The organism is Vibrio sp. EA2, from assembly GCF_033042495.1.
In the GTDB taxonomy this organism is placed as follows: domain Bacteria; phylum Pseudomonadota; class Gammaproteobacteria; order Enterobacterales; family Vibrionaceae; genus Vibrio.
Map to the genome: position 1 here is coordinate 1 of NZ_JAWLID010000013.1, position 95,303 is coordinate 95,303.

80 protein-coding genes, 1 tRNA gene, 1 pseudogene and 1 riboswitch are annotated in these 95,303 nt (G+C 45.5%); of the genes and pseudogenes, 48 read left to right on the forward strand and 34 right to left on the reverse strand.

Features of this window, described 5'->3' with window-relative positions:
• Nucleotides 1-365: 365 nt before the first annotated feature.
• Nucleotides 366-887, reverse strand: coding sequence for a transposase (locus RXX31_RS20140; RefSeq protein ID WP_317591564.1), 522 nt, complete (start codon nt 885-887; stop codon nt 366-368).
• A gap of 114 nt (nt 888-1,001) precedes the next feature.
• A complete protein-coding gene (locus tag RXX31_RS20145) occupies nt 1,002-2,360 on the reverse strand; it encodes a sodium:proton antiporter (protein WP_317591490.1) in 1,359 nt (452 codons plus the stop codon).
• A 192-nt stretch (nt 2,361-2,552) separates the two neighbouring features.
• Here RXX31_RS20145 and metH point away from each other — a divergent pair, with 192 nt between their 5' ends.
• Nucleotides 2,553-6,233, forward strand: coding sequence for a methionine synthase (gene metH, locus RXX31_RS20150; RefSeq protein ID WP_317591491.1), 3,681 nt, complete (start codon nt 2,553-2,555; stop codon nt 6,231-6,233).
• A 62-nt stretch (nt 6,234-6,295) separates the two neighbouring features.
• Here metH and lysC read toward each other — a convergent pair whose 3' ends face one another.
• Entirely contained in the window at nt 6,296-7,648 is a 1,353-nt protein-coding gene (gene lysC / locus RXX31_RS20155) for a lysine-sensitive aspartokinase 3 (RefSeq protein WP_317591492.1), read from the reverse strand.
• 102 nt (nt 7,649-7,750) lie between these two features.
• A riboswitch (Lysine riboswitch) is annotated at nt 7,751-7,929 on the reverse strand.
• Between the two features lie 227 nt (nt 7,930-8,156).
• Between lysC and RXX31_RS20160 the strand changes: the two genes are divergently transcribed.
• Nucleotides 8,157-9,278: an alanine--glyoxylate aminotransferase family protein gene (locus RXX31_RS20160; protein ID WP_317591493.1), complete on the forward strand. Its 1,122-nt coding sequence runs from the start codon at nt 8,157-8,159 to the stop codon at nt 9,276-9,278.
• Between the two features lie 51 nt (nt 9,279-9,329).
• Here the strand turns inward: RXX31_RS20160 and RXX31_RS20165 are convergent, their stop codons facing one another.
• The 4 genes from RXX31_RS20165 to RXX31_RS20180 form a co-directional block, all read right to left on the reverse strand.
• Nucleotides 9,330-11,114 (reverse strand): PglL family O-oligosaccharyltransferase, encoded by a 1,785-nt coding sequence (locus tag RXX31_RS20165; RefSeq protein ID WP_317591494.1) that lies wholly within the window; start codon nt 11,112-11,114, stop codon nt 9,330-9,332.
• A gap of 66 nt (nt 11,115-11,180) precedes the next feature.
• Complete coding sequence (gene uvrA / locus RXX31_RS20170) at nt 11,181-14,003, reverse strand: excinuclease ABC subunit UvrA (protein WP_317591495.1); 2,823 nt, start codon at nt 14,001-14,003, stop codon at nt 11,181-11,183.
• Between the two features lie 148 nt (nt 14,004-14,151).
• Nucleotides 14,152-15,024 (reverse strand): UTP--glucose-1-phosphate uridylyltransferase GalU, encoded by an 873-nt coding sequence (gene galU, locus RXX31_RS20175; protein WP_317591496.1) that lies wholly within the window; start codon nt 15,022-15,024, stop codon nt 14,152-14,154.
• Between the two features lie 176 nt (nt 15,025-15,200).
• A complete protein-coding gene (locus RXX31_RS20180) occupies nt 15,201-15,845 on the reverse strand; it encodes a LuxR C-terminal-related transcriptional regulator (protein WP_317591497.1) in 645 nt (214 codons plus the stop codon).
• 277 nt (nt 15,846-16,122) lie between these two features.
• Here RXX31_RS20180 and RXX31_RS20185 point away from each other — a divergent pair, with 277 nt between their 5' ends.
• The 26 genes from RXX31_RS20185 (at nt 16,123) to tldD (ending at nt 46,472) form a co-directional block, all read left to right on the forward strand.
• Nucleotides 16,123-16,662 carry a single-stranded DNA-binding protein gene (locus RXX31_RS20185; protein ID WP_317591498.1) on the forward strand — a complete coding sequence of 180 codons (540 nt, stop codon included), beginning with the start codon at nt 16,123-16,125 and terminating at the stop codon, nt 16,660-16,662.
• Between the two features lie 237 nt (nt 16,663-16,899).
• A complete protein-coding gene (gene csrD / locus RXX31_RS20190) occupies nt 16,900-18,909 on the forward strand; it encodes an RNase E specificity factor CsrD (protein ID WP_317591499.1) in 2,010 nt (669 codons plus the stop codon).
• 11 nt (nt 18,910-18,920) lie between these two features.
• Nucleotides 18,921-20,366, forward strand: coding sequence for an MSHA biogenesis protein MshI (locus RXX31_RS20195; protein ID WP_317591500.1), 1,446 nt, complete (start codon nt 18,921-18,923; stop codon nt 20,364-20,366).
• Nucleotides 20,363-21,013 (forward strand): type II secretion system protein GspM, encoded by a 651-nt coding sequence (gspM, locus tag RXX31_RS20200; RefSeq protein ID WP_317591501.1) that lies wholly within the window; start codon nt 20,363-20,365, stop codon nt 21,011-21,013. The genes RXX31_RS20195 and gspM overlap by 4 nt, the downstream gene beginning before the upstream one ends.
• On the forward strand, nt 21,006-21,338 hold the full coding sequence (locus tag RXX31_RS20205) for an MSHA biogenesis protein MshK (protein ID WP_317591502.1): 333 nt from the start codon (nt 21,006-21,008) through the stop codon (nt 21,336-21,338). The genes gspM and RXX31_RS20205 overlap by 8 nt, the downstream gene beginning before the upstream one ends.
• A gap of 20 nt (nt 21,339-21,358) precedes the next feature.
• Nucleotides 21,359-22,999, forward strand: a complete 1,641-nt coding sequence (gene mshL / locus RXX31_RS20210) for a pilus (MSHA type) biogenesis protein MshL (protein WP_317591503.1) — start codon at nt 21,359-21,361, stop codon at nt 22,997-22,999.
• A gap of 44 nt (nt 23,000-23,043) precedes the next feature.
• Nucleotides 23,044-23,889, forward strand: coding sequence for an ExeA family protein (locus RXX31_RS20215; protein ID WP_317591504.1), 846 nt, complete (start codon nt 23,044-23,046; stop codon nt 23,887-23,889).
• On the forward strand, nt 23,886-24,983 hold the full coding sequence (locus RXX31_RS20220) for a tetratricopeptide repeat protein (protein ID WP_317591505.1): 1,098 nt from the start codon (nt 23,886-23,888) through the stop codon (nt 24,981-24,983). Before RXX31_RS20215 ends, RXX31_RS20220 begins: the two co-directional genes overlap by 4 nt.
• A complete protein-coding gene (locus RXX31_RS20225) occupies nt 24,980-26,704 on the forward strand; it encodes a GspE/PulE family protein (RefSeq protein WP_317591506.1) in 1,725 nt (574 codons plus the stop codon). The genes RXX31_RS20220 and RXX31_RS20225 overlap by 4 nt, the downstream gene beginning before the upstream one ends.
• Nucleotides 26,705-26,712: 8 nt before the next feature.
• Nucleotides 26,713-27,936, forward strand: a complete 1,224-nt coding sequence (locus tag RXX31_RS20230) for a type II secretion system F family protein (RefSeq protein ID WP_317591507.1) — start codon at nt 26,713-26,715, stop codon at nt 27,934-27,936.
• A gap of 3 nt (nt 27,937-27,939) precedes the next feature.
• A complete protein-coding gene (locus RXX31_RS20235; protein ID WP_317591508.1) occupies nt 27,940-28,395 on the forward strand; it encodes an MSHA biogenesis protein MshF in 456 nt (151 codons plus the stop codon).
• 291 nt (nt 28,396-28,686) lie between these two features.
• Entirely contained in the window at nt 28,687-29,151 is a 465-nt protein-coding gene (locus tag RXX31_RS20240; protein WP_317591509.1) for a type II secretion system protein, read from the forward strand.
• A 72-nt stretch (nt 29,152-29,223) separates the two neighbouring features.
• Entirely contained in the window at nt 29,224-29,454 is a 231-nt protein-coding gene (locus RXX31_RS20245; RefSeq protein WP_317591510.1) for an MSHA biogenesis protein MshA, read from the forward strand.
• Nucleotides 29,455-29,578: 124 nt separating this feature from the next.
• Nucleotides 29,579-30,124, forward strand: coding sequence for a prepilin-type N-terminal cleavage/methylation domain-containing protein (locus RXX31_RS20250; protein ID WP_317591511.1), 546 nt, complete (start codon nt 29,579-29,581; stop codon nt 30,122-30,124).
• Nucleotides 30,121-30,696: a prepilin-type N-terminal cleavage/methylation domain-containing protein gene (locus tag RXX31_RS20255; protein WP_317591512.1), complete on the forward strand. Its 576-nt coding sequence runs from the start codon at nt 30,121-30,123 to the stop codon at nt 30,694-30,696. Before RXX31_RS20250 ends, RXX31_RS20255 begins: the two co-directional genes overlap by 4 nt.
• Entirely contained in the window at nt 30,696-31,457 is a 762-nt protein-coding gene (locus RXX31_RS20260) for a type II secretion system protein (RefSeq protein ID WP_317591513.1), read from the forward strand. Before RXX31_RS20255 ends, RXX31_RS20260 begins: the two co-directional genes overlap by 1 nt.
• Nucleotides 31,447-31,887 carry an MSHA biogenesis protein MshP gene (locus RXX31_RS20265; protein ID WP_317591514.1) on the forward strand — a complete coding sequence of 147 codons (441 nt, stop codon included), beginning with the start codon at nt 31,447-31,449 and terminating at the stop codon, nt 31,885-31,887. The genes RXX31_RS20260 and RXX31_RS20265 overlap by 11 nt, the downstream gene beginning before the upstream one ends.
• Nucleotides 31,888-31,893: 6 nt before the next feature.
• Nucleotides 31,894-35,490 carry a DUF6701 domain-containing protein gene (locus RXX31_RS20270; RefSeq protein WP_317591515.1) on the forward strand — a complete coding sequence of 1,199 codons (3,597 nt, stop codon included), beginning with the start codon at nt 31,894-31,896 and terminating at the stop codon, nt 35,488-35,490.
• Between the two features lie 152 nt (nt 35,491-35,642).
• Nucleotides 35,643-36,686: a rod shape-determining protein gene (locus RXX31_RS20275; RefSeq protein WP_014233099.1), complete on the forward strand. Its 1,044-nt coding sequence runs from the start codon at nt 35,643-35,645 to the stop codon at nt 36,684-36,686.
• A 149-nt stretch (nt 36,687-36,835) separates the two neighbouring features.
• On the forward strand, nt 36,836-37,735 hold the full coding sequence (gene mreC, locus RXX31_RS20280; RefSeq protein ID WP_317591516.1) for a rod shape-determining protein MreC: 900 nt from the start codon (nt 36,836-36,838) through the stop codon (nt 37,733-37,735).
• Nucleotides 37,725-38,213: a rod shape-determining protein MreD gene (gene mreD / locus RXX31_RS20285; RefSeq protein WP_317591517.1), complete on the forward strand. Its 489-nt coding sequence runs from the start codon at nt 37,725-37,727 to the stop codon at nt 38,211-38,213. The genes mreC and mreD overlap by 11 nt, the downstream gene beginning before the upstream one ends.
• A gap of 4 nt (nt 38,214-38,217) precedes the next feature.
• The gene (locus RXX31_RS20290; RefSeq protein WP_317591518.1) at nt 38,218-38,787 is read left to right on the forward strand and encodes a Maf family protein; all 570 of its coding nucleotides are present in this window, start codon (nt 38,218-38,220) and stop codon (nt 38,785-38,787) included.
• A gap of 18 nt (nt 38,788-38,805) precedes the next feature.
• Nucleotides 38,806-40,275, forward strand: coding sequence for a ribonuclease G (gene rng / locus RXX31_RS20295; RefSeq protein WP_317591519.1), 1,470 nt, complete (start codon nt 38,806-38,808; stop codon nt 40,273-40,275).
• A gap of 11 nt (nt 40,276-40,286) precedes the next feature.
• Complete coding sequence (locus tag RXX31_RS20300; RefSeq protein WP_317591520.1) at nt 40,287-44,165, forward strand: YhdP family protein; 3,879 nt, start codon at nt 40,287-40,289, stop codon at nt 44,163-44,165.
• A gap of 28 nt (nt 44,166-44,193) precedes the next feature.
• A complete protein-coding gene (locus RXX31_RS20305) occupies nt 44,194-45,015 on the forward strand; it encodes a carbon-nitrogen hydrolase family protein (protein ID WP_317591521.1) in 822 nt (273 codons plus the stop codon).
• An 11-nt stretch (nt 45,016-45,026) separates the two neighbouring features.
• The gene (gene tldD, locus RXX31_RS20310; protein ID WP_317591522.1) at nt 45,027-46,472 is read left to right on the forward strand and encodes a metalloprotease TldD; all 1,446 of its coding nucleotides are present in this window, start codon (nt 45,027-45,029) and stop codon (nt 46,470-46,472) included.
• Between the two features lie 357 nt (nt 46,473-46,829).
• Here tldD and RXX31_RS20315 read toward each other — a convergent pair whose 3' ends face one another.
• On the reverse strand, nt 46,830-48,206 hold the full coding sequence (locus RXX31_RS20315) for a PhoH family protein (protein ID WP_317591523.1): 1,377 nt from the start codon (nt 48,204-48,206) through the stop codon (nt 46,830-46,832).
• Between the two features lie 566 nt (nt 48,207-48,772).
• Between RXX31_RS20315 and rapA the strand changes: the two genes are divergently transcribed.
• Nucleotides 48,773-51,682, forward strand: a complete 2,910-nt coding sequence (rapA, locus tag RXX31_RS20320; RefSeq protein WP_317591524.1) for an RNA polymerase-associated protein RapA — start codon at nt 48,773-48,775, stop codon at nt 51,680-51,682.
• A gap of 78 nt (nt 51,683-51,760) precedes the next feature.
• On the opposite strand, the gene RXX31_RS20325 is transcribed toward rapA, so the two are convergent.
• Nucleotides 51,761-53,026: an NRAMP family divalent metal transporter gene (locus tag RXX31_RS20325; protein ID WP_317591525.1), complete on the reverse strand. Its 1,266-nt coding sequence runs from the start codon at nt 53,024-53,026 to the stop codon at nt 51,761-51,763.
• A gap of 395 nt (nt 53,027-53,421) precedes the next feature.
• Here RXX31_RS20325 and rluA point away from each other — a divergent pair, with 395 nt between their 5' ends.
• Entirely contained in the window at nt 53,422-54,174 is a 753-nt protein-coding gene (gene rluA, locus RXX31_RS20330) for a bifunctional tRNA pseudouridine(32) synthase/23S rRNA pseudouridine(746) synthase RluA (RefSeq protein WP_317591526.1), read from the forward strand.
• Between the two features lie 32 nt (nt 54,175-54,206).
• Nucleotides 54,207-55,169, forward strand: coding sequence for a D-2-hydroxyacid dehydrogenase (locus RXX31_RS20335; protein ID WP_317591527.1), 963 nt, complete (start codon nt 54,207-54,209; stop codon nt 55,167-55,169).
• Between the two features lie 65 nt (nt 55,170-55,234).
• Here the strand turns inward: RXX31_RS20335 and yjgA are convergent, their stop codons facing one another.
• On the reverse strand, nt 55,235-55,762 hold the full coding sequence (gene yjgA / locus RXX31_RS20340) for a ribosome biogenesis factor YjgA (RefSeq protein WP_317591528.1): 528 nt from the start codon (nt 55,760-55,762) through the stop codon (nt 55,235-55,237).
• A 110-nt stretch (nt 55,763-55,872) separates the two neighbouring features.
• Between yjgA and pmbA the strand changes: the two genes are divergently transcribed.
• Nucleotides 55,873-57,216: a metalloprotease PmbA gene (gene pmbA, locus RXX31_RS20345; RefSeq protein WP_317591529.1), complete on the forward strand. Its 1,344-nt coding sequence runs from the start codon at nt 55,873-55,875 to the stop codon at nt 57,214-57,216.
• Nucleotides 57,217-57,521: 305 nt separating this feature from the next.
• Here the strand turns inward: pmbA and mgtE are convergent, their stop codons facing one another.
• The 11 genes from mgtE to RXX31_RS20400 all read right to left on the reverse strand — a co-directional run bounded on the left by mgtE (nt 57,522) and on the right by RXX31_RS20400 (nt 66,578).
• Nucleotides 57,522-58,877 (reverse strand): magnesium transporter, encoded by a 1,356-nt coding sequence (gene mgtE / locus RXX31_RS20350; RefSeq protein WP_317591530.1) that lies wholly within the window; start codon nt 58,875-58,877, stop codon nt 57,522-57,524.
• Between the two features lie 438 nt (nt 58,878-59,315).
• Nucleotides 59,316-59,591: an HPr family phosphocarrier protein gene (locus tag RXX31_RS20355; protein WP_237318413.1), complete on the reverse strand. Its 276-nt coding sequence runs from the start codon at nt 59,589-59,591 to the stop codon at nt 59,316-59,318.
• Between the two features lie 2 nt (nt 59,592-59,593).
• The gene (gene rapZ, locus RXX31_RS20360; protein WP_317591531.1) at nt 59,594-60,457 is read right to left on the reverse strand and encodes an RNase adapter RapZ; all 864 of its coding nucleotides are present in this window, start codon (nt 60,455-60,457) and stop codon (nt 59,594-59,596) included.
• Nucleotides 60,458-60,472: 15 nt separating this feature from the next.
• The gene (gene ptsN / locus RXX31_RS20365; protein WP_014233081.1) at nt 60,473-60,919 is read right to left on the reverse strand and encodes a PTS IIA-like nitrogen regulatory protein PtsN; all 447 of its coding nucleotides are present in this window, start codon (nt 60,917-60,919) and stop codon (nt 60,473-60,475) included.
• A gap of 2 nt (nt 60,920-60,921) precedes the next feature.
• On the reverse strand, nt 60,922-61,209 hold the full coding sequence (gene hpf / locus RXX31_RS20370) for a ribosome hibernation promoting factor (protein ID WP_317591532.1): 288 nt from the start codon (nt 61,207-61,209) through the stop codon (nt 60,922-60,924).
• A gap of 23 nt (nt 61,210-61,232) precedes the next feature.
• A complete protein-coding gene (locus RXX31_RS20375; protein WP_317591533.1) occupies nt 61,233-62,705 on the reverse strand; it encodes an RNA polymerase factor sigma-54 in 1,473 nt (490 codons plus the stop codon).
• A gap of 50 nt (nt 62,706-62,755) precedes the next feature.
• Complete coding sequence (gene lptB / locus RXX31_RS20380; protein ID WP_317591534.1) at nt 62,756-63,481, reverse strand: LPS export ABC transporter ATP-binding protein; 726 nt, start codon at nt 63,479-63,481, stop codon at nt 62,756-62,758.
• Between the two features lies 1 nt (nt 63,482).
• Entirely contained in the window at nt 63,483-63,977 is a 495-nt protein-coding gene (gene lptA, locus RXX31_RS20385) for a lipopolysaccharide transport periplasmic protein LptA (RefSeq protein ID WP_264904189.1), read from the reverse strand.
• Nucleotides 63,958-64,521 (reverse strand): LPS export ABC transporter periplasmic protein LptC, encoded by a 564-nt coding sequence (gene lptC, locus RXX31_RS20390; protein ID WP_317591535.1) that lies wholly within the window; start codon nt 64,519-64,521, stop codon nt 63,958-63,960. Before lptC ends, lptA begins: the two co-directional genes overlap by 20 nt.
• A gap of 77 nt (nt 64,522-64,598) precedes the next feature.
• The gene (gene kdsD, locus RXX31_RS20395) at nt 64,599-65,570 is read right to left on the reverse strand and encodes an arabinose-5-phosphate isomerase KdsD (protein WP_317591536.1); all 972 of its coding nucleotides are present in this window, start codon (nt 65,568-65,570) and stop codon (nt 64,599-64,601) included.
• Nucleotides 65,571-65,612: 42 nt separating this feature from the next.
• Nucleotides 65,613-66,578: a calcium/sodium antiporter gene (locus tag RXX31_RS20400; RefSeq protein WP_317591537.1), complete on the reverse strand. Its 966-nt coding sequence runs from the start codon at nt 66,576-66,578 to the stop codon at nt 65,613-65,615.
• Nucleotides 66,579-67,036: 458 nt separating this feature from the next.
• On the opposite strand from RXX31_RS20400, the gene mlaF reads away from it, so the two are divergent.
• From mlaF to RXX31_RS20440, 8 genes are all read left to right on the forward strand, one after another.
• Nucleotides 67,037-67,840 (forward strand): phospholipid ABC transporter ATP-binding protein MlaF, encoded by an 804-nt coding sequence (gene mlaF, locus RXX31_RS20405; RefSeq protein ID WP_317591538.1) that lies wholly within the window; start codon nt 67,037-67,039, stop codon nt 67,838-67,840.
• Nucleotides 67,830-68,621 carry a lipid asymmetry maintenance ABC transporter permease subunit MlaE gene (mlaE, locus tag RXX31_RS20410; protein WP_317591539.1) on the forward strand — a complete coding sequence of 264 codons (792 nt, stop codon included), beginning with the start codon at nt 67,830-67,832 and terminating at the stop codon, nt 68,619-68,621. Before mlaF ends, mlaE begins: the two co-directional genes overlap by 11 nt.
• A 2-nt stretch (nt 68,622-68,623) precedes the next feature.
• Nucleotides 68,624-69,112 (forward strand): outer membrane lipid asymmetry maintenance protein MlaD, encoded by a 489-nt coding sequence (gene mlaD / locus RXX31_RS20415; protein ID WP_317591540.1) that lies wholly within the window; start codon nt 68,624-68,626, stop codon nt 69,110-69,112.
• 2 nt (nt 69,113-69,114) lie between these two features.
• On the forward strand, nt 69,115-69,753 hold the full coding sequence (gene mlaC / locus RXX31_RS20420) for a phospholipid-binding protein MlaC (RefSeq protein WP_317591541.1): 639 nt from the start codon (nt 69,115-69,117) through the stop codon (nt 69,751-69,753).
• Nucleotides 69,753-70,073: a lipid asymmetry maintenance protein MlaB gene (locus RXX31_RS20425; RefSeq protein WP_317591542.1), complete on the forward strand. Its 321-nt coding sequence runs from the start codon at nt 69,753-69,755 to the stop codon at nt 70,071-70,073. The genes mlaC and RXX31_RS20425 overlap by 1 nt, the downstream gene beginning before the upstream one ends.
• Before the next feature lie 3 nt (nt 70,074-70,076).
• Nucleotides 70,077-70,331 carry a BolA family iron metabolism protein IbaG gene (gene ibaG, locus RXX31_RS20430; RefSeq protein ID WP_005381092.1) on the forward strand — a complete coding sequence of 85 codons (255 nt, stop codon included), beginning with the start codon at nt 70,077-70,079 and terminating at the stop codon, nt 70,329-70,331.
• A 9-nt stretch (nt 70,332-70,340) separates the two neighbouring features.
• Nucleotides 70,341-71,606 carry a UDP-N-acetylglucosamine 1-carboxyvinyltransferase gene (murA, locus tag RXX31_RS20435; RefSeq protein WP_317591543.1) on the forward strand — a complete coding sequence of 422 codons (1,266 nt, stop codon included), beginning with the start codon at nt 70,341-70,343 and terminating at the stop codon, nt 71,604-71,606.
• A gap of 132 nt (nt 71,607-71,738) precedes the next feature.
• Nucleotides 71,739-72,464 (forward strand): 1-acylglycerol-3-phosphate O-acyltransferase, encoded by a 726-nt coding sequence (locus RXX31_RS20440; RefSeq protein WP_317591544.1) that lies wholly within the window; start codon nt 71,739-71,741, stop codon nt 72,462-72,464.
• A 255-nt stretch (nt 72,465-72,719) separates the two neighbouring features.
• Here the strand turns inward: RXX31_RS20440 and RXX31_RS20445 are convergent, their stop codons facing one another.
• From RXX31_RS20445 to arcA, 5 genes are all read right to left on the reverse strand, one after another.
• Nucleotides 72,720-73,109: a RidA family protein gene (locus tag RXX31_RS20445; protein WP_317591545.1), complete on the reverse strand. Its 390-nt coding sequence runs from the start codon at nt 73,107-73,109 to the stop codon at nt 72,720-72,722.
• A gap of 129 nt (nt 73,110-73,238) precedes the next feature.
• Entirely contained in the window at nt 73,239-73,700 is a 462-nt protein-coding gene (gene pyrI / locus RXX31_RS20450; protein WP_317591546.1) for an aspartate carbamoyltransferase regulatory subunit, read from the reverse strand.
• Nucleotides 73,701-73,715: 15 nt separating this feature from the next.
• Nucleotides 73,716-74,645 (reverse strand): aspartate carbamoyltransferase, encoded by a 930-nt coding sequence (gene pyrB / locus RXX31_RS20455; RefSeq protein ID WP_317591547.1) that lies wholly within the window; start codon nt 74,643-74,645, stop codon nt 73,716-73,718.
• A 273-nt stretch (nt 74,646-74,918) separates the two neighbouring features.
• Entirely contained in the window at nt 74,919-75,923 is a 1,005-nt protein-coding gene (locus RXX31_RS20460; RefSeq protein WP_317591548.1) for an ornithine carbamoyltransferase, read from the reverse strand.
• A 149-nt stretch (nt 75,924-76,072) separates the two neighbouring features.
• Nucleotides 76,073-77,296 (reverse strand): arginine deiminase, encoded by a 1,224-nt coding sequence (arcA, locus tag RXX31_RS20465; RefSeq protein ID WP_317591549.1) that lies wholly within the window; start codon nt 77,294-77,296, stop codon nt 76,073-76,075.
• Nucleotides 77,297-77,855: 559 nt separating this feature from the next.
• Between arcA and rraB the strand changes: the two genes are divergently transcribed.
• Entirely contained in the window at nt 77,856-78,269 is a 414-nt protein-coding gene (rraB, locus tag RXX31_RS20470; RefSeq protein WP_317591550.1) for a ribonuclease E inhibitor RraB, read from the forward strand.
• A 149-nt stretch (nt 78,270-78,418) separates the two neighbouring features.
• Nucleotides 78,419-79,219 carry a glycosyl hydrolase 2 galactose-binding domain-containing protein gene (locus RXX31_RS20475; protein ID WP_317591551.1) on the forward strand — a complete coding sequence of 267 codons (801 nt, stop codon included), beginning with the start codon at nt 78,419-78,421 and terminating at the stop codon, nt 79,217-79,219.
• 11 nt (nt 79,220-79,230) lie between these two features.
• Here RXX31_RS20475 and RXX31_RS20480 read toward each other — a convergent pair.
• The 5 genes and pseudogenes from RXX31_RS20480 to pepA all read right to left on the reverse strand — a co-directional run.
• Nucleotides 79,231-79,701: pseudogene (locus RXX31_RS20480) on the reverse strand (GNAT family N-acetyltransferase); the annotation flags it as partial.
• A gap of 70 nt (nt 79,702-79,771) precedes the next feature.
• A complete protein-coding gene (locus RXX31_RS20485) occupies nt 79,772-80,176 on the reverse strand; it encodes a DUF2061 domain-containing protein (protein ID WP_317591552.1) in 405 nt (134 codons plus the stop codon).
• Nucleotides 80,177-80,399: 223 nt separating this feature from the next.
• Nucleotides 80,400-83,261 (reverse strand): valine--tRNA ligase, encoded by a 2,862-nt coding sequence (locus RXX31_RS20490; protein ID WP_317591553.1) that lies wholly within the window; start codon nt 83,259-83,261, stop codon nt 80,400-80,402.
• Between the two features lie 94 nt (nt 83,262-83,355).
• The gene (locus RXX31_RS20495) at nt 83,356-83,805 is read right to left on the reverse strand and encodes a DNA polymerase III subunit chi (RefSeq protein WP_317591554.1); all 450 of its coding nucleotides are present in this window, start codon (nt 83,803-83,805) and stop codon (nt 83,356-83,358) included.
• A 104-nt stretch (nt 83,806-83,909) separates the two neighbouring features.
• Nucleotides 83,910-85,418, reverse strand: coding sequence for a leucyl aminopeptidase (pepA, locus tag RXX31_RS20500; protein ID WP_317591555.1), 1,509 nt, complete (start codon nt 85,416-85,418; stop codon nt 83,910-83,912).
• Between the two features lie 200 nt (nt 85,419-85,618).
• Here pepA and lptF point away from each other — a divergent pair, with 200 nt between their 5' ends.
• Nucleotides 85,619-86,719, forward strand: coding sequence for an LPS export ABC transporter permease LptF (lptF, locus tag RXX31_RS20505; RefSeq protein WP_317591556.1), 1,101 nt, complete (start codon nt 85,619-85,621; stop codon nt 86,717-86,719).
• A gap of 3 nt (nt 86,720-86,722) precedes the next feature.
• On the forward strand, nt 86,723-87,793 hold the full coding sequence (lptG, locus tag RXX31_RS20510) for an LPS export ABC transporter permease LptG (protein ID WP_317591557.1): 1,071 nt from the start codon (nt 86,723-86,725) through the stop codon (nt 87,791-87,793).
• Nucleotides 87,794-87,859: 66 nt separating this feature from the next.
• Here the strand turns inward: lptG and RXX31_RS20515 are convergent, their stop codons facing one another.
• Both RXX31_RS20515 and RXX31_RS20520 read right to left on the reverse strand, forming a co-directional pair.
• Entirely contained in the window at nt 87,860-88,339 is a 480-nt protein-coding gene (locus tag RXX31_RS20515; RefSeq protein ID WP_317591558.1) for an RDD family protein, read from the reverse strand.
• A gap of 195 nt (nt 88,340-88,534) precedes the next feature.
• Nucleotides 88,535-89,803 carry a DUF2254 domain-containing protein gene (locus RXX31_RS20520; RefSeq protein ID WP_317591559.1) on the reverse strand — a complete coding sequence of 423 codons (1,269 nt, stop codon included), beginning with the start codon at nt 89,801-89,803 and terminating at the stop codon, nt 88,535-88,537.
• Nucleotides 89,804-89,983: 180 nt separating this feature from the next.
• On the opposite strand from RXX31_RS20520, the gene RXX31_RS20525 reads away from it, so the two are divergent.
• From RXX31_RS20525 to RXX31_RS20535, 3 genes are all read left to right on the forward strand, one after another.
• Nucleotides 89,984-90,649, forward strand: coding sequence for an SDR family NAD(P)-dependent oxidoreductase (locus RXX31_RS20525; protein WP_317591560.1), 666 nt, complete (start codon nt 89,984-89,986; stop codon nt 90,647-90,649).
• Between the two features lie 193 nt (nt 90,650-90,842).
• Nucleotides 90,843-90,927: transfer RNA gene (locus tag RXX31_RS20530), tRNA-Leu, on the forward strand.
• A gap of 625 nt (nt 90,928-91,552) precedes the next feature.
• Nucleotides 91,553-92,491 (forward strand): bile acid:sodium symporter family protein, encoded by a 939-nt coding sequence (locus RXX31_RS20535; protein ID WP_317591561.1) that lies wholly within the window; start codon nt 91,553-91,555, stop codon nt 92,489-92,491.
• Nucleotides 92,492-92,614: 123 nt separating this feature from the next.
• Here the strand turns inward: RXX31_RS20535 and RXX31_RS20540 are convergent, their stop codons facing one another.
• The gene (locus RXX31_RS20540; protein ID WP_317591562.1) at nt 92,615-93,289 is read right to left on the reverse strand and encodes an SDR family oxidoreductase; all 675 of its coding nucleotides are present in this window, start codon (nt 93,287-93,289) and stop codon (nt 92,615-92,617) included.
• A gap of 305 nt (nt 93,290-93,594) precedes the next feature.
• Between RXX31_RS20540 and RXX31_RS20545 the strand changes: the two genes are divergently transcribed.
• Complete coding sequence (locus tag RXX31_RS20545; RefSeq protein ID WP_317591563.1) at nt 93,595-94,848, forward strand: HD-GYP domain-containing protein; 1,254 nt, start codon at nt 93,595-93,597, stop codon at nt 94,846-94,848.
• Nucleotides 94,849-95,303: the final 455 nt, after the last annotated feature.

Genomic DNA, 95,303 nt, shown 5'->3' on the forward strand with positions numbered 1-95,303 from the left:
GTAGTTCAGTTGGTTAGAATACCGGCCTGTCACGCCGGGGGTCGCGGGTTCGAGTCCCGTCCACTCCGCCACTTATTAAGAAGCCTAGTCGAAAGACTAGGCTTTTTTCGTTTTGGCGCATAGTCTCCCTTTCAGGGAAATCGAGCCCGCTCGTATGTGAGTCCAATTGTACGCAAGCCCGGTCATTCCGCCACTTATACCAACCTAAGTAAGAACGTGGTCATACTAAATGATAGAGAACCAAGAAACAGGTATCGAACACAAACACGCATGAACCCATCCATGGGGCTTCGATTTGCCATCCATGGCAAATAGAGTTTGTTTATCGAACCCTGTTTCCTGACCAGTTATACCAATTACATTAATTAAGTGGTCAAGCTTGTCCAGTCCCTAAAGCAGAGTGAGATAACTCTTCTTTTATTCTCCAAAAATCGATTCCAAGCAGTACAAATACTATCAACAATGTCTTCGTAGCTATCAAAGCATCGGTTGGCTAGTTCATTCTGTCGCAACCAACTCCAGACTTGCTCTATTGGACTGAGCTCTGGTGAAGACGGTGGGATATGGAGAATGGTTACGTTTGAGTACTCTTTTCCTAGATAACTTTGGTGCCAGCTCGCTTGATCCATAATGATGACCGAGTGTTTTCCCATTGGTGTAGCATCAGAGATGAGATTTAAATGCTCTCTCATCGCTTCCATATTGCTCAATGGTGAGACGATGGCTTCTGCTTCCCCTGTATTGATACAAACTGCGCCAAAGAGATAAGCATAGTCAAATTGCTGTAATCCAAGGGATGTGAATATAAAGGCGTGCGAATGAATGGTCGCTACTCTGGTATTTCCACAATACTTGCGACTAGAGGATCTTAAGTGATTGATGCTTATTGCTTATTGCTTAGAGATTATAGATTAGTGTGATTGTGTTTAGTTTGCGAGTAAAGAGTACGCACATATAAAAAAAAGCAGCCATATGGCTGCTTTTTGAGGATTGAGTAACACTTAAGATTCAAGCTGTTCTTTATGTTCGTTTGGTACAGGATGCTGTTTTTCTTCGGAGACGGCTAAAGCGTTACGCTCCTCTTCCATCTTCTTTTCTTCTTCTTTGGCTTTCTCGATCATTGGCGTAATGGTTGAGCCTTGAATCAAAATAGAGAACACAACCACTGCGTAAGTCATAACCAAGATGATCTCTTTAACATCGATCAGTTTGTCTTGTACGACCCAGATTCCTGATGGGATTGAAAGTGCCATCGCAAGAGCGAGACCACCGCGAAGACCGCCCCAAGTTAGGATTTTGACTGACCAACGGTTATATTTTCTGTATCGCTTAAAACCAATGTAAGAGAGAAAGACACTAAGGTAACGGGATGCCAGAACCAGAGGTACAGCGATGGCCATCATGATCCAGTCTTCTTGGTGGAATTTGAACAGCAGCATCGACATACCGATCAATAGGAACAGAACGCCATTTAGAAACTCATCAACCAATTCCCAGAAGTGGTCGAGGTGATCTTCACTCTCTTTAGAGAAGCCGATAAAGCGTGTCCAGTTACCAATCATAATGCCGGATACAACCATGGCTAATGGGCCTGATACGTGGATGTACTCTGCGAAAGCATAACCTGCTGTAGGAACACCAATAGTAAGTAATAGCTCCATTGAGTGGTCATTGGTCGCACTAATTAAGTAGTGGAAGAGCAACCCAAGTAGGAAGCCATAAAAAATGCCGCCAATCGCTTCTTGGATAAAGAGCATCGTGACACTTCCTACCGTTGGTGCTTCAGTGCCAAATGCGATTGTGAATAAGGTGACAAAAATAACCAGACCAAAGCCATCATTGAACAACGATTCACCTTCGATCTGTGTCGAGATGCGTTTTGGGGCATCCAGTTTTTTGACAATGGCAAGTACCGCTATCGGGTCCGTTGGAGAGATCAATGCACCAAACAGTAGGCAGTAAATCAAGTCAAACTGAATCCCGATCAGTAAGCAAATCCCATAGAGGACAAAACCGATGAAGAAAGTTGAAAACAGAGTGGCTGCTAATGCTAATACTGTGATTTCCCATTTTTGATCTTTCAGGTTGGGTAACTTGATTCCCAGACCGCCTGCAAACAGCAAAAAACCGAGGATACCTTTGAGCAAGAAATCTTCGAAATTGATTCTGGTTACGGTTTCTGTGGCTATCTCTGTCAGATGGAACCAGTTATTTTGACCAGCAATTAGGATCAGGAGGGAAAGAACCATTGAACCAGCGGTAATGGCAATAGTGGTTTGCATCTTGCCTATTTTGCTGTTTACAAAGGCTATTAGCATCGCAGCTGCGGAGAGAAAACATAAAGTATGATAGACCGACATTAGAACACTCTGTTTGTAACATTTTATGAATGGAATTTTCGGCTGATGCTGTTTAAATAGCAAACATTTTTTCGCGATTATTTGATAACGTAAGAGGCCGATAAAATAATCATTAAATCTGTATTTAGACGTCTAGACTCCTGAACTTTGTGTGATAGGATGGCATGATAACGAAAGGAATGAGGCTGTACTGTGGGAAGTAATGTAAGACAACAGATTGAAGCTCAATTGAAGCAACGTATTCTTCTGATTGATGGTGGTATGGGCACTATGATTCAGGGATACAAACTTGAAGAGCAAGACTATCGAGGAGAGCGCTTTGCTGACTGGCACTGCGATCTAAAGGGTAACAACGACTTGTTGGTACTGAGTCAGCCTCAATTGATTAAGGAAATACACAGCGCTTATCTTGAAGCTGGTGCTGATATCCTGGAAACCAATACTTTTAATGCGACCACTATCGCTATGGCTGACTATGAGATGGAAAGCCTGAGTGAAGAGATCAACTTTGCCGCGGCTAAGTTAGCTCGTGAAGTCGCTGATGAGTGGACCGCGAAAACACCGGATAAACCCCGTTTTGTTGCCGGTGTTCTGGGCCCGACAAACCGTACGTGTTCTATCTCTCCTGATGTAAACGATCCTGGTTACCGCAATGTAAGTTTTGATGAATTGGTCGAAGCTTACTCAGAGTCTACTCGTGCGTTGATCAAAGGTGGCTCGGACCTCATTCTTATTGAGACGATTTTTGATACCTTGAATGCGAAAGCGTGTGCCTTCGCGGTCGATTCAGTATTTGAAGAGCTGGGTATCGAACTTCCTGTGATGATCTCAGGTACCATCACTGACGCTTCAGGGCGAACCTTGTCAGGTCAAACAACAGAGGCGTTTTACAACTCGTTACGCCATGTTAAGCCGCTTTCATTTGGCTTGAACTGTGCGCTTGGCCCTGATGAACTGCGTCCATATGTTGAAGAGCTTTCGCGCATATCCGAATCTTTTGTCTCTGCTCACCCTAACGCGGGTCTTCCTAATGCATTTGGTGAATACGATTTATCCCCTGAGGATATGGCCAAGCATGTTGAGGAGTGGGCTGGAAGCGGCTTCTTGAACTTGATTGGTGGCTGTTGTGGTACAACGCCAGAACATATTCGTCAAATGGCGGAAGCGGTTGAAAACGTAACGCCTCGCCAGTTGCCTGATCTTCCGGTTGCTTGCCGTTTATCTGGCTTAGAGCCACTTTCTATCGATAAAGATTCGCTATTTATTAACGTGGGTGAGCGTACTAACGTCACGGGTTCAGCTCGTTTTAAGCGCTTAATCAAAGAAGAGTTATACGATGAAGCGTTAGATGTTGCTCGCCAGCAGGTTGAAAACGGCGCACAAATCATCGATATCAACATGGATGAAGGCATGCTGGATGCTCAGGCATGTATGGTTCGTTTCTTGAACCTATGTGCTTCTGAGCCTGAAATTTCTAAAGTGCCTGTTATGGTTGACTCCTCCAAGTGGGAAGTCATCGAAGCTGGCCTGAAGTGTATTCAGGGCAAAGGCATCGTCAACTCGATTTCTCTAAAAGAAGGTAAAGAGAAGTTTGTTGAGCAGGCTAAACTGATTCGCCGCTATGGTGCTGCCGTTATCGTGATGGCATTTGACGAAGTCGGTCAGGCTGATACACGTGAGCGTAAAATTGAAATTTGTACTAATGCTTATCATATCCTGGTCGATGAAGTTGGCTTCCCGCCAGAAGATATTATCTTTGACCCAAATATTTTTGCGGTTGCTACAGGTATCGATGAGCACAACAACTATGCCGTTGACTTTATTAATGCGGTTGGCGACATCAAACGTGACTTGCCGCATGCGATGATTTCTGGCGGTGTGTCTAACGTTTCTTTCTCTTTCCGTGGCAATAACTATGTTCGTGAAGCGATTCATGCCGTATTCCTTTACCACTGTTTTAAAAACGGTATGGATATGGGCATCGTTAATGCTGGTCAGTTGGAGATCTACGACAACGTACCTGAAAAACTGCGCGAAGCGGTAGAAGACGTTGTTCTTAACCGTCGTGATGATGCTACCGAAAGACTGCTGGATCTTGCCTCTGAGTACGCCGATAAAGGCGTCGGTAAAGAAGAAGATGCCTCTGCACTCGAGTGGAGAACTTGGCCAGTCGAAAAACGTTTAGAACATGCTTTAGTTAAAGGTATTACTGAGTTTATCGTTGAGGACACCGAAGAAGCTCGTGTTAACGCTTCTAAACCGCTAGAGGTTATAGAAGGCCCGTTAATGGATGGCATGAACGTGGTCGGCGATTTGTTTGGTGAAGGTAAGATGTTCCTGCCTCAGGTTGTGAAGTCGGCGCGTGTAATGAAACAGGCGGTCGCTCATTTAGAACCATTTATCGATGCAGAAAAGCAGGTCGGTCAGAGCAACGGTAAGATATTATTGGCTACAGTGAAAGGCGATGTACACGATATCGGTAAAAATATCGTTGGTGTTGTACTGCAATGTAACAACTACGAGATCATCGATCTTGGCGTTATGGTGCCGTGTGAAAAGATCTTAAAAGTCGCTAAAGAAGAGAACGTCGATATTATCGGTCTGTCAGGTCTGATCACGCCATCGTTAGATGAAATGGTTCATGTGGCTAAAGAGATGGAGCGTCTTGATTTTGATCTTCCATTGCTGATTGGCGGCGCGACAACGTCGAAAGCGCATACTGCAGTTAAAATTGAGCAGAACTACAAACATCCGGTCGTTTACGTTAATAATGCTTCGCGCGCTGTCGGTGTCTGTTCCTCACTATTGTCTGATGAACGTCGTCCTGATTTCGTAGAAAAATTGGATGCCGATTATGAGCGTGTTCGTGATCAGCACAACCGTAAAAAGCCGAGAACCAAGCCAGTTACCCTGGAAGAAGCTCGTGCCAATAAAGTTGCGATTGACTGGGATGCGTATACACCTCCAGCACCAAAACAGTCGGGCATTCATATCTTTGATGATTTTGATGTCGCGACCTTACGTGAGTACATCGACTGGACACCATTCTTTATGACTTGGTCGCTCGTTGGTAAGTACCCAACGATCTTCGATCACGAAGAAGTGGGTGAAGAAGCGAAGCGTTTGTTCCATGACGCGAATGAACTACTTGATCGTGTTGAAAACGAAGGTCTGATGAAAGCGCGAGGTATGTGTGGTCTGTTCCCTGCGGCGAGTGTGGGCGATGACATCGAAGTGTACACGGATGAATCGCGTACCGAAGTCGCGAAAGTCCTGTGTAATCTTCGTCAGCAAACAGAGAAACCAAAAGGCTTCAACTACTGCTTGTCTGATTATGTAGCACCAAAAGACTCTGGCAAGCATGACTGGATTGGCGCGTTTGCCGTTACTGGTGGTATTGGTGAGCGTGAATTGGCCGATGAATATAAGGCGAAGGGCGATGATTATAATGCCATTATGATCCAAGCGGTGGCTGATCGTCTAGCGGAAGCTTTTGCGGAATACCTTCATGAGCGTGTCCGTAAAGAAATCTGGGGTTATGCTGAAGATGAGAATCTATCGAATGATGAGCTCATCCGTGAAAAGTACCAAGGTATTCGACCTGCGCCTGGTTATCCTGCTTGTCCTGAGCATACGGAAAAAGGGCCGTTATGGGATCTTCTCAACGTAGAAGAGAGTATCGGTATGTCTCTGACTTCTAGCTATGCCATGTACCCTGGCGCCTCAGTGTCTGGCTGGTACTTCTCTCATCCGGATTCTCGCTACTTTGCTATCGCGCAGATCCAGGAAGATCAGTTAGAAAGCTACGCTGAACGTAAAGGTTGGGACCGACTCGAAGCAGAAAAATGGTTAGGTCCGAATATTAACGGCTAATCCACCGGAAAGAGAAAGGGCTGCCATCGGGCAGCCCTTTTTGTTTGTTGAACTAAGCGTGTTTATTTTTCAAATAGTTCGGCATGTAACTTTTGAATCGCTTGTTGAGATTCTGATTTGTGCAGTAGGAAACATAAGTTGTGCGGGCTTGCACCGTAACAAATCATACGTAAGTTAAAGTCTTCTAGTGTGCCGAAGACCTGTTTTGCGTACCCTTTGCTACCACTCATGTTGTTTCCGATCAGTGCTACCAGGCATAGGTCGTGTTCAACTTCTACTTTACACAGTTCTTCCAGCTCTTCTCTTACGGCTTGAGGCAGCTGTGGTGCACCACCAGAGGTATCTGTTTGGTCGAGTGTTAATGAAACACTGATTTCTGAAGTAGTGATCAGGTCTACTGAGATTTTGTGTTTAGCCAGAATCTCGAATACTTTAGCCAGAAAGCCGTAAGCATGGAACATGTTCGCACTACGTAGCGTGACCATCGTCTGGTTGCAACGCAACGCAAGCGCTCTGTACAGCGGTGAGCTTTCTACTTGGTGACGAATCCATGTACCACCTGCTTCTGGATCTTTAGACGAGCCCACAAACACCGGAATATCGTGGCGTAGCGCTGGAACGAGCGTAGAAGGGTGGAGGATCTTGGCACCAAAGTTTGCCATTTCTGACGCTTCGCTAAAGCTGATTTCTGGAATTGGAGACGCTTTTGGCGCAATACGTGGGTCTGTTGTGTAGATGCCCGGGACATCAGTCCAGATTTCTAAGCCTGAAGCTTTAACGCCTTCAGCAATGAGTGCGGCACTGTAGTCACTGCCACCACGACCTAACGTCGTTGTATTACCCTCTTCGTCAGAGCCGATGAAACCCTGGGTGATGACCACTGACTCCTGACAAACTGGGACTAATTTTTCTTGCGCGAGCTGAGAAATCGCTTCGACATTCGGCTCAGCACGTCCGAAGTTAGCGTCCGTTCTCAGTACATCACGAATATCGAAACGTACCGCATTGATACCACGTTCTCTCATTAGCTGAGCCAGAATGTGTGTTGACATTAGCTCGCCACACGCCACTAAGTGATCGGTCAGTTTCGAGCTCGCTTGGATAGACGCCGCTTCAGCAAGACTGGTTACCGTATCAAGAATGGCGTAAACCTCTGCACTTGCTTCTGACGCATCTTTTAATTGCGAGAGGATGGCATCATGAATTTCTGCTAGCTTGCGCAGCAACTCGGCACGCTGCTCTTGGTCCTGAACACCGTTAGCAAGCTCTACGAGTAGATTAGTTACACCAGAGCAAGCGCTGCTCACGACAAGGCGAGTATTTGGATTGTTTTCAATAATGGCGGCACAACGACTCATTGCCTCGAAGTTGGCAACACTGGTTCCACCGAATTTTGCTACGTTAAATGCGCTCACTGCGTTCTCCCACGACTTCCTAAAAGTAAGATATATCCGATATTTAGTGAGGAAAGGAACAGAGCAAAAAGAGAGGTATTTAGAATGATATTTGAAATATTTACCCTCAGAAGCTCTTCATCAGACAATGCTGATGACAGTTGATGGGACTCAACCCACGTCAACCGACAAGTCAAACCCTGCAATTTTGACTTACCTCGGCACTACTCCCCCTGAATGATTGGTATTGGAATTGCGGTTCCACAAATCATCTACCTGGGTAGTGCTCCTCTTCTACATAAAGCTCAAACATTGAACGGTTTTGGCGTCATAAAGTCAATGAATATTTCAATGATCCTGCAATTTTTTATTAGCGAATCTGTGACAGTGGTGTGAACTCAATACATAAGGCTAATTGCCGAGTCCTACAAAATCCATTAGTGTGAGTTCTTGGATACCCGAGACTTACTCAAAATACTAAAAACTATTGTCCTCACTCGGGTTAAGTAACGTCAAACAAGGAGCTCACATGTCGATCCAAAGTTTTATCCCCCCTCATCGTATCTTAATGGGGCCTGGTCCTTCTGATATTTACCCGCAAGTACTACAAGCGCTTAGCCGCCCAACGGTTGGCCATCTGGACCCTCTGTTTATTGCAATGATGGATGAGCTGAAACAACTGCTGAAATATGCTTTTCAGACAGAAAATGAATTCACAATTGCCGTCTCTGCACCAGGCAGTGCAGGTATGGAAGCGTGCTTCGTCAATTTGATTGAAAAAGGCGATAAAGTCATCGTATGCCGAAACGGCGTTTTTGGTGAGCGTATGCGTGAAAATGTTGTTCGCGCTGGTGGTGAAGTTGTAGTGGTTGATGATGAATGGGGCACGCCAGTCTCTGTCGATAAAGTAGAACAAACTCTGCAACAGCACCCTGATACCAAAATTTTAGCGTTCGTTCATGCGGAAACCTCAACAGGTGCGGTCAGCGACGCTCAAGCTTTGGGTAAATTAGCCAAACAACATAATGCGCTATCTATTGTGGATGCGGTCACTTCATTGGGTGGTGTGCCATTAAAAGTAGATGAATGGCAGTTGGATGCGGTGTACTCAGGTAGCCAAAAATGCTTGTCATGTGTACCGGGCTTATCTCCGGTGACATTTTCTCAGGCGGCAATAGATAAAATTCAATCGAGAACAACACCGGTACAAAGCTGGTTCCTTGACCAAAGCCTAGTGCTTGGTTACTGGAGTGGAGAGGGTAAGCGTAGCTACCATCATACCGCACCAGTGAACAGCCTATATGCTTTGCATGAATCGCTCTTGATTCTGCAAAATGAAGGCTTGGAAAATGCCTGGGCTCGTCACCAATTGATGCATGAGAAACTAAAAGACGGCCTACAAAAACTTGGTTTTGAATTCGTTGTAGAAGAAGCGTATCGTTTACCTCAATTAAATGCCGTTTATGTACCTGAAGGCATTGATGAAGCGAAGGTTCGAGCTCACCTACTAGAAACCTATAACCTGGAAATTGGCGCCGGTCTTGGTGCGTTGGCAGGTAAAGCGTGGCGTATTGGTCTGATGGGTTACGGAGCTCGCCCAGAAAATGTTGCGCTGTGTTTGAAAGCACTGGAAGAGTCGCTGACAGAGTAACGACACACTGAAGTAAAAAAGCGAAGGTTACCCTTCGCTTTTTTGGTTTATTTACTGCTCACCAGACTGTTCAGGTAGAGGTGAAGCTGATTGCGCTTGTGATGGTGGCTGGTAATTCACCGTACTAAAATCTACCCGAGGGAATAAGAATTGTGCTTCAGCACGAATTTGTTCTGCTTTACTGCTGTCGCTTAGCCCCTGATAAGCCAGAATTAAATTGTTATAGAAAGCCGGGCGGGGCTTATCTTTAATGATGTTCAATGACCAGTCAATGTATGGCTGAATTAAGCTTGGGTCCTGTTTATGTAAACCGATATTGAGGAAAGTGCTGTACACATCCCAGTCGAATCTATCTTTCCATACCACAGGGTTGCTGACCTGGTTAAGAATATCTGGATTCGTCGGACGTGTGGTTTCAAATTTCGTCAATATGTAGTTAGTATGCAAGGCGCTCACCATATAGAACGTAAACACGGCAGGCAAAGTTAAACTGACTATGCGCAGTAAACTTTTGGTGATTTTAGTGAAACCAACCTGGCGATAACGTGCAACTCGCTGATCCACCCAATAAAGCAGGATGATAAAGATCACCCAATGCACTAACGAGTGGTAAAACGGGTATTCAAGCTGCGAGTGCAACACTATTGGAATAAACAAAGCCAGTAACGCTAAGCGTGTCCCCCGTTTGGCCTGATAGATTCTGTGCAGCACTAATGCTATGGCTAAAAAGATAGCTAAGACAGGCAACAGACCACCTTCAACTCCCCAATACAAAAGCTCATTGTGAGGGTGATCCATTCCAGGTAACCCGGCAGGATAATTCTCGTTTAACGCATGCTGGCGAGCAGTGTACAGCATGTACTCTGACTCAAACTTTCCGTAGCCATATCCGGTAAACGGTTTTTCAATCACCATATCTAAGGTTTGCGGGAAAGTGTAAGCACGAGCTGACTCCATGTTAACTTTCTCTGCTGCTAACCCGTTGCCTTGAGGGAAAGCGATGTGCATTACCACGACGGATAACAACAGACCGGTCACGAGAGAAATCACCCAATGATAAAAGCGCCGCTTGGTATTGTAGCGGTACATGTAAGGGATAATCAGCAGGACCGCAAACAGAGAAGCCAGCCAACCTGTTCGCGAGGCGAGAGCAACGATCAAAGGGATGGTTAAAACGGGTACTGCATAGAGTAAATAGATATCGCTGAGCTTGCGGTCGTACTTGTATGGCTGACGTGCCATTAAGTAACTGGCAATCACTAAACCAGTAGCAAGAAAGCTGGCCATGACATTAGGTTGCTGAAATATGCCATATGGACGGTTGGCGATGGTGTTGTAGCCGAATGGGTTACCGGGTGTTAAGTAGAGATATTGCGTCAGTCCCAAAATGGCTTCGATCACCACGGCCAACACGATAAACCACAAGATACGTTGGCGGTGCTTGTTACTGAAATGGAACTGTTGCAAGACAACGAAAAACAACAACCCACTCCACAGACCAATGAGTTTGTTGGAGGCTAAGTGACTATTCGCATTCGGATAAAAAACCGGAATAGTCATAATGATAACACTGATAAACAAGCCGATAGTCAATTTTGAATATCTTACCGCTTGATTCCGGGCGAGTTGATAACAGCCAATCCCTAACGCAAAGCTAAACGCTATCCAGGATGTGGCATTGAAGGATAGCGCTAATCCTGACCCACCCGGATTTGGCATAAAAAAGTGCATTGCCAGTACAAACAGTACTGCCAAAGAGAGAAGAAACTTGCGGTTGAGAGGAACCTGAACTTTTTCCGGTGAAAGCTTAGTTCCACTTACATGTATAGTGGCCATAGACATTGCATTGTTTTGAATGAAAAAAGACCAGCAATGCTGGTCTTGGTACTTTACCTGTTTTTTCTATTTCAACATAGGACTAAGAAAACGAGCGGTATGTGATCCTTCGATCAAGGACACATCTTCAGGTGTACCTTGAGCAATTATTTCACCGCCGCCTTGTCCACCTTCTGGGCCCAGGTCGATAATCCAGTCGGCTGTTTTTATGACGTCCAGATTGTGTTCGATGACCACAACGGTGTTGCCGTGATCGCGCAGACGGTTCAGTACCGACAGTAATTGCTGGATATCATGGAAATGCAGACCTGTGGTTGGCTCATCCAAAATATAGAGCGTTTTACCGGTATCACGCTTTGAGAGTTCTCTGGCCAGTTTCACCCGTTGAGCCTCACCGCCAGACAGCGTTGTTGCCGCTTGCCCCAGACGAATATAAGACAGGCCTACATCCATTAAAGTTTGCAGTTTACGTGCAATCACGGGAACGGGTTCAAAGAACTCACGCGCGTCTTCAACTGTCATCTCTAAAACTTCGTCGATGGTTTTACCTTTATAGCGTACTTCTAGGGTTTCACGGTTATAGCGCTTGCCTTTACATACATCACATGGAACATAGACGTCAGGCAGGAAGTGCATTTCTACCTTGATTACGCCATCGCCCTGACACGCTTCACAACGGCCACCTCGTACGTTAAAACTAAAACGTCCTGGTTTGTAACCACGAGAGCGCGACTCCTGCGTCCCGGCAAACAATTCACGAATCGGAGTAAAAATACCGGTGTAAGTCGCAGGGTTTGAGCGAGGTGTACGACCAATTGGACTTTGATCGATGTCGATGACTTTATCAAAGTGCTCAAGGCCTTTTATCGATTTATAAGGTGATGGATGTGCGGTCGTGGCTCCATTCAACTGGGTATGGGCAATCTTGAAGAAAGTATCATTAATCAGAGTCGACTTACCTGAACCTGAAACGCCGGTAATACAGCTAAACAGACCAACAGGTACTGACAAATTAACGTTTTTCAGGTTATTGCCGGTTGCACCAATCAGCTCTACCGTTTTCTTCGGATCGCGAGGAGTGCGCTCTTTTGGCACCGCAATCTCTTTGGCTCCACTTAAGTATTGTCCTGTCAGAGAGTCAGGGTTCGCAATAATCTCGGCCATTGTGCCTTCAGCTACGACATTACCGCCGTGAACACCTGCTCCGGGACCGATATCGATCACATGGTCGGCACAGCGAATGGCGTCTTCATCGTGTTCCACAACTAAAACGGTGTTACCCAGATCGCGTAGGTGAGTCAGTGTTTTTAGCAGACGTTCATTATCTCGCTGGTGGAGGCCAATTGAAGGCTCATCAAGTACATACATCACCCCAACCAGACCCGCACCAATTTGGCTTGCTAAGCGAATACGCTGCGCCTCACCGCCTGACAGGGTTTCAGCACTGCGGGATAAGTTAAGGTAATTTAGTCCCACATTGACTAAAAACTGCAGGCGGTCATTGATCTCTTTCATGACCTTTTCGGCAATTTGTGCCCGCTGTCCTTCCAGTTTAAGTTTCTGGAAGAACTCCAGGGCATCAGCAATACTCAGCTCTACGATCTCAGGGAGTGTGGTATCCGCAATAAACACATTACGTGCTTCAAGGCGCAGACGTGTACCGCCGCAGCTTGAGCAAGACTTCGTCGAGATATATTTGGCTAACTCTTCACGCACAGAGTTAGATTCTGTATCGCGATAGCGACGTTCGAGCGTATTCAGAATGCCTTCAAATGGATGGCGTTTTACACGAATGTCACCACGATCATTGATGTACTTAAACTCAATTTCTGTTCGGCCAGATCCTTTTAAAATGATGTCTTGCGTTTTCTTCGGCAGAGAATTAAACGGAGCATGAAGATCAAAGCCATAGTGATCCGCAATTGAGGTGAGCATTTGGAAGTAGTAATAGTTCTTTTGATCCCAGCCACGGATAGCACCTTGTGCCAGACTTAATGAATCATCCTGAATGACTCGGCTTGGATCAAAATATTGCTGCACACCCAAACCATCACAAGTACCACAAGCTCCCGCAGGGTTATTGAATGAGAACAGTCGAGGCTCTAATTCCTGCATGCTGTAGCCACATTTCGGACAAGCAAAGTTTGCTGAGAATATAATCTCTTCACCGTCACCATCCATTGGCGCGACGACAGCAATTCCGCCCGACAACTCCAGTGTGGTCTCGAAAGATTCAGCTAAACGTTGTTGTAGATCCGGACGAACTTTAAAACGATCCACGACGACTTCGATCGTGTGTTTTTTGTGTAATTCAAGTGTTGGTGGATCGGAAAGATCGCAGGTTTCACCGTCAATACGTGCACGGATAAACCCCTGCGCCGCGAGGTTTTCCAGCGTCTTTACATGTTCGCCTTTACGCTCCTTAACGATGGGAGCCAGGAGCATCATTTTACTGCCTTCAGGCAATTCCAATACCTTGTCCACCATCTGGCTAATGGTTTGTGCGGCAAGAGGGGCGTGGTGGGTCGGACAGCGCGGTTCACCAACACGGGCGTAAAGCAGACGCAGGTAGTCGTAGACTTCCGTAATTGTACCTACGGTTGAGCGTGGGTTATGAGACGTTGACTTCTGTTCAATAGAAATGGCCGGTGATAAGCCCTCAATATGATCAACATCGGGCTTTTCCATAAGAGACAAAAACTGACGTGCATAAGCCGAAAGAGACTCAACATAACGTCGTTGACCTTCCGCATATAAGGTGTCGAAAGCGAGGGAAGACTTACCGGAGCCACTTAATCCAGTAATAACCGTCAGTTTATCGCGAGGGATAGTCAGGTTGATGTTTTTAAGGTTATGGGTTCGGGCACCGCGAACTTCTATTTTATCCATCGTTTTTGCTCTATGTATAACCAAGTTGGGCAAGTATTACATAGTGTGAGAAATGTGCAAAGGAATACTGGACAAAAAAACAGTAAACAAAAGCCCAGCATTTGAGCTGGGCTTAATCATGTGAGAATAAGTGATAAGTTTGAAAAGCTTATACTTCTCGTTGAGTTGCGTGTTTGCCTAGCTCAGACTTTTTCTCGTCTTTTAAGTACAGGTTTTCGAAACAGTAATTGGTTGCTTCGATGTAACCTTCTACGCTACCACAATCAAATCGCTTACCTTTGAATTTGTACGCAAGTACGCAGCCAGCTTTGGCTTGTTTTAGCAGCGCATCCGTAATTTGGATTTCACCACCTTTGCCAGGTTCAGTGTTTTCAATTAACTCGAAAATGTCAGGAGTCAGGATGTAACGACCGATGATGGCTAGATTACTTGGTGCGGTACCCTGTTCAGGTTTTTCTACCATGTCGTCAACACGGAAGATATTATCTTTAATCATCTCGCCTGCGATAACGCCGTATTTATGGGTTTCTTCAACAGGGACTTCCTGTACCGCGACAATAGAGCAACGGAACTGCTTAAACAAAGCGACCATTTGAGCGAGAACGCCTTCGTCTTCATTAACACAAAGGTCATCCGCCAAAACGACTGCAAAAGGTTCATCGCCAACCAGCTCTCGGCCAGTAAGGATAGCGTGCCCAAGACCTTTCATCTCTCTTTGACGGATATAGGTAAAGTTCGCTGATTCAATGATTTCACGAATGTCTACCAACAGCTCTTCCTTGTTAGTGCCGCTGATTTGGTGTTCAAGTTCGTAGTTTTTATCAAAGTGATCCATGATTGAGTGTTTGCCACGACCAGTCACAATACACATGCCGTTCATACCAGCTTGGATCGCTTCTTCAACGCCATATTCAATTAATGGCTTGTTCACTACCGGCATCATCTCTTTTGGCATTGACTTGGTCGCAGGTAAGAAGCGCGTACCATAGCCTGCAGCAGGGAACAGACATTTTTTAATCATTGGAGGAATTTCCTTTCTCGTCATTATCTTCAAGAATTTGCGCATCACTTTAACACGAGAGTTATGTCTTAATCATGAATAAAGTAGGAAAAAATGTGAGGCAGAGGCCGGAAAAAGCATGAGCGGTTCAAACTGAGTGTGAGAACCGCATTAACTTAGTTAACAGAAGGTTCGCGTTAAGACATCAGATTCTGGTCAGCCCAAGCAATGGCTTGTACGCGGTTTTTCACCGAGAGCTTTTTAAAAATCTGGTACAGGTGAGACTTAATCGTAAACTCACTGACAAACAACTCTTCTGCCATTCGGCTATTTGATGCCCCATTTTGAAGACAGCGTAATACCTGCAGCTCCCGAATAGTAAGGTCTACAGTTGCGGGCGCGGTATGCGTATTGATCACATTGCGATAGTAATGAAGAAGCTGACTGGCCACATTTCTTGGTAGCCAGTTTTGGCCATTAATGATGCCTTTTAATCCTTCACCGACTTGTTCAATCGATTCTTCGGCATAGAATACGCCTTTGAGCTGGCCGAATGAGAGCAGTTCATCCGTCGTTAGACGTTTAGGAACATTAAAAACAACCGTTTCAAAGTTTTTCCATGCCAGTGGTAAATTCTTAATCGACTGAACGAGCGATTTATGTTCACTGAAATCGATGAGCAAGATTTTATTACGGTGTTTCGGTTTTGCTTCCATTAGTGCATCCGACGAGATCACTGGGATATCTATCTGGATGTACTTTTCCAGTGCCGCTACCTTTTGGGGGGCATTCTCTTTCATACTAATCAGAAATAGCTTTCTGGCATAAGCTGACTTTTTCATGAGGTCAAATCTCCCAACATTCAGAGGAGCTAGTACGTTGGCAGCAAAGAAGCGTCAGAGCCATATACTTGGTGAATAAATGCGTTCAGATTCAAAGGTTCACGTCGCGATGTCTGCAACGTAAATTAAAAATGTTACCTGTGATCATTGAATAGAGTTTTTGGTTCTAGATAAGCGCCAGATAGAACACAATAGTATTAGACTTTAACCCAGTCATTAAAGCGTGTTATTCTAATGCGCTAAAATTTTAAATATCCAGAGTCAAACGGAGCACATCATGGCCAGCCGTGGAATTAACAAAGTTATTTTGGTGGGGAATCTAGGCAACGACCCTGAAATTCGTTACATGCCGAATGGTGGTGCAGTAGCAAACATTACTATTGCGACTTCTGATTCATGGCGTGATAAAGCGACTGGCGAACAGCGCGAAAAAACGGAATGGCACCGAGTTGTGCTGTTTGGCAAACTTGCGGAAGTTGCCGGCGAATACCTACGCAAAGGCTCACAAGTTTACATTGAAGGCCAACTTCAGACGCGTAAATGGCAAGACCAGAGTGGTCAAGACCGTTACTCAACTGAAGTTGTGGTTCAGGGCTTCAATGGCGTAATGCAAATGCTGGGTGGTCGCGCTCAAGGTGGTGCACCTGCTATGGGAGGCCAACCGTCACAGCAAGGTGGTTGGGGTCAGCCTCAGCAACCAGCGCAACCGCAATACAATGCACCTCAGCAACAGGCTCCAAAGCAACCGGCTCCGCAGCAGCCTCAGCAGCAGTACAATGAGCCACCAATGGATTTTGACGACGATATTCCGTTTTAATCCTAGCTACACTGAAGTTTCAAAGGCCGCGAATATCGCGGCTTTTTTGTTATCTGTGTCCCATACTAAATAGTGTTAGCGGCACTCAAGTGATTGCCATGTTTGCCGTTAACGAGACGGTAGCGGTAAAAACAGTATGCCTCTCACAATCAAACGAATACGATTGTTTATTAAATATCAATCAAGTATAAGTATTTCAATAAGGTATATGGTGAATAGAAAAGGAATTCGGTGTTCATGAGGTATACCCCAACGCTTAAACTAAGCACGCGGCTGGTGGCTTTTGTCACCATGATCGTGATATGTGCAATGTTTATCTTGTTTGTCGGTGGCACCCTCTCTTTTAAACGGCTTGGGCAAGAATATCTTACCCATTATTTAGAAGGGATCGTTGAGGTAGTCGACAAGGAGATGGAAGATCCGGATGCAGCATATTCCATGCAGCGCTGGATGCCCAAAATGCTGCAGGCCAGCAACATTGTCGAAATGACGTTGACGACCAATAATGCGGTCGTATACCGGTTTAAGGACACATCCCATAAGATGGATGCATCTGTCTTGTATGAGAAAGAGTACCCACTTGCTCATAACCAGGATTATGTGATCCACTTTAAGGCGATACCTCCTTACTTAGGTTATGGCTACTCAATGCAAGCACTGTGGTCGATCACTTTGGCAGTGATTTTGATCATTTTTTGCCTGATGCGGGGCGTCGCCTGGCTGAAAGAGCAGTTAGCAGGGTCAGAAATGCTGGAAGAGCGTGGCCGAATGATTCTAGCCGGCCGTGTTGAGCAATACGCTAAAGGTGATAAATCGGAGTGGCCATACACGGCCAGTGAAGCGCTCGATGTGCTCATTGAAGAGTTACAGGATGCACGTCAGGAGCGCAGCCGGTTCGATACTTTCATCCGAACACAAACATTTTTAGATAAGTTAACCGGAACGGCGAACCGAGTACTGTTCGACAGTAAATTGGAATCTTCTTTACTCGAAAGTGGTGCACGTGGCGCGGTGATGCTTATTCGTATCCATGACTGGAAGTTAGTTGAAGAGGAGCAGGATAAGCAAGTTACCGATGATTTTATTGTTGAAGTAGGCAGCCTGCTATCTAACTTGGTTCAGCGTTACCCTGAAGTGGTATTTTCTCGCTATTACGATTCTGATTTTGCGCTGTTTTTGCCTCATCAAGATGCAAAAGGGGTTGCGAATCTTGCCTCACAATGTATTCGTCAGCTTGAGAAACTGACACCGCCAGAGCCTTTGGATCAAGACAATTGGTGCCATATTGGCATCACAATGTTTAAAGAAGGTGAGCGTCATAGTCAGATTATTGATGAAGCAGAAACTGCATTACGCAGCGCGCAGCTACAAAATAACAATAACTGGAGTCGCTTTAAAAAATGGAATCATGATGAGGAAGTTCGCGGAAGTGTTAGATGGCGCACTTTGTTTGATAGAGTACTGACGTCTGATAATGTGCTGCTTTATGCACAGCCTATGTATGTGATGGAGGATTCATCTCATAAGAAACCACTGTATGAAGCCGTAACCTGTCGACTTCAAGATCCGGAAAACGGTATTGTGAAAGCCTCCAGGTTTATTGCTGCTGTAAGGCAAGTAGGTTACGAAGCTCAAATGGATAAGGCCGTCGTTAATAAATTCCTGAGAAGCTTTAAGGACAACTTTGACCACTCCAAGTCATATGCATTAAGTTTGACGGTAATCCCGTTTGATAACCGAGAATATTTCAAGTGGTTTCGTGATGAATTGCTACAGTTGTCACGTGAGCAAAGAAAGTGTCTCACTTTTGAGTTTGTGGAAGCACAATTTGTAAGACACTTAGACTTTATGCGCCCAGTGGCTAAAATGCTGGCTGGTTTAGGTTGCCAACTTATGATTGGGCAAGCTGGGCGAACTATCGTCAGTAGCCATTATTTGAAAGAGGTTGATATCCGTTATCTTAAGCTCCATCGCAGCTTAGTGACCAAGATTGATCAGCGGCATGAAAACCAACTTTTTATTCGCAGTATGCTAGGTGCTGCCGCAAACAGTAAAACCAAAATTGTGGCAGTGGGTATTGAGAACCGGAATGAATTAAATACTTTACTTGAGTTAGGTGTATACGGTGGTCAAGGTCGCTATTTCTCTGCAGAGCGCCAATTTCTTCCCCGTCCGCAAAAGATGCAGCCCGCTCGGTCGGAATCGCAAGTTAAGCCAGGGAGACGCAATCGCTGGCGTAAAAAATAAAGATAATATTCATGGATCTTAAAGCAGTAATCGACAAGTTTGTGCGATCACCCGGTGGTGGTCGCGCTTGTTTTTTAGTTATTCAGTCAGACGCAGTCTATTTATCATCATCACGAAAAAGTGCTCGACCGACCCGGTTTGAAGTCTCTGAGTCAAACTGGGAGAGGGCGGTTGAACAGGCACTCAGTGTTGCCGCCAGTTCTTACGACTCGTTAAAGGTAGTGCTGTCTCACAACTACTACCAGATGTACCAAATCGATAAACCAGCAATGCCTCGCCATGAGTGGCCAGCCGCATTGCCGTTTTTATTGAAAGAGCTAATCTCCGAACGCGCAATCGATATTATTGCGGACGCTGAAGAACTGCCGAACTCGAACAAAGTGCAGGCGTATGTCTTATCAAGAAAAACACTTGATAAGATTGTGCTATTAGCCAGTCGTGCTCAGCTATCTTTAGCGGCTATTGTTCCTGAAGATTGTGTATGGGGACATACTGCTGGTGAACTCGGAAATTTTCTTTTGCTGCAACGCAGTGTTCGAGGGCATTTCCGCATCAGCGCATTTGTCGAGAGAACGGTGGCTTTTCATCGTTCCATTCGCAGTGTGACGCCGCCGTTGACAGGTGTTCCGTCTACTGAGCTGCAAATGGACAGCCTTTCATTGGAACTTCAGCGTTCCATTGACTATCTGTCTTCACAGCTTCGCCATGTCCAGCTGCATCAATTGAAAGTGTGCTGTGATGAAGAAGACGAGCACGAGCTGGTTCAGTCTCTTAATTACCGTTTGAGCACCAAAGTTTCGCCTTTATTACCGGAAGAGCATGAGTTATCGGGACATGTGCTTGCCGACTCGGCGACTGCGACTAACGCGTTACACATTAACTTATACCCTGATTATTTAAAGCCGAAAAAAGCGCTTCTGACTTTAAAAAATGTGGTGATTTCTTGGGGTATCGCCGCTGCCGCTATCTTACTGTCGTATGGTTACGTCACCTGGCAGAGTGAAGGATTAGAAGATGAAATTGCCATTGTGAAAAGTAAGGGCAGTATCATGAAGTCTGAGTTGGAGAGGGCTCAGGTCAAGTTACGTAAACACCAGCCTGACACCAGCAAGATAGCAGCCAAAGAACGTCTTGAGCGTACCGTGAAGGCGAAGCGAGATTCACTGAAAGCGGTCGGAAAATATGATGATTCACAACTGACAGGTTACTCTGGTGTGATGCAGTCTCTTGCTAAATTAGGCAATAAAGAGATTTCTTTATCAGAAATTCAGATTGGCATTAATACGTTGAATTTGAAAGGATTGGCTAAGGCGCCAAGTTCAGTACCAAACTGGGTCAATCGATTTAAAGATGAAATCAACCTTGTTGGTCGTACGTTCGATGACGTAAGTATTGGTCGTAATGAAAAAGGCATTGTCACGTTTGAACTGAAAGCCGGGGAGGACAAAAATAAATGAACGAGTTCTGGCTCTCTCTGGAAGAACGTTTTGGTGAAATGAGTGCACGAGAAAAAATACTGATCGCTTTGTGTGGTTTAGTGACAGTGGTGATGCTGTTGTTCACGCTCGTACTCGAACCCAAACTTAACCAAATAAATGATAATGAAAGGCAGCTAAGTACCTTAAAGCAGGCCAATCAACAAACTGAGATTGATATTTTGCGTATACAAGCGCAGCTGAAAAAAGATCCAAATGCAGACATTGATTTACAGATTTCCGGTCTGCTTGCGGAAAGCCAGCGCCTTTCGCAGCAACTTTCAGAGATCATTGAACACCTTATTACTCCTTCGCAGATGGCGGGGTTACTTGAGCAAGTGTTAGAGCAACAAGCGGGGATTCATTTAGTCTCTCTACAAACTCTGCCTTCAGAGCCGATCTCTAACGATAAAGACGTGTCTCAATATTCTGGCTACTACGTGCATCCTGTGCGTATGGAAGTGACGGGAGATTACTTCTCAATTGCTAATTATTTGAGCAAGTTAGAAAAACTGCCTGCAAGTTATTACTGGCGCAGTTTTCATTACAAAGTGGATGAATATCCCAAAGCAACATTAGTGCTGGAAGTATACACATTAGGCTCTAGAGAGGCGTTTATCGGTGGTTAAGAACTTCATTATCTCAATAGCCTTAACGGCAATAGCGGGAGGAGTATGGGCAAGCCAAGACCCTACCGCACCACTAGACTGGCAGAAGCCGGTCGCCGGATCTAACACTCAGCCAACCGTAAAGCGGTATAGAGTACCGACGTTAAACAGCATTGTTTGTAACGTTGGCAGCCAATGTAGCGCCATCATGGATAACCGTATTGTAGAGCAGGGCGAACTGTTCAAAGGTTATCGCGTGACGAACATTAATAGTGAATTTGTAACTTTAAAGCGTGGTAACCGTCAGTGGAACCTAGAGCTTTTTGGTTTAAACGTAAAAAAATAATAGCCAGAGCCTGATCAGATATGCGCAAATTAGTTGTAGGAATAGCGATTGCTTCTTTAATGGGATGTTCAATGGGTCATCGTGATCCAGTGGAAGTCAAAGAGGCGCTCAATGAATCTATCAATCAAGCCAATAGCCGTACGCTAGAAGAAATTCCCTCTTCTGTTGAGGCAGACCTAATGCCAAATTTAGACTCGAATGTATCTTCAGAGCAAGGCACATCGAAGCGTTTTCGTATCCAAGCGAATGAAGTTGCAGCAAGAAGCTTTTTTGCCTCACTCGTGAAAGGCACTGAGTACAGTGTTGCGATTCATCCTGCGGTACAAGGTAACATTACGGTCAATTTATCAGACGTTACATTGGATGAAGTCCTTCATGTGGTACAAAACATGTACGGTTATGACGTGATGAAATCTGGTAAAGTCATTCAGGTGTACCCGGCTGGTATGCGCACCGTGACCATTCCTGTCGATTATCTGCAATTCAAACGCTCAGGTCGCTCACTAACGAGCATTGTAACTGGCTCAGTAACCTCCGCCGGAACCTCTAACTCTGGAGGTAGCTCTGACAGCTCTGACTCGTCAAGTTCTAACAATGATGATAACAGCAACGGTAGCTCGACGACCTCGACAGGTGGTACACGCATTGAAACGGTGACAGAAAGCGACTTTTGGCCAATGTTGCAGCAAGCCGTTGCTAACTTAATTGGTTCAGACAGGGGACAAAGTGTTGTTGTGACGCCGCAAGCAGGTGTCATTACCGTTCGTGCCTTTCCTGATGATATTCGTGAAGTCCGCGAGTTCTTAGGAGTCTCTCAAGAACGCATGCAGCGCCAGGTGATTCTCGAAGCAAAAATTCTCGAAGTGACCTTGAGTGATGGTTATCAGCAAGGTATTAACTGGTCTAATTTATCTGCTTCTATTGGTTCGGGAGGGATTGTTGTCGACCGCCCCGGGTCTGCACTACCGACCTTGGATGCAATTAGCACCTTACTTGGCGGCCAAACAAACGTCACCATTTCTGATGGTAACTTCGATGCTGTATTGAGCTTTATGTCAACACAAGGGGACTTGAACGTACTTTCTAGCCCTCGTATTACTGCAGCGAATAACCAAAAGTCAGTCATCAAAGTAGGTACTGACGAGTACTTTGTGACTGAGCTTTCGAGTAATGCAGGCAATGGTGAAAACTCAAACGCCGTACCAGAAGTTGAGCTAACGCCGTTCTTCTCCGGCATTTCCCTGGATGTTACCCCGCAAATCGATAACAAAGGTAATGTATTCCTCCATGTTCATCCTGCTGTTATTGAAGTATCAGAAGAATTGAAGCAACTGAACCTTGGTGGTGACTTTCAAAATATCCAATTGCCATTGGCAAAAAGCTCGATTCGAGAGTCTGACTCGGTTATTCGTGCAAAAGATGGCGATGTGGTTGTCATTGGCGGTTTGATGAAGCAGCAAAATCGTGAAATGGTTTCTAAAGTTCCCTTCCTTGGCGATGTGCCTGCGTTGGGGCATCTATTCCGCAACGTGAATAACGTTACCGAGAAAACAGAACTGGTCATCTTGTTGAAGCCAACTGTGGTTGGGGTGAACTCTTGGCAAAAAGAGCTAGAACGCTCGCGTGATTTGCTACAAGAGTGGTTCCCTGATGCGCAATAAGTACAGGGAAGTGTCCTGTATTTCAATGAGTTTGTGATTCGAGTATGTACCTGTCACATTTTGGATTTCGAGTTCAGCCGTTTTCACTGACCCCAAATACAGAAATGTTTTTGGGGTTAGCCCCTCATTATGAAGCTATTCAGACCATTCTGGCCGCTGTCCAAATGGGGGAAGGGGTGATTAAGGTGACCGGAGAAGTCGGTACCGGAAAAACCATGGTGTGCCGTAAACTGATTGAGCAGTTGGAAGCACAAGTAGAACTGGTTTATCTGCCTAACCCAGTTTTAAATGGTGAACAATTACAGTTCGCTGTCGCCAGGGAGTTAGGGATAGAGAATAACGATCCTTTGCTTATTGTGTCACTCATTCAGGAGCATTTGATTCGTGTTCATTCATCGGCCAAGAAAACGGTATTGATTGTGGATGAAGCGCAGGCGCTTTCTCCTCAGGCTCTAGAGGCATTACGTTTGCTCGGCAACTTAGAAACCGAACAGGACAAGCTGATTCAGATCGTGTTGTTTGGTCAGCCAGAACTGGATGAACGCCTGGAGACTCATGAGCTAAGACAGTTTCGCCAGCGTATTACATTCAGTTGTGCGTTACGTCCACTCTCGCTCGATGAAGGAGTGGCTTACATCAATAATCGTTTAGATATTGCGGGAAATGCAGCGCACGTATTTTCAGTGGAGCAGAAAAAAGCGATTTGGCGTTCAGCGATGGGCATACCAAGACTGATCAATCAAATCTGCCATAAAGCCTTGTTAGCTGCATTCAACGAAGGCTGTACTTTACTGAAAAATCAGCACGTTTATGTCGCAATACACGACACATTTGATGCCCGTAAACCCAAATTTAAAACACCCGTATTCTGGGGATGGAGTCAACATTGAGTGCCATCAATAAAGCATTATCAGAAATCACAGAGAAAGCATCATCCTCTGAATTAACCAGAGCAGAGATCCCCCATGTGTCTCGTAGCAAGCCCTGGTTATGGCTGGTGGCGGGGTTTTCGTTGAGCCTTGCTGTCGGAGGCTGGGCGGTGTCTCAAGGTCCGGTGGCATCGGATGAAGTCACACAATATCCAGCAGGGGCTGGGCAAAAGGTTGAGTCCAATGCGGCCGTCCCAACTCTTTCACCGACCAGTAAAATGACACCAGAGACAAGCCGTCAAGTTTACACCAAGCCGGTGCAACAACAGCGAGTTACCAAAACGGCAGCAACAAATCCACCAGTAACAGATGCATCTGCACCTGAAGTGGATTCGTTTACGCCAAAACAAGAAGTGAGTTCGGTTGCGCAATCGCCAATCCTACTTGCTCAAGTTGCCAGTGTTCCAAGTGAAAGTGCTCCATCGGACTCTGTTACTGAAAGTTCCATGAATATTGAACAAGTTGAGCTGACACATCATCAGTTAGCGATCAAAGCGTTAGGTCGAGCAGAGAAAGCTTTAGATGCCAATGATATGCAAACCGCGCTTTCTGCCTACCAAGAAGCCTTGCGTTATGAACCAACCAATGCAGATACACGCCAAAAACTCGCAGCACTTTATTTTGGTAAAGGTGACACGCGAAAAGCATATGAAATTATGCAGGAAGGCATCAACCTAGACATAAACAATCAAACGCTTCGATTGGCTTTATCCAAGCTGTTAGTCAAAGCCAAACAGCCTCAAGCGGCGCTTAGCCCATTGGTTCACATGCCACCAATGCCAAATCGAGATTATTTAGCAATGCGAGCTGTGCTGGCACAAAAGCAGAAGCAAGATGACATTGCATTGGAGAGCTACCAATTGCTGACCCAGCGCGATCCTGAAAATGCTCGCTGGTGGATGGGATTAGGTATACAGCAGGAGCGAGCACTGCAGTTCACTTCCGCCATTAGCTCATACAATAAAGCGCTGGAAAAAGTGGGAATATCGAACCAGTCACAGGCCTTTATTCGCGATCGATTGACGGTTCTTAAGCAGTTGGAGAATGCGCAATGAAAATTCAGTTAAGAAAGCGCTTGGGCGATCTTCTGGTAGAAGAGTCAATTGTATCCGAAGAGCAAGTTCAACAAGCACTAACGGCACAACGCAGTACGGGGCAGAAGTTAGGTGATGCGCTGATAGATCTTGGTTTTATTACCGAGAAGCAGATGCTCAGTTTCTTGTCGCATCAGCTAGGCTTGCCGTTGATTGATCTTGGCCGTGCACCAGTTGATCCAGATGCCGTACAACTCTTACCTGAAGTTCATGCTCGTCGGCTGCGCGCGATGGTGGTTGCGCGTAATGGTCATACATTGCGTGTTGCGATGAGCGACCCTGCGGATCTGTTCACGCAAGAGTCTCTGATGAACCTGCTTGGTGAATACAATCTGGAGTTTATCATTGCGTCGGAACGTCAACTGATCGACAGCTTTGATCGTTACTATCGTCGTACTAAAGAGATCGCTTCATTTGCAGAGCAATTGCAGGCGGAGCATCAAGATGTACAGAGCTTCGATTACGGAATCGACGAAACTGACAGTGAAGAAGTGACGGTTGTAAAACTGGTTAACTCCATGTTTGAAGATGCGGTTCAGGTGGGCGCGTCAGATATTCATATTGAACCAGATGATAAAGTACTGCGCCTTCGTCAGCGTATTGATGGTGTGTTACATGAGACGCTATTAAACGAGGTCAAAATTGCTTCCGCGCTGGTTCTACGCTTGAAGCTAATGGCTCAGTTGGATATTTCTGAAAAACGTCTGCCGCAAGATGGCCGTTTTAATATCAAAGTACGTGGTCAATCGATTGATATTCGTATGTCGACCATGCCGACTCAATATGGAGAGTCGGTGGTTATGCGTCTGCTTAACCAGTCTGCCGGATTACGTCCGTTGGAAGAGTCTGGCTTGCCTCCTGAGCTACTTGCACGCTTGAGACGTCAACTATCTCGTCCGCATGGCATGATTCTGGTCACTGGGCCGACTGGTTCCGGTAAAACGACCACATTGTATGGTGCTCTGAGTGAGCTAAATGAACCTGAAAAGAAAATCATCACCGCAGAAGATCCCGTTGAATATCGATTGCCGCGTATTACACAGGTTCAGATCAACAGCCGTATCGATCTGACGTTTTCACGTGTGCTACGCACGTTCCTGCGTCAGGACCCAGATATCATTCTGGTTGGTGAGATGCGCGATCAGGAAACGGTAGAAATCGGTTTACGTGCCGCACTGACCGGCCACTTGGTACTCAGTACTCTGCACACGAACGATGCTGTCGACAGTGCCCTGCGAATGATTGATATGGGCGCGCCAGGCTACTTAGTGGCGAGTGCTGTGCGAGCGGTTGTTGCCCAGCGTCTTGTCCGCCGTGTCTGCCCAGACTGTAAAACAGAAGAGAGTTTGGATGAATCACGTAAGCAATGGTTAGCTGGACGTTTCCCTAATCAAGTCGGCGTGACTTTCTACAAAGGAAGCGGTTGCCAAAACTGTAACCTGACCGGTTATCGAGGTCGAATCGGTGTGTTTGAGATGCTCGAACTAGAGAACGAAATGATGGATAAACTGCGTGCTAACGATGCGGTTGGTTTTGCTCAGGCGGCACGCAGCTCTGAGAAATACAAACCACTGTTGGCATCAGCGATGGAGCTCGCGTTGCAAGGCACCGTAAGTTTGGATGAAGTCATGGCCCTTGGTGAAGGGGATGCTTCAGGTAAAACTGATCCAATTTTTCTATAGGTAAGTGAATGCCAACTTTTCGTTATCAAGGTCGTACTTTAGACGGTTCGTCAGCCAGTGGCAAAATCGAAGCGGTTAACTCTGAATCTGCTGCAGAAGCGTTGATGAACAAGGGCGTGATCCCATTAAATTTACGTCTAGAGAAAGAAGGGATGAAAAACCAGTTTAGCTTGTCTAAGTTACTGGTTCCGGCGATTCCGTTAGAAGTCATTATTTTGTTCTCTCGTCAGCTGTTTAGTTTGACTAAAGCAGGGGTGCCGTTGTTGCGTTCAATGCGAGGGCTACTACAAAACTGTGAAAACAAACAGCTTAAAGAGGCATTGGAAGATGTGGTTTCTGAGTTGAGTAATGGCCGCAGCTTGTCCTCTGCGATGCAGCAGCACAGTAAAGTGTTCAGCCCTCTGTTTGTATCGATGATTAATGTCGGGGAAAATACGGGTCGACTGGATCAGGCGTTGTTGCAACTGGCTAATTATTATGAGCAGGAACTAGAAACCCGCAAGCGAATTAAAGCCGCGATGCGTTATCCAACATTTGTTATCGTATTTATTACAATCGCAATGTTTGTTCTGAATATATTGGTGATTCCAGAGTTCGCTTCTATGTTCACGCGCTTTGGCGTTGATCTGCCATTGCCAACTCGCATCTTGATTGGGACCTCTAATTTCTTTGTGAATTATTGGGTATTGCTTATCGCTCTGATGATCGCGGGATTTATTATCTTTAAGTCTTGGGTTGCGACGGCAGCTGGCCGGGAAGCGTTTGACCGATTCCGTCTGCGCTTGCCTATCGTAGGGGATATTGTCAATCGCGCCCAGTTATCACGTTTTTCTCGCACCTTCGCTCTTATGTTGAAGTCGGGTGTACCGCTCAACCAGTCATTGGCACTTTCTGCTGAAGCATTAGGTAACCGCTTTTTAGAAAACCGTATTTTAGAGATGAAGTCAGCCATTGAAGCGGGTAGCACAATCTCTGTTACGGCCATCAACAGTAAGATATTTACTCCTTTGGTGATCCAGATGATCGCTGTGGGGGAAGAGACCGGTCGTATTGATGAACTGCTACTCGAAGTGTCAGATTACTACGATCGCGAAGTAGATTATGATCTAAAAACGCTGACAGCACGGATAGAACCATTACTCTTGGTGATCGTGGCTGGTATGGTTATGGTACTTGCACTCGGTATATTCCTGCCAATGTGGGGGATGCTGGACATCATCAAAGGCGGCTAATGCGTGGTTGAAAATCAAAACCGAGCCACGCTGATACTCTGTAGTCTTATTGCTGTTATTTTGCTGGGATTAGTGTTTAAATTCCAGTCAGTTACACGAGAAGTACGCGTGACGGGGGCTAAAATGGCCAAGGTCTGGATGCTCGATAGTGTTCAGCGCTATAGAGAAGCCTGGTTACTGCAAGGCGAACCCACACAGATGGAGATGAATGGCTTTCATTTAACGATGACAGAAGGGGGGCTGGTCTCTCCGTTTAACCCACAAGGCGGCTTGGATTGTTCTTACTGGCTATCAGTTCATTATCCGCAGCGTAAGATCATGACTATTGAACCTTCGGAGGTCAGTGGGACGATAAAAAACAACCGATATATATGCAATTATATTTATATGGATAATAAGGTGATTGTTACAGCTAATGGAAATTATCTAACAATAAACGTCGAAATATTGTCGGAGTGATTTTTTTGACACTTTAGTACTATAAACAAGAAGATAAAATAGATATAATACTCGCATTAATATTGATAGGTAGTTGTAATATTAAGTAAATAAGCACATATCAAACTGATTGCGTTTTAAGCTAAGTAATGGTCAACTGTCACTCCTGTTCGGGAGCAGTTTAGTGTCTATTTTACTATCTATTTAGTAAACCTTAAATAAAGCCCAACGCCATTTTGTCTCTATTACAAATGGTGTGAACAAATTTATCTTTTGCAGTCATACTGCATGCTTACATAGAGAGAGTAAACAATGAAAAGACAAGGTGGTTTCACCCTTATCGAACTAGTAGTGGTAATTGTAATCCTAGGTATTCTAGCGGTAACTGCGGCACCACGTTTTTTAAACCTACAAGATGATGCGCGTGACGCGACAATTGATGGACTTAAAGGAGCAATCGCTGGTGCGTCTGGTATTGCTTACGGTAAAGCTGCTATTGAAGGTCAAGAGGGCGCTACTGGTGCAATTTCGGTAGGTACAAGTACTCTAAACCTTGTTTGGGGTTACCCAGAGGCAACTTCTCAAGCTCTTGGTCTTGTAGTCGAGGGGTTAAATGAAGATTGGGTAGTTAAAGGTACTCCAACTGATACAGTCATCCGCTTTGGTATTGATGGTTATTCTAGTACGTGTGTTCAATACACTGAAGGTTCAGCAGCTGACGTTGGTGCGGAAGTGGCCGTCATTGAACCTACTACTGCTAACGAATGTAACGACTAATCTAAATGATTAACATCAGGCCAGCTCAGCTGGCCTGCGTGTTTTCACTTTATAAATCTCGGAATGCTTCATATGCGTAAATCACAAGGTCTTAGTTCAAAAGAGTTTATTATTGTACTGATTATCCTTGGTGTTGTCGGCTATGTGCTATTACCGAGGTTTATCAGTTTTGAACCAGAGACTTATGAAGCTAAGTGGGAGCAAACCAAGCAGACCGCTGAGCACGTTTCTGAGACGCTAAGTAATAAAGAAACCTACGATAGAATTGAACAAGAATTAGGACGCTCAAAAACAGATAATTAACTCGAGCTGATTATTTGTACACTTGCTCGCAATTCGAATTGAAAACTGATAACCCTATCATAATACTCATAAATTCATCGTATACTTAAGTCGCTTGTCCTAAGTTTCAGCCTAAGGTCGGGTTATGAAAATTCGCAGCTCTACATTAGGGTTTACATTAACAGAGTTGATCCTAGTGATCGTTCTTCTCTCCATCCTTTCTCTCTTTGCGGCTAGCCGTTTTATTGGCAAGAGCAGCTTTTCTGCATTTGTACTTCAGGAGCAAGTCATTTCTGTGATTCGTCAGGTACAAGTTAATCGAATGCAGTCGAATATTGATATACCGAATAAGCGTTACCCTGAACGATGCTTTCCAAGTAGTTATAAATCAGAAGAAGATCCAAGCTATACCAATTTTTGCTTATCAATAACTAGTTCTTGTATTGGTTCAACAGCAGCATGTTCATTGACGGGTAATGCACAAGATGCTCGCAGTGATGTGGTTATCGATAAGTCGGCTAAGTTTTCAATCATCAATGGTGCAACTAGCCCAATCGAGTTTAACCTGTTAGGTAATCCTGTAAGCGGTGCAGTAAACATCTTAATTGAAGACCAAAATGGTCAAAGCCGTTGTCGTGTTGCAATCAATACCCAAGGGTATGTATACGCGCCTGATGGAGCTTGCTTATGAAAAAAGTTCGCGGCATGACCTTAATTGAAATGATCATCGCCATCGTCTTAATGGGCATAGCGATGGTGGCGTTTACTTCTTTTCTTGTCCCTCAGGTTCGAGATTCTGCTACCTCTCACTACCAGACCCGTGCCGCTGCTTTAGCTCAAAGCTTGATGTCACAAATTCTTGCGCGTGGTTTTGATGAGCATAGTGACTTTGATGGTGGGTTGATACGTTGTGGTGAAGGTGATGCTGGCACCTCCCAGGCAACCTGCACGTTAAGTGAGGACTTGGGAGCTGAAGAGAGCACTATTTCAAGCTTTAATGATGTCGATGACTATATTGGCTGCTGGTATACGCAAGGTACACAGTCTAGTTGCAATTCTACGCCACATTACAAGCTGAGTAATGTTCTTGGATCGTCGATTGAAAGTGATTACAAAAACTTCAGAGTTGAAGTTGGTGTCGATTATGTTAGCGAGAATGGTTCAGTTTCAAACGACATTGAAGACTATAAACGAGTCACTATGACCATTCATGCGGGACAAGCGCAATCATTTAAACTTTCTGCTATCAAAGGGAACTACTGATGAAAGTACGTGGTTTTACCTTAATAGAGATGATCGTTACGATCGTTATAGGCAGCATTATTATGCTCGGTATCGCAGCCTACTTGCGTCTCGGTGTTCAAGGATACTCAGATAGTATTGCGCGGCAAAGGCTGCAAACCCAGGCACAGTTTGCGATTGAAAAAATGTCTCGTGAAATTCGCCATGCGGTGCCGAATAGTTTTGAGGTCACCCAAGGGAACTCATGCATTTCTTTCTTTCCTATCGCAATGTCTGGTCTTTATGTCAGGCGCGGAACGAACGAAATTGACTTTATTGTTGGTAACGTGGACGAAACTGGTAACCGTTACGACCGTATCCCAGAAAATCTCAGAATGATAATAAACCCAACCCACTCCGCAGACTTCTATAACTCTAGCGATAACATGGATGTTGGAGAAATAGAAAAATCAGCAAATGTCTTTACTACCTCGAACGGCAATGCGTTTAGCAACGATTCTGTGGGGAATCGTTTTTATCTATTTCATCCGCGAACTGGCGTTCGATACTGTTGGGATGCGGATAAAAAAATACTAACACGAGGCAACATTTCGACTGATAAACATGGAAATGATGACATGGTGAATGTAGCCACTATATCTGACCATGTTTCCTCGCTGACTTTTGCATATGAGCCACGTAGCCTTCATTCGGGAGGCATTGTTCATATCAACCTTGAGTTTGAGCAAAACGGAGAGAGTAGTGTTTACCAACAAGATGTACAGGTGCTCAATGTTCCATAGCAAGCCGAGAGGAAACGTGTTGGTGGTCGTTCTTTTCGTCATTATTGTAATGGGTTACTTAGCAGCGACATTGGCTCGTATCGGGTGGTCGAATCAGAGTGCAATCACAAAAGAGTTTCTGGGGACAAAAGCCTGGTTTACGGTTCAGTCTGCCAATGAGTGGGCACTAACCCGAATGTACCCACTGGAAGATAAGGATGATTTTCTTCGGGATAAGCAATGGATATGTGACAACAGAGTCGATGGAGTCTCGCCCGTTATTGCGACACCTGAAGGTTGTAAGATGCAAGCGATGAAATGTAAGTTCATAGGTGAGTTTAATGCTGGTCAATCGGATGCTGTATCTCTGTTTAGAGTGCAAGCAACGGCAGTTTGTGGTTCAGGGCTGTCTCAAGTACAGCGTCAGCAAGAAGTTTGGGTGAAGGAATAAGTCATAATGAAAAAAATCTTCTCAATATTGGCAATCTTTTTATTGTTACCAAATTTAGCTTTTGCCGACCCTAAAGGAGCAGTGTGTGGAGTTCAAGGAGATGGTGACTTTACAATTGCTTTCAATGTATGGGGGGGAAATTCAGGCCATTCCGTAGGACTCGATCAAGGCAGCCATGGTTATGTTCTGTGGTACACCGATCCAAATGAAATTCCTACTAACTATGCGAGTAGTCTGTATGAAAGGGTTTTTTACGAATCAAAGCTCGATCCTGCTCTTTTCTACAATATTCTGATTACTCATGATACTTCTGAAGATGTTCTGAACTATTACCGTAAGCTTGATAGTGAACTAGAATCATCATATGTCTTGATTGACACTAGAAAGCTTGATTTAAAGACAGGTAAGCACTGGGTCTTAGGCGGTGATGTTGATATCACGAGATGTTCGAGTCAAGTTGAACCACCACCATTGCCTCTTATTTGCAGTTACTTCCCAGAGCCTATTCAAGGTTGGAAGGGTTCAACCAGTACATTAAATATTCAAAACCCTACTCAAATATCTGGATGGTCTAGCGAGTATTTGAATGACGATACAAACATATATAGCTACCAACAGAATTGGCCAGAAGGAGCTAGCTGGGATAACCTGCGTGTTGGCTTTGACAAGGGGTTCAATAAATGGTGGCTATATGAAATCCCATCCGCATCAAGTTGTAATGGCTATGGATGTTTTCCCGCAGATGGTGTTTCTGGTGATGGGTTCTCAGTCGGTAATGATGGTCTGGTTGAAAGCCGTAAAGCCGAAACGCCAACCAAAATTACACCTAATTTTGGTAGTTCCTCTTTATATATAAGCCCTGATAAAAATGATGCTGGTATTGTCACGGAAGAGTTCTGCAACAATAACCCTCGTATCTGTAGTTATGGCTCTAGTTCGTCAGGCCTTAAAGAACCACTGATAACGGTTCTGAGCAGCTTGAAAAACTTGACGATCAATAATCATAAAGACACGTTTGATAAATTAACGGTTGTTATCGCTGATGGTGTCCAAATTGAATCAGTTAATATACCTAGAGGTGATAATGTTATCTTCCAGACCCTGGATAATTCAACGGTTACTTTTGGCAATTGGAAGGAAGATACTGGAGCGACAGTATATTCCTTTGGTAATAACTCCAGAATAAATATCGTGAATTCGTTCAATATGGCAAACAAAATGAAAGTTGCCAATACGAACAGTGTCACGTTATATGCGCCAGAAGGTGATATTGATTTTTCTACTACCAACGATGAATTCTATGGCTTTATCCTTGGTAAAACGGTGAGTTTTAGCAACCCTATCACCGTGCATGGTGCAGTGACATCTCAATACTTGACTATAGATACAATCAATGTGGTGATTCAACGCCCTAGTTATGACTGCTCAAGTAATATCGTCGAAGATGACTATACGCTGATCCTTACTCCTGAATCTAATATTGCGCTGGTTTGTGAAGACATAACTCCAACAGTTTCTGTAATGGAAAATGGTAAGCTAGCATCAGACTTTAACGGTAAGGTAGTCGTTTCTGTCGATGGTGTTGAACAACGTTATTCTGGCCCAAGTGAAAAATTTTCGATCGAGAGCGGAGAGGAGAATAAAGTTGTCTCTGTCAGTGCTTATATTGAAGGTGATCAAGACGATACCTTAGTCACAGGTAGCTACGAATTTGTACCGTTTAAATTTTCAGCTGACGACCAGTATGTAGTTGCAGGAAAGTCGAAAGCGGTAAAAGTAAAGACTCTGGCCTGTGATGATAATGGTGAGGTGGTTGATGTTGATAACGGATACAATGGTACTTTAACTTCCACATCATCTTGGATTGTCCCTGCTAGCGGTTCAAAAGGTAACGTAACTTTTGCGCCAAAATTTGTTGACGGAACAGCGAAAAGTGAGTTCGTGGTTGATGAATCAGGAAAAATAAAAGTAAGCCTAGAAGATTCTAATTTTGATTGCACAGGTATCGAAGGTTGTCCAATTGAAGGCAGTGGGACACTAAAAGGCCAGTTCACCGTCTATTCACGTCCTTGGACATTTGCGATTTGTTCAACAGACAATACAAACCTCGACGACGCTACTGGTGACTCTAATAGCGGAAACGGATTTATTGCCGCTGGAGAGACGTTTGATGCCAAAGTTTTGCCTCTGCGATATACAGACAGTGGTTCTATCTCGGGTGAGGTAGAATCAACTAGCTCTTTGTGTGGGCAGGGCGACGTTACATCAAATTTCTTTTTAGGTGATTCATCAGACAATACCGTTGTTCTATCAAGTAGTGTTGAAACTCCTACTCAATCTGATGATTTGGTATTCAGCTCTGAGATCAGTCGCAAGAATAGCGACAATGAATACACATTTACCGATTTATCCTGGGAGGATGTCGGTAGCCTCAAGCTGATGGCTGCTACTAGTGATAATTCTAGTTGTGCATCTGGTGGTACTTTACAAACATGGTACGAATGTACTCAGATGGGCTATCGTGAAGTTGGCCGTTTTTACCCCGCTTATTTTGAAGTCACTCAATCGGATTGGTGGGTGGATAAAGCCGATGCGGAAGATACAGCTACTGAGCCATACTCTCAAAATAATATTGCGTATCTATCACAACCCTTTGGTTTAGCTGAATTTGAAGTTGTACCTTTTTCATTAAATGGTAGCGCAATAGAAAACTACAGTCAGTTTGTTGCAAGCCTGCAGGCAAAGATTAGTGTATTGGAAGATGAAGATCTTGGTGATCGTTTAACGGTTTCAGTTAGTGATGGGGACTGGGATAATGATTCAACTCATTCTCGTTGGTATCTGGAAGATCAATATGCGGTATTTTATCGAGACTTTACTTTAGATACTCAAGGAGTCAGGGAGTCTAATGTAGATGGTCCTTTCAATGTTTCGGAAGATGCAAATTCAACGACTACAAACTTTGGATTCACTATTTCGACAAATTCAGATCCTATAGATAGCCGTACACAAAATGATACTGCTTGCCTGAATAACACTGAATCATATTCATCAGTATGTGATTTATCATTCCCTACTCAGCCTCCTGCCCGCTATGGCCGCATGGCAATGGATGATGTCGGTGGTACTTCTGTCAGTACCATCAATATTCCTCTGCGCACAGAATACTGGAATGGTTCTCGCTTTATCACCAATACTGATGACTCTGCTTCTGATTATTCTTCTGATGAAGACTATGTTTGTTATCAAGAGGTGTGGTCTGAAGCTTCTGGTTCAGACGGTTCGTTGAAAGCAGTGACTAAGACAGTTGATTCAGGTGTCAGCGACGAACTTTACGCTACTCCATATTCCGCAGATGATAGTAGCTCAATACGCCAACAAATACGTTTCTGGCTGAGAATGGATGATACTAGTACGACATCTCCGCAAACGTTGGAAACAGATGATGTTACTTGTGGGAGTAGTTATATGAGTCAACCTTGGCTCCAATACAACTGGAGAGGGAAAGGAGATGAAGACCCTTCCTCCGTCGTAACCTTTGGAATCCACCGGGGTAACGATCGTGTGATTTATCGTGGTGAGCCGGGATTAACGGCCCAGTAACAAACTTCGGTTTTTGCGCTTAAGTTAGGAAACTGCAAGAAATTGGTGCTTTCCGCCCATGTTTGTGTACCAATACCTTGCTGTGACAGCGAGGCATTGGTACATTTAGGACAATTTTTGTCTTTAATATTTTTGCAGGATGAACGAAGAGTATGTTTAAGAAACTTCGTGGCATGTTTTCTAACGATTTATCGATCGACTTAGGTACAGCCAACACTCTAATTTACGTAAAGGGGCAAGGTATTGTCCTTGATGAACCTTCTGTAGTTGCTATTCGTCAAGATCGTGTAGGTTCTGCAAAAAGCGTTGCTGCAGTCGGTCACGCAGCAAAGCAAATGCTTGGTCGTACGCCAGGTAACATTTCTGCTATTCGTCCGATGAAAGATGGCGTGATTGCTGACTTCTACGTGACAGAAAAAATGCTACAGCACTTCATTAAGCAGGTGCACGACAACAGCATCCTGAAGCCTAGTCCACGTGTATTGGTCTGTGTTCCTTGTGGTTCTACACAAGTTGAGCGTCGTGCGATTCGCGAATCAGCACTAGGTGCTGGTGCTCGTGAAGTTTACCTAATCGATGAGCCAATGGCGGCAGCAATCGGTGCTGGCCTGCGCGTGTCTGAGCCGACTGGTTCAATGGTGGTCGATATCGGTGGTGGTACAACTGAAGTAGCGGTTATCTCGCTTAACGGCGTGGTTTACTCGTCTTCTGTTCGTATCGGTGGTGACCGCTTTGATGAAGCTGTTATCAATTATGTTCGTCGTAACTACGGCAGCTTGATTGGTGAAGCAACCGCAGAGAAGATCAAACACGAAATCGGCTCAGCTTACCCTGGTGATGAAGTTCTAGAGATTGAAGTTCGTGGCCGTAACCTTGCAGAAGGTGTACCTCGCAGCTTCAGCCTGAACTCAAATGAAATCCTTGAAGCGCTGCAAGAGCCGTTGTCTGGTATCGTATCGGCAGTGATGGTTGCACTAGAACAGTGCCCACCAGAGCTTGCGTCAGATATCTCTGAAAACGGCATGGTCCTGACAGGTGGTGGTGCACTACTAAAAGATCTAGACCGTCTACTGATGGAAGAAACTGGGATTCCAGTTGTTATCGCTGAAGATCCACTGACTTGTGTGGCTCGTGGTGGCGGTAAAGCACTAGAAATGATCGACATGCACGGCGGCGATCTATTTTCTGAAGAATAAAAGTTTAGGTGGAGCTCAAAGCGAGCTTCACCTTCATTTCTGCTCTCTCTGTAATTCAAATATGCTCCATACCTGAACGTATTTAATGCAATATTTCAGGTTGCCAATTAAGGCTCAATAGCTATGGAAGCAATCAGGTCAAAAACAAGATGAATCCGATCTTTGGCAGAGGACCATCTCTGCAATTACGTCTGTTTTTTGCTGTCATTATGTCGGCGAGCTTAATGCTGGCGGATAGTCGTCTGGATACGTTCTCTAACGTTCGATATTTACTGAACAGTGCGGTTTCGCCAATTCAGTATGCCGCTAATTTACCTCGCAGTATGTTCGATGGTGTCTTTGAGCGTTTTAATACTCGTCAGACGCTTGTTGAAGGCAATCGTAATTTAAAGCGAGAAGTGCTACGTCTGAAAAGCGAGCTGATCTTGCTCGATCAATATAGAGAAGAAAACCAACGCTTACGCAAACTGTTGGGATCATCCTTTGTCCGCGACGAAAAGAAAGTCGTGACGGAAGTCATGGCGGTCGACACATCACCTTATCGTCATCAGGTCGTGATAGATAAAGGCCAGATCGACGGTGTGTACGTAGGTCAGCCAGTTATCAACGAAAAAGGTATTGTGGGTCAGGTAACCTTTGTTGCAGCGCATAATGCTCGAGTATTGCTGCTGACCGACGCGAAGAATGCCATTCCTGTTCAGGTTATCCGTAACGACATCAGAGTGATCGCGTCCGGCAATGGTGAAATGGATGAAATCCAACTCGAACATATTCCAACCAGTACGGATATTCAGGTTGGCGATTTGTTGGTGACGTCAGGATTAGGTGGTATCTACCCAGAAGGTTATCCGGTTGCGAATGTCACTATCGTGGATCACGATACTCGTCAGGAGTTCGCGTCCATTAAAGCGGAGCCAGTGGTTGAGTTTGATCGTCTGCGATACCTACTACTCATTTGGCCAAATGAAGATCGTCAGCACAAAGTGTTGCAATCCAATGTTGATGAAGATGCAGAGCAAGTGGAACAAGAGGTAACTGATGGCGAGTAATGTATTTCGAAGCCGAATGGTTATTGGCGTTAGCTTCTTTGTTGCGCTGGTTTTGCAAACCATCCCGTGGCCGGGCGATCTGGAACTATTCCGTCCGTCATGGCTGTTTTTAGTCACCTGCTACTGGGTGTTAGCTCTGCCGAACCGCGTTAACGTTGGTAGTGCTTTAATTCTGGGCCTGATATGGGACATATTAGTCGGTTCGACGTTGGGAATTCGGGGCATGATGATGTCGATCATCATCTATTTGGTCGCGCTGAACTTCTTACTAATCCGCAATATGGCATTGTGGCAACAATCGATTTTAATTGCCTTTTTTACTGTGTTATTGGAAGTTTTGATATTCTGTGGGGAATATTTGAACCAGGACGTAGTATTTAACCCATTATCCCTGTGGACGGCGGCAATAAACTGTATACTTTGGCCATGGATGTTTTTATTAATGCGACGAGTGCGTCGAGCATGGCACGTCAGGTAAAAGTGTGAAAAAAAGCTTATCACTCGTTCTCGCTTCAGGCTCTCCGAGAAGAAAGGAGTTACTTGCTCAACTGGGTTACGATTTTGACATCGTATTACCAGATGTTGAGGAAGCCAAACAGGCTCATGAGCAGGCACAAGATTATGTGCTGCGTCTTTCTCTGGAAAAAGCTCAGGGAGGCTTAGCATTGGCTAAGCCTGATTCCGTTGTATTGGGCTCTGACACTGTGGTGGTATGTGATGACCAGGTGTTGGAGAAACCCACAAATTTCGAAGATGCGAAGCGTATGCTTACTCGCTTATCGGGTCGTCGCCATCAAGTGATGACCGCAGTGAGCGTCGTTTCATCGCAACAACAACACTCAGTGGTCGTCATCACTGATGTCTGGTTCAAGCCATTGACTCATGAAGAAATCGAACAATATTGGCAGTCAGGCGAACCATGCGATAAAGCTGGAAGTTATGGTATTCAGGGACTCGGAGGACGTTTTGTCACCCGAATCGAAGGCAGTTATCACGCAGTAGTAGGCTTACCTTTGTTCGAAACCGATCAGCTAATTCAAGAATTTTTATAATTATTTTGAGGTGTGCACATGAGTGCAGAATTGCTGCTAAACGTGACCCCGAGTGAAACTCGTGTGGCCATGATTGAAGGTGGAGTGCTACAAGAAATTCATATCGAGCGCGAATCACGTCGCGGTATCGTAGGTAACATCTACAAAGGTAAAGTCAGCCGCGTACTGCCCGGTATGCAGGCGGCTTTCGTCGATATTGGCTTAGATAAAGCGGCGTTTTTGCATGCGTCTGATATCGTACCGCATACAGAGTGTGTGGCAGAAAACGAAAAACAACAGTTTCAGGTTCGTGATATTTCTGAGCTGGTTCGCCAGGGGCAGGATATCGTGGTGCAAGTGGTTAAAGATCCACTAGGTACCAAAGGCGCACGCTTAACCACCGACATTACCCTTCCTTCTCGCTATCTGGTTTTCATGCCGGGCGCGAGCCACGTAGGTGTATCACAACGTATTGAAAGTGAACGCGAACGCGAGCGTTTGAAGAAAGTCGTCAATCAATACTGTGATGAACACGGTGGATTCATTATCCGTACCGCAGCAGAAGGTGCGGATGAAAAAGAGCTTTCTCAGGATGCAGCCTTTCTAAAACGCTTATGGCTTAAAGTCATGGAGCGCCGCTCTAAATATAAAACTCGCTCGACTCTTTATGGTGAGCTGGGGCTGGCACAGCGCATTCTGCGTGATTTTGTTGGTACCGAGCTGGATAAGATTCTGGTCGATTCGCGTTTAGAGTACGACAACCTGCACGAGTTTACCTCGGAGTATGTACCTGAGCTGACCGACAAGCTTGAGCTGTATGAAGGCGATAAGCCTATCTTCGATATGTACGACACGGAGAATGAGATCCAACGTTCTTTAGAGCGTAAGGTGGAACTGAAATCCGGCGGTTACTTGATCATCGATCAAACCGAAGCGATGACGACCGTTGATATTAACACTGGTGCGTTTGTTGGTCGTCGTAACTTAGAAGAGACGATTTTCAACACCAATATTGAAGCGACTCAGGCTATTGCTCGTCAGCTGCGTTTACGTAACCTTGGCGGTATTATTATTATCGACTTTATCGACATGGCCTCCGAGGAGCATCGTCAGCGCGTTCTGACTTCTCTTGAAGCTGCGCTGTCGAAAGATCGAGTAAAAACTAATATTAACGGCTTCACTCAATTGGGGCTGGTTGAGATGACCCGTAAACGCACACGCGAAAGTATTGAACATATTCTTTGTTCTGGTTGTCCTACTTGTGAAGGTCGAGGAACTGTGAAAACGGTTGAGACTGTATGTTTCGAGATTCTGCGCGAAATCACCCGAGTGAACCGAGCTTATGATGCCGACAATTTTGTTGTTTACGCGTCCCCGTTCGTTGCAGAAGCGCTACTCGGTGATGAGTCACATGCGCTGGCAGAGCTCGAAGTCTTTATTGGCAAGCAAGTTCGAATTCAGGCTGAGCCTCTGTACATTCAGGAACAGTTTGACGTTGTGATGATGTAATTGGGACATTTGTGAATTTTGGTTTTAACCGTTTGGGACGATTTTGTGCGTGGAGTTTAGCCACCATTTTGGTTTTACTCGCAATTGTCGTAACGACACTGCGTGTCACATTACCACAGCTCGACCACTTTCAAGATGAGATCAAAACCTGGGTCAAACAAGGCACAGGTTTTGACTTTTCTATCTCCAGCGTTGCTGGCTCCTGGCGAAACAGCCACCCTTCAATTGCGTTACTTGGTCTAGAAGCGAACCTGCCGAACAACCAGGAAGCACGCTTTGCCGTTGATGAGCTTCAGATTGAATTTGATTTGATCCAGTCGCTTCTCCAGTTCAAACCCGTCGTAGCGGATCTCACCATTCACAATTTAGCGCTGGATATTCGCAGCGTCAGTCTTCTGCCTAATGCTGAAAGCCAAATGCCTGTGGCGACATCTGAAAAAAGTGAAGTGAAGCTAATAGACCAATTAGATTCACTTTTACTACGTCAGTTTGAAGACTTCACTGTCACGGATTCGCGTATCTGGTATAAATCCGTTTCCGGTGAAACGAGACGACTGGATATCGAAAGACTCCGTTGGAGTAATCAGGGTAAGCGCCACCTCGCGGAAGGAACGGTAAGTATCGCTGATGCCAAGATTAATTCCTTGTTGGTAAGTGCTAACTTTAAAGATCATGGCTCTTTGCGTGATGTATCGGGTGAGTTTTATGTCAGTGCTCAGGATGTCTCGGTTGCGCCTTGGCTGACTACCTATATGCAGGCAGAATCCGGTGTAGAGTCCGGTAAAGTCAGCCTGAATACCTGGCTGACCCTTAAACACAGTCAGCCCAATTATGCCTATGTGGAGTTACAGCCGTCGGAGTTAGTCTGGAACGAAAATGGCAGCCATGAGCTATTTATTGAATCTGGCACCTTTAAGCTGCTGCCGGATAAAGATGGGTGGAAAGTAAATGGTCACTCACTTCAAATCCGTACCGATGAAAAACTATGGCCAGAGTTAGACGTTGCATTTGACTGGCAGCCTTCCGGGTGGATGCTCAACCTCTCCGAAATCGACATTGAATCTGTCACACCACTGATAAAGCTCGCACCAGAATCTGAGTCGACCAGTAAATTTATTAATCAAATAGCGCCCAAAGGACGACTGGAAGATATTCGTCTATCGATGAATGGTGGATTAGAGACGCTCCGCTATTCCGCTGAGCTCGATGAGTTGGGTTTAACGCAGTGGCAGTTGTTGCCGGGGTTCCAGCATGTTCAGGGAAGCGTGTCGGGTAACATTAATCAGGCCAAAGCCAATGTCACGGTGATTGATGATGTTTTCCCTTATGGTGATGTGTTTCAGGCCCCGCTGAACATTAAGCAAGGCGAAGTCGATATCGTCTGGCAACAAGATGAACAAGGTTGGCGCTTGTGGGCAGATAAAGTCACGGCTGCAACTCCCGATTTACAGGTTTTGGGGGCTTTTCGCTTAGATTTCCCGAAAGACCAAAGTCCATTCCTGTCATTCTACGCCGAGGCGGATCTGTACAATGCTGGCGAAACCTGGCGTTACTTACCAACTTTAGCGTTAGGGCAAAACCTCACGGATTACCTCTCTACCGCGATCCAAGGCGGTAAAGTCAATACTGCCAAGTTACTTTGGTATGGTGAACTTGGCGATTTCCCTTATAACCATCACAACGGTATGTTTCAGGCATGGGTCGGTCTCAAGGATGCAAAATTCAGCTTTGATACTGCCTGGCCGCCCATCACCAATATGCAGTTGGATTTATTATTCGAAAACGATGCCATGCATCTGGACTCAAAATCGGCGACACTCAATGGTGTAGCTGCTGAGCGCATTACTGGCCGCATTCCGAGGCTGGCTCCTGGCGGTCATATTGAAATTGAAGCAAAAGCTAGCGCACCGGGGAACGAAGTTCGTGACTACATGATGGCGACGCCTTTAGTGGACTCGGTTGGCGCAGCGTTGACCGCTTTGCAAGTTAGTGGCCCGGTTTACTCCGAGTTCCAGCTCAATATTCCTTTTAATAAAGAGAATCAACCAAGAGCCTGGGGCTATGCGGACCTTAAAGACAATCGTGTTGATATTGATGCGCCGCCAATGACCTTAGAGAACGCGACCGGACGTATTCATTTTGATAACGATGTCGTCACGACTTCTGGTCTTGCCGCAGAATTGTTAACACAACCTATCTCGCTTGATTTTCGTGGCGAAAGCTCGCAACAGGGCTACGATGTGACCATCAATATACTGGGCGACTGGGACGTTGAACCGCTGAAACCCTATGTCGGGGAGCGATGGCTGAACTTAGTCTCTGGCCACGCACCATGGCAAATGGATATCGACTTACAGCTCAATGATGTCGGCTTTACCTATCAAGTTGACGTCTTAGCGCAACTCAATCGAGTGATTAGCGAGTATCCGTATCCGCTGGCAAAACAAGCGGGTGAGTCTGGTCAGGCGAAACTGCAGGCATCCGGAAACCAGGAAAATATTTCTGCTCGTCTGGAGGTTCCCAACGCAAAATACCAGACGGAGATAGATATTACTGGTGAGGTACCGCTGTTAACCGCGACCAACTTAACGGTTGGGCAAGGTGGTTTCAAAATGAGCCCAGTCGTTGGACATGATGCGTCAATACGTCTTGATGAGCTTGATTTGGATAAGTGGTTAGAGCTGCTAAGCGTCCCGTCCAGTAGCGCACCGTCAGTGCTATCCAGTATGAAGACGCCGAGCATTCCATTGCCAACTCGGGTAGATATTGAGGCTCAGAGCTTAACGCTCGGTAAGATTGAATTCCATGATGTTGATGTTAATGCCAGTAAAAAGAGCTCAAGCTGGCACATGCAGGTGAATAGTCAGGAGTTGAAAGGAAAGGCTGATTACCTGAAACCGAATGATTTGTCGGTATCCTTGGATCATCTGCATTTGTACGTACCGGGCTTTGATGAGCTTGAGAAAGAGCGAAGCTCCATCTTTGCCAGGGAAGATCAAAATGCGCCGTTAATTACCAAATTTGACCGCCAGTTTCACGACGAAATGCCAAACTTAAAACTGAAGATTAATGATTTTTGGTTACAAGGGTATAAGGTGGGCAAGGTGGATGTTGACATGCTGCGCCGTGATGATCGACTGGAGTGGAAAAAGCTTGCCTTTAGCAGTGGAAAAAACAGTATCGATATGAGTGGCTGGTGGGAACTGACCGATGAGCGCAGTCATTCTAACCTGACTATGAAAGTTAAGGGCGACAACAATACCGATCTGATGGAGCGCTTCGGCATCACTTCAGGGATACAGCAGGCTCCATTCGAACTGAATGCCAATATGGAGTGGGATGGTGCGCCTTGGTCGATGAAGACTCAAACCCTACAAGGTGACGTATCGACCAAGTTTGGCAAAGGCGTCATCAGTGAAGTCAGTGGTGCTGCTCGTCTGCTTGGATTATTCAGCCTGGACTCTATTATTCGTAAGATGCAGCTCGACTTTACCGACGTGTTTGATAAAGGGATGGCGTTCAATTCGATTACCGGGTCGGGCAAGATTCAGGATGGCGTATTTGTCACTAATGATATCGTTATGGATGCACTCGCCGGGGAGATGCAGATTCGTGGAATGGCTGACGTCACGAAAAGAATGGTGGATGCAGAAGTGAAATTTACACCTGATATCACCTCTGGTTTACCTATGTTGACGGCGTTCGCAGTTGCACCACAAACCGCTTTATATGTGCTGGCAATCTCGACGGTGATTTCTCCTGTGGTGGAGGTGTTTACTCAAGTGAACTATGAAGTCAAAGGGCCGCTTGAGTCACCGACGGTTAAAGAAATATCACGTAGTAAGGGTGAATATAAGCTGCCAGAAAAGCTGCGCGAGCAGGCGAAGTAAATAACCTCAGTTTTAAGGAAGGAAACACATGGAACGTGTTGGCATCATTCAAATGACGTCTGGCCCAGATATCGAAGCGAATCTGGCCTTTATTGAAAAGCAGTGTGTCTTGGCCGCCGAGCAGGGGGTGAAGCTGGTTTTAACCCCTGAAAACTCTGTGCTGTTTTCCAGCCGAGAAGATTACCATCAACACGCTGAGCCGCTCGGAAGTGGTGCGATACAGCAACGTTTAGCTGAGATTGCTAAACATAATCAGCTGACGCTTATTGTTGGCAGTATGCCGATTCAAACAGCCAAAGGTGTGACGACGACAAGTATTGTGTTGCCGCCACATGGTAAGTGCATTGCTCACTATGACAAACTGCATATGTTTGACGTCGAAGTCGCAGACGGCCACGGCAGCTACCGAGAATCCGATACCTTTACGGCTGGCAATCAAATTGTTGTCGCAGAAACGGATCTTGGTAGTGTTGGATTGAGTATTTGCTATGACATACGTTTTCCTGAATTATACAAAGAGCTACGTTTAGCTGGCGCGGATATAATTGTCGTCCCCGCTGCGTTTACCGCTGTAACAGGCGAAGCGCACTGGGAGATACTATTACGTGCCAGAGCAATAGAAACTCAGTGCTGGATTCTTGCCAGTAATCAAACCGGTACCCATCCTTGCGGACGAAAAACGTGGGGTCACTCGATGGTTATTGACCCTTGGGGACGCATTCACAAACAATTTCAAGACCAAGTCGGTTTGTTGGTGGCTGAGATAGATTTGTCACAAGCCCAGCAAGTAAGGCAGAATATGCCGCTGACTCAACACAGTCGCTTTCAAAATGAATTGAGACGGAAATAAAAGAGCTAACTATGAGCACAAACCAAATAGAACAGGCACTCATTGCCCCAAATGGTCTGACAGAGCAAGACATTGCTGACACACTAGCGAGTATTGCCACGCGCCAGATCGATTATGCGGACATTTACTTTCAGTCCAGCTGGCATGAGTCTCTGGTTCTGGAAGACAGCATCATCAAAGATGGCTCTTTTAATATCGATTGTGGTGTTGGCGTTCGTGCTGTCACCGGCGAGAAAACGGGTTTCGCATACTCAGACCAAATTAATCCGGAAGGCCTCAAACAAAGTGCTATTGCGGCGCGAGGTATTGCCCAGCAAGGACAAAACGGCAAGGTGCAGGCATTTAAACGCACCGATAACCAAGCTTACTATGAAGCGGTTAACCCATTGGCTGGTTGGGAAAAGCAGCAAAAAACCGAACTGCTAAAATCGCTTGATGCGTACATCCGCACGAAAGAGCCGTTGATTAAAGAAGTCTCTATCAGCATTAGTGGTGTGCATGAACAAATGCTAGTTGCGGCGACTGACGGGACTTACGCGGGTGATATTCGCCCGTTAGTGCGTCTGTCTATCAGCGTTTTAGCTCAGAAAGGTGAACGCCGTGAGCGTGGCAGTGCGGGCGGTGGCGGTCGTTTTGGCTATGATTTCTTCCTTTCTGAAACGGATGGCGTGAAGCAAGCGTTCCACTACGCTGATGAAGCGATTCGCATGGCTTTAGTTAACTTAGAAGCCGAAGCCGCACCGGCTGGTATGATGCCCGTGGTACTTGGTTCTGGCTGGCCGGGCGTATTACTGCACGAAGCGGTAGGGCACGGCTTAGAAGGTGACTTTAACCGTAAAGAGTCGTCTGTTTTCTCTGGCAAAATGGGTCAGAAAGTGACTTCATCACTTTGTACTATTGTTGACGATGGCACATTGAAAGACTTACGTGGTTCTTTGAACGTCGATGATGAAGGTGTGAAAGGTCAATACAATACGCTGATCGAAGACGGTGTATTGAAAGGCTATATGCAAGACAAGCTTAACGCGCGCTTGATGGGAGTAAACCCAACTGGTAACGGTCGCCGTGAGTCCTACGCGCACTTACCAATGCCACGTATGACCAATACTTACATGCTGCCGGGTGAACATACACCGGAAGAGATTATCTCTACGGTGGAGAAAGGTCTGTACGCACCAAACTTTGGTGGCGGTCAGGTAGACATTACGTCAGGTAAGTTTGTGTTCTCTGCGTCTGAAGCCTACTTAATTGAAAATGGTAAAATTACTCGCCCGGTGAAAGGCGCGACGCTGATTGGCTCTGGCATAGAAGCCATGCAGCAAGTCTCGATGGTTGGTAACGATCTGAGCATCGACAAAGGTGTGGGTGTGTGTGGTAAAGCAGGACAAAGTGTGCCTGTCGGCGTGGGTCAGCCAACATTGAAACTCGACTCGCTGACAGTTGGTGGTACGGAATAAATAAGGTTCTAGGTTTATAAGGTTCTAGGATCCTAGGTTATAGGTCCTAGATGGGCTTGTTGGGATTACAGATTACAGGCAATGGAATACTGATTATATTATTTTTGTATTCGGTATGTTATGTCGTCATTCCAGCGAGTCTAAGCGAGACTAGGAATCTACTTACCGCCAAGACGAAGCCAAAATGGACACCTTTGACTCCGACATTCTTGGACAGCAGATCCTGAATCACGCTCCTTCGTCGCTGTTCAGGATGACGCTCTTGAAACAATAGTGCTCCGTAATCTCTATTTCAGAGCATTAAGTTCCCAACGATCAATCCTAGGACCTAGTCACCTAGATCCTAGGTTCTTCGATTTATAGATTCTCTTCCGCAAACTCTGCCAGACGGCTACGAACCACACCGTTAAGGTGGATGTTCGCACTGCCTTCAAAGTTCTTGAAGCGTTCAACCATGTAAGTCAAACCAGATGTTACTGGTGTTAGGTAATGGGAATCGATCTGAGCCAAGTTACCGGAACAGACGATCTTGGTGCCTTCCCCGCATCGGGTGATGATGGTCTTAATTTGTGAAGCGGTTAAGTTCTGACACTCATCAAGCAGTACGAATGCATTTTGAATCGAACGGCCGCGCATAAAGTTGATCGATTTAAACTGAATGTTGGCTTTGTCGCAAATGTACTTCAGTGAGCCTTCCGTGCAGTGGTCGTGCTTATGCAGCGCTTCCAACGTATCGGTTACGGCTGCCAGCCACGGCATCATTTTTTCCTCTTCCGAGCCAGGTAGGAAACCGATCGACTCACCAATATCCGGCGTGTTCCGCGTTACGATGATCTTATCGAACATCTTCTTCTCGATGGTCTGCTCCAGTGCGGCTGCCATGGCTAACAGTGTTTTACCACTACCAGCAGCACCGGTGAGAATGACCAAATCTATATCCGGGTCGAGCAAAGAATCTAACGCCATCGCTTGATAGATGTTTTTCGGGGTAATATCCCAGGCTCGGCGGTGCATCATGCGTTCACGGCTGAGATCAAGTAGAGTGAGCTTATCGTCATTGATGGTTTCAACACGGGCTGCAAAGTCGCTATCTTCATCAATCACATATTGGTTAAGGAAGGTTGGGTCAAATGGTTCACGGCTAAGCTTGTGGTAGGTTTTTCCACCCAGTGCATAACTTTCGACTTCCTCAATGCCACTCCAGAAATCACCTTCACGCAGCTGAAAGCCTTTGGTGAGGTATTGAACATCGTCAATCAGTTGGTCGGTTCGGTAATCTTCAACAAAGCGTACGCCAGCTCCTTTGGCGCGAAGACGCATGTTGATGTCTTTGGTTACTAACACCACTTCACGTGGTGAACGTTTGTTTTGCAGATAAAGCACCGCGTTGAGGATGCGATTGTCACCGGCTTTGTCGGCGAAAGCTTTGACGGTTTCCTGCAATTCGAAGTCCGCCAAAATGGAAATAGAACCTTGTTCTGGGCTGTCTTTGGATACCGGAATGCCCTCTGAAATTTCATCTGGCGTGGCATCTTTAAACATGTCTTCCAAAGCGCGAATTGCAACACGAGCATCTCGTGCAACATCACGTTTGCTGTCTTTAATCCGGTCGAGTTCTTCCAGGACTGTCATGGGTATGACGACATCATGTTCTTTGAAAGAGAATATAGCGAAGGGTTCGTGAAGAAGGATATTGGTATCAAGTACAAAAAGTTTCCGATCGGTATCGCCCATAGCGTCTCCTTGCCTAAATGCGGCTTTGCTTTGCGAGTTGTTAAGCCACTGAAAGGGTGAAGTGACCTAACTCTGATTGCTTGCAATAGAGGTTGTCGGGCTATCGTCGGTTAGTGTGCAACTGAGTAGCAAGACAACGTATGCAAACCCGTGTTGATCCTAATCGTGTACCTATGCGCTTAATTTACATGCAGGGTATATGCAATGAATTTAAGCGCTCCTAATCAAAAGTATACGTAATAATTGCTCGTAGCAATACAATAATTGACATGGTTTTTTTACAATTTGATTGCAGCGGTCATTTGCGAAAAAAAGTTCCCACCTGGTGCGGTTTCGGCGTGACCTAAATCACAGCTTACAGTAATATTAGCGACCTTTTTCTGCGCATAGGCTACTGCCGAATTATCATGTTGCGCTGACTTAAATCTGTTCAGCCAAAAGTGGCATGACAAGTTCGATTGGCATAGCAGAAGCCAGAATCAGATCTAAACTATTATCCATGCCTGAGGGCATGAGTAGACCGACAAGAAATACGAATCAAGAATTAATAACGAGGTAGTCAATTCATGACATTTGCTTTGGGGCAGCGCTGGATTAGTGATACGGAAAGCGATTTAGGTTTAGGTACGGTTGTTGCGATGGATGCTCGTACTGTGACGTTGATGTTTGCAGCATCAGAAGAAAACCGAGTTTACGCACGCAATGATGCACCTGTTACCCGAGTGACGTTTAACGTTGGTGATGTTATCGATTGCCAGGAAGGTTGGTCTCTGAAAGTTGAAGAGGTGCTGGAAGATGAAGGTCTCTACACCTACTTCGGTACTCGTGAAGACACACAAGAAACCGCGGTAGTACTGCGTGAGATTTTCCTCAGCAACCAAATTCGCTTCAACAAACCTCAAGATAAGTTGTATGCAGGTCAAATCGACCGTATGGACAACTTCGTTCTGCGTTACCGTGCACTCACCAATCAGTTTGAACAACATAAGAGCCCAATGCGTGGTCTTTGCGGTATGCGCGCAGGTCTGATTCCTCATCAGCTTTACATTGCGCATGAAGTCGGTCGCCGCCATGCTCCTCGTGTTTTACTGGCGGATGAAGTTGGTTTAGGTAAAACCATCGAAGCGGGCATGATCATTCATCAGCAAGTCTTGTCTGGTCGTGCAGAGCGCATTTTGATCGTGGTGCCGGAAACACTGCAACATCAATGGCTGGTAGAGATGATGCGTCGTTTCAATCTGCATTTCTCAATCTTTGATGAAGAGCGTTGTATTGAAGCGTTCGCTGATGCAGAGAACCCGTTTGATACTCAACAGTACGTACTTTGTTCACTGGATTTCCTGCGTAAGAGCCGCAAGCGCTTTGAACAAGCTCTGGAGGGAGAATGGGATCTGCTGGTTGTCGATGAAGCGCACCACCTTGAGTGGAGTCAGGACAAACCAAGCCGTGAATACCAAGTCGTCGAAGGTTTGGCAGAACGCACACCTGGCGTATTGCTACTGACGGCAACACCTGAGCAATTAGGCCGTGAAAGCCACTTTGCTCGTCTGCGCCTGCTTGACCCTGATCGTTTCTATGATTATGAAGCGTTTGTTGAGGAAGAAGAGCAATACGCCCCAGTCGCTGACGCGATTACTTCTCTGTTTACTGGTGAAAAACTACCAAACGACGCCAAAAACCAAATCACTGAATTGTTATCTGAGCAGGATGTTGAACCGCTCTTCCGCATTATCGAAAGCAACAGTGATGAAGAGGACAAAGCGTCGGCACGTCAGGAACTGATCGACAACCTGATGGATCGTCACGGTACTGGACGAGTTCTGTTCCGTAACACTCGTGCAGCGATTAAAGGCTTCCCTGCACGTAACGTGTACCTGATGCCGATGGATATTCCACAGCAATATACGACCTCAATGCGTGTCGCTGGCATGATTGGTGGCAAGATGAGTTCGGAAGCTCGTGCGATGAAAAACCTTTACCCTGAAGAGATCTTCCAGGAGTTTGAAGGTGATGAATCAAGCTGGTGGCAGTTTGACTCGCGTGTGAACTGGTTGCTGGAAAAAGTGACAGAAAAACGCAGCGAGAAGATCCTGGTTATCGCATCTCGTGCAAGTACGGCTTTGCAGCTGGAGCAGGCATTGCGTGAACGTGAAGGTATCCGAGCGACCGTGTTCCACGAAGGCATGTCAATTCTAGAGCGTGACAAAGCTGCAGCTTACTTCGCGCAAGAAGAGGGCGGCGCTCAGGTTCTTATCTGTAGTGAGATTGGCTCAGAGGGTCGTAACTTCCAGTTTGCTAACCAGTTAGTGATGTTTGATCTGCCGTTCAACCCAGACTTGCTTGAGCAGCGTATTGGTCGTTTGGACCGTATCGGGCAAAATCGCGATATCGACATCCATGTCCCTTATCTGAAAGGCACATCGCAAGCGATTCTGGCTCGTTGGTTCGACGAAGGTTTGAATGCGTTTGCTGAAACCTGTCCGACTGGCCGCGCCGTTTACGATAAGTACTCGGATGCCTTGATTGAGATTCTGGCATCTGGTGATACCAGTGAGCTGGACGACATCATTGAAGAATCAGCGAAAATGAACAAACAGCTGAAGTCTCAATTGGAACAAGGTCGTGATCGTCTGCTCGAAATGCACTCTAACGGCGGCGAGAAAGCGCAGCAAATCGTGGAGAAAATCTCTTCAACGGATGGTGATACCAACCTGGTGACCTTTGCTCTATCGCTATTCGATACGATTGGTCTGAACCAGGATGACAAAGGTGAAAACGCATTGGTTGTGACGCCATCTGAACACATGATGGTACCGAGCTACCCGGGACTGCCTTATGAAGGTGCGACCATTACCTTCGATCGTGAAACTGCGCTGTCGCGTGAAGATATGCACTTTATCAGCTGGGAGCACCCAATGATTCAGGGTGGTATTGATTTGCTGATGAGTGAAGGCGTGGGTACGTCTGCGGTTTCGTTGCTGAAAAACAAAGCCCTGCCAGTTGGTACGATTCTGCTTGAATTGGTTTACGCAGTTGATGCCCAAGCTCCGAAACGCAGCGGGATTGCTCGCTTCCTGCCGAAGACACCAATTCGTCTAATGATGGATGCGCGCGGTAATGACTTATCTTCTCAAGTTGAATTTGAAAGCTTCAACCGTCAACTTAGTCCGGTAAACCGCCACCTGGGCAGCAAGTTGGTGACGTCAGTACAAAAAGACGTCCACCGTTTGATAGAATCGGGCGATGAACTGGTTGAGCAGAAAGTGGAAGAAGTGCGCAAGCAGGCTCAGCAAGACATGCAGCATAGCTTGAATGCAGAACTTGAGCGTTTACAGGCGCTGAAAGCGGTCAACCCGAATATTCGTGATGAAGAAATAGAAACGATTGAAGGGCAGATTAAAGAGCTGACAGGGTACATTAACCAAGCTCAAGTCCAGTTGGATTCGCTGCGTCTGATCGTGGTCAGCCACAATTAATCATCAGTTATTAAACCGAATAATAAAGGCCTTCAATTGAAGGCCTTTTCTTTATCAAAAATTTAATTGGACGGCAAATTACATCAACCACTTCCACCAGATAAACACGGCCAGGAAGCCGAACAGGTAAATCAAACCAGCCATCGATAGCCACTTCAGTTTGCGCCCAACGGCTAAAGCTTTCGGCAGATCTGTCTTACTCACTAATCTGTAGTTTAGTAGCGCAAAGAATGGTGTGGTCATAAACGCCAGAATCATCGCAAAGTTCAACATTGGCAATAGCGCTGAAGCCCAGAAGATCACAATACCCAGCGCAAGCAAAGAAACGAACAGCATAATAGCTGAGGTTGTTTTTGGATTGGTGTCCGGCTGTGAGCGCAATAGGCGCTGAGAGTCTGAAATAACGCGCGAGTAGCCATCAATAACCGTGATCGTACTACCGAAGATACAGAAAAACGCAATAACCGCGATTAGGTAACGAGACCACTCACCAATCGTTGACGCATACAAGCCAACAAGCTGGTGGGAGAAACCTACGCCAGAACTTTTCAACTCAACACCAGAACCATGTAGCATCAGTGATCCCAATGACAAAAAGACGATGGCAAGAATCGCAGTACCAATGTAGCCGACGTTGAAGTCAAACAAAGCAGAGCGGTGTGTTACTTCTTGCTCACTGGATTGGCGTTTCAACCATGCTGAGGTTAAGCACGAAATCTCGATAGGTGCTGGCATCCAGCCCATCGTCACAACAATAAAGCCAATCGCGGCAATCGACCAAACGGACGGTGATTCAAAGTTCGCCACTTGTTCAACCGGGTTACCAAATGCAATTGCAACCGCAATCAGAGTCGAAATAGTCAGCACGGACATGATTACTTTAGATAACGTGTCCAACGCTTTGTAGTGGCCCGCGAAAAGAATGAGCAGACAGGTCGCGATCACGATGATACTTAGCGACGCCATGGATAACGAAAATGGAATGAAATAGCCCAGTAAGCTTGCACTGAACATCAACAGTGCGGCGGTATTAATCACGGCTGAAACCGCGCTTAAGAATAGAAACGCCCATAGGTAAGGGCGGCCCATTTCTGCGTAGCCTTCAACCAATGTTTTACCTGTGCCCATGGTGTACTGCACGCCTGCACGGAAAAAAGGGTACTTAAAAAAGTTGACCAGCAGAATAAGTGCAGCAAGTTGCCATCCATAGATAGCCCCCGCTTTTGTCGATGCGACGAGGTGAGAGCCTCCGACAGCCGCAGAAGCCATAAGGATTCCCGGACCTAGCGAACGAAAAAATAAGGATATTTTGGATTGGGGTGGTGGTGTTATGGCGGAGTCCATGCTTCGTGTCCTTGTTATTTTATTTGTTCCCAAGTGAACTTGGGTGAGCGCTTTACTGTATTAATTCGATTCGGGTGAACGGAGAATTAATGACAAATAAGCGCAGTGGTAATGTTTTAATGATGTGTTTGAACCTGAATGTATTTATTTTTTGTATGTCTAATATTGAAGCTTCAACGATGTGAAACGTCAGGGGTAGCAGGCCTTCTCTAGCACTCTATAAAGTTATTACTCACCTTGTCAAACTATATTTACATTCCCGTTTTTTTTGTTTTTAATGCAGCTGTTGACATTACATGCCCTTTCGTTTTGTAAGGTTATGGTTTCAAATAAAATGCGTTTTTTAACCGTCCTCGTTATAATCGCGGCGTTTTTATTTTGCAGAGATTCCGCTGATGGCCATGCTTGAATACACGCCTCCAACCGATCCTTGGATTGATATAGTTTTTGAAGATGAAGAGATTCTGGCGGTTAACAAGCCATCGGGGCTATTGTCGGTGCCCGGAAGACTCGCTGAGCATTACGATAGTATGTGGAGTCGGCTCAATGAGCAGTACCCGGACATTCAAGTGGTACATCGCCTAGACATGTCCACTTCGGGTTTAATGGTATTAGCGAAAAATAAACCGGCGGAAAGTGCGTTAAAGAAACAGTTTCAGTATCGTTTAACCCACAAAATTTACTACGCTCGTGTTTGGGGACATGTTGAACAGCAGGAGGGTGAGGTTGATTTGCCACTGATCTGTGATTGGCCGAATCGCCCATTGCAGAAAGTCTGCTTTGAAGATGGCAAACCATCCAAAACGCAATTCCAGGTGGCTAAATTTGAAGAGCACGAAAACGGTGTTAAGACGACAATCGTACGTCTACTGCCTATCACGGGACGATCTCATCAACTACGTGTTCACATGCAAGCGATAGGGCATCCCATTGTAGGCGATGAATTTTACGCAACCGAAGAAGCATATGCATTTTCTGAGCGTTTAGAACTGCATGCGGCTGAGCTGAGTTTTTATCATCCCCAAACCGAGTTGCTGAGTCGTGTTTTTGTTCCGTGTGATTTTTACCCGGAAGCTGAGGCGATGATCTTTGACTATTTTGCTCCAGAGCGTAAATTACCTGATTACAAAACACTGCCACATCCATAAACTTCTTCTAAGGCAGTGAACAAGGAGCCGTTATGTCATTGCCTAAAGTCGTCTTTTTAGATCGAGCTACTATCCCTGCCCATATTAAAGTACCGCGTCCTAGCTTTGAGCATCAGTGGGAGGAGTACGGTCTTACTTCACCAGAGCAAGTCATTGAGCGACTTGTTGATGCAGATATTGTTATCAGCAATAAAGTCATTCTTGATCAGCAGGCTCTCTCTCAGCTACCTAAGTTACGCATGGTGGCGGTGGCCGCGACTGGTTTCAATAACGTCGATGTGGATTACTGTGCAAACCATAATATTGCGGTTACTAATGTTCAGGGTTATGCGACACGCTCAGTACCGGAACACGTGATAGCTATGCTGTTTGCCTTACGTCGCAATCTATTTGGCTATCATCAAGATATCGCGGCGGGTGAATGGCAGCGCGATAAGCAGTTCTGCTTTTTCACTCACCCTATCGGCGATATCAGTGGAAGCACATTAGGTGTGATTGGAAGTGGTGCTCTGGGAGAGTCAACCGCAAAATTGGCGCAAGCTTTGGGAATGAAAGTCTTGTTTGCTGAACGAAAAGGTGCGACTGAGTGTCGAGAAGGTTATGTGCTGTTCGAAGAGGTTCTCGAGCAAGCAGATGCTATCACATTGCATTGTCCTTTGAATGAGCATACGCGAAATCTGATTGCTGAAGCTGAGTTAAAGCGAATGAAGCCAACGGCTATTCTGATTAATACCGGGCGTGGTGGTTTGGTTGATGAGCAGGCCACGGTGGATGCACTAAAGAATGGTGAAATTTCAGGTGCGGGCTTTGATGTCTTTACTCAGGAACCGGCTGACGAAAGCAACCCTTTGATCGCGAATATGGCGATGCCAAACTTGCTGCTGACGCCTCATGTCGCATGGGGTAGCGACTCTTCTATCCAGCGTTTAGCTGACATCTTAATTGAAAATATTAATGCATTCGAACGCGGAGAAAACGTAAACCGCGTTGTTTAAGCATCATTGTCGCAATAAAAAAGCAGACGAAGTCGTCTGCTTTTACGGGCTTATTTTTCAACGAATTAATATTCTTCTTCGTTAAGACCTTTAAGTATCTGGAAAATTTCGCGGTACGCTTTCGCTGGCTTACCGGCTTTTTTCTCTTTTGCTGCCTGACGAGCAAGCTGGCGTAGACGTTGTCGATCGGCTTCAGGGTACAGCTCCATCACGTCATCAATGGCTTTATCGCCTTCTTCAACGACACGATCACGCAATGCTTCTAGCTTGTGAAACACGGCCGTCAATTGAGAGTGCTTGTTACGAATTTTATCCAGTGCCGCCTGGATTGGTTCTGGGTCTTCGTAGCGCATCAACTTACCGATACGCTGCAATTGGCGACGACGCGCTTCATTTTTAAAGCGTTGTGCATCAGCAATTGCTTCTCGCAGGTCTTCGCTCAATGGAAACTTTTCCAGAACGGCAGGCTTTAAGCCTACAAGCTCTTCGCCTAGTTTTTGCAGAGCTTCCATATCTCGTTTCATCTCGGATTTACTTACCCAGATGATCTCTTCTTCTGGTTCCCATGGCGCTTTTTGATTCTTACGTGCCATTTCAGTTGCCTGTGTTTTGATTAATATTATGACTATTTTAACAAGAATCGTGGGGAGAAAGCGAAATTCTTGTTATTCTATTGAGCATCAAAGACAAGATGTGAAAGACAATGGATATTAAACAGCAGGTTGCCGAGCAACGTACCGAGCTAGAACTGGCCGTCGCAAAAGCGCTAAAGCTAGCATCGACTAAGTCTGATGCCGCAGAAGTCGCAATTACTAAAAGCACTGGTTTAAGTGTTTCTACCCGCATGGGGGACGTAGAAAATGTCGAATTCAATAGCGATGGCGCTCTTGGCATTACCGTTTACCGCGGTCAGCGTAAGGGCAGTGCGTCCACATCTGATCTGAGTGAGGCTGCGATTGAGCAAACGGTCATTGCAGCGCTGGATATTGCTCATTACACATCCGAAGACCCGTTCGCAGGGCCAGCCGCAAAAGAGTACATGGTTGACTCGATACCAGAGCTGGACTTGTTCCACCCTGACGCTCCTGATCCGGACTACGCAGCAGAAGTCGCGATTGCGGCAGAAAAGGAAGCACTGAGCTACGACAGCGCAATCAAACAAAGTGATGGCGCAAGTTACGATAGCCATTATGGCGTGAAAGTTTACGGCAACAGTCATGGCTTACTGGCAAGCTACGCCTCAAGTCGTCACAGCACCAGCTGCTGTGTGATTGGTGTCGGCAAGAACGGTGAAATGGAGCGTGATTACAGCTACACCGTTGCACGTCATCGTGATGAGCTCTGGACGCCAGAAACGGTAGGACGTAAAGCTGCAGAAAACACCGTCAACCGTTTGGATGCTCAGAGACTGAAAACGGGACACTACCCAATTATGTTCGCCGCTGATGTGGCGACAGGTTTAATTGGCCATTTGGTGATGGCGATAAGTGGTGGCAACCTGTATCGTCAGTCTTCTTTCCTTCTTGATCACCTTGGTAAGCAAGTTCTGCCTGAGTGGTTCAATATTTCAGAGCGTCCGCATGTCATGCGCGGGTTGGCTTCGAGCCCGTTTGACAGTGAAGGTGTCTACACACAAGATCGTGAAATTATTACCGATGGTGTGCTGGCTACTTACCTGCTAACTAGTTACGCAGCACGTAAAATGAAAATGGAGCCAACTGGCCACGCAGGTGGTATTCACAACTGGTACGTAAAAACGACTGGTCAAAACTTTGAGCAGATGCTCAGAGAGCTTGGCACAGGTCTGCTGGTTACTGAAGTTATGGGTCAAGGTGTGAATGTCGTAACGGGGGATTATTCTCGTGGTGCAGCTGGTTTCTGGGTTGAAAACGGCGAGATTCAGTATCCAGTATCTGAAATTACCATTGCCGGTAATTTAAAAGAGATGTTCAATAAGATCGTTGCCGTGGGTAGTGACGTTGAAACGCGTTCTCAGATCCAGACTGGCTCTATTTTGCTGGATACGATGAAAGTAGCGGGTGAGTAGTATTAGAAGGACCTAGGTTATAGGATCCTAGGTCCTAGAAAAATGATGGAATAAATGCTCCGTCATTCCTGCGAGCTTAAGCGAGACTAGGAATCTACTCACCACAAGGGCGCTCTTGATACTAACATCTTAAACACCGACGGTACGGATAGCAGATCCTGAATCACGCTCCTTCGTCGCTGTTCAGGATGACTAATTTGACCGAAGCGCTCCGTATTCCCAACAACAAACACCAAGCTCATTCTTCTCGCTGAGCTCACCACAAGCACACCTAGAACCTAGCCACCTAGGATCTAGGACCTTTTTTAAATCATAATTGTCGCAAGTCCGAGGAACACCGACAGACCAATCACATCGGTGACGGTTGTCAGCGCCATACCACCAGCCAAGGCTGGATCGATATTCATCTTTTTAAGCAGAATTGGAATGCTCACCCCTGCGATACCCGCAACGAGCAAGTTGGTCAGCATCGCTGCAGAGATAATACCACCTAACATCCAGTTGCCTTTCCAGGCTACGACAATACCACCGATGATCAGCGCCCACATGATGCCGTTAAGCAAGCCGATCGCCGCTTCTTTCATCAGTAGTTCACGCTTATTTGAGTCACCAATGTGGCCAAGAGCAAGACCACGAATGACCAGTGCGACTGTCTGGTTGCCGGCTACACCACCCATGGATGGTACGATGGTCATCAAGACCGCTATTGCCGCCATTTGATCCAGTGTGGCTTCAAACATGTTAGAAACTGAAGCTGCAGCGAGTGCTGCTAAGACATTCGCACCTAACCAAATACTACGTTTGCGCGCAGATTTTACGACAGGTGCAAAGGTATCTTCATCGTCATCCATACCCGCCATACTCATCATGGAGTGCTCCGCATCTTCCCGGATAACATCAACCACGTCATCGATAGTAATACGACCAACCAGATGTTGATTCTCATCGACGACCGGAGCGGACACCCAGTTACGACGTTCGAACAGGCTCGCAACATCGGAATCACTGGTATCCACTGTGATGGCTTCGTCAGCGTCTTCCATAATGTCGACAATTTTGACGTCGGGTTGGGTCGTGATCAGTATGGTGATCGGCAATTCACCAATCAGTTTACTTTCTTCATCAATAACATACAGAGCATCTGTTGCTTCAGGTAATTCGCCTTTCATACGCAGATAGCGTAAAACCACATCCACGTCCACGTCACCACGAATGGTGATGACGTCAGTGTTCATCAGCCCACCAGCGGTATCTTCTGGGTAGGATAGTGCGGTTTCAACACGAAGACGATCTGCTGAATCCATTTGGGAAAGGACTTCGCGTGAAAGGTTATCAGGCAAACTACGCAATACGTAAGCGACGTCATCGGTATCCATGCCTTCTGTTGCTTCAGCAAGCGCTTCAGGGGCCATTTTGGACACAAGACTGTCTTTGACGTCTTCGTTGAGTTCGTCAAGAATTTCACCGTAATCTTCGGGGTCGGTCAGTTGCCAAAGCACTTCACGGCTTTTACGGGGTGCTGCTTCTAAAAGGTGAGCGATATCCTCAGGTTCCATGTCCTGGAGTTGACGGCGAACATGGACGAAGCGTCCGTTTTCCAACGCTTCTGTGACTTCTTGGAGGGCTTGGTGAGCTTGATCGAATTCTATTTGCTCTGCCATTCGTTCCTCCCAATTCCTGATGTTTACAATGCGTTGAATAATAACTTAATTCTAGGCGCCTTTTAATAACAACTTGTGAAAGTAAACAAAATTATTTTTAGAGGCAGGAAGTGAGGTCCTAGATTGCTAGGATCCTAGGCTCTAGGGGGGATTCGGTAAGTTCAGTGATAAACGTAAATTTGGGTGTTGGTTGTTTGGGAATAAGGATTACCGAGTACTATGGCTGAAATTCGTCTTTCTGAACAGCGACGAAGGAGCGTGATTCAGAATCTACTACCCGAGAATTCGGTGTCTCGGGTGTTAGTTTCAGTAGCGTCCTTGTCGTGAGTAGATTCCTAGTCTCGCTTAGGCTCGCTGGAATGACGGAACTTATCTTCTGTAGTCAGTTTTCCGTAATTTCTTCCTAGGATCTAGGACCTCGTTACCTAGGACCTTTCCCTATTCACCTTCGTCAAATTTGTCTTCAATAAGTAGGCATACGGCGTCAAGCGCTTGCTCTGCTTGGTCCCCAGCGGCATGAATGGTGACGTACTGACCTTGAGCCGACTCAAGCATGAGTAGCCCCATGACACTATCTGCCGTAGCCGTAATGTCTTCTTCATTATCAATCGTGATGACGGCTTCAAAGCTTTGCGCTAATTCTACTAATTTCACAGCGGCACGTGCATGTAGCCCGAGGCGGTTTTGGATCAATACTTTACGACTTAATTCCACTGCTACTCCTTAGCATTTCTTTCTAGTGAAGTATGACGAATCTGGACTTTGTGCCCCTTCTTCGAAAAGTACTCGCCGATTTTTTGAGTCAGGTACACCGAGCGATGTTTACCACCAGTACAACCGATGGCCACAGTGAGGTAGCTACGATTGTTTTTCTCAAGCATCGGGAGCCAGTTCTCAATAAAGTTTTCGATTTGCAGCTCCAGTTCGAGGACGGATTCATGTTGTTCTAAAAATGCAGCAATGGGGGCATCTAAACCGGTAAATGGACGCAGCCCCGGTTCCCAGTGTGGGTTCGGTAAAAATCGCACATCAAAGACATAGTCGGCATCGGTAGGCAGCCCGTATTTGAAACCAAACGATTCAAATACCATGACAAGTCCTTTACTGTCGCGAGCCTCGACTCGCATCCGAACCGTCTCACTCAATTCATGCAGCGATTGTCCGCTACTGTTCAGAACCAAATCAGAGTGGCTTTTAAGTGGCCGCAGAATGTCTTTTTCTCGTTCGATGGCTTGATCAAGCGAGAGAGATTCACTACCCAGTGAGAGAGGATGGATACGACGTGTTTCGCTGTAGCGCTTAAGCAAGGTTTCCTTGTCTGCATCTAAGAAGAGCATGGTCACGTCTAACTCTTGTTTGAGTTTTTCTAGTGTTGCGGTGAACTCTTTGAGCTTTTTAGGAATATTGCGAATATCGATACTCACCGCAACGTTTTGATTGCTACCTGCAACCGACTGAACAAACGCGTCAAGCAAATTGACTGGCAAGTTATCAACGCAGTAGTAGCCTAAGTCTTCCAGTACACGCAGCGCAGTACTCTTCCCTGCACCGGAATGCCCGCTAACAACGATTAGTCGCATGGTTGATTGTCCTGCTTATTGGTGAATCATGATGTCGTAGAGTTCTTGATCACTTTGAGCATTACGCAGTAATTTCAGTACTTGCTTGTCGCTCAGTCGCTCTGCCATAGAGGATAGAGTCTTGAGGTGCTCTTTGCACTGTTCTTCTGGTACAAGGAGTGCAAAAAGTAAGTCGACAGGACGATTATCAATCGCATCAAATTCAATCGCTTCATCACATTGAAGAAGCACAGCAACGGCTTTATCACTTGATTGCATTCGTGCGTGTGGGATAGCAATACCGTTTCCGATACCAGTACTGCCCATTTTCTCTCTGTTGAGCATGCATTCGAACAGCTCAGTAGAATCTTGACCCGTATGATCAGCGACGATACGACTGATCATCTCAAGGGCACGTTTTTTACTCGTACAGTGGACTGCACTTTTCGTGCAGTCCAATGACAGTATTTCGCTCAGTTGCATGATTAATGACTGTTTAGTTTTTCTTTGTGCTTGTTAAGTTGGCGAACCAGTTTATCCACCAGCGAATCGATCGCGGCATACATATTTTCGTCATCAGATGACGCATGAATTTCGCCTTGGTTTACGTGGAGCGTAGCTTCCGCGATTTGCGTTATTTTTTCAACTTTTAGTACAACGTGAATCTGATTTATATGGTCGAAGAATCTATCGAGCTTCTGAAACTTAGTTTGAACATAGTCTTGCATTGAATCGGTAAGATCAACGTGATGGCCTTGAATATTGATTTGCATAGACTTTCCTTTTCAGTTGGTGCCTAAAGTAGGCGTTTACGCTGACTTGAAGGGGCGATACCCAAGGATTCTCGATATTTTGCTATCGTACGTCTTGCGACCTGAATCCCTTGGTCAGCCAGAAGAGCAGCAATCTTACTGTCACTAAGTGGTTTTGCAGTATTCTCTGCCGCGACCAGTTTCTTAATGAGTGCACGAATTGCTGTGGACGAACATTCCCCACCATTATCTGTACTAACATGGCTGGAGAAGAAGTACTTCAATTCAAAAATACCACGTGGCGTATGCATGAATTTTTGTGTTGTAACACGAGATATTGTGGATTCATGCATATCAACCGCCAAGGCAACATCATTTAATACCATCGGCTTCATGGCTTCTTCACCATACTCGAAGAAATCTTGTTGATGTTCAACAATACATCTTGCAACTTTGAGTAGCGTCTCGTTTCTACTCTCTAAGCTCTTAATTAGCCACTTTGCCTCTTGCAAATTACTACGAATGTACTGGCTATCGGCACTGTTGCCTTTTCCGAGCTGGGCGTACTGCTGATTTACTTTTAATTTTGGAATGCTATCAGGGTTTATGGAAACCACCCATTTGCCATTATCTTTAAATACCGACACGTCAGGAATAACGTATTCGGTGTCATCTGGGGTAATGCGACTTCCAGGACGAGGATCGAGTTGCTGAATGAGCTTCAGCACTTCACGCAGGTCCGCTTCTTTTAATTTGGTCTCTTTGATGATCAGTTTGTAATCACGGTTCCCCAGGTGATCAATATGATCGGTCAGCACCATTCTGGCTTCTTCAAGCCATGGGGTATCTTCAGGGAAGGTGGTTAACTGAAGTAATAGACACTCTTGTAGATTTCGCGAGGCAACACCAAGAGGATCGAACTGTTGAATACGCTTACGCACCGCTTCCACTTCATCAAGCTCGATCTCTTCGTTATCGAAGCTTTCATGAATTTCTTCTGGAGAAAGGGTCAAATAGCCGTAATCGTCAACCGCATCAATGATAGCCATCGCGATGGTGCGGTCGGTTTCACTAAACGGTGTTAAATCTAACTGCCACATCAGGTAATCGTACAGTGATTCGGTCGTTTCACCCTGATAGACCGGCATGTCGTCATCGAGAGCAAGTCCTGTACTGCCGGTATTGGCACTGTATACATCATCCCACGTGGTGTCGATTTCAAGCTCTGAACTGATTTCAGACTTTTCAATTACATCGGAACTGTCTGGAACGTCAATTTCTGCAGGTTCGTTAGCACTGGTGCTATTTTCAGAACCGTCGAGCTCTGATTTATCTTCACCGTTAGCTAGAGGCTCATCTTGGCCATCTTCAACTTCCAGTAATGGGTTTGAATCCAATGCTTCCTGAATTTCTTGTTGAAGGTCGAGGGTCGACAACTGCAATAAACGGATCGCTTGTTGCAGCTGAGGTGTCATGGCTAACTGCTGACCTAGCTTTAATTGTAATGAAGGTTTCATTCAGTGTTACTTACCTTGTAATGCTCAGAATCTTACCGTTCCTAATATAATCATAGACGGAATTGTTCGCCGAGATAAACTTGTTTCACCTGTTCATTGTTGAGAACTTCATCCGGAGTTCCCGAGGCAATTAGGTGGCCTTGACTGACGATATAGGCTTTTTCACATACGTCTAGCGTTTCGCGTACGTTATGGTCGGTGATAAGTACACCAAGGCCTCTATCGCGCAGGTGTTCAATAATTTTTTTGATGTCGCCAACCGAAATTGGGTCAACGCCAGCAAAAGGTTCGTCCAATAAAATAAACTGTGGGTTGGCCGCCAAAGCGCGTGCAATTTCAACCCTACGACGCTCACCACCCGACAGTGCCATCCCGGCGCTGGATCGGATGTGCTGAATGTGGAATTCTTCCAACAAATCTTCCAGTTTATCTTGGCGTTCTTCTCTTGTCATTTCCTGACGGGTTTCGAGAACCGCCATAATATTGTCTTCTACAGATAGCTTGCGAAAAATGGAAGCTTCTTGAGGAAGATAACCAATACCAAGACGAGAGCGACTGTGCATTGGCAAGATGCTGATGTCTTGGTTATCAATGGTGATGACGCCCTCATCACGAGGTACTAATCCAACAATCATGTAGAAGGATGTCGTTTTACCTGCACCGTTAGGACCTAATAGGCCGACAATCTGACCAGATTCTACTTCTAAGCTGACGTCGGTAACAACCTTACGCTTTTTGTAGCTCTTCGCCAGGTTTTTCGCACTCAGTACCGCCATATTATTTCTCTAGCTGATTAGGTTGCAAAATAGTCGTAACACGCTCGTTCTCAGAGCTGTCTGCCACCAATTTTTGTTGACCGATTTGGTAACGGATCGTTGAACCTTTTATGGTATTACCGTCTTGGGCTAGTTGAGCGTGGCCTTTCATGGTTAATTCGTCAGTCGATATACGGTAATCCAGTTCCGTCGCTTGACCACTCAATGTCTTACCGTCGTCCATCAGTTGTGAGAACGTCGCGGGTTGGCCAAACGCCTGAATTTGATTAATCGTTTCTGTTTTCGGATCGCGAGTCACCACGATCTTATCAGCATCGATATTGATGCTACCTTGCTTAAGCGAGACATCACCACTGAAAATAACCTGGTTACTCTTCATGTCCACCTGTTGGGTGTCAGAGTTAATGTAAACCGGCTGCTGAGTATCCGACTTAAGCGCCAGCGCTTGAGGCGCTGCCAAAACCAGGGCCAGTAGGCTAAGGTGTAACGGTTTCATATCGACCTTGAACGTTATCTGTCAGAGTCGCAGTATGCTGTTTCAAGTTCCCTTGCATTGCGCCTCCTGTAGTTTCAAATTGTGGTCCAACCAACATTACTTGTTGATCAGCTTTAAAGTCACGATTAGTTAGGTTAATGACCAGCTTATCTGTTGCCATGGTATCAAAACTTGCCCCTGCTAATAGGTTTTGCATTAATACCTTGTCATACAAGGTCAACGTTTGGCTTTCATCTAACACCGCTCTTGTGGCTGTTACCTTCCATTCAACAACACTTCCTTCACGGTAAACCATTAATGTCGGGTTGTTAAAAATAGTGTCTCCACTCTTAGCATAGTAATCTAAGTTAGTGGAGCGAATGATGTAACTGCGAACACCATCTTCACCGTAGGTGATATTTTCCAGTCCAGTTCCACTGAACATGGGCAGTTCCGAATCTGGTGCAACTTGAATCGTGTCTGTGCTTTTTGGTGTGGTTAAATAATAAGCGCACCATGCAATAACGAAAATCAAGAGCAAATAAATAAGGCGAGTAAAACTCATAAATTAGAGGCCTATCTTCTAGCTCAGTACGTCCCTGACCATTGCCTTAATCTGTGTAATCAGTGGATGCGATGAGTTTACATCACACCGGCTTTTAGTAAATCATGCATATTCAGTGCGCCAACCACTTTACCGTTACTGCATAAAAGCAATGCGTTGATGTTTTTGCTCTGCATAAGGTTCAAGCCTTCGACAGCAAGCATATCAGGTTGACCCGTCGTTGGGTTTTTGGTCATGACTTCGCCGATGGCTGTCGTATGAATATCGATGCGTTTATCTAATGTTCGGCGTAAATCACCATCGGTGAATATACCAAGCATAGCATCGTGCTCGTCAACAATAGCGGTCATTCCCAGCCCTTTTTCGGAAATCTCCAGAAGTGCGTCGCGAATCAGCGCATCCGGAGAGACTTTCGGCAGAGCATTACCAAAGTGCATAATGTCAGACAACTTAAGCAGCAATTTTCTTCCTAGTGCGCCACCAGGATGTGACAAAGCAAAGTCTTCAGCCGAGAAGCCACGAGCTTGAAGCAGAGCAACCGCGAGCGCATCACCCATTACTAGGGTGGCTGTCGTGCTACTGGTCGGTGCTAGACCAAGCGGGCAAGCTTCGTGAGGAACCGTGATCTGTAAATGTACATCTGACAGTTGCGCCATGTTGGATTCTGGTTTACCTGTCATGCTGATGATCTTGATGTTCAAACGTTTCAATACCGGGAACAGAGACAGGATCTCATGAGATTCACCAGAGTTTGAAATCGCTATGACAATGTCTCCAGCGCTGATCATGCCCAGATCACCGTGCGAAGCTTCACCCGGATGGACAAAAAATGCGGATGTCCCGGTGCTGGCTAGAGTTGCAGCAATCTTATTCCCAATATGGCCTGATTTCCCCATGCCCATGACGACAACTTTGCCACTGTTGGAAAGTATCATTTCGCAAGCTTGTTCGAATTGTTCATCAAAGTATTTATCCAGCTCTTGCAGAGCGGCAACTTCAATATCAAGCACTTGCTTTGCAGCTGCGCGAAAATCAAATTGATTGGACATATCAGTGCTCCAATTTATGTCTACTAAAGAGAGATAGTGAGGTTAAGCGGCCATGTTTGCGAACAAGTAAACTTGGTAGCCAATGAAACAAGCAAAAAGAACTGCGCCTTCCAGACGGTTAATGCTGCGGGATTTACCCAGACACATAGCAACCAGTAATAGAGATACGCCCAGCATGACCCAGAAGTCACGACCCATTGCATACTCACTTAGCACCGATGGATTAATGATGCCCGGAATGCCCATTACCGCAAGAATGTTGAATACGTTCGAGCCAATAATGTTACCCACCGCCATATCATCTTCGCCTTTTAATACCCCAGCGAGAGAGGCGGCAAGTTCTGGCAGACTTGTACCAATAGCGATGATGGTTAAGCCGATCACGAGATCGCTCATACCAAAATGTTTAGCAATGATAACCGCGTTATCCACCAAAATGTTCGCCGACACAGGCAGTAATACTAAGCCAAGTACTACCCATATCGCGGCTTTTGAGTTGCTCACCCCTTGAGGGATTTCCGATTCCTGATCATCAAGGAAAGCATCACCTGATTTTTGCTCTTTTCGGCTGATCTGCAACATCACAAATAAAAATGCAGCGAACAACACAAACAGAAGGGCACCTTCGTAAAAGCCCAAGTGATTGTTCCAAAGTATTGCACCAGCAAGTAAGGTGACAGCTATCATCAAAGGCAGTTCGCGACGAATAACCCCAGAACTGATCGAAAGGGGCTTAATGAGTGCTGTAATCCCGAGAATTAAGGCAATGTTTGCGATGTTTGAACCCAGAACGTTACCGACAGCGGTGTCGGTCTTGCCATCTAAGGCTGCGGTGGCGGATACCATCATTTCAGGAGCGGATGAGCCCATAGCCAGGATTGTCATACCAATCACAAGAGGTGAAATGCCAACGTTGCGGGCGATGGCTGCAGATCCAAAAACCAGTTTATCTGCACTCCAGACAAGTAAAACAAGACCGAGGATAAGCAACGCTACGGCTTCGAGCATGATAATTCCTAACTATTAAATGAGAGTGATGAGTAACCGCTAATTTTGACCTTTTGCAGCGGAAAATGGAAGATAAACAACGAATAAATTAAACGTTAGTAACGAAATTGTGTTTAATTTTCTCTCAATTAATCACTACTGTTAAAGAGTTGATTCTGCATTAAGATTTAATTATTAAGCCATGACTCTGTCATTGTTCGCCAAGAATTGTTTGAATTTGAGCAACTTTATTTAATCGAACAGTGCTTTAAATTCGCCGCTAATGTGCTTATGATTGCAGCCTAATAAATGAACCGAAGACGTTTTTCGCTTTCTAACCATTGCTCTGTATACGTAGGTTGCCAATCATGCACCTAAACGTTATTTGAGGAATAAGGTTAAAAATTAAAAAAACACTCGGACGTGAGTTGGCTTGATGATACAGCGAGTTCCAACGCTCCGACAGTAGAAGAGATGATATGTCGAACAACGAATTAGTCACCGTCAACAATCTCACTTTTTCACGCGGAAATCGCACGATCTTTGATGGCATTGATCTGCACGTTCCCGAAGGTAAAGTGACTGCAATCATGGGGCCATCGGGTATCGGTAAGACCACGCTGTTACGCTTGATCGGTGGGCAGTTGTATCCTGAACAAGGTGAGATCTGGTTCGATGGCGATAACATTCCAACCCTGTCACGCAAAAAGCTTTATCACGCTCGTAAGAAGATGAGCATGTTGTTCCAGTCCGGGGCCTTATTCACGGATCTGAATGTGTTTGATAATGTGGCTTTTCCTCTGCGTGAACACACCAATATTTCGGAAGATCTGATTCGTACTATGGTACTGCTCAAGCTGGAAGCGGTCGGCTTGCGTGGTGCGGCTCAGCTAATGCCAAGTGAATTGTCTGGTGGTATGGCACGTCGTGCGGCTTTAGCTCGTGCGATAGCCCTAGACCCAGACTTAATCATGTACGATGAACCGTTTGTCGGACAAGACCCAATCACAATGGGCGTCTTGGTTGAGCTCATCAGTAATTTAAATCAGGCGTTAGGATTAACCTCTATTGTCGTTTCTCACGATGTGCCTGAAGTGATGAGTATTGCCGATTGGGTTTATCTGATGGCGGATGGCAAAATCATCGCTTTTGGTACACCTGATGAACTAAAACAGAACTCAGACCCTCGTGTACAGCAGTTCTTACAAGGTGATGCTGATGGCCCGGTGCCGTTTCGCTACCCTTCTCAAAGTATCGAAAAGGATTTATTTGATGGTCGATAACGTTATTCATTTTGTCGCGTCATTAGGTAAGCGCACACTAGCCATTTGTGAAGCTTTTGGCCGCGCAACGTTCATGTTGTTGGGGGCACTCTTATCCAAGCCCCAACCGACTAAAGGTTTTCCTTTACTCATCAAACAGCTTTACTCTGTCGGTGTTCAGTCTCTTGCCATTATTGTCGTATCCGGCTTATTTATCGGTATGGTATTGAGTCTGCAAGGCTACGTTGTTTTGGTGGATTACGGCGCAGAAGGCAGCCTTGGCCAGATGGTTGCGCTTTCTTTGCTTCGTGAGCTTGGACCTGTGGTCACCGCTCTGCTTTTTGCCGGACGAGCGGGCTCTGCCTTGACGGCTGAAATTGGCTTGATGAAAGCGACTGAGCAGCTTTCTAGTCTGGAGATGATGGCGGTCGATCCATTGAAGCGAGTCATTGCACCACGTTTTTGGGCGGGCGCTATCTCCATGCCATTGCTGGCTATGATCTTCATGGCTGTTGGTATCTGGGGCGCTCAGCTTGTTGGTGTGGACTGGAAAGGCGTTGACCATGGCAGCTTTTGGTCGGCCATGCAATCGTCAGTCGAGCTAGGCAAGGATATTGGCAACAGTATGATCAAATGCTTTGCGTTTGCGATTACCGTTACCTGGATCGCTCTATTTAATGGCTACGATGCGATTCCGACTTCGGAAGGGATCAGCCGAGCAACTACACGCACTGTTGTGCATTCTTCTTTAGCAGTACTGGGGCTAGACTTTGTACTGACAGCATTGATGTTTGGGAATTAATCATGCAACAAACACGTAAAACAGAATTATGGGTTGGCAGCTTTGTATTAGCGGGAATTTGCGCGATTCTTGTGATGATTTTTCAAGTTGCTGACGTAAAAAGTATTGGCTCTGGTGATACTTACACCCTCAAAGCCGAGTTTGATAATATTGGTAGTTTGAAAGTACGCTCGCCAGTTAAAGTTGGTGGTGTCGTTATTGGTCGAGTCAGTAATATTACGCTTAATCCAGATAACCTGTTGCCAGAAGTCAGCTTATCGATCAACAGCCAATACAATCAGTTCCCTGAAACATCAAGTGTACAGATTCTGACATCAGGGCTGATAGGTGAGCAATACATTGGTTTAGTCCCAGGTTTCGTTTTTGATGACGAAGTGATGTTGACCGATGGAGATACCATCGAAGACACCAAATCAGCGTTAGTACTTGAAGACTTAATTGGTCAGGTGCTTTACAGCGTGGGCGGTTCAGACGATTCAAGTAAGGAATAACTATGTTAGCGAGATTACTACTTTCAGTTGTCACGGTTTTTGCTGTGTTTAATGTGAATGCGGCAGAAGTTGATAAAACTCAGCCTTATCAAATGATGAAGCAGGTGGCGGAAGTCACGTTCGATCGCTTAAAAGCGGAACAGCCAAAAATTAAACAAGATCCTAACCAACTTAAAAATGTTGTGGAACAAGAGTTGATGCCATACGTCAACTACCGTTACGCAGCGTTAAAGCTTTTAGGCTCGAATCTTAAAGGGGCAAAACGTGAAGATGTGCTTGAGTTTATCGAGGCATTTAACGGTTACCTGATCGCATCTTACGCGCAGGTACTGACTCAATACAGCGATCAACAGATTCAGTTTGGTCCAGAGCCGAAACTTGATCCATCTGATCGTATTACGAGTATCAAAGTCGATATCATTGATGCTCCGCGCCCGAACATCAAACTCGAGTTCAAATTGCGTAAAGATAACAAAACGGGTGAGTGGGAAGCCTTCGATATGATTGCTGAAGGTATTAGCCTTCTATCAAGTAAGCAGTCTGAGTGGAACACAAAAATTCGCCAGGAAGGTATTTTGTCAGTAGCGAAAGATCTTGAAAAACTGGCGGCGGAACCGATTCGCTTTGAGGCGAAAAAATAATGGCGCAGTCTCACGCTCAGTGGAAATTAACCAGTAATAATCTGCAGCTCTCCGGGGCGCTAGACCGAGATTCAGTGCCGTCATTGTGGGCTTATGCTCAGCAATGGCAGCCAGATCAGGCCGAGATTGAGTGTTCTCTAAAAGACGTTGTGCGAGTCGACTCTGCGGGAATGGTCATGTTAATTCACTTATTAGAGCATGCAAAAAAGCAAAACTGTCATATAATGCTCAGTTTCGTGCCCGCACAACTGCGCACTTTGTTTCAACTGAGCAATGTTGAATCGTTAGTGAACAAACACATACAGAATTATCAGGGGTAAATTGTGGACAGCGCAAAAGTACAACAGTTATTAGAAGAAGCACTAAACCTTCAAGAAGTGCATGTAAAAGGTGAAGGTAGTCACTATGAAGTGGTTGCTGTTGATGCTTGCTTTGATGGAATGAGCCGCGTCAAGAAGCAACAATTAATTTATGCTCCTCTGATGGAATACATCCAGCGTAATGACATTCATGCATTATCAATAAAAGCGTTCACACCAGAAGAGTGGGCTCGTGATAAGAAACTGATGTCGCTTTAAGGTTTATTGATGGAAAAGTTTCGAGTTATTGGGTCAGACAAACCGTTAGTCGGTGAGGTGACCATTTCAGGTGCAAAAAACGCAGCACTGCCGATTTTATTTGCGTCTATTTTGGCTGAAGAGCCTGTAGAAGTGGCTAACGTACCACACCTTCGCGATATTGATACAACCATGGAACTACTCAAGCGTCTGGGCGCTAAAGTAGACCGTAATGGCTCAGTTCACGTTGATCCAAGCAGCATCAATGAATATTGCGCACCTTATGATTTGGTGAAAACCATGCGTGCGTCAATTTGGGCGCTTGGTCCTTTGGTTGCGCGTTTTGGTCAAGGCCAGGTTTCTTTACCTGGAGGCTGTGCGATCGGTGCTCGTCCGGTTGATCTGCACATTACTGGCCTAGAGCAACTAGGTGCAACCATCACTTTAGAAGATGGTTACGTAAAGGCAGAAGTCGATGGTCGCTTGAAAGGCGCACATATCGTGATGGATAAAGTGAGCGTAGGCGCAACCATTACCATTATGTGTGCGGCAACGCTTGCAGAAGGCACGACAACACTAGACAACGCGGCGCGTGAACCTGAGATTGTCGATACCGCTGAGTTCCTAAACAAGCTTGGTGCTAAAATCACAGGTGCTGGCACTGATACTATCACGATTGAAGGTGTTGAACGTCTGGGCGGTTGTAAACACAGCGTGGTTGCAGACCGCATCGAAACGGGTACCTTCTTAGTTGCTGCTGCAGTATCTGGCGGTAAAGTCATGTGTCGTAATACCAACGCGCACTTGCTTGAAGCCGTACTCTCGAAACTAGAAGAAGCGGGTGCTTTGGTCGAAACCGGTGAAGACTGGATTTCTGTGGATATGACCGATCGTGAGCTAAAAGCTGTCACTGTTCGTACCGCTCCGCATCCTGGTTTCCCTACCGATATGCAAGCGCAATTTACGCTTTTGAACATGATGGCGAAAGGTGGCGGTGTTATCACGGAAACCATTTTTGAAAACCGCTTTATGCACGTTCCTGAACTGATGCGTATGGGGGCAAAAGCTGAGATTGAAGGTAACACAGTGATTTGTGGTGACGTTGAGTCGTTAAGCGGTGCGCAGGTAATGGCGACCGACTTACGTGCTTCTGCAAGTCTGGTGATTGCTGGCTGCATTGCAAAAGGCGAAACCATTGTGGACCGTATCTACCATATCGATCGTGGTTACGACAAAATTGAAAATAAATTGGCTGCACTTGGCGCAAATATTGAGCGCGTAAGCGTGACAGGTTAAACTGCACCGCAGATGATTTGGATATAAAAAGCCGAAACTCAGGTTTCGGCTTTTTTATATCACTCTCTTTTCGATAGTAATAAGAAAAGTTAATAGCTGTATCTGGCACAAGCCGGTTTCTGGAGAACAAGAATGATTGCACTTTTACGTGTATTTGCTATCGCAATTTTCGCTATTGTGATGTTTATTGGCGGTTGTGGTTACTGCCTGTTAAGTCCGAGAAATCCTAAGCATGTATTCACCTTTGGCCGTCTGTTCGCCAAGATGTCTCGTATACTCGGGGTGAAGCTTGAATTGCGTATTCCTGAAGACGCTTATTCTCGAGGTCAGCACATTTATATTGCCAACCACCAAAACAACTGGGACATGTTTACCGTCTCTGCCGCGGTTACGCCAAAGGTGGTTACGGTTGGTAAAAAAAGCCTGGCCTGGATGCCATTATTTGGTCAGTTATACTGGCTGACAGGTAATATTCTGATTGACCGTGCAAATCGTTCTAAAGCTAAAGGAACAATTGATCAGGTAGTGAATAGCATGAAAGAGAGTGATGTGTCGGTCTGGATGTTCCCGGAAGGTACGCGTTCTCGTGGTCGTGGGTTATTGCCATTTAAGACCGGTGCATTTCATGCGGCGATTGGTGCCGAAGTGCCAATTATTCCTATTGTGTGTAGCTCTACCGATAAACTCAAACTGAACCGTTGGAATAACGGTCATGTCATCGTGGAGATGCTGCCACCAGTGAGTACAGAAGGCTGCACCAAGGAAGGCATTCGTCAATTAGCGAATACTTGCCGCGAGCAAATGAAAGAAAAGCTCCAAGAGTTAGATGAAGAAGTAAAACAGCGTAATGCTGCTTAATTTTCTAAGTAGAAACGTATAAAAAATGGGTAGCTTAGGCTACCCATTTTTTATACGTGTCATTCCGAGGAGCCTTAGCGACATCAGGAATCTACTAACATCAAACTCGTTGCAGAAATAAACACTTTCAACACCGCCACTCTCGTTAAGCAGATCCTGAATCACGCTCCTCCGTCGCTGTTCAGGAAGACGGAGTGTTTGAATTCAGTAAGCTGTATCGTCGTATTTGGCGTTCTAACTCACTGGTTCGAGGTATTATTTGCGAACCGCGATTGCTTCAATCTCGATACCCACATCTTTTGGCAGGCGAGCAACTTCAACACAAGAGCGAGCAGGGTAGTTTGCTACTTGATGCTCGTCGAAGAACTTGCCGTATACTTCGTTTACTGTACCGAAGTCGTTTAGGTCTTTAACAAAAACCGTAAGCTTCACGATATCTGTTACTTTAAGGCCTGAAGATTCAACAACCGCTTTTACGTTTTCTAGAGACTGACGCGCTTGCTCTGCGATATCTGCAGATACTTCACCTGTCGCTGGGTTAACTGGGATTTGGCCAGAAGTAAGAACCATGTTACCTAGATCTACGCCTTGTACGTAAGGGCCGATTGCTGCTGGTGCTGATTCCGTGTGAAGTACTTTTGTCATTTTATTTGTTCCATCTGTTTTAGCGAATAAAGAATCTCAGTGTGCCTCTAAACCTGCAGCAGGTAAAGAGTAAAATGCCCTGTAAATACAGGGCATTTGAACTTGTCTGACCTCTAATTTTTTGGTCAATTAACGTTCGGTAACGATTTCTCTTGAGAAGACTTTTTCACAGTATTTACACTTGAGACGAATCTCTTCTTTCTTCTCAAATACCTTGAAGCTGGTCTCTACAGGTTCGTTGTGAGAAATGCAGTTTGAGTTAGGACATTCAAAAACATCGTTGATTCTTTCTGGCAGCTCTAAAGCGAGCTTCTTCACCACTTCGTAGTTTTCAATTTGGTTCACAGTTGCGTGCGGGGCATACAGTGCCAATTTACTCGCCTGCTCTTCGTTGATGAAGACATTCTCAATTTTCAGCAGATCTTTATGACCAAGTGCCGATGACGGCAAATTAAGGCCGATAGTCACTTTCTGAGACGAGTTGTGCATATCGAACAGCTTTAACACTTTGATACCGATTTGTGCCGGGATATGGTCGATGACGGTACCGTTTTTGATTGCTTCTACCTGCAATTGAGTTTCTTTAGCCATGTTTATTCTCCTCGATTACAGTGTGTCGTTTAGAACCAGTGCCAACAATGCCTGACGGGCGTAGACACCGTTCTGAGCCTGTTGGAAGTAGTAAGCGTGTGGTGTTTTATCAACATCCGTCGTGATTTCATCCACGCGTGGTAGTGGGTGCAGTACTTTTAGATTTTCACGCGCACCTTCCAGCATTGCCGCTGTCAGGATGTAAGCTGATTTAATGTGTGCGTATTCTGATTCATCAAAACGCTCTTTCTGTACGCGAGTCATGTACAGGATATCCAGCTCAGGAATCACGGTTTCCATGTCGGTAAGCAGACTGTACTCGATACCCGCTTCATCCAGTTCTTCACAGAGGTAGTCAGGCATCGCCAGTGCTTCAGGAGCAATAAAGAAGAAGCGGATGTTATTGAACTTCGCCAGAGCTTGGGTCAGTGAGTGGACGGTACGACCGTATTTCAGGTCACCGACAAATGCCACGTTGAGGTTATCTAAGCGACCTTGTGTTTCTGCGATACTGTACAGGTCTAGCAGCGTTTGGGTTGGGTGCTGGTTTGCACCGTCTCCGGCGTTAATTACTGGTACGCCGTTTGAGAATTCAGAAGCCAGACGTGCCGCACCTTCCTGAGGGTGGCGCATAACGAAAGCATCTACGTACGAAGAGATCACCTGTACGGAATCAGAAAGCGTTTCCCCTTTCTTTGCCAGAGAAGTGTTCCCGTCGTTATCAAAACCAATGACATCACCACCTACGCGTTGAATAGCGGTTTCAAATGACAGGCGTGTACGCGTTGATGGCTCAAAGAAACAGCTCGCAACGACTTTATTTTTAATCAGTTCTGGTTGAGGTTCCTTTTTTAGGCTACCTGCTGTTGCGACGATAAGTTCCAGCTCTTCACGTGAAAGCTCTGGAATAGAGATGATGTGCTTCTGGTAAAGCGAGTTCGCCATGATCTTCTTCCCTATAACAGTGTTGACTATCTCCAAAATGGCCCTTGAGGAATTTTGGACATAAAAAAACCTCCCAAATGGGGAGGTTTAAAAATCGATAGAATTAACGAAAATAACACCACGTAAGCGTAGTCGCTTAGTTAGAGCAAATCGCGTTTTTACGTCAGCAATTAGCGTGGTCATTTCTTAATCCTCAGACAAATTGCCGAGCATTATACGCCTAACTTTGGCGAGTGCAAGCGATTACATCATGCTTTTTGCCACCAAAATACGTTAACTTCCTAGTGTTGCCACCATTACCGCTTTAATCGTGTGCATGCGGTTTTCCGCTTCATCAAAGACGATAGAATACTCAGACTCAAACACGTCTTCCGTCACTTCTAAGCCCTTCATACCATACTTCTCAGCGACTTCTTTGCCAACGGTGGTTTCATCATTATGGAAAGCGGGTAGACAGTGCATAAACTTCACATGTGGATTACCGGTCTGTTTAATCACGTCCATATTGATTTGGTAAGGGGTCATCAGTGCTACACGCTCGTCCCAAGCTTCTGCAGATTCACCCATTGATACCCAAACATCGGTGTACAAGAAGTCACAACCTTTAACGCCTTCTTCAACGCTTTCGGTCAACGTGATCTTCGCTCCGGTTTGTTGCGCGATTTCCTGACATGTCGCGACAAGGTCTTCTTCCGGCCAAAACGCTTTTGGAGCAATCAAACGAATATCCATGCCCATTTTAGCCGCCCCGACCATCAGTGAGTTACCCATGTTATTACGAGCGTCGCCCAAGTAGGCAAAGGTCATTTCATGCAGTTGTTTGCCTCGTCCATGCTCCTGCATAGTAAGGAAATCTGCGAGGATTTGAGTTGGATGGAACTCATCAGTCAGACCATTCCAAACCGGCACGCCTGCATAGGCACCAAGATCTTCAACGATCGCCTGACCAAAACCACGGTATTCGATGCCGTCATACATACGCCCCAATACTCGCGCGGTATCTTTCATTGACTCTTTATGGCCGATTTGAGAGCCAGAAGGACCAATGTAAGAGACTTGAGCACCCTGGTCAAAAGCCGCAACTTCGAACGCACATCGGGTTCGAGTAGAAGATTTCTCAAAGATGAGTGCAATATTTTTACCTTGGAGTGTCTTCTGCTCTGTGCCTGCATATTTGGCTTTTTTTAGCTCTGCAGACAGTTCGAGCAAGAACTGGATTTCTTTGCTTGAGAAATCTAATAGCTTCAAAAAGTTGCGATTTCGTAAATTGAAAGCCATAGCTCGTCCCTTGTACGTGTGATTGATTTTGAATCACTGCATTAAAACATATAAATGCTTTTATTGTGAATAATTATTTTAATTAAAAACTAAAAAAGGTTGATGTATTCACATCAACCTTAGTTTTTATTCACTGGTTAGGAAAGCGCTTAGATACCGTCTCGCTCAATTGGGCAGCTCATACAGCGAGCACCACCACGACCACGACCTAACTCATTACCTGGTACGGTCAGTACTTGAATACCGGCTTTATCGTACTTCTCGTTGGTGTAGACGTTACGCTCGTAACCAATCACAACACCTGGTTTGACCGTCAGTACGTTGTTTGCATCATTCCATTGTTCACGCTCTGCTTCATAGCTGTCACCACCGGTTGTGATGATTTTCAGCTGATCCAGATCAAGCGCAGATTCAATCGCATGCAGGTAGTTGTGCGATGCTTCCACATTCATTTCACCATCTGTGCCTTTAGGTGTCAGGCGCCAGGTATCCAGATCTTTACGCATGATCTCTGGGTAGACCGAGAAAGTATCTACGTCCATGTGCGTCATTACCGTATCCAGGTGCATGCATGAACGGTGTTTAGGAAGATCAATGGCAATAACTTCTGTAGCCTGTCCAGCCTTAAACAGGTTTGCTGCCAGATTCTCTACACCTTGTGCTGTGGTTCGTTCAGACATGCCTACTAGTACTGCGCCTTTACCGATAACCAAAACGTCACCGCCTTCAACGTTAGCGTTGTCGTAGTGTAGATCTTCGTCACCAAAGTATTTAATGAAATCCTGACCTGCAAAGATTGGATGCCAGCGATAAATGGCGCGCAAATGGTTGGTTTCGCGTTGACGTGCAGGCATCATCATTGGGTTCAGAGAAACACCGCCGTATACCCAGCATGATGTATCGCGGGTAAATAGATGGTTTGGCAGTGGTTCGATAACGAAGTCGAGAGGGCGTCTCATCTTCGGTAACATAGAAGATGATTTGATTGGCAGCTCAGAGTAGGCCAAACCACCCAGCAATACTGATGCAAGGTGTTCATTGTCCATTTCTGCAAAATACACACGAAGATCGCGGGCAAAGGTCGGGCCGTAGCGGAAGTCAGAAATCTGAGTATCCAATAACCACTTTTTCGCTTCTGGAACCGCTAGGGTTTCGACGAGTAAATCGTGAAGTAGAAGTACTTCTACATCTTGGTCGCGTAAAGTACGAGCGAAAGCATCATGCTCTTCGCCAGCCGCTTCTACCGCAAGAACATCATCAAATAGTAACTCATGACAGTTAGATGGCGTTAAGTGGGTTAGGGCGCGCTCAGGGCGATTTAATAGAACTCGTCTTAGTTGACCAACTTCTGATCCAACGTACAGCTTACTCATTTTGTATCCTTACAGATTATCCAGCCGTCATTTATGACAATCTTATGGATAAGATGCAAGTTGTTTGGTTGTGATGATATATTGCAAATCTGTTTGTTTTTGAATTAAAGTTCTTTTAAATGATTTTTCATTAATAAATATTGGTTTTTTGTATTATTCTTGTGCTTGTAAATAAAGTGCGTTTTTATTCTTTTAGTCCGACTTGAGTATATTACATGCTTAGTGCATAAATTGTGCATATATATTCTAAATTATGCATTTTTGTGTTTTCTTTATTCGTCGAACGGAGAATATCAGACGTTGCTGTATTCAATAAAGAGCCATAAACACGCAATAGGAATAGGTTTGTGCCGTAATTATGCAAATTAGGATCTTCTGAATATTACAAAACAGCATTTCTTGTTAACTTTTTGTGACCTTGTGAGAGGGGGGGTAATATTTATCAAGAAATAATTGACAACAATCACTGTGGTTTGATGTTTGTTAGTGGCTTTTCATCGCAATCCATGCCATATTTCACCGGATCGTTTCCACCAAGTAACTAATCTGGAGCCAAAACATGTCTCACGAAGATGAATATCTATCAGTAGAACAATTAATTGAGATTCAAAAGGAAGAGACTCGCGATATCATAGCTGCATTGTTAGAAGATGGCAGCGATCCAGATTCACTCTATGAAATTGAGCACCATCTGTTTGCAGAAGATTTCGAAACGCTAGAAAAAGCGGTCGTTGAAGCATTTAAGATGGGCTTTGAAGTGCTTGAAGCAGAAGAAACTGAAGACGAAGACGGCAACAAACTGCTTTGTTGTGATGCGACCATGGAATCAGCGCTAGATGCAGAAGCGATTGATGCTCAAGTTGAGAAACTGGTCCACCTTGCTGAAAAGTACGACATTATTTATGACGGTTGGGGCACCTATTATGAAGGCGAAGATGCGCTTTACCCTGACGAAGATGTTGAAGACGAATAATAGTCTCGCCCTGATTGAAAAAGCCAGCGTATTTCGCTGGCTTTTTTCTGTCTAAAAAATGATAAGCATAAGTTATGCAATCAATTCACATTGAGCTTGTGTGGTTTTTTTACCATAATGCGTAAAAATTGATCCAGCTCAAGGTGTATATGCAACAGTCACTCGCCGGTTTATGGCAAGTCTCTCCACTTACGGACCTATCTATCCCTCAGGATGACATCACGTTTCCTGCTCCATTAAGTCAGGTGCTTCCCGACCCGTTGACAGAAGAAGCAATCCGTCAGCAAGAATGGCACCTCATGCATGATATCGAAGTGGATGAGTCGATGCTCGCATTCCCTGCGGTCGATATGGTGTTAGGTGGTGTCGATTACCATGCTGAGGTGCGCTTAAATGGGGTCGCACTGTTTGATTGTGATGGTACCCAAAACGTCTATAAAAAAGACATTCGCCCATTTATGCAGATGGGACGCAATCGCTTCGAAATCTTATTCTTAGAGGAAGAAGAAGATCTCCTTCTAGAGGAGGATAAGCTGGATTTGTGTTCTCTTGCTGAACATGAATATAAGAAAAGCGATGAGCGTATTGGTGTATGGCAAGAGCCTTACCTGCAGTTTATCCGTAATGTTCGTCTAGAGCGTGTGGCGACAGAGCAGATCTGGCACTACGGTGGTGGTTGCGAGTTTAGGGTCGATCTTTATTATCAGACGTTTGCACCGGGGTTAGTTTCTGCATCGGTCAAATTTAACGGCATGACTTACCATATTCCAATCGACGTACGCGCGGATCATGCAAGTGCGCTGTTCCAGATAGAAGCGCCTAAATATGCGGATCTCAAGAACCCGGATCCAAGCGATCTCTATCAGTTATCAGTCGAGCTAGACGGGCAACGCCAAGATTTTTCCGTGGCATTAAGTCAGGATCTTTGTGTTACCCACCTAGTACTTTAGAGGTTAGCGCACTACAGCGATTTGAGCATCACCACTTCGCACGCATCATGCCCTGTTTGTCCAAGCGGGGCTGCTAAATGCGCAAAACCCAGCTTCTCATATAAACCGATGGCTTCTTTTAAGCACTCTGTTGTTTCTAAATAGCATTGGCGATAACCCAAGTCTTTCGCCTTCTGCAGGCTGAGCGCCACAATTCGTTTGGCCAGGCCGTATCCTCGGGTTTGAGGCAGAAAATACATTTTTTGTAACTCACAAACACTCGGTTCTCCAGCCAGTGGAGCAAAGCCCCCACCTCCGACGATTTTGCCATTGTGCTCTATCACCCAATAAGCGGCGCCTTGCTGGTCATAGACGGAGTACATGTCATCGAGTGTTGGATCTGCTACACCATAGCCTTTGTCGGCGGTGAGTCCATATTCTGCAGAGACCTGACGAATGACGCTTGCGATATTTGGGTTATCTTCTGGTGTGAGAGAGCGGAGTGTGAAGTGTGCGATTTGTTCCATGCTTTGCCTACAAGAAATGAGCCCTTAAGGGCTCAATATATTGCGGTTAGGCATGTCGATGCAAACCAAAGTGAGATGTCGATGTCTGATTTGCGGATTTACGTAACCATACTTTCTCGTGGAAGTAGTACGCCACCGTGTTCAATGATGGCTCTAGCATTGCCATGATACCACCTATAAAGGCATCACCAGTTAGTAAGTAAACCACAGTGAAGGCGACGCTGAAGTGCACTGTCGCAAAGCTTGCGGTTTTTAGCTTGGTCATAGTTTGACGAGCCTTAAGAGCCGGAATACTTGTCCATGCTTTTTCATGAAAGTAGAAAGCGACCGTGTTGACAGATGGCTCGATCATGGCAATTAAACTACCAAGTAAGATGTCGCCAGTCAGCACGTAAGCGACACTAAATGCGATAGTAAAATGCAGTGATGCGAAGGTTAGTGTCTTTTTCATGATAATTACTCATCGTGTTTGTTTCGATGGTTTTATTATCGATAATAATTCTCATTGTCGCCAATTGATGGTGAGTATTAATGCTATAGGGGAAAGCTATCAATAAGCCTTTTTAAAAAAGGATAGGTTCAAGGACGGGTAGATAGAAAAAAGGTTGGTCATGAGGACCAACCTTTCTGATTTTAGCTGAGAAGCGCTTGGCTTCTGCTTTAACGATTAGCGATTAAAGAGCTGCAATCGTGGTTTTTTGCTCTTCTAGCTTCGCTAGCGTCTCTTTGTAGCCTTCAAGCTTCTCACGCTCTTTTGCTACGACGGCTTCAGGTGCTTTCGCTACAAAGCCTTCGTTACCTAGTTTGCCTTCGATACGTTTGATTTCACCGTGTGTCTTCTTGATTTCGCCATCCAGACGCGCAAGCTCTGCGTCTTTGTCGATCAGACCCGCCATTGGGATCATCAGTTCAGACTTACCAACCAGTGCTGTTGCGCATGCAGGTGTCTCTTCGCCAGCTTCAAGCACGCGTACTGCTTCTAGTTTAGCCAGAGACATCAGCACTTGTTTGCTTGCTTCTAGGCGAGATGCGTCTTTCTCGCTTGCCGCTTTCAACATCACATCAAGTGGTTTACCTGGGTTGATGTCGTATTCAGCACGCAGGTTACGAATAGCCGTGATAAATGATTTCACCCACTCGATGTCATCTAACGCTTCCTGGTGGAAGTTTGCACCATCGTATTGAGGGAGTGCTTGCAGCATGATCGTTTCGCCTTCAACACCTTCTACTAGTGGCTTCACACTCTGCCAGATAGTTTCCGTGATGTATGGCAATACTGGGTGCGCAAGACGAAGCGTCTTCTCTAACACAGTGATGAGTGTACGGCGAGTTGCACGTTGTTGTGCCTCGCTGCCTTTCCACAATACTGGTTTCGTTAGCTCCAGGTACCAGTCACAGAATTGGTTCCAGATGAACTCGTACAGCGTGTTCGCTGCCATATCCAGACGATAGTTATCGATATGCTCATTGAATGCTTTTGCTGCTAATTCAAATTGCGATTCGATCCATTTGTCCGCTAGTGAGTACTCAAGCTCAGCGCCTGCAGCAAAGCCACAATCCTGTTCTTCAGTGTTCATCAATACGTAACGGCTTGCGTTCCACAGTTTGTTACAGAAATTACGGTAACCTTCCAGACGCTTCATATCCCAGTTGATATCACGACCAGTCGATGCCATTGCAGCCAGAGTAAAGCGCAGAGCGTCAGTACCGTATGGTTCAATACCATTTTCGAAGGTCTTACGCGTGTTTTTCTCGATCTTAGCTGCAAGTTTAGGTTGCATCATGTTACCGGTACGCTTGGCTACCAGTGACTCAAGATCAATACCATCGATCATATCGATAGGGTCAAGTACGTTACCTTTCGACTTCGACATCTTGTCGCCGTTTTCGTCGCGGATTAGGCCAGTAACGTAAACCGTTTTGAATGGTACTTGTGGTTTGCCGTCTTCATCTTTGATGAAGTGCATGGTCATCATGATCATACGTGCAACCCAGAAGAAGATGATGTCAAAACCTGTCACCAATACTTCTGATGGGTGGAATACTTTCAGTGCGTCAGTCTTCTCAGGCCAGCCAAGAGTACCGAATGTCCAAAGCGCAGAAGAGAACCATGTATCCAGTACGTCTTCGTCCTGGCTTAGTGCTACATCAGCCGGAATGTTGTTGTCGGCACGAACTTCTTCTTCGTTACGACCAACATAGACATTGCCTTCAGAATCGTACCAGGCTGGGATGCGGTGACCCCACCATAGCTGACGAGAGATACACCAGTCCTGAATGTCACGCATCCAAGAGAAGTACATGTTTTCGTATTGCTTAGGAACGAACTGGATGTCACCATCTTCAACCGCTTTCACTGCTGGCTCTGCAAGAATACCTGCGCGTACGTACCATTGGTCAGTCAGCATTGGTTCGATAACCACGCCGCCACGGTCACCGTAAGGTACGGTTAAATCGTGGTCTTTGATTTCGTCTAACAGGCCAAGCTCTTCAAATTCAGCCACGATAGCTTTGCGTGCAGCAAAACGTTCCATACCCTGGTATTTAGCTGGAAGTTCTGTGCTGTAAGCTTCGCTCGCTTCACCGTTTGAGTTGAATACTTCTGCCGCGTCACGCACGTTAGCATCAAAGGTGAAAATGTTGATCATAGGTAGCTGGTGGCGTTTACCTACTTCGTAGTCATTGAAGTCGTGTGCAGGGGTGATTTTCACACAGCCTGTACCTTTCTCCATATCAGCGTGCTCGTCACCAACAATTGGGATGCGACGATTCACGATAGGAAGAACGATCTCTTTACCGATAAGATCTTTATAACGAGGATCTTCTGGGTTTACTGCAACACCAGTATCACCCAGCATGGTTTCTGGACGAGTCGTTGCAACAACAATGTAGTCTTTGCCTTCAGCCGTTTTCGCACCATCTGCAAGCGGGTAGCGGAAGTGCCACATGTTGCCTTTAACATCTTTATTTTCAACTTCAAGATCTGAAATTGCTGTGTGCAGTTTTGGATCCCAGTTAACCAGACGTTTACCACGGTAAATCAGGTCATCTTTGTACAGACGAACGAACACTTCTTGAACCGCTTTGTAGAAACCGTCATCCATAGTGAAACGTTCACGATCCCAGTCTACCGATGCACCTAAGCGACGAAGCTGCTTGGTGATTGTGCCACCAGACTCGTTTTTCCATTCCCAAATTTTATCGATGAATGCTTCACGGCCGTAATCGTGCTTGGTTTTTTCTTCTTCTGCGGCGATCTTGCGCTCAACAACCATTTGCGTTGCGATGCCTGCGTGGTCGGTACCCACTTGCCAAAGTGTGTTGTTGCCTTTCATACGTTGGCAACGAATCAAGGTATCCATAATGGTGTCTTGGAATGCGTGACCCATATGAAGGCTACCAGTGACGTTCGGTGGCGGGATCATGATGCTGTATGCGTCTTTTGATGTGTCACCGTGAGGCTTAAAGTAGCCTTTTTCTTCCCAAGTCTTATACAGATCTTGTTCGATTGATGTTGGGTTGTATGTCTTTTCCATAGTGCTCTTAAATGGATACTTTGATGGTTAATTTAAGTCTATCGCTATAAGTGAGTTCTCTTATCGAAGAGAGCTTAACTATAAGGATTGACCGTTAAGGATACTGAATTTCGATCGTCTGCAGTTGGTAACCTGCTTGTCGGTAAATTTTATATCTTTCTCTTGCGAGCTGTTTAGCTTTTTCTTCGCAGGGCACGAAGTCTACCACTTGAGCAAACTTGTTCGCAAAGGTTGTCTCATTTTCCGCCAAATTAATTACTAGTTGACGGTTCCAGGATGGTTTTACACCATTGTGGCCAATTTCAATATTGGTAGCGTATTTAGGGCCCTCACCTACGAGATTATGTGCCATGAACTTATCTGGATCAATTTGCCAGAAGTTTTCCGCTAGCTGTTCGGCATGCGCTTTGTCGTGACAGTTCAGATATACTTTAGCGCCTTGACGGGCAAAGTGCTGAGCTAAAAAGACGACGTACTGCTCAAAGCCATTGGACTGCGCTTGGGGGCTATCTTCTTTAATGATGTAGAAAGTCGCGGTTTGCATCGTTTCTCTCGCTTGGTTCTGATCTCACCTAAACCACTCTTGTTATAAAGAATAGGGCGATAATAAAAAAGGGCCTTGCGGCCCTTTTCGATGTTGTTCAGAAATTATTCTTCTGTCTCTTGGCCGCTGCGGTTCAAAAGGAATTGGACGAGCATCGAGACAGGACGGCCTGTTGAGCCTTTCGCTGCACCTGATTTCCAAGCAGTACCCGCGATGTCTAAGTGTGCCCAGTTGTACTTCTTGGCAAATTTTGACAAGAAACAACCTGCAGTGATAGTACCAGCAGGACGGCCACCGATGTTTTGCATGTCAGCAAACGGGCTCTTCAACTGCTCGTGGTACTCGTCTGCCATTGGTAGACGCCAAGCGCGGTCACTTGCTTGCTCAGAAGCATTAACCAGCTCGTGAGATAGCGGGTTATGGTTCGAAATCACACCACTGATGTGGTGACCCAGAGCGATAACACAAGCACCTGTTAGGGTTGCAACGTCTACGACACAATCTGGTTCGAAACGCTCCACATATGTTAGTGCGTCACACAATACCAAACGGCCTTCTGCGTCAGTATTAAGTACTTCAACAGTTTGACCAGACATAGTGGTTAAAATATCACCTGGACGGTATGCATTGCTTCCTGGCATGTTTTCACAGCCAGCCAGAACACCAATCACGTTAATTGGCAGGTTTAGCTTCGCTAATGCTTTCATTGTACCGAAGACAGACGCAGCACCACACATGTCGTACTTCATCTCATCCATACCTTCACCAGGTTTTAGTGAGATACCGCCTGAATCGAACGTTAGGCCTTTACCAACCAGCACGATCGGTTTTGCATCAGAGTCAGGGTTACCCTTGTACTCGATGATAGACATCATCGATTCGTTCTTAGAACCGCGACCGACGGCCAGGTATGATGTCATGCCCAGTTTTTCCATCTCTTGCTCACCAATAATTTTGGTGGTCACGGTTTCGTAATCATCGGCTAGACGACGAGCTTGTGAAGCAAGGTATGCTGGGTTTGCTACGTTTGGTGGCATGTTGCCAAGATCTTTTGATGCTTTCACACCAGAAGCAACAGCCAAACCATGAGTGATTGCTTTTTCACCTAGGTTTAGTTCACGGCGCGTTGGTACGTTGAAAACAAGCTTGCGCAGTGGGCGGCGAGTTTCAGGTTTAACGCTCTTGAATTGATTAAATGTGTACAGACCATCTTTAGTCGCTTCAACAGCCTGACGAACTTTCCAGTAAGTATCGCGGCCTTTAACGTGCAGTTCAGTCAGGAAACACACCGCTTCCATCGAACCGGTTTCGTTAAGTGTGCTGATCGTCTTTTGAATGATTTCCTTGTACTGGCGCTCGCCAAGCTCACGTTCTTTACCGCAACCGACAAGTAAAACGCGCTCTGACAATACTCCCGGTACTTGATGCAGTAGCAGCATCTGACCAGGCTTACCCTCTAGGTCACCACGGCGAAGTAGTGAACTAATGTAACCGTCACTGATTTTATCAAGTTGTTCGGCTACTGGAGAAAGGCGACGTGGTTCAAACACACCAACAACGATACATGCGCTACGTTGTTTCTCTGGACTGCCACTTTTTACACTGAACTCCATGCGTACTCCTACATCCTGAAGACAAATTGCTCTAAATGTTAGATAATGATCGCTTACTTGTTGAATTTTAGCTCCAGGCTTACATGCAGAGCTAATTAAGCGACTAACATTTAGTTTATAATTTTTCAAAAAATAAATGGTTCAACGGGAAACTATAGTGATTCGACCAAAAAAACAAGTTTTGTATAGGTAATTTCAGCGTGATTATTGTTAGATATTTGATCCGCGAAACACTCAAGAGTCAATTTGCGATCTTTTTCGTACTTTTTTTGGTGTTTCTGAGCCAAAAATTCATTAGTGTTCTCGCAGACGCTTCTGACGGGGATATTCCTGCTGGATTAATCTTCTCAATTGTTGGTTTGAACATGCCAGCAATGGGTTTATTAATGCTGCCGTTGAGTTTGTATATCGGCATATTGATCACTTTTGGCCGTTTGTATGCGGAGAGTGAAATTGTCGTTATGAATGCGACGGGGATCGGTAACAAGTTTTTGGTGCAAGCGGCACTTTACTTGGCACTGATCACGGCTGGGGTAGCGGCATTTAACGCTCTATGGTTGTCACCCTGGTCTCAAGACCGAGTGGAGCAGCTGTACGAACAGGTTGCGGCTGAGAATAGTGTCGATCTTCTGCAGAAAGGTCAGTTTCAAGGCACGCCAGATGGCTCTTCTGTGGTGTTCATTGATGACATTAATGACAACACGCTGAGTAATGTGTTTGTCGCTCAGATGCGTCCTCGAGACTCGGTATTGCCTAGCGTGATGTTTTCTTCTTCTGGTGAAGTGAAAGAACTGTCGGATGGTCGACAGATCATTACCATGAAAGAAGGAACACGCTATGAAGGCGTTCCTACTCGCGTAGAGTACATGATCACCAAGTTCGATGAGTACGAAGGGGTGATTGGTCAGCGTGAAGTGAAAAAGAAAGGCAGAGATTGGGAAGCTTATCCCACTGCTGATTTGATTGGTCATCCGGATCCTGAAGCGCAAGCGGAACTGCAATGGCGAATTTCACTGTTTGTATGTATTCCATTACTGACGATGTTAGTTATTCCGTTGTCTGCGGTTAACCCACGTCAGGGACGATTCGCAAAAATGGGCCCGGCGATTCTGATTTACTTGGCTTACTTCCTGGCGATCAGTGCGACGAAATCTGCACTGGAAGATGGCTCAATACCGACGACCGTCGGAATGTGGCCGATTAATGCGATGTTGTTGCTCGTCGCTATTTTGGCCAACATGATGGACAGCGTTCCAGCGCGACGTATCAAAGAAAAATTCCGCAAGAAGAGGCTAGCGTAAGCTGTGTTCAAAATCTTAGACCTTTATATCGGTAGAACCATCATTTCGACCACCGCCTTGGTTTTGGCCACTTTTGTTGGCTTATCTGGCATCATCAAATACGTCGAACAGTTACGTAAAGTCGGTCGGGGTGTGTATGACCTAATGCATGCACTTTACTTTGTGCTGCTGAGCATTCCTCGTGATATTGAAATGTTTTTCCCCATGGCGGCACTGTTGGGGGCATTGATCGGTTTAGGAATGCTGGCATCAAGCTCTGAGCTGGTGGTTATGCAGGCTGCAGGCTTTTCCAAACTGGATATCGGCTTATCAGTATTGAAGACCGCTGTACCTCTTATGCTAATTGTCATGACGCTAGGTCAGTGGGGCGCACCAGAAGCACAAAAGATGGCGCGTGACTTACGTTCCTTTGCGGTATCTGGCGGTAGTATTGTTTCTGTTCGGGCTGGGGTTTGGGCCCGTGATGCGAATGATTTTATCTTTATCGGCAAAGTCGAAGACGACAAACTGTATGCGCTTAATATGTGGCGCTTCGATGATGATAAGAATCTGCAGAAAGTGATCTTTGCTGAAGAAGTGGATTATGAGCAAGACAACAACTGGGTCATGAAAGACGTGCAAATCACCGATATGCAGGGTGAGACTGTCATATCCAAGCAAAGTGTCGAGCAAATGGAATGGCAAACGTCACTGGCACCAGACAAGCTTGCTGTCGTGACGGTGAAACCAGAAGAGCTCTCTCTTAGCGGCTTGTACGATTACGTGACGTACTTGAAAGCATCAGAGCAAGATGCTTCACGTTACGAGCTTGCGTTCTGGCGTAAACTGACTCAGCCACTATCTATAGCGGTCATGATGTTGATGGCCTTGTCATTTGTATTTGGTCCTCTGCGTAGCGTGACGATGGGAGCAAGGGTGTTGTCTGGGGTCGTTGCGGGCTTTACGTTCTATATCTCCAGTGAATTTTTCGGACCGTTGACGCTGGTATATGGCATACCGCCCGTGTTTGGCGCACTGGCACCAAGTTTGGTGTTCCTCGCTATCGCAGTATCGCTGCTGAGAAGAAAACTATAAAGATAACGAAGGAAGGCAAATGCCTTCCTTTTTTTGTTCTCACTGTCTATGTATCCCGAGCGTTGTTTATTTCGCTTTAGGTAACACAACGACTTGAGTTTTTGCCCACATATCGTGAAAGCCTCGTTTCTTCGGATCAATCGGCACGGTCAAATTGGCTAGACCAAAGCCTGATGTCGCCAGACGAATCAGTGCCTGAGTGACAGTGATTGGCGCACCGTCTGCCGCGTTACGCACCTGCAGTTTCCACGCTCGCATACCCAGCGTTTGGCCAGCTCGAGTCCAAAAGAAAACAAAGAAATAGATCCAAACGACAGCCAGGTAAAGCGTAAAGATAGGGCTAATTACAGGGTGCTTCGATACCATATCTGCTGCATCCACATATTCCCCATAGCTCAAAAGCCCTGCTGCATTGAGCGCAAAGATGATAGCCATAACCACACCCGCTGCCATCATTTCTATAGCAATGACAATCAACGAGTCATAGACCAAAGCCGCTAATCGGCGAAAGAGCCCGGCCGTTGGGAGAGTTGTAGAAGTCGTCATAATTCCATCACTTACCTTAACAAATTGTGCGTCAGAATATAGATTCCCTTCCCATGTGAAAAGAGAGCCAACGCACAGACTCTCTAATTATGGCGAAATCCTCTCTGTTTATAGTCGTCTTTAGCGTTGATAAGGATGAAAACAAACAGAATTCCTGGGCGTTCTATTCAAAAAACGGTGGTTTGGAGTTGGCTTTCAGACATGAAATTTTGGGTCTGTTACCTGATGAGAAAGCTGCGAGAGTTGGTGTTTTTCATCTTCGGTATAGTGTTGAGACAGCGCGAGTTCTAATGCTTTTTCTGACAGTTTTTTAGCTGGAGAGGCGAAGAGTTTGGGGTGTATGCTCGATATCGCCAACAATGACTTTTGCAAGCGAATCTGAACTTGGAGTTGGGCTGCGCCATCATGTGCTATCGGTAAAAAGATATCATCAAACAGATCCTGGCAGCTTAATGAGGGAACAAACAAGCGAGGAAAGCGCGTTTTTATTGGTCTTTGCTTTAGTAGATCTCCCCAAAGTGAAAGTGCCCTTATAGAGCGTCCGAGTACATCAATGGCGGTGCCGTTATCATTGACCGCAGGAGACAACGCTCTTGAAGCTATTTCCGCCATTACGACCAAGCCAAAACGAGGGTCTTGGTCGAAGGAACGCTCAGTTCGAATTGTGAAAGCTGCGCTAACTTCGCTTTCCTCTTCTAGTTCGCCACATAACCAAGCGATGGGTTGTCCTGAGTAAACAAAGTTACCTGGCTGGCGTTCTATGTAAATGGTGCATTGGTTCTCTTCGGCAAGGTTATCCAGGTGGTGCATGTCGATATGTTGTAAGTAACCAATTTCCTGACTGAAGATCGGCTTACTCCCTCTCGGTTTATACTCCGGGTGACTCCAGGGATGAGCGCCAAGCCAGGGCTCGTCACCACGTTTACGAATCGCACTTAACAGGGCTTGTTCGACTTTTGACGTTGTTTCAGCAACTCTTCCAAGAACAGATAGGTGCTGAATCCAGCGTAGTAGGGTGAGTATGATCATGACGATGACAAGCATAGTCACGATAAACAAATAGATACGTGCCTGTTCGTGATAGGCTCCGATACCAAGGGCGATAATCCCGACCAGACTAAACAAGAAAGAACCCAGAAAAGTAGAGAGTGCATTCTGCGTTGTGCTGTCTTCCATCAATAACTTAGTGGCTCTTGGTGTCACACCTGCGCTGGCTGCACTGTAGGCTGAGACCATGACATTGAGTGAGAAGGTGGTTACCGCCAACATTGAGGTGGCAAGAATATTGAGTATGTTATTCAGTAGCTCACTGCTGACATTGATCGTGGGAGGCAGTACGACGAATTCGTTTAACACAATAGATATCAGAGCAGTACCGACCGCAAGCAAGGCGAAAAGAGACGTCCGAACCCACAATTTGCGTGTCATCTGTTTTAATAACCACTGCCATTTAGATCCTGTCATCCTTGTATTCCTTCAGCGACTAACTCGAAAGTGGTTAGATAATTCAAAACGTTACTATTACTAAAGCATAGAATAAATTTTCTGAAGTCTGGTTAGTGTTTGATTAGTGATAATGATAAAGGTACGAAGTTAAGGGTACTTTCAAACGTGCAGACAGCATGTGAAGCAAAGAGGTGGAAAATGATTCTAATTACAGGCGCAAGCAGCGGGTTGGGTTCAGCGTTGGCCAAACTCTACGATGCAGAAGGTAGACGCACTTACCTAACAGGAAGAAGCGACAGTAAACTTTCTGCAATCACAGAGAGCTTGTCTAACAACATGGGTTACCAATCTTGTGATCTCGCATCTTATAAGGATGTAGAACAATTATTTGAACAATTGGAGCAGCCTCCCCAAACCGTGATTCATAGTGCAGGAAGTGGTTATTTTGGGCTGTTGGAAGACCAGGAGCCAGAACAGGTTCAAAAGTTAATCAACAACAACCTTAATTCTGCTATTAATGTATTGCGAGAGTTGGTTAAGCGATACAAACAACATCCAGTCAATGTGGTAGTGATCATGTCGACTGCCGCACAGCAGCCCAAAGCTCAGGAGTCCACATACTGTGCAGTTAAGTGGGCGGTAAAAGGTCTGATAGAGTCTGTTCGTTTAGAACTAAAGGGCAAACCGATGAAAATTATTGCGGTTTATCCTGGAGGGATGGCGACGGAATTTTGGGAAACCAGTGGCAAGTCATTAGATCTCAGCAGTTTTATGCAAGCAGAAGATGCGGCCCAAATGATTCATGATGCGGTGTCGAGCATCGGTAACGGTTATGTTTCTGATATCACTGTGAATCGTTTGTAGATTGAATAGACAGTGGACGTGACGTTTGTGCCAGTAATAGTGTGATAGCCATTGAAGAGAATAGCACTAACTCTCCTTTGTCACAGTTTGTGGCGAAATTATCAGCAAACGATAGTTATTAAAGGTTTTTCTGCTTGCGCAGGTCAAAAGCTTCCGTATAATGCCAAACATCAAAGGGCAATAGCCCAGAGATGCCGGTGTGGTGAAATTGGTATACACGACGGATTCAAAATCCGTTGCCTTCGGGCGTGGCGGTTCAAGTCCGCCCACCGGTACCATATTTTAAGACAGAGCCTCGACGTAAGTCGGGGCTTTGTTGTTTCTGATGTTTGTGAATTCAAATCCAGCGTGGCGGCTTGGATGCAAGCCCAGTCAAGTCGCCCACCGGTACCATACATAGAAAGGTCGCTTTTATAGCGGCCTTTCGTCGTTTTAGGCGTTTGAATATTGAATTTGACGTTCCTAGCGTTGCCTCCGCGGCGGTGGCGGCAGGAATGCCCATCCAATCAGTCCGCCCACCGGTAACATATTTTAAGACAGAGCCTCGACGTAAGTCGGGGCTTTGTTGTTTCTGGTGTTTGTGAATTCAAATACAGCGTAGCGGCTTGGATGTAAGCCCAGCTAAGCCAGGTTATAGACGATATTAATAGTCTTATTCACTATTATTTGGGGGAGGTGTGGTCACTTTATACTGGTGGGTCTCACTGGTTTGGTGCAATGCTCAACTCTCCAAGCTTTATAATGAAATATCAAACCGTATTTGTATGGTTGCCTTTTTTGATAGTGAGAGATGTGAAAAGATCCCCGTCTTAATTACTACATTTTTGCACCATCAACCTTGTTACCTAAAGCAAACGATAATCGCGGTGCTAACTTCACAATTCAAAGATAAGGATTATTAAAATGATAGGGAGATTAACCCAGCTGTTCCCCCTTTGGGCGGTTATATTTGCCTTAACGGCTTACTTTTCACCGAGTCTCTTTGTCGATTTAAAATCTCAAATCGTCCCTTTGCTCACTATTATCATGCTTGCCATGGGAATTAGTTTGTCACCTGGCGATTTCCTTAATGTTCTCAAGCATAAAAAAGCGGTGGGTATTGGCGTATTTCTTCAGTTTTTAATTATGCCTCTTGCCGCTCTATTCATCAGCTTCTTATTAGGGTTTAGCACGGAACTTACTGTCGGTATGGTGCTTGTTGGTAGTGTTGCTGGTGGAACATCATCTAACGTAATGGTATTCCTAGCCAAAGGCGATGTTGCCCTCTCTATTTCAATGACGGCTATATCTACATTATTAGGAGTGGTACTAACACCACTGCTTGTCGAAGGGTTGGTTGGTCAAAGTGTTGATGTGCCAGTTTCTGGGATGTTGATGAGTTTAGTGAAGATCGTATTACTTCCAGTCTCGATTGGCGTCATTATCAATACCTTTATTCCGAAAGCAGTGGCTAAGGTCAATGCAATCTTGCCGCTAATTTCAATGTTAGCCATCGTACTTATTATTGCTATTGTCGTCGCCTTAAATGCTGACAACTTAAATACCATTGGTCCATTGGTGGCACTGGCGGTCATTTTACACAATGGTCTAGGTTTGACTGCTGGCTATTACTGCTGTCGCCTGTTTGGCTTTAATGAATCGACTTGTCGGACAATTGCATTTGAAGTGGGATTACAGAACTCAGGTTTGGCAACCGCACTTGCAATGAAGTTCTTCTCTCCTGCATCGGCAATCGCCGGCACAATATTCTCGGTTTGGCACAATATTTCAGGTTCTCTATTGGCAGGGTACTGGACAAGCAAAAAGGCTCGTAAAGCGAAAGCTGCGACTAATAGCCTATAGGTTGAAGTGTCGAGCAAGTATCAAGGTAAGCTCCCAACTGAGGCGGATACCTCGTGAGGCATTTACCTTGATACCTAAACACCGTAATACTTTAATCCCAGAAGTATTATCTTACTGGTTGAGCTACTCAAGCTCTACTGGTGGTCTAAACACCATTTCATGAACCACTACATCGTCAGGAAGCTTTAATAACCCTAATATAGTGCTAGCGACACTTTCTGGCTGCATGTACTGAGGTCGACTGGCTTCCCGAAAGTTGGTATCGGTGCCGCCAGGGAATAAGTTGGTGACTTTAATGCCATGAGGTTGAGCTTCTTTCATTAACACGCCAGTAAAGCCGGATAGCCCTTGTTTCATCGTTGTGTAAACCGCCATCGTTTCACTTGCTCGCTTAGCAACAGTGCTGGTGACATTAATGATGTATCCCGACTTCTGCTCTTTCATCAGTGAAAGAGCTTCTCTACATAGAATTGCTGGTGCTCTTAAGTTGATCGCGTATTGCTGTTCAAATTCCTCTAATGAGAATTCATCAATAGCGCACTTACGAGTGCTCATTCCTGCGTTGTTGATAAGGACATCCAGTCCTCCGAGCTCATCAGTGGCTTGTTTGAACATCTCGATCACTTGTTGTGACTCAGCAAGGTCATAAGGGGCAAACCTACAACCTGTCAGTTGATGGAGTTCTATTAACTTGCTTTTATTTCTGCCTGTAGCAAAAACATCATGATCATCGGCACATAGCTGTTTTACTAGCTCAAATCCTATACCGCTGCTGGCCCCTGTAACGAGAACTTTCATTTGCTGGCTCCTGGTTAATGTAAGAAAGTAAATCCCATTCAATTATGCTTAGCTTAATCGGAACAACAATGGAAGCGCCCGGTTTCTAATGAATCTGCTGCTTATTTGTGACTGAGCGCCTCATTTATTGCTATTCCCATTTGTTCTTCGTGCCATTTTATAAAGAGCAATAGGCACCTATAAAAGAAATAGACATAGCTTCTAGACGATATTTGCCTCGTAGTTTCTATCTTTTATTGATGAACTTGTTACTTATATTGATTACTATTCAGAGTTTGTTTTTAGAATTCAATTAGTAGTGAGCTGTGGCAGCAATTAAACTTACCGTCGATCGCATTCAGCCCGGGTTACATATCCGTCTACCGTTGAAATGGAACGATCACCCATTCTTACTCAATAGTTTTAAAATTAAAGATCAGGAGCAGGTTGAGATGATTCGTCACCTCGGTATGAAGTTCGTGTACTTTAATCCGGAGCAGAGTGATGCATTACCATTACCAGTCAACCAAGATCGAGTGGATAGGAGCAAGAATGAGGAGTTGTTAGATCTAGAAACTCAAAAGCTATGGCAAGAGAAGCAGAAACGTATAGAAAAGCTGAGTGCTTACCGACGCAGAGTGATCCAATGTGAAAAAGAGTTTGAGCGCTCTCTTGCGCGCATGCGGTCTGTAATGATGAAGATCCGTAATCGCCCGGAGGCAGCGGTTACAGAAGCAAAGCAGTTAACTGAAGATATTGTTGATAAGCTAATGTGTGACGACAATGTCACGCTGCATTTAATGAATAGCAAAAACGAATTTGACGATATCTACTTCCATTCATTGAACGTTGCTGTTATTGCCATGATGATCGGACGTGCAAAAGGTTACTCTGCTGCACAATTGAAAGAGTTGTCGTTTGCCGCTTTATTTCATGACATGGGGAAAGTAAAAATCCCAACCGCCATTTTAAGAAAACAAGTCCCTCTGACCGATCCCGAAATGAACTATTTAAAGTTGCATACCAAGTACGGCTTGGATCTGGCTAACCAAATAGAGGACTTTCCTGAAACGGCAAAGACAGTCATTGAGCAACACCATGAGCTAAGAGATGGCTCGGGATATCCTAAGGGATTGCAAGGGGATGAGATAAACGCGATTGCCCAAGTCATTATTGTGGCAAATGCGTTTGATAACTTGTGTCATACACCTATAGCTTCAGAACAAAAGATTCCGTATACCGCACTCTCTCATCTTTATAAAAACTGCAAACATCTATATAAAGAAGAAAACCTCAATATTCTGATTAAGTTTATGGGCGTCTTCCCTCCAGGTACCGTCGTGCAGCTATCCAATAATATGGTTGGGTTGGTTATCTCAGTGAATGGTTCGAATCTATTATTCCCTAATGTTTTGGTTTATGACCCCTCAGTACCGAGAACCCAAGCCCCAATACTTGATTTAGCGTCGAAGGATTTAAGGATAGTAAACGCAATCCATCCGTCTAAACTACCGGAAAAGATAAAAGAGTACCTTAATCCTCGTTCTCGAATTTCATACTTCTTCGATACTGATGCTTAGTTATCCACAGGGTTTTGTGAGTAATATGTAGAAATCCTGAGTGTTATTTTGGGGTAATTTTAAGGTTGGATGGAAAGTGTCCACTTGGTATGTTTTTTTAGAAAAAATGCATATTTTCTATTGCCAAAGAAATTCTTCTCCCTATAATGCGCATCCACCGACACGGCAGACGCGATAAGGCTTCAGCAGGGTCGGAGAGGTAAAAAGCTTCTACGAAAAATTAGTTGAAAAAAGTGTTTGACACTAACAACCAAATCGCTAGAATGCACCTCCGCTTTGAGAGAAAAACTTCTCGCAAAGCAAGCTCTTTAACAATATAGACCTATCAATCTGTGTGGGCACTCGTTGATGATAATCCAAATTAACTACTTCGGTAGTAAATTAGATTTCAATGAACTGAGTGACCAATACAAATAACTTCGGTTATTTGGCACAGTCAATTCAGTAGTGAATAG

What these genes read in the sequence shown, in the direction of transcription:
- RXX31_RS20145 (WP_317591490.1), bottom strand. Translation starts at nt 2,360, where the DNA reads ATGTCGGTCTATCATACTTTATGTTTTCTCTCCGCAGCTGCGATGCTA.
- RXX31_RS20160 (WP_317591493.1), top strand. Translation starts at nt 8,157, where the DNA reads ATGTCGATCCAAAGTTTTATCCCCCCTCATCGTATCTTAATGGGGCCT.
- RXX31_RS20165 (WP_317591494.1), bottom strand. Translation starts at nt 11,114, where the DNA reads ATGGCCACTATACATGTAAGTGGAACTAAGCTTTCACCGGAAAAAGTT.
- uvrA (WP_317591495.1), bottom strand. Translation starts at nt 14,003, where the DNA reads ATGGATAAAATAGAAGTTCGCGGTGCCCGAACCCATAACCTTAAAAAC.
- galU (WP_317591496.1), bottom strand. Translation starts at nt 15,024, where the DNA reads ATGATTAAAAAATGTCTGTTCCCTGCTGCAGGCTATGGTACGCGCTTC.
- RXX31_RS20180 (WP_317591497.1), bottom strand. Translation starts at nt 15,845, where the DNA reads ATGAAAAAGTCAGCTTATGCCAGAAAGCTATTTCTGATTAGTATGAAA.
- RXX31_RS20185 (WP_317591498.1), top strand. Translation starts at nt 16,123, where the DNA reads ATGGCCAGCCGTGGAATTAACAAAGTTATTTTGGTGGGGAATCTAGGC.
- csrD (WP_317591499.1), top strand. Translation starts at nt 16,900, where the DNA reads ATGAGGTATACCCCAACGCTTAAACTAAGCACGCGGCTGGTGGCTTTT.
- RXX31_RS20195 (WP_317591500.1), top strand. Translation starts at nt 18,921, where the DNA reads ATGGATCTTAAAGCAGTAATCGACAAGTTTGTGCGATCACCCGGTGGT.
- gspM (WP_317591501.1), top strand. Translation starts at nt 20,363, where the DNA reads ATGAACGAGTTCTGGCTCTCTCTGGAAGAACGTTTTGGTGAAATGAGT.
- mshL (WP_317591503.1), top strand. Translation starts at nt 21,359, where the DNA reads ATGCGCAAATTAGTTGTAGGAATAGCGATTGCTTCTTTAATGGGATGT.
- RXX31_RS20215 (WP_317591504.1), top strand. Translation starts at nt 23,044, where the DNA reads ATGTACCTGTCACATTTTGGATTTCGAGTTCAGCCGTTTTCACTGACC.
- RXX31_RS20225 (WP_317591506.1), top strand. Translation starts at nt 24,980, where the DNA reads ATGAAAATTCAGTTAAGAAAGCGCTTGGGCGATCTTCTGGTAGAAGAG.
- RXX31_RS20230 (WP_317591507.1), top strand. Translation starts at nt 26,713, where the DNA reads ATGCCAACTTTTCGTTATCAAGGTCGTACTTTAGACGGTTCGTCAGCC.
- RXX31_RS20240 (WP_317591509.1), top strand. Translation starts at nt 28,687, where the DNA reads ATGAAAAGACAAGGTGGTTTCACCCTTATCGAACTAGTAGTGGTAATT.
- RXX31_RS20245 (WP_317591510.1), top strand. Translation starts at nt 29,224, where the DNA reads ATGCGTAAATCACAAGGTCTTAGTTCAAAAGAGTTTATTATTGTACTG.
- RXX31_RS20250 (WP_317591511.1), top strand. Translation starts at nt 29,579, where the DNA reads ATGAAAATTCGCAGCTCTACATTAGGGTTTACATTAACAGAGTTGATC.
- RXX31_RS20255 (WP_317591512.1), top strand. Translation starts at nt 30,121, where the DNA reads ATGAAAAAAGTTCGCGGCATGACCTTAATTGAAATGATCATCGCCATC.
- RXX31_RS20260 (WP_317591513.1), top strand. Translation starts at nt 30,696, where the DNA reads ATGAAAGTACGTGGTTTTACCTTAATAGAGATGATCGTTACGATCGTT.
- RXX31_RS20265 (WP_317591514.1), top strand. Translation starts at nt 31,447, where the DNA reads ATGTTCCATAGCAAGCCGAGAGGAAACGTGTTGGTGGTCGTTCTTTTC.
- RXX31_RS20270 (WP_317591515.1), top strand. Translation starts at nt 31,894, where the DNA reads ATGAAAAAAATCTTCTCAATATTGGCAATCTTTTTATTGTTACCAAAT.
- RXX31_RS20275 (WP_014233099.1), top strand. Translation starts at nt 35,643, where the DNA reads ATGTTTAAGAAACTTCGTGGCATGTTTTCTAACGATTTATCGATCGAC.
- mreC (WP_317591516.1), top strand. Translation starts at nt 36,836, where the DNA reads ATGAATCCGATCTTTGGCAGAGGACCATCTCTGCAATTACGTCTGTTT.
- mreD (WP_317591517.1), top strand. Translation starts at nt 37,725, where the DNA reads ATGGCGAGTAATGTATTTCGAAGCCGAATGGTTATTGGCGTTAGCTTC.
- rng (WP_317591519.1), top strand. Translation starts at nt 38,806, where the DNA reads ATGAGTGCAGAATTGCTGCTAAACGTGACCCCGAGTGAAACTCGTGTG.
- RXX31_RS20305 (WP_317591521.1), top strand. Translation starts at nt 44,194, where the DNA reads ATGGAACGTGTTGGCATCATTCAAATGACGTCTGGCCCAGATATCGAA.
- tldD (WP_317591522.1), top strand. Translation starts at nt 45,027, where the DNA reads ATGAGCACAAACCAAATAGAACAGGCACTCATTGCCCCAAATGGTCTG.
- RXX31_RS20315 (WP_317591523.1), bottom strand. Translation starts at nt 48,206, where the DNA reads ATGGGCGATACCGATCGGAAACTTTTTGTACTTGATACCAATATCCTT.
- rapA (WP_317591524.1), top strand. Translation starts at nt 48,773, where the DNA reads ATGACATTTGCTTTGGGGCAGCGCTGGATTAGTGATACGGAAAGCGAT.
- RXX31_RS20325 (WP_317591525.1), bottom strand. Translation starts at nt 53,026, where the DNA reads ATGGACTCCGCCATAACACCACCACCCCAATCCAAAATATCCTTATTT.
- rluA (WP_317591526.1), top strand. Translation starts at nt 53,422, where the DNA reads ATGGCCATGCTTGAATACACGCCTCCAACCGATCCTTGGATTGATATA.
- RXX31_RS20335 (WP_317591527.1), top strand. Translation starts at nt 54,207, where the DNA reads ATGTCATTGCCTAAAGTCGTCTTTTTAGATCGAGCTACTATCCCTGCC.
- yjgA (WP_317591528.1), bottom strand. Translation starts at nt 55,762, where the DNA reads ATGGCACGTAAGAATCAAAAAGCGCCATGGGAACCAGAAGAAGAGATC.
- pmbA (WP_317591529.1), top strand. Translation starts at nt 55,873, where the DNA reads ATGGATATTAAACAGCAGGTTGCCGAGCAACGTACCGAGCTAGAACTG.
- mgtE (WP_317591530.1), bottom strand. Translation starts at nt 58,877, where the DNA reads ATGGCAGAGCAAATAGAATTCGATCAAGCTCACCAAGCCCTCCAAGAA.
- rapZ (WP_317591531.1), bottom strand. Translation starts at nt 60,457, where the DNA reads ATGCGACTAATCGTTGTTAGCGGGCATTCCGGTGCAGGGAAGAGTACT.
- ptsN (WP_014233081.1), bottom strand. Translation starts at nt 60,919, where the DNA reads ATGCAACTGAGCGAAATACTGTCATTGGACTGCACGAAAAGTGCAGTC.
- hpf (WP_317591532.1), bottom strand. Translation starts at nt 61,209, where the DNA reads ATGCAAATCAATATTCAAGGCCATCACGTTGATCTTACCGATTCAATG.
- RXX31_RS20375 (WP_317591533.1), bottom strand. Translation starts at nt 62,705, where the DNA reads ATGAAACCTTCATTACAATTAAAGCTAGGTCAGCAGTTAGCCATGACA.
- lptB (WP_317591534.1), bottom strand. Translation starts at nt 63,481, where the DNA reads ATGGCGGTACTGAGTGCGAAAAACCTGGCGAAGAGCTACAAAAAGCGT.
- lptA (WP_264904189.1), bottom strand. Translation starts at nt 63,977, where the DNA reads ATGAAACCGTTACACCTTAGCCTACTGGCCCTGGTTTTGGCAGCGCCT.
- lptC (WP_317591535.1), bottom strand. Translation starts at nt 64,521, where the DNA reads ATGAGTTTTACTCGCCTTATTTATTTGCTCTTGATTTTCGTTATTGCA.
- kdsD (WP_317591536.1), bottom strand. Translation starts at nt 65,570, where the DNA reads ATGTCCAATCAATTTGATTTTCGCGCAGCTGCAAAGCAAGTGCTTGAT.
- RXX31_RS20400 (WP_317591537.1), bottom strand. Translation starts at nt 66,578, where the DNA reads ATGCTCGAAGCCGTAGCGTTGCTTATCCTCGGTCTTGTTTTACTTGTC.
- mlaF (WP_317591538.1), top strand. Translation starts at nt 67,037, where the DNA reads ATGTCGAACAACGAATTAGTCACCGTCAACAATCTCACTTTTTCACGC.
- mlaE (WP_317591539.1), top strand. Translation starts at nt 67,830, where the DNA reads ATGGTCGATAACGTTATTCATTTTGTCGCGTCATTAGGTAAGCGCACA.
- mlaD (WP_317591540.1), top strand. Translation starts at nt 68,624, where the DNA reads ATGCAACAAACACGTAAAACAGAATTATGGGTTGGCAGCTTTGTATTA.
- mlaC (WP_317591541.1), top strand. Translation starts at nt 69,115, where the DNA reads ATGTTAGCGAGATTACTACTTTCAGTTGTCACGGTTTTTGCTGTGTTT.
- RXX31_RS20425 (WP_317591542.1), top strand. Translation starts at nt 69,753, where the DNA reads ATGGCGCAGTCTCACGCTCAGTGGAAATTAACCAGTAATAATCTGCAG.
- murA (WP_317591543.1), top strand. Translation starts at nt 70,341, where the DNA reads ATGGAAAAGTTTCGAGTTATTGGGTCAGACAAACCGTTAGTCGGTGAG.
- RXX31_RS20440 (WP_317591544.1), top strand. Translation starts at nt 71,739, where the DNA reads ATGATTGCACTTTTACGTGTATTTGCTATCGCAATTTTCGCTATTGTG.
- RXX31_RS20445 (WP_317591545.1), bottom strand. Translation starts at nt 73,109, where the DNA reads ATGACAAAAGTACTTCACACGGAATCAGCACCAGCAGCAATCGGCCCT.
- pyrI (WP_317591546.1), bottom strand. Translation starts at nt 73,700, where the DNA reads ATGGCTAAAGAAACTCAATTGCAGGTAGAAGCAATCAAAAACGGTACC.
- pyrB (WP_317591547.1), bottom strand. Translation starts at nt 74,645, where the DNA reads ATGGCGAACTCGCTTTACCAGAAGCACATCATCTCTATTCCAGAGCTT.
- RXX31_RS20460 (WP_317591548.1), bottom strand. Translation starts at nt 75,923, where the DNA reads ATGGCTTTCAATTTACGAAATCGCAACTTTTTGAAGCTATTAGATTTC.
- arcA (WP_317591549.1), bottom strand. Translation starts at nt 77,296, where the DNA reads ATGAGTAAGCTGTACGTTGGATCAGAAGTTGGTCAACTAAGACGAGTT.
- rraB (WP_317591550.1), top strand. Translation starts at nt 77,856, where the DNA reads ATGTCTCACGAAGATGAATATCTATCAGTAGAACAATTAATTGAGATT.
- RXX31_RS20475 (WP_317591551.1), top strand. Translation starts at nt 78,419, where the DNA reads ATGCAACAGTCACTCGCCGGTTTATGGCAAGTCTCTCCACTTACGGAC.
- RXX31_RS20485 (WP_317591552.1), bottom strand. Translation starts at nt 80,176, where the DNA reads ATGAAAAAGACACTAACCTTCGCATCACTGCATTTTACTATCGCATTT.
- RXX31_RS20490 (WP_317591553.1), bottom strand. Translation starts at nt 83,261, where the DNA reads ATGGAAAAGACATACAACCCAACATCAATCGAACAAGATCTGTATAAG.
- RXX31_RS20495 (WP_317591554.1), bottom strand. Translation starts at nt 83,805, where the DNA reads ATGCAAACCGCGACTTTCTACATCATTAAAGAAGATAGCCCCCAAGCG.
- pepA (WP_317591555.1), bottom strand. Translation starts at nt 85,418, where the DNA reads ATGGAGTTCAGTGTAAAAAGTGGCAGTCCAGAGAAACAACGTAGCGCA.
- RXX31_RS20515 (WP_317591558.1), bottom strand. Translation starts at nt 88,339, where the DNA reads ATGACGACTTCTACAACTCTCCCAACGGCCGGGCTCTTTCGCCGATTA.
- RXX31_RS20520 (WP_317591559.1), bottom strand. Translation starts at nt 89,803, where the DNA reads ATGACAGGATCTAAATGGCAGTGGTTATTAAAACAGATGACACGCAAA.
- RXX31_RS20525 (WP_317591560.1), top strand. Translation starts at nt 89,984, where the DNA reads ATGATTCTAATTACAGGCGCAAGCAGCGGGTTGGGTTCAGCGTTGGCC.
- RXX31_RS20535 (WP_317591561.1), top strand. Translation starts at nt 91,553, where the DNA reads ATGATAGGGAGATTAACCCAGCTGTTCCCCCTTTGGGCGGTTATATTT.
- RXX31_RS20540 (WP_317591562.1), bottom strand. Translation starts at nt 93,289, where the DNA reads ATGAAAGTTCTCGTTACAGGGGCCAGCAGCGGTATAGGATTTGAGCTA.